The following is a 115,343-nucleotide window of genomic DNA, read 5'->3' on the forward strand; positions in this document are numbered from 1 at the left end:
AATAACAATTGTAAAGAATACTTAGTATTAACAGCTCCCAACTGTAAAGACTTTTCCGGACGAGACACTAACATTTATCCTTCGACTCCGCTCAGGATGACATAACTATAAACCACTACAACTTCAAGGTTTGAAAAAATGAGGGATTTTGCACCCTGCTATCTGGCATAGGATATGTTGGAAGGAGAAAACGTTAAAAGCTTTTTTGTAGGTACCTTTCAATCTGGCAAAACCTAAGGCAACGCGTCCTTTCCGATTTTTCATCGGAATTTGTGTTGCCGCAATTAAAGCTTTTACGAATTTATCCGACAACAGATTCAAGCCTTGATTTTTGTTAAACTTTTTATCAAGAAAAAGTTTAGAGCCCCTCGGCGGCGATGAGCCGAGGCAAGCCAGGAGCAGTGGTGAAATCTATATTTTCTATATGGCCAACATTTTTATCCTTCGACTCCGCTCAGGATGACATCTTTTGGAGTTTAGGCAGGTGAGGACACCAGCCGATAGAACTAATGCATCTATATTGCAGGACGAGATTACAAATCTCGACCAACATATTTTTGCTTTAGCACGACCCTTTTTATGGTTATAGATGTAATGCATCTATATAGCAGGACGAGATTACAAATCTCGACCAACAGAGTATTCAGGCGTGATATATTAAAAAATATAATCGACTAATAACTAATTTTTCTTTCGTGTCTGTGTACATAGGTAAAACCTGTAAAACCTAATAAAAAAACTAAGAATAGAGCAAAACTATCTAATGGTACATTCCTGCAAGTTCCAATACCACTTTCATTATAAGCAGTTCCTGAATTAACTGTGAAAGTTGTGGCTACACCTGAAGTATAATCTGCGGCGGTTGTACCTGTCCCCGTTTTAACATAACAAGTATTTGCAGCACCCGTGTTTAAGGTTAAACAGGTAAGTCGAGTCTTATCTACGCCAACACCAGCACTCGTAGTCCAGGTTGTGTACCTTACACCTCCAGTGCCAGTATAGGTTGGTTTACTCATGTATGATGCAGCTGTGATTTGATAAACTCTATATTCTAAATTTATTGTAATTGCACAGCCCGCAGGCGTACTTGTTAGTGGTTGTGCAAAAGCTTGCTTAGTAAGAAAAAGCAGAATAATGATAAATATCTCTTTCATATAGATCTTATTTAGTTTCCAATTATGTAAGAGCGGTTGTTACAAGTCGCATCCGCAACTCATCTACACATAAAAATACTTACCATAAACCATTGTAAAAAGAATTATTCTTTTAGGTTGTTGTAATAATGAGTTAGTTATAATTATTTCATACTCTGCAGGTTTCAGAATCATTTGAGGTGGTAAGGCTAGGTATCAGAGGCAAACAGTTTGAACTTTTAGCATTAAGAGAGCTGCCGGCATCTACACCACTACGCGAAAAGTAAGGTTAAGCCTTGGCTTCATCAGCCTGGTCGATTTGGCGATGCGGTGGTCCCAGTTTGATTGTAGATCACCCTTCATGAGCAGCAAAGAGCCATGTTCAAGCCTGACCGAGTATTTTTCGCTATGGTTGGCCTTGTTTCGTATGTCGAACGAGCGCACCTGCCCAAAGGTGACAGAAGCAATCGTGGGATGGGAGCCTAGTGCCCTTTCATTATCGCTGTGCCAGGCCACTGAGTCATTACCATCTCGGTAGTAGTTTAATAGCACACTGTTAAAAATAACACCTGCGATGGGTTCGACAACCGATTTAATCATTAACAGTTCTGGGGTCCAGGGGTTGGGAGCCGATCTGCGTAGTGAAGTGTAATCGTAGGTATCGCTATCTGCAAACCAGGCCGATAGGCGTGGGGTAATCACTTGCTTGTCGTACATGCTCACTACTTTTTGTGTCCATGGGGTTGCGGTGATAAACCTATCCATGAGCTGATAACCGAGTTCAGGAGCAAAAACGCCTGGCATATACTCGAGCACTTCGGTAGGCAAACCCTTGGTTTGGCCGCATTCAGGGAAAAAAGCTAATTGTTCCATATTATTTATTTAAAATTCCTGGCCGCAGGAAATACCGTTCCATCAGCGGGCTCTCTTTTAAGTGTTTTTTTGTTCTCAACTGGAAAAGGCGATCGCTCATCCGCCCTGGAAAGTGTTAATAGAGGGAGTTCTTCCTGCCCTGAATCCGTTAATCCTTTCAGCATGCGAGTTAGATCAAAGCACCGTTTAACAATCACATGTACCACTTCGCCTTCACGCTGTAGTTTGCCTTCCACCATCAGCAGTCTGGCACCTAAAATCTCTTTTCTGTACTTTTCAAAAAGTTGCTGAAAAACCACCAGGTTAGCTACGCCTGTTTCATCTTCAATCGTTATGAAACAAACACCGCCAGCGGTTCCAGGCCTTTGGCGTACTAAAACCAAACCCGCTACCTTCACCAGTCTGCCGTCCCAGGATTCCGAAGCTTCTCTGGTAGGCAAGATTTTAAGCAAGCTTAATTTTTCTCTTACAAAACTTACCGGGTGTGCCTTTAGCGACAAGGCTGTTGTTGCATAATCCTGCACCACATGTTCCGAATCGCTCATTAAGGGTAAAGACAGTTGCGGCTCCTTTTCACTTTCAGAGGCCTGTTTTTCAAATATGCCAACTGGGCGGTCGGCCAGTGCCGAAACCTCCCAAAGTGCCTGCCGTCTGTCCATGCCAAGTGAACGAAAAGCATCTGCATCAGCTAATCTTTCCAATGTAACCTGCGATACCCCCGCATCCATAATCTCATGTATCGTTCGATAAGGAGCCGTTCTCCCTACCACAAGCAATTCCATTTCCTCAGCAGCAATCCCCTTAATTTGACGAAAACCCAGGCGCATGGCGTGGTACTTTCCGCATTTTTCCTCTAATAGATTATCCCAAAGAGAATAATTTACATCAATCTCCCGAACCTCTACGCCATGATTCCTGGCATCGATCACAATCTGTGCAGGTTGGTAAAAACCCATAGGCATACTGTTGAGCAGCGCTGTTGCGAACACATCAGGATAATAACATTTAAACCAGCAGGAAACATATACCAGTAAGGCAAAGCTAGCCGCATGGCTCTCTGGAAAGCCATAACTCCCGAAACCCTCCAGTTGCCTGAATATTCTTTTAGCGAAATCTTCGCTGTAGCCACGTTCTAACATGCCATCGATCAGTTTCCTTTCAAACTGGTTCACCAGTCCCTTAAACTTAAAAGTGGCCATGCTGCGCCGCAAAGCATCAGCCTCGGCAGGCGTGAAGCCTGCAGCAACAATAGCGATTTTCATGGCCTGCTCCTGAAAAAGCGGTACGCCCAGCGTACGCCCTAATATTTCTTCCAGTTCTGGCGAAGGATATTCTATAGCTTCTTCACCATTTCGCCTGCGGAGATAGGGATGTACCATATCGCCCTGAATCGGACCTGGCCGAACAATTGCCACTTCAATCACCAGATCGTAAAAACAGTTTGGACGTAAGCGGGGCAACATGGATTGTTGCGCCCTGCTCTCAATCTGAAAAACCCCTATGGTATCGGCATGACTAATCATTTCATATACTTTTGGATCATCCTTTTCATTGATCTTAGCCAGGGTTAAATCTAAATCGTAGTGTTGTTTAGCCAGGTCAAAGCCCTTTCGGATGCAGGTAAGCATACCCAGCGCCAGCACATCGATTTTCAGAAAACCAAGGGCATCAATATCATCTTTGTTCCACTCAATATTGGTACGATCTGCCATACGTGCATTCAGGATGGGGCAGAGGTCGGTCAGTTTTCCACGGGTAATTACAAATCCACCCGTATGCTGCCCCAATTGCCGAGGAAAGCCCATCATTTGCCCGGTCAGTTGCAGTACCTTTTTAAGTAGCGGATCTTTTGGATTAAGGCCAGCCTCTAGGATACGGGCTTCCTCAAACCATTCATCGGTAAATTCCCAGATTGCACCCGATAACTTACTCACTGTATCTACCGAAAGTCCCATGGCTTTACCTACATCACGGATGGCACCCTTTTGATGTTGCTGGGTTACCGTAGCCACAATAGCAGCACGGTCGCGGCCATATTTCTGATAGATGTACTGAATCACTTCCTCTCTTCGCTCATGCTCAAAATCCACATCAATATCGGGTGGTTCATTTCTGGCCGAGGATATAAAACGCTCAAAAAGTAGGTCGAATTTTGTGGGATTTACCGAGGTAATGCCCAGGCAGTAACATACCGTAGAATTGGCGGCTGAACCACGGCCCTGGCATAAAATCCCTTTCGAACGGGCGAATTTTACAATGTCATAAACCGTAAGAAAATAGGAGGCGTAATTCATTTGCTCCATAAAGGCCAGCTCATAATTGATATTGGCAGAAATCTTTTCGGGTATTTGCTCGCCGAACATTTCCCTTGCACCCTTCCACGAGAGGTAAGTGAGTTCCTCCTGTGGTGTTCTGCCATCTGTAGTAATTTCTTCGGGATACACATATTCTAAACTATCCAAAGAAAACTGGCAGGATTCTGCCAGACGTACACTGTTGGCAATGGCATCTGGATACTGCCTGAAGAGCCTGGACATCTCTTCCTGGTCTTTCAGGTGCCTTTCCGCATTTTGATAAAGCAGGAAACCCGCATTCTGGATCGTGCATTTTTCGCGGGTACAGGTAAGAATATCTTGCAGTTCCCGTCGCTGTGGATGGTGGTAATGCACATCGTTGGTGGCTATAAGTGGAATACCAAGCTGCTCCGACAGCTGATTGAGCCTGAACAATCTTTTATGGTCATCTCCGCTATAACTCCTTGTTGCTGCCAGAAAAAGATCATTTCCCATTTTTTCCTTGAAATCAACCAACTGCGATTTAAAGCTGGCTTCATAATCAAAGAGTGAATTCAAGGCCTCTGGTGGGATTACGATAAACTTCATTCCCGCACAATAAGCAAATACATCTGCCAGGTAGAGGTGACAACTCCCTTTTTCAGCCCGCATATTACCAAGACTGAGTAGCGCAGAAAGCCGCCCATAAGCCGCCTGATCTGTTGGATAAGCCAATAGCGACGGGCCATCTAACAAGTCGAGCCTGCAAGCAGGAATCAGACTGATGTCATGATTTCTCGCGGCCACGTGCGCACGCACAATGCCAGAGAGCGTATTGCGGTCGGTAATGGCAAGTTTGCGGTAGCCCATAGCCGCTGCCTGCTCGATCAGTTCTTCGGGATGCGAGGCACCGCGGAGAAAACTGAAATTGCTGGTGACCTGAAGTTCGACGTATTCCATACCTTTTATGCGAAAAATCCATGTATAAACCAGCCAGAGGTTTTCTCCGAGCTGTAGTGCCCTGAACGGAACAGCCAATAGCGTTTGCCTTCGGCATCCTCTAATTGATAGTAATCACGATGCTCACCTTCTTCCAGCCACCACTCCCGCTCAATGCGCTCGGGGCCGTCTGCCTTTTTTACCTGATGGGTAATGCCCTGATAGCGAAAGAGCATAGGCGGATAATCGGGGATGGGTGCCGAAACCTGCACAGGCTCGGGTACCTTAAGCAACTGCACAGGCCTTAAGCGGTCAGTACGCCAGGGCAACGAAAGCGTTTCAAGTAGCGAATCTACTTTTTTAATCGACCGCTCTGGCCAGTGATGGGCCTGGGGCAGGTAACGCTGAATAGCCTGCGTACCAACTTTTCCCGCCAGCCTGTCTAAAAGTTCAGCCACTTTCTGATCTTCCATGCCTTTTTCTGCGCTCCATAAAGCGGCCTGATGGGGGTCGACAGGTTCTACCTTAACGGCATCCATCGTAAAAAGTTCAATTCCCATCTTTGGTTCAATCTGATCGATTTTCAGTGAAAACAGCTTCATCAGATGGCTGATATGTGCACTTGCACTATTGGTGCCGATCTCAGTTTTAATCACTTTTCCATCAATCCGATAGCTTTGCAGCAGGGCAGACCGAAGTCCCATACCATCCCTTTCGAGGTGGTTACAAATACGGGTCAATAGTTTTTCGATGGCAATCTCAATTCCCTTCCGTGTTCTGATCGGCTCCATGCTTTCCAGTCGTTCGCTATACAGTTCTGGCACCACCAGCGGTGAAAACTCCTCTTCCTTTTGTCCTAAAATCTGTTCGATCCTTTCCATGCTTTCCTCCCCGATACGCCTGCGCAATACCGATCGGGGCATGCTGATAAAGCTGCCCACAGTTTTTAATCCAAGTTTGATTAGCTTTTGGCTGGCTACAGGCGAAAGCCGTAGTGCCATGGGAGGCAACTGGAGCAGGGCGTTTAATTCTTCACCACTTTTAATGATCGGGCTAAGTTTCCCATAACGAGAAATGGCCCAGGCGGTACCCATGGTATCGGCTATTGCTGCCCTGACCTGATAGCCCAGGCCACGCAAACGGTTTACAATCTCCCGCAGGTATTCCCTTTCTCCACCCCATAAATGGGCGCAGCCACTAATATCCATGATCAGACCCTGATCTGCCTCTACCGCCACTAGTGGCGTATATCGTATGCACCATTCGCCAAGTGCCTTAAGCAGTCTCTCGATACGATGACCCTGGTTTTCGATGACCTCCAGATCAGGAACAATTGCCCTGGCATCAGCCAAGGGCATGCCCGTATGGATACCGAGTAGTGCAGCCTCCTTACTCGTGGCGGTAATCACCATGCGGTTGCCCGCCTTATCTGAAAAGACAAGTGGCAGAGCCTTAAGCGCTGGCCGCTTGATGAGAATCCAGTCAGTAAGCAGGGTAGAAAACCATATAGACATATACCTTTTCTGCATTAAATAGCCTTTCTGATTTCGATGTTTTCGATAAGAGTTTCGTGAAGGACCTTAAAAATCCCCCCCGCATATTCAATCGTCCAGCTGCCTGGCAATCCGTTTTTAACTTTGAGCAGCTCGATGTTCCATCTTGGAAAACCCAGCCCAGGCATGCCGTCAATCGCTTCGCTCGGTAATGCCGATATTTTCCACCTTGCCGCTGCCAATGTAGAACTGAGCTTTTCTTCATTTTTTCGGATGATAAAGGAGGTTACTCGGCTTTTTTCGATTACCAGTTGGAGCCTTCTGCTTTGCGCAAAACTGATTTCGTCGAGTTCAGTAACCACAGCGGCGAGGCTCTCGCATTTTAAGGCCTCTTCGGTTGCCCATAATACATCCCGGTCTGTAGCCAGGTCGATAAAAATGATTCGCTCGGGCGACAAGCCAAAAGTAATAAGTGATGGCGGGAAGATTTTTCTTTGGGTACTGATCCATAGGCAAAGGCCGCCCTTTTGCATCAGTGTAGCGAGTAATGCCGAGATAAAGCCGCCACTGGCTGCTGCATCTTCCAGGTTGGTGCTCAAAAATTCGTGGATGGCAGCTAGCGGAAATACCTTACCTGGGAAAGAGGCCGCTATTTCAGTAAGACCAAAATCCAGAGCAGGGCCATTCCTTTCAGGCTTAAAGCCTTGCAAACTCAGGATTTGTTCCTGAAGTTTATGGATGATGTCCCTTTTAATTGCCGCCATTTCCTTTTGCTCCCATGGCATAAACAATATATTCATGCCACACTACAAAACTAATACTAAAAATATTAGTATTTATAATTTTTAACAAAAATATCCTGTAATGGGTTTAATATAGCAACAGGCAAGTTTAGTGCTTTTAAAAATGTTAATAAATACTAATTTATTTAGTATTAATAATTATATTTGAAGTTGAAAATGATATAAAACTCTTTTTATGGTTGAGCTGGAATATTTTTTTGATGGCAAAAATGGGGTAGTAGAAGTTTATCAGCTGATCCGCTTTGCGACTGATGAACCCTGGAGCATTGTATTGGATGGGGAACTACTAGGTAGCATTGAAAAGCTGCATGACATCTGGAGGCAAGAGAGCGGAAATGACCTTAGCACAGAACTTTTTAATGGTATTACCCAGCATATTGACGATCAGTATTTCAATAGCCTGCCACAGGAAATCTGCTCCAGATGGCCAAACCTGGTGGAGAAAGTTGTACTAAAATCTGACACCGCATACATGGTCATCTGCAAAGAAGGCATTAGCTTTAAAAGCTTCGAGCGCATATTCTCCCGCTTCGTGCCAGGCCTGCTTAAAGATGAGTGGGCAATAAAATTCCAGGTATTTAATCATGATTTTTCGGATGATTTCTCCCTGAATGCCACACCGCTCGTATATAAGAAAGAAACATTTGGTTGGGAAAAGGTTAGCAGGTAATTTAAGCTTGCTTCTTTCAACTTGTCATCCTGAGCTTAGTCGAAGGACACCAGCCGATAGACGGTGCGATTTCGACATTCTATCTATATTTTCTATATGCCTATATGACTAATGTTTCTATCCTTCGACTACGCTCACGATGACATCTTTTGGAGTTTCGGCAGGTGAGGACACCAGCCGATAGACTGATCTTTGAACGATGTGGCGATAGAATCTATATTTCATATTTACCTATATGGCTAATATTTTTATCCTTCGACTTCACTCAGGATGACAATACGATAGGTTCAGAGTGACAGGAGTTGGATGGTCTTGGGATGACAGTGAGGTCAGGCTCAGGATGACATCACTTTGCTCCGTAATCTTAATGATGATGGTTTTACAAGGATTAAACCATTTAACGTAACAAAAAAAGCTCTGGAAGATTCCAGAGCTTAGATTATTAATTAAAGATTTGCTTATTGAAAAGCTTTTTTCAATTGGCTGGCCGCATAACCCTGCGCATCTTTAGCCTGCGGAACGATGATTGCCATTCCAAAAAACTCGTGAGTTACCCCATCGTAATTCTTGCTATCTACCTTTACTCCAGCAGCAGAAAATTTTTCTTCGAGCATTTTTCCATCGCTATTTAAAGGGTCAATCTCTGCGGTGATGATTGTTGTTGGTGGAAGTCCTTTCAAATTTGCATTGATGAGCGAAATCCTTGGATCTTTCGCCTCAGTCATCGTATTCAGATAATGCTTGGTGAACCAGGCCATCATTGGTTTATTCAATGGTTTTGCCGCGGCATATTTCACATAAGATTCTGTATTCATATCTGACTGGGCGATCGGATAAACCAAAACTTGGTGCAGGGGCAAGGTTATTTTTTTATCTCTTGCCATAATCGATACGTTGGCTGCTAAATTTCCGCCTGCACTTTCCCCAACCACTGCGATTTTTTTAGCATCGCCTTTTATACTCATTGCATTTTTTACTACCCACTCATAAGCTGCGAAAGCATCGTTGTGGGCCGTTGGAAATTTATTTTCTGGCGCAAGTCTGTAGGCCACTGAAACTACAACGGCACCTACCTGTTCAGCTAAACCCTGGGCAGATGCATTGTACACATCCAGGTTGGCGATTACAAATCCGCCACCGTGATAGTAAACAATAACTGGAAAAGGGCCATTACCTACTTTAGGCTTGTAAATACGAACATGTATATTTCCGCCATTTAAGGCTAAATCTTTTCCAACCGTATCTACCTGCGGCGCTGGTATTGGAATATTTTTTTCTGCAACGAGATCCATAACGGCATCCGTTGGCGTATGATTTTTTCTGGCTTCAACCGGACTCAAACTTTCAATAGGTTTATCCCCGTAACTGCCTAACTTTTCGATAACGGCCTGCATTTCGGGTTTAATGCTCTTACCCCAGTCGGGAGCTGCGCCTGATGGCTTAATTTCGGTTTTGCTGCTTGTGTCAGCCGCTGTGCTATCGCCAGCAGTTCCGCTGCCTGTTCCTGAAGAGCAGGCACTTACCGTGATTGCGCAAATCCCGGCTAAAAGCGTTGATTTTAAAAAATTGTGTTTCATGATTTTTAGTTTAAAACAAAACATCTATTTTTTCTGCTGGTTTTTTATTTCTTACAACTTTTTAAGCTGAAACCAGGGATAGGGCTCTGATTCGACCTTTAAAATCAAATTTGCTAACATAGAACAAATTCGATAAGTTGGTTTGGTCCGGCTTTTTTTCATTAGTCATGTTGTTGGTCAAGGATTTCTGCATTTGCTTTTTTTCTATCTGATGTAATTACCTGTCGATGCTGAAACAGATATTGATGTTAAACAAAACCATTTGGGCAGGGAGGTGTTTAATATTTGGGCGTGTAATTGAAGCCCGTAAATGAAATACTTATGAATACAGGAAATATTGAATACATCAGATTAGAAGAATTGTCGAATGTAGACTATAAAATAGTCGATGGAGAGGCCGATGTAACAGGTTGGCCTGTGAAAGATGAGGCTGGCCGTAACTTGGGTAAGGTAAGAGATTTATTGTTTGATCCAGAGCAAAATGCAATCCGTTATCTAATTGTCGAGCTGGAAGATGTGGTTTCGGGAACAGAGGATAAAGCCGTATTAATACCAATAGGTTTTGCGGAGGTAGCCAATGATGAGAAAGCAGTTGTACTACCAGTTATGCATGATAGTCAGTTTGTGGAGTTGCCACAATACATTATCGGCGAGGTAACCAGAGAAACGGAGCTTAAAATCAGACAGGCTATTGGAAGCCCAGCTGCTTTACGAATTGAAGAAGAGATTGTAGAAATCGATAATGCTGATTTTTATCATCACCACCATTTTGACAGAAGAAATGTTGTGAAAGCGAAAAGCAGTTTTTCAGATGAGAACGCCATTTCAGCAGGAACACCTGAAGATCGTAGGGAAGAGGCGAACACGATACATGAACTTATTGATCATTCTCATATAAATTCAGAAAATAAGCAGCAAGTAGAATCTCCGAAAGTTGCGAACCTTGATGAATTCGAAATTAGGAATGAGCATGGCGTGTTTACGGTTGAACCTCAGGATAACGGCACCTATAGAATTATAGAGAATGGAGAAAAGGTTGGTGTTATATACGCAGAGTCTGTTGATGAAGTAGTACAATGGAGAACAATGGATCATCTGGATGAAAAATTTGTAAATGAGATTGGACAAGCCATTACCACACATAACCAATAACCGTCTCGCTGGTAATCAGTATAAAAAAAATATGGTTTTTATATATACCATAAAATAATACCATAACTGAATAATTGCACCAAGAAGTGCCCTAGAAATACCTAGGGCACTTTCTTTTTTTAGACTTGAATCTTTTTCATTAAGACAAGAAAATCAGCAAGGGCTGAATTTGTCTTAACAAGAATAATTTGTCAGGGTAGGTAACTTTGCAGTTCTATAATTTATCCTGATTATGCAACGTTAAGAATACCTGAAACACTGCGCCTTTACCTTCTGAGCTATCGATTTTGATCTTACCACCAGAAGTTGTAACAATTGTGTGAACCAGATAAAGCCCAACGCCCGAACCTTCCACATTGGTTTTGATGCGTTGAAACTTAGAAAAAATATGTTGAATTGCTTCTTCGCTTATGCCTATTCCATTATCCGATACGCTGATTACGATATACCCATCAATTTTTTCTGTAGTAATTTTAATTATCGGTTTCACGCCATTCGAAGTATATTTAATGGCATTGTTGAGTAAGTTATACAGTATGCTTCTCAGTTTGCGGCGTACAAAAGTAATTTCCGAAATCTTAAAATCGGTCGTAATTTCGGCAGCAGATTCTATTATCTGCGGTGCAATGGTAAGCCGCACATCTTCCAGTACGCTACCTATATCCAGTAATTCTTCTCTTGCATGATATCGCTGCTTCTGCCATCTGGAATCGAGCATGCTATCTACAACCCCTTTCATATTTTCTATACTTTTTTCAAGATTTTCGGTTAAACGTGATAATTATTCAAGACTTCGGGCGGGTAAATTTTTCATCATTTGCACCGAAAGGCTTAGTGCCAATAAAGGGTTTTTAATATCGTGGGCAATTGTATCAAGCAGAAGTTCATGTTCAGCCAGCATTTTCTCCTGCTCATTTAAATCGCGAATTCTTGAATTAATATCTACGAAAGTAATGATCACACCATTAGTGATGTTTTCCTTTCGTATAAGGTATGGAAGTACATTCATTTGAAACCACCGCATATCGGTGGTTTGAATTTCTTTTTCTAAAATCTTACCGGTAGCAATAACTGTTTTAATATTATCAATAATCGTTGGGAACCGGAAGTTCTCTTTAATTTCCTCCAATGGCTTTCCAATAAAATCCGCTTTCAGGTTAAATTGTTTCATTGCAGGAGGGGTAAATTTTCTTAAGATGAGTTTTGCATCTACAAAAATTTGTGGTATAATGGTGTTGCTGAAATAATTTTCCAGTTCCTCATTCAGTTGATTGAGGTTATTGATTTGTTCACTAGTTGTGGACAGCATGTCGGGAAGTATAAATAGTGGATGGGACAACAAGTTAGGTAATTAATTCGATGTTTCTTATCGTTGTGGCAGAGCTGTTCGTATCAATTGCTATTAATCTAGCGTACAGCACCATGATAGGGTTATTTATAATTTAGTTGTTTAATTAAATAAGTTTCTAAGGGCCATTTAAACATGGAAATTACTTCTTTCTTTGAGGAAATACAGAAAAAGGCAGCACCAATGGCACTGCCTTTTCTTCTAATTTAGGAGTGATATCTTTAATATTCGGATGCACCACATCCCACTTCTAAATCTGATTTTCGTTATGTTTTTTAAAACAATTATTCGGCTGCAGCTTCGGAATTTATTGCAGCAACTGCAATTTCCGTTAGGGCAACATCAGTCGCTTTTTCGTTTTCTAATGTTTGATCTAAAAGATCTGCAACATCGGTACGATCCATATTTTCGGCAAATACCTTTAATGTTCCATAGGTAGCAATTTCGTAATGCTCTACTTTTTGCGCAGCCAAAATTAGTCCTGCATCTCTAATCATTGTTCCCGCGTCGGTATCTTCGATTATGCCATTTGCTTCCTCTAATAAGCCAGCCATAGCATCACATTTTTTTGCGGCTGGTTTCTCATCCAGCAAGGCGAAAACTTCTTCTAAAGTATCGATATGGGTTTGCGTTTCTTGTGTATGTTTTTCGAATGCAGCAGCAAGTTCAGGACTTGTAGCTGCCTTTTTCATTTTTGGAAGTGCTTTAACCAGGTGTTTTTCGGCCCAGTAAATATCTTTCAACTCATCTATAAAGAATTCGTGAAATTCAGCATGTTCGATTTTACCAGTCGTATTATTTGATTTTTTAGTTGTTGCTTTACTTCCAGCATTGGTAGTTGTTGCTTTGCTACCAGTTTTGCTCGGTGTTTTTTTTGAAGTTTCCATAGGTTTAATTTTTATATAGATAAGAACCCGCTCTGCCACAGATAGTTTGGTCGCGAATAAAAAACGGGTATCGAACTTATAGTTAATCCGTATTTATAACTTATTGTGCCAGCTACCTGTTTTAATTAACTGGCTTATATTTTTTTGATAAATGGAAGTATCGAGCAGATATAGATTTTATCTTAATGCATAAAAGCCATCGAATTTATTTATTAAAATCTATTTAAAACTTTATGGAGTAGGTATTGTTTTACCCATGCTAACCATTTTGACAATCCAACAATGCATTGTCTGGAATACGCATTAAACCTAATGAAAGAAATCGTTTTAGTAGAAGATCACAAAGTAGTGAGGAATGGGATTAAAATGCTCCTCGAATCAACAAACGAATATAAAGTTATATTTGAAGCCAGTAACGGACAGGAAGTTCTGGATGCAATTCGTAATGGAACAAAACCAGATATCATAGTTTCAGACATTAATATGCCAGTTCTGGATGGTATTGCAATGACAGCTGCCTTGAAACAGGAGGATTTTCGAATACCTGTTTTAATCATGTCGATGATGGAAGATAATGCTCATTTTTATCAGGCAATCCAGGCAGGAGCAAAAGGTTTTTTGAGTAAATCGGTAGATTCTGAAGAACTTTTCTTTGCCTTATCAAGAATTGTAAAGGGAGAGCGTTATGTCTGTTCATTATTTGCGATCAGAATTATAGATGAAGTAATAGATGCTAAGCTTTCATCAGCCTGTAATATACAACCTGGAGAATTTTCGTCGAGGGAGATCGAGATTCTGCAACTTATTGCAGAAGGACTTACTAACGCTGAAATGGCGGACAAACTTTTTATCTCCAGGCGTACAGTGGAAGGACACAGGCAAAGCCTTATTGACAAAACCGGGGCAAAAAATACCGCTGTACTTATCCGTTTTGCTTATAGTAAAGGTATTCTAAATTAATTATTTGTTCACTTCATAGTGAAACGTATATGATGCTATCAATTAATCAACAGATTTTTTGCCAGATGGGAAGCGTATCGCCTGATGGCTACTTTATTTATAATCTACGCGAATTTATTTTTGAATATCATAATGCTGTATTTTTCAGGATTTTTGGCCTCGAGCCTGCAGCGTTAAACGGATCGATGGACTGGCTGATGGCAAAATTCCACACCGATGATGTTGAGCATGTAATGACCTGTTATGAGGAGCTAATCACGGATGGCGGAGCAAAAAAATATTTGTTTAAGCTTTATATCAATGAAGAGGAAAAATACCTCAGGTGTTCGTTAGTGGTTTCGGAAGATGGGGATTACCTATATGGGATTATTGAAGATTTTACCATCGACCAGCAGAATAAAATTCACATTGAGCAAATTAATGCACATAAAAATATTACGCTTGAAGTACTGGCTCATGATTTAAAAGAGCCGATGGGCATGATCCGTATGACCGCAAGTTCGCTGGAAAATAATATCGGAACTTTAGACGAAAACGATTTAAGAAGATCGTTACAGTTTATAAATGAAATGTGCGATCGCAATCTGAAATTGGTACGGAGTATGGTTAACCATGAGTTTCTGAAATCTTCGGTTGTTGCGATTAAAAAGGAGCGGGCCGATTTAGTTTGGGAACTACAAGATGTTGTGCGGTTTTATAACCGTTCGCACCTTCAGCAGGTGAGAAATTTTGTTTTTTCGAGTGCCCAGGAGAAGATTTTTTTGTTTTTGGATAGCATGAAGTTTTTGCAGGTGATTAATAACTTAATTTCCAACTCCATTAAATTTACCGCAGAAGGCGGAACTATAGAAGTTTATGCGGAAGAGCGGACAGATGAAGTTATTGTTTCCGTTAGTGATAATGGTATTGGTATTCCAGCAGCATTGCGTAATCAACTTTTTCAATACAATAAGGAAGTTTTAAGAAAAGGACTTAACGGAGCAGAATCGGGTGGATTAGGAATGGGGATTATTAAGAGTATTGTTGAGCTACACGGTGGTAGGATTTGGTTTGTTAGTGAAGAAAATGTGGGTACAACGTTTTTTATTTCACTACCTAAAAATTGATATTTGGGTATTTTGCTTCATAAAAAAAGGTATATTCCACTTGCAAATACACTCTGGTTTTTAAGAAGCATTATCTTTTTGCACTAAAAAAATATCTTATTGCACTAAAAAAAGGAGAGCAACTTTAAACCTGCTCTCCTTTTTTGCTTTAGTTCTGGTATTGTTTAAGGTGTTTTTTTAGAAGTATTCTGGCTTCGTGAATATAAGTTTTAACCGTGCCTAAAGGAATCTGCAGCTCGTCGGCAATTTCATGGTACTTATAACCTTCAAAGTAGCGGATAAACGGAACAGAATATTTGTCGGGTAATGTGCATAGTGCCTTGCTGATATCCTGCATGGCAAAACTGCCTACCGAGTCATTGGTGGTTGCACTGAAATGAAGGTTAGCGGAAGTAATCTCGGCCTCCTGTACAGTGCGTTCCCGGCTTTTTTGTTCTTTTCTGTAATTGTTTATGAAAGTATTTTTCATAATCACAAACAGCCATCCTTTGATGTTGGTACCATCTTCAAACTTAGAAAAAAAACGGGTGGCTTTAAGGAGTGTTTCCTGCAGCAAATCGTTAGCATCTTCGGGATCTCGGGTGAAATTGAGCGCATGTAATCTCAATGACGACGTGTGAATGGTGATACAATCGCTGAATTCTTTCTGTGTCATAAGTTTTTGTTTTAGCGTATAACCAGTTAAAACAAAACCCATACCGCCAAAATTGAGTTCTTACCTCCTTTGCGTTGTGAATGCGTATATAACATGGTTACCGTATTTATACTTATATCAATTATCCAGGCGATTTTTTTAACCATTCATGTTGTTTAAGCTAATCAAATAAATAAACGGATTCACAACAATTACATGCTTATTGTTGTTGCATGAATTATGAAGCACGAAGTGAAAAGTTATTATTCAGGTACCAGTGGCTTAATTTTGCCAGTGCCAAATAAATCGCATTATCCAGAGGCTTATATAAATAAATCTAGATTGTGTTATTATGGTTCACTTATGAACAGCATTGAAATTAATAGCTCATTTTACAAGATTCCATTGGCTTCTACAATCAAAAAATGGAGTGATGAGGTGCCAAATGATTTCCGATTTACTTTTAAACTTTTTAAGGGGATTACGCATGTACCGAAATTAGGATTCCAGATTGGCGATATCGCTAAGTTTATGAATGTTATTAACCAGGTGGGTGAGAAAAAAGGTTGTCTTCTGGTTCAGTTTCCACCAAGTATAAGAAATGCAAATTTAGGTCAGCTTTCCGATTTAATGTTTAGTTTACAAGAGCATAATCCTGATAATGCCTGGAATGTTGCCCTTGAATTCAGGCATCAATCTCTATATACTGAAGAAGTTTATGAGCTATTGGAAGCACACAATCTTGGGATGGTTATTCATGATAAGGGTTCAGTAGCAAGTCCGTTTGATGCTGTTGATCACAATTTTATTTACCTCCGCTTTCATGGGCCAGGCGGTAATTATCGGGGTAGTTATACTGATGACGTCCTTTATGAATACGCTGGTTACATAGCCGAATGGTTACTGGATCGTAAAAAGGTTTTTGTATATTTTAATAATACCATGGGTGATGCTTATGGTAATCTCAATACGTTAAAGAAATTTGTTTTGGAATTAAGCTGATTTTTGGGAACGGAATGGTGTACCGACAATATTCTCATTCCAGCATTATAGATCAAAATCTATTAGAATTAGAGTCTCCTAAATATATACGCAGATTTGAGATATTTTGGCGATTGATATAAACTTTGGTTATTCATGGAGTTGAAGACTAAACCTTACCAATTAAAGCAATGGGTGAGCAGGCTGCCTCGATTATCTCTGGTGTGAAATATATTGTGACAAAGGCGAGCCGATCAACTTAATGCAGACCTAACCAGGTTCGTTGGTGAATAGGGTTATATTTTGGTTCAGGAACAGCACTTTTTTTAGTAGTGCTCTTGTTGTTTCATTAAAAAAGATATAGCAACAAGGAATACTGAAAACTTATCTAAAAATGTATTGTTGTTTCATCATATCAACGCCCATGATTGCACATTTACCATACCCTAACGAATTAAAGCACAAGCTATTGCCGCTTACCGATGCTTCGGAGCAGGTTCTCATTGAGGCGCTTCGGAAAGCAGAGCTTCCTGCATTTAATTTTTTATATCATAAATATGCAGCAAACCTTTTTGGTGTGGTGTTTAAAATTGTTAATCAACAGGAAACTGCCGAGGATTTGCTTCAGGAAGTGTTTCTAAAAATCAGAAGAAATTTTCATAGTTATGATGAGCATAAGGCACGCTTATTCACCTGGATGCTTAATATTGCCAGAAACACGGCTATAGATCATTTGCGCCTTCGCGTTTCACGGCAGGAGCGTACTCATGTTGCCTTCGAACAGGCTGGCGTTAGTTTAGATGAGTACACCCATTCTTTTAACATTGATACCATTGGCATCAAGAATATTTTGAATCAACTTAGTCCAAAGCACAGTCAGATGTTAGATTTATTCTATTACAAGGGCTATACCCATCCAGAAATTTCAGAATTACTGGGACTTCCACTCGGAAGTGTCAAAACTTCTATTCGGCAGGCTATATTGGCTCTGCGGGTTATTTTCGAGGTCAGATTAGCGGGTTAAGCCATTTATAAAGCTAGGTGCTTTTCGTAATGGTAACCGAGAACAATGCATAATAACAGTTGTTATTTCGAAAAAGTAAGGTTTTAGTTTAACGACCAAAGTTTGGTATTTAAAACGAGTTAAGTTTTTTGTTGTTTAATTATTAAATTGGATTTTGTGCGGCTACAAACAAATTTAAAGTTGGGCGGCCAAGCAACGATCAGCTGTTGGCAGAAGTGCCCGTTTCTAATCAACATGCTCTAATTAATGTAGAGAAGTATCCTTTTCACGTTTTATTATAATGTTTTAGAAGCAAATAATAACGTGGTAAATTATTGGTTTCTTATAAAAGAATAATTTGGATAATATCAAAAGCAAAAAAGGATTGAACTATCTCTGGTTAAATCCTTTTTTGTAATTATTGCTGTTGCATTTTAGCAGGATCATCATAGTTTACCATCCAGTTGACTCCGAATTTATCGGTAAACATACCAAAGTATGCACCCCAGAAAGTATCACTCATTGGCATAGTTGCCTGGCCACCTGCTGAAAGCCCGTTGAATAATTTATCTGCCTCTTCTTTACTATCGGCATTTATCGAAACTGAAAAATTATTGCCTTTAACAAAAGAAGATTCGTACTGTTCGCCATTGTCACTTCCCATCAAAACCGAAGCACCAGTTGGTAGCGAAACATGCATAACTTTATTTTTGTCAGCCTCTGCTACTGGAAATTCTTCGCTAGGTGGCATTTCGCCGAAACGACCGATGTAAGTGAAGTCGCCACCGAAAACGGATTTATAGAAATTGAATGCCTCTTCGCAATTTCCGTTAAAATTTAAATAGGTGTTTGTTGTTGCCATATATTATAAAATTTATTTGGTTTAGTTACAAGAATTAACGGTGTTGGTCTATCAACACTGGGTTTCCATCAGGATCCGTTAAAGTTATATAAGCAGGACCACTATCGCCCTTGGGTGTTTCATTTAATTCCAATCCATTAGCTGAAAGTTGTTTAGCAATTTCGCGAACATCAGTGAAAGTCTCCACAGGTTGAGCCTGTTGGTTCCAGCCAGGATTGAAGGTGAGCATGTTTTTTTCGAACATCCCCTGAAACAACCCTATAACTTTATCTTCGTTTCTGAGCACCAACCAGTTCTGGTCTATATTTCCGCCAGTTTCGGTAAAACCCAATTTTTCGTAAAATGCTTTTGACGCGTGAATATCTTTCACAGCGAGACTGATGCAGAATGCACCCAGATTTACAGTTTTCATAAGTTAATTTTTAATATTGCTACTCTAAATTAGATTAAATTATAGCCAGCTGCAATATTTATTTTGCACAAAAAATAAACGAAGATAACATAAAATCAAACTCGCTTATAATTGCGATTTTAGATTTTTCTCATGATAATTTCCCGTATAAGGTGGGAAGGTGTTAAGAATCGCTTAGCGGAATAGAAAATGTAAAAGTGGAGCCTTTTTGTGGTTTGCTTTGAATGGTGAGTTTGCCACCATGACGTTCGATAATTGAGTGGGCAAGGTATAATCCTATTCCAAATCCAGAGAAATGTTTTTCATCTTTACCTTCTACACGATAAAAGCGCTCAAATATTTTCTTGTGGTCTTTTTCAGCTATTCCGATGCCTTGATCGGTAATGCTAACCATACCGTTTTGATCAGATTTGCTTATTTCGATATTTATCGGACTTTTTGCCAGCGAATACTTAATCGCATTGGAGATTAGATTGATTAATACTTGCGCAATTTTGTCGTGGTCCAGTTGTGTAACCAACTCTTCACTTTGTGTTATAGTAATGTCTCGTTCAGGTGCTGTCATTCTAAAATCTTCAACAACTTCAGTTACTAAAGTGTTTAAGACAACTGTTTTTCTGTTCAAATCAAGGCGGCCTGTTTCTATACGCGATAAATCCAGCATATCTGATACTAAACCAGTAAGCTGCTTAACAAGTCTATCTACGCGATCCAAGCCACTTTCAATCTTTTCTTTTTGCAGATTATTTTTCTTGATTTCACGCTGCATTAACTGAATGTAGCCTTTAATTGACGTGACGGGAGTTTTTAGTTCATGAGATAAAAGGCTTACGAAATCAGCTTTTCTTTGATCTTCTTCTTTTAATTTTTGAATATCTGTGGTTGAACCAACCCACATTTTAATCTGACCATTTTCATCAAGTATTGGAGATGCAATATTCAGGTGCCAAATATATTTTCCCTCTGTATTTTTGAAACGCATTTCCGAAACATGAGGTTGGCCAGAAGCTGCGGCCTGCTCCAAACCTGCCTGGAAGTCTGAAATTTCATCTGGATGCATCATTTGGTGATATCCGAAATCTCTTAAATCTTCAAAATTCATCCCAGCAAAATCCAGCCATTTTTGATTAAAGAAAGTGACTTCACCCGATGGTAATGCATTTGAAATTTTGGCAGGTACCAAATCGGAGAGGTGGCGAAAATGCTTTTCGCTGTCTTCAATTTTTTTTCTGGACAAAACCTGTTCGGTTACTTCAAATACGAAATTAAAAACGCCATCAATTTCATTATTAACGTTTCTTCTGGGTACGTAGTTGAAGGTAAAATATCGATCAACTGTGGGGCCACCCTCATAATCGGCAATTGGCACATAAAGCTCATGCACTTCGAAAGGTGTTCCGTTATGATAAGTATCTAACATCGAATCGATAAGTGGTGCTCCTTTCAATTCTGGTACAGCCTCTAAAATCGGGCGTCCGAGTAAATTTCGTCTGGCCAGAATTTTTTGATAAGCAGGATTTACCATTTCATATACGAGATTTGGGCCCGTCCACAGACAAATTCCAGCTGGAGCTTTCATGAAAAATTCATTTAGCCTATCACGCTCTTTTTCCAAGGCTCTGTTTGCCTGATCAACTTTTTTTCTTTCGTGTACCTGAGTGGTATTTTCCAATACCCAAACAGCAATTTTAGAGATGTTTCCATTTGAATCTTTTATGGGAGCATAAACGAACGTTACAAATATTTCATCAGCCTTTCCATGACGTAATAAAGTCATTTGTACTTCATCGGCATGATAAGCAATTCCTGTTTCTGCAACATTTTTCAAAGCGTTTTGGTAAAAATCCTTTACTTCAGCAAAAGGTTCCCAATACCACTTATTTAAAATCGACTCTTTAGGTTTGCCTGCAATCTCCAGAAATTTATCATTAAGCATTTCGACTACAAGGGAATTCGCGTTAAGTATGCAAATGCCGATTGGAGCACTTTCTACAAAAAACAACAGTTGCGCATTATCCTTTAAATCCATTCAGTAGGCAGTTGAGTATTCCTCAAATCTATGGAATAAATATCAGTTTAAAAACGCATTAAATTAGCAAAGGCAACAACATTTTACAAGTGAGCTGATACGCTTTTAAATTTTATAAGAAGGAAATTAGAAGAGATGAAAACAATAAGAATTGCATCATCGTTAAAATTTAGAAGCGATTTACTAAGCGTGAGTATAATTTGCTTTAAGTAAGGTAGTTTGGTGATTAAACTTCTTTTCTGAATTGCTTTGGGGTAAGCGAAGTTTGTTTTTTAAAAAAGTTGTTGAAGTGAGACGATTCTTTGAAATTTAAGTTAGACGCAATTTTTTTTTATTGGTAAATCTGTTTGTTGTAGCAAAGTTTTTGCAGTATGAATTATTTTTGCATTTAAATGCTCTTTGGCAGATTTGCCAGTTTCTGTTTTTAACCTCGAACTTAAATAATTTTGATGTACGGCTAATTTAGAAGCATAGTAGGCAATATTGTATTCGATCGTTTCCGAGTTTTCGTTTTGATTTTCTTCTTGTAACAAAGTGAGGAAACGATTACTTAATGTATCAACTTTTTTTAGGGAATTAACCTCATCTAAAATATTAGTGGCAACAATATATTTTTGATGGAGCCTTTTTATTTTCATAAATAAAATCAAAATTGCTGAGGCCATAATTTCTATAGAGCCTTCTCTTTCATCTGAATTATATTCATCATAAATGCAATCAAAAATAGTCATTAGTTCTTCTAATTCTTTTGCCTCTACAACCATTGGTGCAGATTTATCAGCCTGGAAATAGTCGAATACAGATATGAACTTTTTTAATTTTAAGTGATTTTCGACAAATTTAACCGAAATCGCTAAAGCATATTCTAAAATATCATCGTCTTTCATCACGCAGGAAGCAATCTGATTCGGTGGTGATACGTATATAGCAGGACTCATTAAGGTTTGTTTCCACTTACCAATCCTCATCACACCTTCTCCCTTTATCAATAATTTAATTCCATAAAAATTATGTTTGAAAGGTGGCATTTCTAGAGAAGGATGTGTCTACAATCTATCCAGTTTGTCAACATATATTCCTTCAAATTTTGATGGCTGGAGGTTCAGGGCACTGAAAAATTCGTTGAACGTTTTGAAATAGGGCACATCATTTTCCATGACTAATAGCTTTTATTAAAATTACAAATATCTTAATAAATCTCTTAGAAAAAAAAGTGCTGCACATCATCAAGAAATTGGAATGAGCTATTGCTTTAAAAGTTCTTTTCAATATTTTCTAATCTGATTGCTAACTTTTGGATTTGATTTTGCTGCTTTTTTGTTAAACTCTCCAATTCTATAACATGGAGATATAGTTCTTCAATTTTTTCCAGTTGCTGAATACTTAGTTTTGTTAAATCGATAGCATATCCGCCTTCCGATTTTTGTAAATCTTTAATAGATATAATGCCTGGAAGATGATGGTTTTTTTGTATAAATGATTTGACTTCTTCAAGTTTTTTAAAATCATATTTTGGATTTATGGACGAGTTTCCAGTAAAGTATTTCTCAAAAACATAATCTGGATAGGTGTTTGAAGTGGTTACGATGCTTCCGTTTACTTTTAGTTTTTGGGATCCAGTAAAGGTTTGTTGACTGTTGTATCCTACGCTTAAACTTTGAACAACATTAAATCTTCCGTCGCCACTAATTTCTGCTCTTCCTTGAGCAGTTGCGCCCCCTCCATTAGATGTATTAAATGTAATGGGTGCAGGAAGATTTGTAGATTGTGTTCTGATCACTAGTACATTAGCACCATTACCAGCCTGAATAGTTGCCTGAGTTCCTGAAACAATTGACATCGATAGTGTACCATTATTAGGAGCTGTTCCAGCCTCTAATTGGTGCGTTACAGAAGTGCTTTTAGAGGTTTGGTAAATATAATTTCCATCAAAGTTGGTATCACCTGTTGCACTTCCAAAGCGAAGCCCATTACCTTCCATTGTGATCGTGCGATTTCCCGTTAAAGTTCCATCACTATTGTAAATATTCTTTACAGCAACAGGGGTGCTATTAATTCCGTTAACAGTGGTGGTTAAAAAGTTCGTATTCGAAACGGAATTACTAACTGAATTTACGGCACTTGTGGTAGAGGTAATTCCGTTAACCGTAGAAGTTATGGTATTAATGGGGTTACTAATAACATTTGTTATAGTTTGATTATCTGCTGAACTTTTAAACGCAAGCCATTTCTCTGCTGTGGCATCATAATAATAGTATCCAGATTTAACCACTTCTATTGTTTTCGGAGTACTTGGAGAAGCGGGTGATGTTGCAAATACAAGCGTTCCGTTTTGATTATTTCCGTATATGTTATCTTTATTTTTTAATTCATTACCAGTTAAACGTGGTGCAATAATTCCATCAACAACTGATAAGTCTGCAGGTTTCGATATAATATCTAAAGTTGCTCGCGGGGTAATTGTTCCAATACCAGTTTGTGCGTATGCAAAATAGGTGATAAATAGAAAAACAGTAGTAAATATATTTCTCATAGAATTTTAATATTCTACAAATCTCCCCTTATTTTAATTTATCATTATTATAAGTTTTAAATGAAAAAATGCAAATTTTAAATATTTAGATACTTTATAAATTGTTGAGAACCTTAATTTGAAAAAAATCCCACTTACATAATACAATTCTATAAAAAATATCAATTGAAGCTAAATGAATGTTGTGCAACTAAATTCTTCTCCTTGAAATTGTAGTAAACTACGATAGTTGTAATAAAAGAGACATAAAGATTTTTAAAATAGTTTTCCCGTTGGCCAATGTAACCTACTTGTCCAACCACATCAATTATTTACTTAAACATTTTACCTCATGCAATGTTCTTAGTGGGAAGGTTTGTTAATTGCTTAATAAAATTAGAATGCTGAAATTTACACCAAGGGGGATTTATTGCGTACCTGGTAATTTTTATATAGACCCCTGGTTGCCTGTAGATTTTGCTGTAATTACACATGGCCATGCCGACCACGCAAGACCTGGTATGACAAAATATCTTTGCCATCACTTTACCGTGCCAATTTTAAAAAGCCGTATTGGTGAAGATATTCAGGTACAGGGCTTAAATTACAATGAAAGTTTAATAATCAATGGGGTTAATTTATCGCTTCATCCTGCGGGCCATATTATTGGGTCCGCACAGGTTCGCTTGTCTTACAAAGGAAAGGTTGTCGTTATTTCGGGCGATTATAAGTTGCAGAATGATGGTATTTCTACTGAATTTGAACTTGTTAAATGTCATGAATTCATAACAGAGAGTACTTTTGGTTTACCTATTTATAACTGGCTTCCGATAGAGCAGCAAAATGAACAGTTGCAGCAATGGGTACTTAATAACCAAAATAATGGTAAAACGTCTGTATTTATTGGCTACTCTTTGGGAAAAGCCCAGCGCATTATGCAGGCCCTGAAAGATGTAGCACAATTACATGTACATACCGCTATTGCTCGATTGAACAATGCTTACACAAGCGTAGGCATTAAATTGCCCGTGTATGATACCTTAGATTTTAATCGAGATTTAAAATATTTGGATAAGGAAATCGTTATTTTACCTCCCGCTTTGCAGGATTCTAGACTGATAAAAAAAATCCCAAATATGGCTTATGCAATATGTTCTGGCTGGATGCAGTTACGTGGTGCCCGACGCTGGAGAAGTGCAGATGCAGGTTTTGCAATTAGCGACCATGCCGACTGGAGTGGCTTGCTGGAAGCTGTAAAAGGAACTGGAGCAGAAAAGGTTTACGTAACGCATGGGCAAACAGCGGTTTTTGCAAAATACCTTAACGAAATTGGAATTGAAGCCGTAGAATTAAAGACAAAATTTGGTGAAGAGGAAGAAGAAAGTGAAGAAAAACTTGAAGTTAAAACTGTAGGGTAATGAAGGCTTTTGCATCTTTAATTAATAAGCTGGATAGCAGCAATAAAACTAAGCTGAAACTGGAAGCTGTAGATCAGTTTTTAAGGGAGGCAACAGCCCAGGACAAGCTTTGGTTTCTTGCACTTTTTACAGGTAAAAGGCCAAAAAGAAATGTAAATACGGCTTTACTTAAGCAATGGGCAATAGAATTAACAGGAATTCCTGAATGGTTATTTTTAGAAGCTTACTCTTCGGTTGGAGATCTGGCAGAAACTCTGGCGCTTATTTTGCCGCCTGAAACTGGTTATACCGATTATAATCTATCTCAATGGATGAATTTGATTCAACAGTTATCTGGCAAAGACGATGCAGAGAAAAAATCTTTTGTACTCAATGCCTGGGATAATTTACCGCTTACAGAACGTTTTATTTTTAATAAACTTTTAGGCGGTAGTTTTAGAATTGGGCTGTCTTCTAAATCTTTAATAAATGCCCTGGCGCATTATTATGATATGGAAGCCTCGGCTGTTGCCCATAGTATAATGGGAAGCTGGAATATAAATGAGGTCGATTTTGATAGCTTGATACAGGGAAAATACATCAGTGCAGCTATTTCAAAACCTTATCCTTTTTGCTTAGCCTATCCTTTATCGGAAGACTTTGAGCAATCGGCCATACCAGAAGAGTGGCAGGCAGAATACAAATGGGATGGGATTAGAGCACAGTTAATTAAAAGGGAAAACGAAGTTTTTATTTGGTCGAGGGGGGAGGAACTCGTTACAGATCAATTTCCAGAAATTAGAGATGCTTTGTTAAAATGTTCAGGAAATTTTGTGCTCGATGGCGAAGTTTTAGCCGTTAAAGATGGGCAGATTTTAAATTTTAATGAGCTGCAAAAGCGCTTGAACAGGAAAAATTTACCTTCTAAAATTCTTCAGGAAATTCCTGTAGAAATTTTTCTTTACGATTTGTTAGAACTGGAAGGAGAAGACTGCCGTGATCAACCATTTATCGAACGGCGGCGTAAATTAGAAACCTGGATTAAATTAAATCCAGGAAATCCGTTCCATATTTCAGAAATTATTAGCTTTAAAAACTGGTCTGATCTGGTAACAATTAGAGCTAATTCCAGAGAAGTTAACAGTGAAGGATTGATGTTAAAGCGATACAATTCCATTTATCACGCTGGGCGAAAAAGGGGCGATTGGTGGAAATGGAAGATAGAGCCGTTAACAATTGATGCGGTTTTAATTTATGCTCAGAAAGGATCAGGAAGGCGAAGTGCCTATTACACAGATTATACCTTCGCTGTGAAACAGGAGGATAAACTGGTAACTATCGCCAAAGCTTATTCTGGCTTGAGCAATAAAGAAATTCAGGAAGTAAGCCGTTTTGTTAATAAAAATGCCATCGAAAAATTTGGGCCTGTACGTACAGTTAAGCCTGAATTGGTTTTTGAATTGGCTTTTGAAGGTATTGCTTACAGTAATCGACATAAGTCGGGAGTTGCATTACGGTTTCCAAGAATTGTTCGCTGGCGAAAAGATAAAACAGTTGCGGATATAGATGATATAATAGAAATTAAAAAACTGATTCCTTAAATGGTAAATAAATTTCAGCAAACTGATGGTTATAGAGTGGTTTCAGATTGGATGAGCTCTAAAAATATCGCTCCATTCGAGTATCAGAAAAAATGCTGGGAGAAATATGCTTTAGGCTATAGTGGAATGGTTGTGGCACCAACGGGCTTTGGTAAAACATTTTCAGTTTTTTTAGCATTGATTATCGATTTCATGAATAATCCAGAGAAATATCATTCTGGATTGAAGTTCATTTGGGTAAGTCCGTTGCGTTCTTTGGCAACAGACTTAGCCAGGGCCATGCAGGAAGCCGTTGATGAAATCGGTTTAGATTGGACAGTTGAAGTGAGAAATGGAGATACGGATGTAAAAATCAAGCAAAGACAAACCAGACAAATGCCTGATGTTTTACTGCTTACGCCAGAAAGTTTACACCTTCTAATTGCTCAAAAGAGTAGGGAAAAATTCTTTAAAAACCTTAAAGGCATAGCAATTGATGAATGGCATGAACTTTTAGGCAGTAAAAGAGGTGTTATGATTGAGCTTGCTGTCGCTTTTCTGAAACATATCTTACCTAAAATAAAAATATGGGGAATTACCGCTACCATCGGTAATTTAGACCAAGCGATGGAAGTTTTAATACCAGAGCAAAAGAAAAGGGTAAAAATTGTTGCTCAAGAAAAAAAACACATCGAAATATTGCCTGTTTATCCGAAGGAATTAGATGTTTTGCCTTGGGCAGGTCACCTGGGTACGAAATTGGTGGCACAAGTAGTACCAATAATTCTTGATAGCAAGTCGGTTATAGTTTTTACCAATACAAGAGGCCAAAGTGAGGCCTGGTACCAAATGCTTTTAGAAAGTTACCCTGATTTTGCAGGGCAGATTGCTTTGCATCATGGTTCTATAGATGGACATATCAGAGGATGGATTGAGGAAGCCTTGAGCCTTGGCAAACTAAAGGCAGTTGTTTCTACATCTTCTCTAGATCTGGGAGTAGATTTTAAACCTGTTGATACCGTTGTACAGGTAGGTTCGAGTAAAGGTGTCGCCCGTTTTATGCAAAGGGCAGGGCGAAGTGGACATAGTCCTTTTGAGGTGTCGAAAATATATTTTGTGCCTACCCATGCTTTAGAACTTTTGGAAGTGGCAGCTTTAAAAGAAGCCATCAAAACTAAAACTATAGAACCCAGGGAGCCAATTGTACTAAGCTTTGATGTACTGCTGCAATTTTTGGTAACCTTGGCGTTAGGTGGTGGATTTAAGTCGGAGGAAATGTTCGCGGTTATTAAGAATAGTCATGCTTTTAACTATATAACCGATGAAGAATGGCATAACTGCATCGCTTTTATAACTACAGGCGGTTCAGCGATGGATAATTATGAGGAATTTCATAAAGTTGTAAAAAATGAAGAGGGGTTGTTGGTTGTAGAGAAGCGAAGAATTGGCATGTTACATCGAATTAATATTGGCGTAATTGTAAGTGATGCCATGTTGCGGGTTAGATTGGTTTCTGGTGGCTATATTGGTATGATTGAGGAATATTTTATATCAAAATTAAAACAGGGTGATAAATTTGTTTTGGCAGGCCATATACTGCAGTTGGCCAGCATTAAAGATATGACCGCCTATGTAAAAAAGAGTTCGGGTAAAGCAATTACGCCGAGCTGGTTGGGTGGTCGTTTGCCATTGAGTACTAATTTAAGTCATTTTTTACGCCAAAAGTTAGCCCAGCTTGGTACTGGAGATTTTAAAGAAAAAGAACTTAAATTTTTAGCACCCTTAGGCTTAGAACAAAATAAGGATTCTCATATTCCTGCTGAAGATGAGTTCTTGGTAGAATTAATTAAAACCAAAGAAGGAAATCATCTTTTTTTATATCCATTTGAAGGTAGAATTGTTCATGAGGTTATGGCGCCCTTAATTGCTCATCGCATCAGTTTGCTATATCCTATTAGTTTTTCTATGGCGATGAACGATTATGGCTTTGAGCTCTTTTCCGATTCTGAAATTAATCTCAGTTTGACTGAACTAAAAAAAGTTTTAAGCTCAGAAAATTTAATTAATGATGTGCTAAGCAGTATTAATGCTACGGAAATGGCTAAAAGGAAGTTTAGGGATATTGCTGTAATTTCTGGAATGGTGATGCAAAATTATCCAGGCCAACAAAAAAATAACAAATCGTTACAGGCATCATCAGGCATTATTTTTAAAGTGTTAGAAGAACACGATCCTAAAAATATTTTGTTAAAACAAGCTTATACGGAAGTGTTCAATCATCAATTAGAAGAGCCCAGGTTGAGAGCAGCTTTTGAACGGATAAATAAAAGCAAACTTATTTTTAGATTTACAAATAAATTTACCCCCTTGAGCTTCCCAATTAAAGTTGATAGTTTAAGGCAATCTTTATCAAGCGAAGATTTATTGCTCCGTATTCAAAAGTTACGGGATAATCAAAATAGGCAAACCAAAAGTAAAAAATGAAGTTAGCAGAGTACACCCTTGATTTTGCAGGAGAATGTTTTTGGTTATCTACTCACAAAGCCATGTTTTGGCCTAAAAAACAAGCATTAATATTGGCCGATTTACATTTAGGTAAAGCAGCACATTTTAGAAAAAACGGTATTCCTGTACCCACTCAAATTGGTCAAAATGATTTGGCACGCTTATCGTTTTTGCTGGAATTATATAAACCTAAACAAGTTATTATTGTGGGCGATTTGGTACATGCAGGCCACAATAATGAAGTTAAAGCTTTTAAGCAGTTAACTGGAAAATTTGCAGAAACCGAATTTTTACTGGTTAAAGGTAATCACGATCGGATTAGCGAAGAATTAATAGCTGAAATGGGAATCGACCATGTTTGCAATACTTATCAAATAGAAAATATATTTTTTAATCATATACATTCAGAAAATGATTTGAAACCAACGATTAGCGGGCATTTGCATCCTGGAATAAGCTTAATGCTTCCTACAAAGAAGCACATCAGATTACCCTGTTTTGTAGTTGGAAATCATCAACTTATATTGCCTGCTTTTAGTGAATTTACTGGCTTGTATACGGCGAAAATTTTTGAAAATGCGAGTTATTATGCAGTTCATGATTCTGGTATAATTAATATTTAAAGGAACCATGGCCACCGAAAATTGCTTAAATAAGCAGGCTTAACAGGTTATCATTTTTGTTTTTAACTCATCTTTTTAATAAAATAAACAACAACTATTTTATAACTAAACTGTTAATCAATAAAAATAAAGATTATGAGAGTAGAAGTCAACAGGTTGCCCATTAGAATTAATCCCGATCCAAAAAGAGTAATCGCCAGGTATTTTTACAATGGAGATGAAAGAGCGACAGAGGTAATCAGGAATGTAATGAAATTAAACGATCAGGAAGTTTATGATCTTATTATTCCTTTATTACAGGAGTTTTCAAAAAGACACAGAAATATAACCAAGATTTTTGCTAAGAATTGTAAAAAACTTACTGGTCTTTTCGAAAAAATGTCCTTAGATTATTCAGACTTAAATGATAATCGAAAATATCTTATTGGTTCTTATTTTACTAATGAATATTCAATTGAATCTGCCGCTTTCTTTAACCCTTCGGTAGTGGAAGATCCTAATCAGCAATATCTGATTCAAGGTGAAAAAAGGCTAATACTAAGCTTTAGAGCTGTGGGAGAAGGCCATATTTCATCTATAGTTTTTAGAAGGGCTGTGATTGATGCCAATTGCAATATCAATATTTTACCTGTAAGCAATTATGTTAGCGAGGCAGAAATTATTAAAAACGAAATTTATAATAAACGCTTGTTTTTGAAAAAAGCTTCGGAGGCTAATATAGATTTAAAAATAATTGCTGGATTGAATGATAAACTCGATGATAAATTTGATTACGCTCAGCTGAGAAGAATTCTTTTAGATATTAAAAACTCAACAAATGATAATGCAGAGCATTTAGAGTGCGATAAAATACTTTGGTTATCTGATACTTATCATGAAATGTCTTTTTCGAAAGATACAGATTTATCTGATCGTGTTATTTTTCCAATATCAGAATTTGAAAGGAAGGGAATAGAAGATGCCAGATTTGTCCGTTTCATTAAAGATGATGGTTCTGTAATTTATTATGCAACTTACACGGCTTTTGATGGTGATACCATTATGCCTAAACTTATGCAGACTAAAGATTTTTACAACTTTAAGGTAAGCCCACTGCATGGTAAAGGGGCTCAAAATAAAAATCTGGCGCTTTTTCCAAGAAAAATTAACGGAAAATACGCCATGATGTCGAGAATTGATGGCTGGAATAACTACTTAATGTATTCGGATAGATTAACTGTTTGGGATGATCCTATTAAGTTACAAGCGCCTTTGCACGCATGGGAATTTATCCAAATTGGCAATTGCGGTTCTCCGATAGAAACAGACCAGGGCTGGCTAATTATTACACATGGTGTTGGCCCGATGAGAAGATACTGCCTGGGTGCAAGCCTGCTTGATATAAATGATCCATCTAAAGAAATTGGCCGCTTAAGCGAGCCACTGTTAGTGCCAAATATGGATGAAAGGGAAGGCTATGTACCAAACGTACTATACTCTTGTGGTTCTATTATACATCACGGTAATCTAATAATACCATATGGCTTATCAGATTATTGTTCTTCTTTTGCTATTGTGCCATTAAATAATCTATTGGATAAAATCCTAAAAGATCAAGATTAAGAAGTTACCAATTTTATATTAAAGGAATTATTTATGGTTTCCTATTTTAGCCCTTGAGGTTAAATAGGAAACCATATTTTTTGGTGGATTAAGCTAGAAATTCACGATATGAAATTATAATTTATTACACACCTCTTTTTCGGCAATTAAAGGGGAGGATAAAGAAACATATTCATACTCAGCTGCTTTCAAAATTGCTAAATGCGAAACAAAATAGGCAATTGTACTTTCTGCACCTTGATTTCTATTTACACTATCGAATTGTAATCCATCTGCACAGCCATGTGTTTCAAAATCATACAAGGGTACGTGTAAGCTGTTTTTACCTAAAAACCATTCATAGCTTATTTGCATAAGTTTTAAGTATTTATTGTCTTTAGTAATTTCGAAAACCTTCGAATACATCAACACCATTGCCATAGTTTCAAGCGCCTGCTGATCGTAAATTGGATTTTTGCCGTTTTTATTCATCCAGCCGTCGTTGCCAACTGGATTCAAATAGCCATTTTCAAACGAAAATCCGTTTAAGAATGCAATACTTTCCATAGCAACACCGTATGCTTCGGTATTTTCGCTAATTTCATAATAATGTAGTAGCGATAACGGTAAAATTGCATTATCATAAGTTAAACTATCCTCAAACCAATGCCATTCTTCATCTTTACAATTCTTAAATGCTCTTATTAATGAGGCGGCCAAATGGTCGGCTTCTACAACAAAACGTTCATCTCCAGGATGGGCACTCAGATAATAACAAACGCCGATCAATGAGTTCGCTATGCCTCGTAGATGTTTTAAATTTTTAAAATGCGTAACCGAATGACTCAAAAGTTCTTTGCCAAACTCCCGATAGGAATTATTAGGAGAGCAGCAAATTAAATAACCTAAAGACCATATTGTTCGTCCAAAAGAATCCTCTGAACCTACCTCATCCAAATAATTCCTGTTAAAACTGAGGAAATTTCTGAAATATCCGTCAGAGGTTTGCATATATTGAAGAAAACCTAAGTAAACAGGCATTAACTTTAAGGAAATCTGGCTTTTATCTTGTTTATAGAGCATCAACATTAAAATCAATGCCCTTGAATTGTCGTCTATACAATATCCTTCCTTAAAATTAGCAATACCAAAGCGGGCATGTTGTATAATTCCAGTGTTATCTGTTAGCAAGGCAATGTGACTTAGATTTAATAAAGGCATGTTTTCTACGTCTAATATTGTAGGTATTGCCTTATCTGGTGTTTTTTGCCGAAGTAATGCACCTTCTAATGTCTTTAAATAGATATTACCAATGGCAGGCCATCTTAAATTTAATCCATATTGAAAGGCATTTTGTTTAAGTGTCTGCCGTTTAGCTTCGTTACTTAAAAGTTCGTTAATAATTTTCGAAAGTTGAACGTCATCTTTGAAATCAAATAATTGTCCTCTATTTTCAGCAAGTAATTCCTCTGCATGCCAATAAGGGGTTGAAATTACCGCTGCTCCCGCACCAACAGCATAGGAGAGGGTTCCACTTGTTATCTGTGCTTCATTTAAATAAGGTGTTATATACAAGTGGCAAGCCGTTAGGTATTGGTGCAATTCTGCCTGCGATACAAAATTATTGATAAAAACAATGTTGTTGCTTACACCAAGTTGTTCAGCAAGAGCCTTTAAACTCTCGCGATATTCTTCCCCATTGTGCTTAATAACGCCAGGGTGGGTATTCCCTAAAACCACATACAAAACATCAGGATGATTAACAACAATTGCAGGTAAAGCCTTGATAACAGTTTCCAACCCCTTATTGCGACTAATTAATCCAAAGGTGAAGAGTATTTTTTTGTTTTTAAATAGCTCGCTTTGAGCAATCTGATTATTTACAGTTGGTTCGATATCAGGAACGCCATGTTCAATCAAAGTTATAGCGCTTTTAGGTACTTCGTAAATACTGGTTAGAAATAATAAGGCCTTTTGGCTCATTACAACAATTTTAGAAGACTTTAGGGCGATTTCTTTGATAATCGTCTGCTGCATAAAATTGGGTTCCTTCAGTACGGTATGTAAAATGGTAACAAAAGGTTTCTTCAGTCTGTTAGCCAGTGAGAGAAGGAAGACACCGCTATCGCCTCCATATATTCCAAATTCATGTTCGATTATACAAGCATCTACTTCGCTATTATTAATAAAATCAGCTGCTTCTATGTAATCCTGCTGAACTTGTTGTCTTATAATAAATTTAACCTCGTTTGGATAATCGTGTTCATTAAGATCTTCAGACCCATTTAACGCGACTACAAAACTTTTCTTTGAATCATACGATGGGTTTAAACTTAAAGCATTAACTAAGTCTTCATTAAAGGTAGCTAAGCCACATTCGCGTGGTGGGTAAGTAGAAATGTAGGCAACTCTCATGTCATTCTAATAGGTTGATATCCTTAAACAACATCAACTCAACTCAAATGGTTTTCTTTCTTAATCATTTTCTTTGTTTATCTTATAGTTGAGTTACTTATTCTGGCGATATTAATCTATTTACATTTATTTTTTATCCTGAAATAAGTATATCTTCAAAATTCCGTGTCATTATCAATAAGCTAATTGTTTGTTTTAAAATTGAGGGTTGATGCCAGAAGAAAAATTGAAGGTTGTACTATTGTTTAAGGAAATTCAGGAGGGAAACAAGGCTGCATTCGATGAACTTTTTTTCTTGTACCATAACAAACTTCTCTCTTTTGCTGTACAGTATACGAAACAGCAAGAAAGCGCAGAAGAGATCACCTCTGAACTTTTTGTAAAGTTATGGCTCAAAAGAATTGAGTTATCAAAAGTGATTAATCCAGAAGTATATTTATACGTTTCCATTAAAAATGCGTGCCTTAATTTGATTAGATATGAAAGAAAGCGATACCTTTTATTTGCTGCATGGCCCGATGAACAATCATTTCAAGAGCCTTTGGATAAAAATTTTAAGGAAATGGATGACAAAGAATTGGCTCGATTGTTAGATCTGGCAGTTGAGAAACTTCCAGAGCAACGCAGGCTCATATTTAGGCTTATAAAAGAGCAAGGACTTAAAACTAATGCGGTTGCAGAGATCTTGGGTATCTCAATAAGAACAGTTGAAAATCAATTATATAAAGCTGTAAAAACACTTGCAGATGCTATAAGCGGGTATCTCGGCTACCATCCTCAAGCTAAAATATTTAAAAAACAATCGCTTTCAGGTTTATTGATGTTTTTTTTATAAAAGCAGTAAGTAGTTCTTTACGCAAAGTTGTCTTTAATATATATGCATTAAACAATGGAAAAAGAACAATTCACAGAGCTGTTGTCAAAAAAACTTTCGGGAGAAATTGCTGAAGAAGATCGCATCTTATTGGAAAAGATGATCGATAATAACAAAGAGTGTAAAAAAATATCCGTTAATCTTGACAACTATTTTAAAGAAGAATATTCAAAGGCAAATATATCGCAACTAAATCAGGTTTGGGAATTAATTGAAGCTAATCGCAGTGAAAATTTTGGTGGTAAATTTGATTATGCAAAGCCAAAGAAAAATCCATTTTTCTATTCAAGCTGGTTAAAAATAGCTGCAGTATTGATGGTTTTAATTGGTACAAGTATAATGGGCTATTATTTATTTCTTAATAATACAAACCAAAATTTTGAAACCGTAATAGCAACAAATGAAAAAATTTTTAAGGTACTTGATGATGGTACCAAAATTTGGCTAAACAAAAATTCTACGTTCAGTTATAATAAGGCTTTTGGTCAACAAAAACGTGAGATAACTTTAGAAGGTGAAGCATATTTTGAGGTTGTTAAAAACTCATCTGTTCCATTGTTTATACATGCCCGTGATATCGATATAGAAGTTAAAGGTACCGCATTTAATGTTAATGCTTATAACAGCAGCAATGAGATTGAGGTTGCACTGGTAAGAGGATTAATCCAAGTAACCGACAGATTAAACCATAAAAGAAGAGTTTTGCTACACCCTAATGAAAAACTTACGTTTAACAATTCAAAAAATGTTGAACAGCACAACTTTTTAGTAAAGCAAGTAAAAACAGAAATATTATGGAATGATACTAAATGGATAGCCGATACACTAACTTTTAATAAAGAAAAACTTAAAGATTTAGCGCTTCGTATGGAGAAAAAATTCGATTTGAAGATTGAAATTCAAAGCGAAAAATTAAAAGAAAAGCGTTTTAGTGGAACATTTATAAATGAAAATATACAGCAAGCACTAGAGGCCATAAAGTTATCTTATCCATTAACTTACACCATTAACAATAGGTTGGTTATAATTAAGGACGAGAAATGAGAAAACTTATTCTGCTAATACTATTGTTGAGCCATCTTGTGGTATTTGCGCAAGAACGTAAACTAACATTAAATCTGAACAAACAACCAATTCACGCATTATTTAAACAAATCCAATTACAGAGTGGATATAACATTGTATATAGCGATGATGTGATCACAGATACGATGTTGGTTTCGCTGAATACGAATAGCTTAACAGTTTTTAAAGTTTTAGATAGTGTATTGTCTAGCAAGCAACTTTTCTATCAATTGCTTTCCGAAAATATGATTGTTATCGGAAGCAAGTTATTAAAAGAACAAGAAAATAAAATTGCAAAAACAGTTGTTTCAGGAAGTGTGATAAATGCAGATGGTAACGAGGTATCTGTGCCCTTTGCAACAATTTCTTTGTTTGAAGATGGATTGCTTTTGAATGGAGCTATTGCTAACGAACAAGGAAATTTTCAATTTGCTTACGCTTTTAAAAGTAATAAAGATTACAAGCTAAAAATCTCCTCTTTAGGTTATGAACTCTTGGTCTTTAAACTTCTTTTAACACCACAATATCTTCAATACAAGAACGTCGGGAAATTAGAGTTAAAGCCTACAACAAAGGTTTTAAAAGAAGTGCAAGTAACAGGAAGTCCTAATATAATTGAGATGGATGGAGGGAATATCGTGTTCAATGTATCTAAAAGCATTAGTGCACAAGGTATGAATGCACTTGATTTACTAGGGCGGGCGCCCGGCGTAACTGTAGGTAGCGATAATGGCATTTCACTTAATGGTAAAGCAGGTGCAGCCATACTTATAGATGGTAAGCAAACATATCTTTCTGGCAGAGAAATTGCCGAATTACTAAAATCAATGTCGTCTTCAGATATTCGGTCAATTGAAATCATCAATAGTCCTAGCGCTAAGTATGATGCCTCGGGAACGGCAGGGATTATTAATGTAAGGACTTTAAAGTCCCTTCTTCAAGGTTTTAGTGCCGGCTTAACTTCGGGTTTGAGTTATGGTGTATATTTTAAACAGAACCAGGACCTTTCTCTAAGTTTTAGAAAAAACAGGTTTACAATCTATGGAAATTACAGTCATTTTTTAGGTTACTATTCTTATCTATACGGTGCAGATCGAATTCAGGAAGGCAAATTTTACAACAGCTTTACTGATGATATTGATAAGCGAAATAAAATGGGATCGAGGTTAGGAGCCGATTTTGCGATAAACAAAAAACAGACTGTTGGTATATTATTGAATGGCAATTTTATTTTTGGTGGTGGAATAACAGATACTAGAACTGAAATTGGTATCGCTCCGAGTACAAATGTAGACCAGGTGCTTACCGCTATAAACGACTATTACCATCAGCAAACCCAACGTTACAATGTTAACTTCAATTATAAATATGAAGATACACTGGGAAGGATAATAAATTTTGATGCCGATTATGGCGATTTTACAAAGGGATCAGGAAACCTTCAATCAAACAAATACACAGCAAATGACAATACGATATTAAGTGATAATCTTTATCGCTCTGTTAATGCAATTGATATTGGGCTAAGGGCCGTAAAACTAGATTATACCACTAATCTTTGGAAGGGGAAACTGGAAACAGGTGCTAAATATTCTTCCGTATCATCTGCCAACGATTCGCGTTTTCTGGAAATACAGCCAAATGTAGAAGTTTTGGATCCATCCAGATCTAACAGATTCGCTTATCGAGAGGAAATAACTAGTGCTTATTTTAATTATAAAAGAGATTATGGGAAATGGCAACTTCAGGGCGGTTTAAGAGCCGAAAACTCCAGGTCAACTGGTAAGCTTGACCAGATTAGTGCCGTAGCAGGGAATGAGCAGTCTATCCGTAGAAACTATACTAACCTTTTTCCCTATTTTTCAGTCAATATAAAGCCTTCGGTCTCAAATAGTTTTTCATTTAGTTATTCCAGAAGGATCGATAGGCCTGCTTATCAAAATTTAAATCCTTTTATTTACTTGCTCGACGAACTTTCTTATTGGCAAGGCAATCCTTTTTTAAAACCTCAACTTAGCCATCGGGCCTTATTACAATATGTATATAAAAGTTCGACCATAATAGGCCTTAGTTACACTTATACAGATAATTTCAGTGTTGAGGTAACGGATACCGTAGGCCTAACGAGAATTGTTATGGTTCCGCGAAATCTTGGCGTACAAAAACATCTGGCACTAACGCTTACCCAAACTATTGCCCCGTACAAATGGTGGAATATTACATTTAACGGCACTTTTTTTAGATTACTTAACAAAATTGACTTTGGTGCTGATAGAAAACTCGATCTTAAACAAGCTGCAGGTAGATTGAGTTTGCAGCAAACCTTTAAATTACCTCATAGTTTAAGTGGGGAAGTAATGGGGGTATACAACTCCAGGCGTTTGGTTGGAGCCAACCAATTTCAAAATGCTAATAGCCAGATAGATTTAGGTTTACAACGTAATTTTATGGATAACAAAGCAACGCTCAGATTGGTTTTTAGCGATATTTATAAGGGGAGTAAAGCCAATTCAATACAAAGTGTTGATGGCCTGTATATTCGCAACTATAGCTATTTTGAATCTCGACAGATAAAGGTAAATTTTAGTTATCGGTTCACAACCGGCAATTCAAAAGGTCCTAGAAACCGAAGTTCTGCACTTGAAAATGAAAACGGTAGAATTAAGTAAACAGTTTTTGCTAAACGTAATATTATTTTAGATGGGCTTGGTTTATATGCGCCAAGTGTTAGTAGCTCCGACGAAGTTTTAAACAACGGAAAATGTCTAAAGGCTTACCTGTAATTGAATTACGGTTTGCTGAATAAAAACGGATTAATTAATCCTTTATAAAATTTAAAAATAAAAGCTTAATTCACAAATTTCATAAACATTAAACCGATGTTTTATTTAGCGAAGAATAAAAGTATTACCTAAAATATGAAACTTCAATCTGGTGGTTAATCTTTTATTCTGCTCTCTATAATTCCGTGTCTTTCTTTTATCTTTGCCGCTGATTTAATATTCCCAATTGTGATTAATGTAAATAATATATCCGTTTCATTTGGTGGAACAACGCTATTTAGCGACGTAACTTTTTCGATAAATGAAAGCGATAAAATAGCCCTTATGGGCAAAAATGGAGCAGGTAAATCTACCATTCTAAAAATCATCGCCGATGTTACTAAACCTACTTCAGGGAGCGTGACTGGACCAAAAGAGGCCGTAATAGCCTATTTGCCTCAACACTTACTTACACAAGATAAAGCAACAGTTTTTGAAGAAACGATGAAAGCTTTTGCAGAGGTAAACCAAATGCAAAAAGAGCTTGATGAGTTAAACGAACAGCTCACTATCCGTACAGATTATGATAGTGATGACTATATGAAGCTTATTGAACGTGTATCAGAATTGAGCGAAAAATTTTATTCGATTGAAGAAACCAATTATGATGCAGAAGTAGAAAAAGTGCTAAAAGGTTTAGGTTTTGAACGTAAAGATTTTGCTCGTCAAACTTCTGAGTTTTCTGGAGGATGGCGTATGCGCATCGAGCTGGCTAAGATTTTATTAAAAAAACCTGATCTCATTTTGCTTGATGAGCCTACCAACCACATGGATATAGAAAGTATTCAATGGCTGGAAGATTTCTTAATTAACTCTGCAAAAGCAGTAATGGTGATCTCCCACGATAGAACTTTTGTTGATAACATTACTAATCGTACCATCGAGGTAACCATGGGTAGAATCTACGATTACAAGGCAAAATATACGCACTATCTTCAATTGCGTGCCGAGCGTCGTGTGCACCAACTGAAAGCTTACGAAGAACAACAACGTTTTATTGCCGATAATCAAGAGTTTATAGATAGATTTAGAGGAACCTACTCGAAAACTTTGCAAGTACAATCTCGTGTTAAGATGCTAGAAAAGCTTGAAGTTATTGAGATTGATGAAGTAGATACTTCGGCATTGCGATTGAAATTTCCTCCATCGCCACGTTCTGGTCAATATCCAGTAATGGTAGAAGAGCTAACCAAAACCTACGGTGATCATGTTGTGTTTGAAAAAGCATCAATGGTGATCGAGCGTGGAGAAAAGGTAGCTTTTGTAGGTAAAAATGGTGAAGGTAAATCGACTATGATAAAAGCAATTATGGGCGAAATCGATTTTGAAGGTGGTTTAAAAGTAGGGCACAATGCCAAGATTGGTTATTTTGCCCAAAATCAGGCTGCATTACTCGATGAGAGTTTAACGGTATTCGAAACCATTGATCAGATTCCTTTAAGTGATGGTAGCATAAAAATTAAAGATCTTTTAGGTGCTTTTATGTTTAGCGGCGATGATACGACTAAAAAAGTAAAGGTACTTTCTGGTGGAGAAAAAACACGTTTGGCCATGATCAAATTATTATTGGAGCCTGTAAATGTTTTAATTTTGGATGAGCCAACCAACCATTTGGATATGAAAACCAAAGACATTATTAAAGATGCCTTGAGAGATTTTGATGGTACTTTGATTTTGGTATCTCACGATAGAGATTTTTTAGATGGACTTGCAGAAAAAGTATTTGAATTTGGCAATAAACGTGTTCGTGAACACTTTGAAGATATTAAGGGTTTCTTAGCTTACAAAAAAATGAATAGCTTAAAGGAAATTGAGCAAAACTAATTTAGCTCGCAACTTAACTTATTTCTTTAAAAAAAAATATTTATACTTTTTAAAATGTTATTTACAATTCCAACTAAGGTTTAGAGCACTTTAGTTGGAATTTGAATTTAACACCATTCTTAACCAGTATTTCAGAATTAATGGAGTCTGTGTTAAGGTGTGTTTTTACATTAATAAGGAACAGTTTCCCAAGGGCAGCAAGATAGCGTATTCTAAACCTGATTGACGCGAGCATCCCGATTTTTCATCGGGATAAAGCAAAAAGCAGGGCTGAAATAACCGATGTATTTCAAGCCCTGCTTTTCATATTATTAAATTACTAATTAGCTGGTTTAAGTAAATTAGCCAATCAAAAATGAACTATTGACCAAATTAGTTATTCATCATTTTAATGAAAGAACCTAATTTAGCTTTCATTGCTCTTCTATCTACAATAAAATCAAGGAAACCATGCTCTAAAACGAATTCAGACGTTTGGAAACCTTTTGGTAAATCTTTTTTAATGGTTTCTTTAATTACACGCGGACCAGCAAAGCCGATTAATGCGCCAGGTTCTGCAATGTTAATGTCGCCAAGCATTGCGTAAGATGCTGTAACACCGCCAGTTGTAGGGTCGGTTAATAAAGAAATGTATGGAATTTTTGCCTGACTTAACAGCGCTAATTTGGCCGAGGTTTTAGCCATTTGCATTAATGAAAATGCAGCCTCCATCATACGTGCTCCGCCCGATTTTGAAATCATCAGGAATGGAATTTTATGTTTGATAGAATAATCGATAGAACGAGCAATTTTTTCTCCAACTACCGAACCCATCGAACCACCAATAAAAGCAAAATCCATACAGGCAATAACTAAATCCTGTCCTTCAATTTTACCAACACCAGCACGGATAGCATCCTTTAAGCCAGTTTTTGCCTGACTTTCTACAATTCTATCGGTATAAGGTTTATTATCGTTAAAGTTTAAAGGATCGCCTGATGTTAAATTAGCGAAAAGCTCTTTGAACTCGTTATTATCAAATAAAACTTCAAAATATTCTCTAGAACCTACTCTCAAATGGTAATCGCAGTAGTGGCAAACATATTTGTTTTCCTGTAATTCTGTTTGATGTAGCGGTTTTTTGCAATTTGGACACTTATTCCACACGCCATCTGGTGCCTCTTTCTTCTCTTCGGTGGTAGTAATGATACCTTTATTTTCTCTCTTAAACCAAGCCATATAATTTTTTAAAGAATTGGATTGCAAAGAAACGAAAAATATAATCAAGTTTATAAATTACCAATAACCAAATTTCATTTATCAAACTAGCGAAGGCTTAAAAATTACTGATTAAAAATATTAATCGAGTTAAAAGGTTTTATAATGGTGATTTCACTACCAGATTTATTGAGTTTAAAAATTGAGGGTTAAAATTTGGTAATTCGTACGTGTGTGTCTTTTTTACACTAAGGATAATGTCTTTTTTACACTAAATGGGCCTTATTTGGTTGTAAGGCAAATAATTCTGTTGTTACAAAAGCTTGAAATGTTATTTTTTTTTATAACTTCGGACTTAATAAAATTAACAAGAGATGAGTTTAAAAGGCTACAAAGGCGTAATTTACGGAGATGCCGTTCAAGAATTATTTGAGCAGGCTAAAAAACATCAGTTTGCTTTACCAGCAGTAAACGTAACCGGTACAAATACGGTTAACGCGGTATTGGAAACTGCTAAGGCAGTAAATTCGCCAGTTATGATTCAATTATCTAATGGAGGTGCACAGTTTTACGCAGGTAAATCTTTAGATAATGAGAAATTGCAAGCATGTATTTTAGGTGCTGTATCGGCAGCTAAACATGTACATTTATTGGCAGAACATTATGGCGTTGCTGTAGTTTTACATACAGATCATGCCGCTAAAAAATTGTTGCCTTGGATTGATGGCCTTTTAGACCATGGTGAAAAATTCTTCGCTGAAACTGGAAAACCTTTGTTTTCTTCACACATGTTAGATTTATCGGAAGAGCCGATTGAAGAAAACATGGAAATTTCTGCAAAATATTTTGCTCGTATGGCAAAAATGAACATGACTATCGAAATCGAACTTGGTGTTACAGGTGGAGAAGAAGATGGTGTTGATAATAGTGATGTAGATAGCTCAAAATTATATACTCAGCCTAGTGAGGTTGCTTATGCTTACGAAGAGTTAAGCAAAGTTTCTCCTCGTTTTACAGTTGCTGCCGCTTTTGGTAATGTTCATGGCGTTTATAAACCAGGGAATGTTAAATTACAACCTGTTATTTTAAAAAATTCTCAAGATTTTATCAAAGAGAAATTCAATTTAACAGCTGAGAAACCAATTAACTTTGTGTTCCACGGTGGTTCAGGTTCTTCGCAAGAAGAAATAAGAGAAGCAATTTCTTATGGTGCAATTAAAATGAATATCGATACTGATATGCAATGGGCATTTTGGGAAGGTATTTTAGAATACTATAAAAAGAATGAAGCTTACCTTCAAGGCCAAATTGGTAACCCTGATGGTGATGACAAACCAAATAAGAAATATTATGATCCACGCGTTTGGTTACGTAAAGCTGAAGAAACATTTGTTAAACGTTTAACAATTGCTTTTGAAGATTTAAATTGCGTAAACGCTAATGATAAGCTTTAATTGGTTAAAAGCTTTTAAGGTTGGAATGTTTTAACACTACAACTTTTTACGTTTTAATCGACAAACAAAAACGCCATAGGTTTAAAACTTATGGCGTTTTTGTTTGTTTTATGGTTATATTTAAGCAAATTAAATGCGATGACTAAATCAAAAAAAAGCGCGAAAAACAACAGTTTTTTTGAGCGCTTTGCAAATGCTGCAACGAAATTTACTGGTAGTTCGATTGCGTTTATTATAGCCACTTTAATAGTAATTGTGTGGGCCGTTACCGGGCCGATATTTAATTACTCCGAAACCTGGCAGTTGGTTATAAATACGGGCACTACGATCATTACTTTCTTAATGGTTTTTCTTATTCAAAAAGCGCAAAATAAGGATGGAAAAGCTATTCAGCTGAAATTAAATGAGTTAATTGCTGCGCATGAAAAAGCAAGTAACAGAATGGTTGATATAGAAGATTTAACGGAAAAAGAATTGGATCAATTACATAAATTTTACGTTACGATAGCTACTTTAGCAAAAAAAGAAACGGATATTCATTGTTCTCATTCTATTGATGTGGCAAAAGAGTTAAATGAACTTAAGTTAAAAACGAATAAACATTTTAAAAACATAGATAATGAGCTTGCTAGTCCAAAAAGTAAATCATCCTGAAGATTTAGATAAAGTATTTGCTATTCGCAAAATCGTATTTGTAGATGAACAAAATTGCCCACCTGAATTGGAGTGGGAGTTTGAAGATGAATCCATTCATTTTCTTGCAACACATAACGGGCAGCCTTGCGGAGCTTGTCGTTGGAGAAAAACTGATGCGGGATATAAATTGGAACGTTTTGCTGTGCTTAAAGATTTTAGAGGAATGGGTGTTGGGCGAGCTTTAATTGCTGAAGCATTATCTGATTTACCTGAAGATGCGCACTATATTTATTTAAACTCCCAATTAGATGCAATGAGCTTATACGCAAAATTTGGTTTTGTTGCAGAAGGAGAGCAGTTCGAGGAAGCTGGTATTCAGCATTTCAAAATGGTTAAGCAGGTGTAGTAAAACAGTTCGTGATTGCGAAATATGAAGCAATCTTAAAGCGTTATCTATAGTGTTCAGGAATTTCAATCGCCTGAAATCTTAACCCATCGTTGTAGGATTGCTTCGTGCCTCGCAATGACGACAATTAGAACAGAAAGGTGGGGAAGTTAGGCTTAACGAAAAATCTGGGCAGACAAAGCGATTGCCTCATCCCATTTACCCATATTTAAATTAAGTTTTTCACCCTTAGAGTTCAAATAGCTGATTACATCTTCTGTCGCAATGTTACCAGTTAGATCATCAGCAGCCATTGGGCAACCGCCGAAGCCTTTTAAAGCACAATCTATTCTTTTAACTCCTGAGTTGTAAGCGGCTTCAATTTTTTCGAAACGTTCGGCAGGAGTGGAGTGTAAATGAATGCCAATTTCTGTGTTGCTAAATTTTGAAATCAGTTTTGGTAATATGTTCTTAATTTTTTCTGGTGTTGAGACCCCAACTGTATCAGCCAATGAGAGTATCTTAACTCCTTTTTGCACCAAAACATCTGCCCATTTTTCTACAATCTCATCATTCCAATCATCTCCATAGGGATTTCCAAATCCCATAGATAAATAAACTACAGCGGTTTTGTTGTTTCTTTCACAAAGTGATAACATATCTTCAACCGTATTTAATGATTGATTTATGCTTGAATTTGTATTACGTTGCTGAAAGGTTTCGGATATTGAAAAAGGAAAGCCTAAATAATTAATTTGTTCATGTTTTACAGCATCTTCCGCGCCTCTTAGGTTCGCAACAATTGCTAAAAGTTTGGTAGAAGTGCTACTTAGATCTAAACTGGCTAGAACTTCTGCTGTATCTGCCATTTGTGGTATCGCTTTGGGCGAAACGAAACTTCCAAAATCAAGCGTATCGAAGCCAGCTTGCAATAATAAATTCAAGTATTCAGATTTAAGTTCGGTAGGTACAAAATCATGTAATCCCTGCATGGCATCACGTGGGCACTCTACTAATTTGAATTTATTTTCGCTCATATCATTTCCGGTTAATCGCAAAGTGCGTAAAGTTTATCGCAAAGAAAAGAAGTTTTTAGAAACATTAATCTAGTGTTTAAACTTTAAAAAATAACTAATGTACCTCCTTTACCTCTTCTCTGTAATCAACACTTCTGTCTTTTGCAAAGGTTCTGATAATTAATCGTGTTCCTCTATCGTAACTAAAATAACTCCAAACCCAATTAACAAAAACTATAATTTTATTTCTAAATCCTACTAAAGTCATCAAGTGCACAAACATCCAGGTAAACCAAGCGAAAACGCCCTGAAAACGAACTTTTCCGATATCTACAACTGCTTTATTTCGACCAACAGTTGCCATAGAACCTTTATCGAAATATTTAAATTTTTCTAAGGGTTTATTTTCTTTAATATTGATTAGGTTTTTAGCTAATTGGTGACCTTGTTGAATCGCAGCAGGAGCAACTCCCGGATGCCCGTTAGGTGTTTCATCATCAATTATTGCAGCAACATCACCAATTGCATACACATTCGGATAACCAACCACTAAGTTTTGAGTATCAGTTTTTAATCTTCCTCCACGAACAATCTCAGCTTTCTCAAGCCCTGGGATAACCTGGCCTTTAACGCCAGCACTCCATATTACTGTAGAGCTCAAAATTGGTGGCTTATCTTGTAAAGTAAGTGTATGACCATCGTAGCCCAAAACCCTGGTTTCGTTCATGATCTGAACGCCCATTTCTGTAAGGAAATCTTTTGATTTTTTTTGAGCTTGTAGCGACATTTGTCCTAATAATTCAGGAGAATTTTCAACAAGGTATATATTAACCTTGCTTAAATCCATTTCAGGGTAATCGTTAGGGATAACGTGTCTCTTAAGTTCGGCAATAGCCCCAGAAGTTTCTACACCAGTTGGGCCACCACCAACTACAACGAAATTTAATAATGCACTTTTTTTATTAGGATCTTTTTCGATTAATGATTTCTCGAAATTTTGCAAAATCAAACTTCTTAAATCCAGTGCTTCGGGAATCGATTTCATTGGCATTGAATTGTCCTCAATTTCTTTATTCCCAAAGAAATTACTTGTAGAGCCCGTTGCAATAACTAAATAATCGTAATTGATTTTACCAATATCCGTTTGTAAACAATTTTCTGTTGGATTTACTTCAGTAACTTTTGTAACTCTAAAAACTAAGTTTTTTTGCCCTTTAAATATTTTGCGAAGTGGAAAAGCAATAGAGTCTGCTTCTAAACCTCCAGTTGCCACTTGGTAAAGTAATGGCTGAAAGGTATGATAGTTATGCTTATCTAACATAACCACTTGAAAAGGTTTATTTTTTAATCGTTTAGCTAATTCAATTCCACCAAATCCACCGCCAACTATAACTACTCTTGGGTACTCGCTTTTAGGAAGTTGTAAATCCATCTTATCTGCATTTTATATGTTTAAACTTAACAAAAAGGTAGCCAAATATTAAAAATTCAACCTTATCTAACACATAAAAGCTATCGCGATAAAGATATAACGTAGTTATGACTTAAACTATCGATGTGTTTTAAAAGAGTATCAAGCCAATTGTTTGCGAAATCTAAAACGCTCTGTTTAAGCTTTTATAAAGATTAATAGATAATAAACTTTTAATTAAAAGGATGCTTGTTGAAAGCAATTTGACTCATGGCACTTTTTTCGTAAAGCGCAATACAAGATTTGTTAAAAGAAACATCAAAGTTTACTGCTCCTGGTTGCAAACTTTGTGGAGCATTTGCACTTTCCATAAAGAAGTAAACTTTTGTGTTTCCGTATTTTGTATGTGGCATAAAATTGCCATAGCTTTCCATTTCTTTCCAAATAGAATCTTTAACCGTAACCACATAAATCCGTTGTACAGGACCTGTGTTATTGGCATTTCTATATTTAGTAATTTCTTTGAAACCAGCTTTCATATCTTTTATGCCAGGTTGGTTAAAAGTACCTTTTATTATAAAGCCAACTAATACTAAAATTCCAATTGTAAGTATGTAGGATACAGTTTTCTTATTCATGCCTACAATAAAGGCAATATTTTTTCCATTACCGTCAAGCCTTCGTCAATATGTTTTTGCTCGATACAAAGAGCAGGACGGAAGCGAATTGTTTGCTTGCCACAACCTAAAAACATTACATTGTTTTCAAGTCCTTTGGTTATAAAAGCATTGCGCATTTCAGCGGTTGGAAAATCGAAAGAACAAAGCAATCCACGACCACGAACATTGCTCATTTTATCAAATTTTTGAGCAAAACTTTGTAAGTTTTCTTTAAGATAGCTGCCAATTTTTGTCGCATTATCGCAAAGTTTATCTTCTTCTAAAATTTGAAGTATTTGTGTCGAGCGTACCATATCAACCAAATTACCACCCCAGGTAGAATTTATACGACTTGGAACTTTGAAAACATTTGTTTCAATTTGGTTTACTTTGTCGCCAACTAAAATTCCGCAAACCTGCATTTTTTTTCCAAAGGCAACAATATCTGGACGAGCTTTTTCGCTGAAATGCTGATGACACCAGAATTTACCTGTTAAACCTACGCCAGTCTGTACTTCATCGTAAATTAAAAAGGCATCATTTTCATCGGCAATTTCTCTAAGTTGAATTAGAAATTCTTCTCTTAGATGGTTATCGCCACCTTCAGATTGAATTGGCTCAATAATTATAGCACAAATATCATCTTTAAAGTCGTTAAACGCCTGTTTTACTTGTGCTAGTGATAAGGTTTCGGTGCTTATGGCTTTATCTAAATTCGCTCCAGATAAAGGGAATTTAACTTCGGGAATGCTAACTCTTGGCCAATCGAATTTTGCAAACCACTTCGTTTTATCAGGCAAAGTGTTGGTTAAGCTTAAGGTATAACCAGAACGGCCATGGAATGCCTTTTCAAAGTGTAAAACTTTAAAACCTTTTTCTACTTTGTAACCTTTTTCGAAGTTTTTTTGAACCTTCCAATCCATAGCAACTTTAATCGCATTTTCTACAGCTAATGAGCCACCTGCAATAAAAAAAGCATGAGGAAGATAATCAGGAATTCCAATCTGAGAGAAAGTTTCTACAAATTGAGCATATTGTTGAGTGTAAACATCTGAATTAGATGGATTAGCCATAGCTGCCATTAAAAGATTTTTTTTAAAGGCTTCATCATTAATCATTTTTGGGTGGTTGTAGCCCAATGGAACCGAAGCAAAACAAGTGAAGAAATCGAGCAGAGTTCTGTTGTGTTTTGAGTCATAAATATAAGCACCATTACTTTGCTCCATATCGTAAGTAAGGTCGAAACCATCGGCTAAAATGTGCTTGTTTAAAGATTCGTTAACTTTGTTAGCAGGTACTGTTAATTGGTACATAAATTTGGTTTTGGTATAGTTCAAATTTAATAAAATGTGCCTGCAATCAAAATTTAGGCACTTTTTGTACCTAATGTTAAAAATTGTAATTCCACTATTTTTCTTAATAAAATAGGTTTAAAGAGTTTAAAAGGTGTTTTTATTAGGATTTTTAAAAAAGAGGTAAAAAGCGAATATTGCTTTAAATTGAATAGAGGCAGATTGCTTTATTTTTAATCTATTTGTAGACGAAAGCCAGTATCGGTATGAAAACAATGTTTAGTTTATTTAAAACTATTTTTTATCAATATGAAAGCAAATAGGAAGGAAATTAATTGCTTTTTTAAAGTGTCATTTAATTGTAATAATTAGCTTGTCTATCTATTTTTTGACCCGTTAATTGAATTTCGAGCCGAAGTATTAGGAATCTAACCTCTGTTTTTAATCATTCGAAGAACCTTATTAAGATTAGAATTTATCTTTCATCCCGAAAATGCCAAGTAAACCACCAGTATGAATTGCTAAAATTTTATCGTTCGCATTAACTATGTTTTGCTTCTGCAAATCAATTATCGCATAAAACATTTTTGCGGTATAAACAGGGTCTAAAAGTAATCCTGTTCTGGCTGTAAACGATTTAATGAAATTAAATAATTCTGGTGTTGTTTTGGCGTAACCGCCAAAGTGATAATTAAGGTGTAATACCAAGTTTTCAGAATGTGGGGTATATTTTAAAATTTCCTCGTTTATGAAGGAGCCATTTTTTAATACAGGTATTATATGGAGTTTCGTTTTTAAACCATTTTTCTGAATTCCTTTTAAAAGACCCGCGGCGGTTGTTCCAGTTCCAGCAGCACAAAAAATATGATCGTACGAATCTATAAGTTCATCTACAATTTCAGCACAACCAATTACGGCTTCAGCTGATGCGCCACCTTCATCTACAAAATAGGCATTATCTTCATGATGAAAGTGATTGTTAAATAATTTTTCTTTATCTCTATAGCTTTCTCGGTCAGTAAAAATAAGAGTCATCCCGAATAGCTTACAAAGTAGAAGAATTTCGTTTTTAACTTCATCGCCACGAACAAACGCAGTTGATTTTAAACCCAAACGAGCCGAAGCTGCTGCCGTTGCGACTAAGTGATTAGAATAAGCACCACCAAAAGTTATGATGTGAGATTTGTTGTGAGATTTGGCTTTTTCTAAAATGTATTTCAGCTTACGCCATTTGTTTCCAGATATATAAGGATCAATTAAATCATCTCGCTTAACAAATAAATTATTGAAAGGAGTAATTTCTAATTTCTGTACAGGGGTGTATATATTTTCAAACACATGTAAAATTAAAAAACACCTGCAATTTGCAAGTGTTTTTTAAGCTCTTTTTGTTAAATTACTATTTAAAGTATATCTTCCTTACCAAATAGGGGAAGAAGTTTAAAACAATTTTAACATTTTGTGTAAAGTTTTTCATAGTGTAAAATGATTAGGTATTGTGAGTGCGCAAATAACGTTCCAATGTTGCCATTGGTTGTATTGTTTTTGAAAAGTTAACATAAAATTAATTTCGCCTAAAGCGGATTTTCTGAATTTTCAAGCCAAAAATCAATGGATGATGAAAATATTTAGATTAAGACGACAGAAAACTTCGGGTTTTGAAATTACTTAGATCTTATTAAGTGCGATTTCTAGTAATTTTGAGTGAGTTTTATTCATTTGAGAGATTATTTGTTAATAATTAGTTAGACAAATATAAAATAGTTTTTTATAAATCGGAAATTGCTGAAAATCAATATTACAACATCAGTTTCTGAAAAGTAAAGAAAATGAATTTTTGAATAGTCAAAGCATGTTCTGTAGATTATGGTTCCCACGGCTTTGTAATGGATGTTTTTAATGAGCATATTATTCCCCGATTCAGTATTCTTAATATCGCCAACACTTTTGTTTGTAGGCATAATTAATCGCCAATAAGCTTAAATTATGAATTTTTGTATCACTAACTGCTTATTAATGTGAGGTACATATCGAAAAGGCAAGTTGTTTTTGCTAAACTAAAATCAATCTAAAATTCTTGCACATAAAAGATTATTTTTGCAGCATGGAAAATGCGGTCGAATTACAGGAAACTGAAGAGCAGGAGTTATACGAACATTTAAAAATTGTTGTCGATAAAGGTCAATCATTACTACGAATTGATAAGTTTTTAATGGTTCGTGTAGAAAATGCTTCTCGCAACCGAATTCAAAATGCTATTGATGCTGGCAATGTTTTAGTAAATCAGAAACAAATAAAAGCTAGTTACAAGGTTAAGCCTTTAGATGAAATTTCGATTGTTTTACCTCATCCTCCACGCGATACCGAAGTTTATCCTGAAGATTTACCTTTAGATATTATTTACGAAGACAACGATTTGCTTGTGGTAAATAAAGCCGCTGGTATGGTGGTTCATCCTGGATTTAATAACTATACAGGTACCCTGGTAAACGCTTTAGCATTTCACTTTGAGCAATTGCCACAGTTACCTGGCAACGATGGCCGACCAGGTTTGGTTCATAGAATTGATAAAGATACCTCGGGTTTATTACTGATTAGTAAAAACGAAAAATCGATAACCCATTTAGCCAGACAATTCTTTGATCACAGTATTACCCGAAAATATATTGCTTTAGCCTGGGGTGATATTGAGAATGATGGCACGGTTACTGGTTATATCGGTCGAAGTGTAAAAGATCGCCGTGTGATGGATATTTATGATGAGGAAGAAAAAGGTAAATGGTCGGTAACTCATTATAAAGTTTTAAAGCGCCTTGGTTATGTAACTTTAATTAGTTGTGAGCTTGAAACAGGTCGAACGCACCAAATTAGAGCGCATATGCAACATATTGGGCATCCATTATTTAATGATGCAATGTATGGCGGCGATAAGATTTTAAAAGGAACAACGTTTAATAAATACAAGCAATTTGTAGATAACTGTTTCGATTTGTTACCTCGTCAGGCTTTACACGCACAAAGTTTAGGTTTTATACATCCAACAACAAAAGAATATATGCATTTTGAATCCCCATTGCCGCCCGATTTTAAAGCTGCACTTACTAAGTGGGAAAATTATATTGCAGCATCGTAAAATATGTCTCAACAATACCTCTTATTTAATGATGAATTTCACGCCGTTGATACGCCAGTTTTAACGGCATCCAACCGTAGCTTTAAATTTGGTGATGGTCTTTTCGAAAGTATGAGGTTTATGAACGGTAAGCTCCAATTTGCCAATTTACATGCCGATCGACTGGCTGCTGGTATGAAAGCATTAAAAATGGATGGTTTTGCTTTAATGGACGACTACTTTTTACGCCAAAAAGCTGCAGAATTAGCCAAACGCAATAAGTGGAATGGGAATGCTCGTTTACGTCTTTCTATTTACAGAGAAGGATCAGGCGTTTACACACCAGAGGTTAATAAGGTTGGTTACGTTTTAGAAGGTATTTCTTTAAAAAGCAATCAATACGAATTAAATGCAAAAGGTTTAATTATCGACGTTTTTGATGAAATGACGAAGTCGGTTAATAAAATTTCGAATTTCAAAACATCAAATGCTTTGCTTTATGTAATGGCTGGGATTTTCAAAAGCCAAAATCGATTAGATGAAGCCATGATTTTAAATCAGAACGGTTTCTTGTGCGAAAGCATTAGCGCAAACGTTTTTGTGGTATATAATAACCAAATATATACACCTGCACTAACCGAAGGTTGCGTAAGCGGGGTTATGCGTACCGCTATTATGCAGCTTGCTAAAATGAACGATATGGAGTTAATTGAAGCGCAAATCAATCCTGAAATATTAAAAGAAGCTGAAGAAGTTTTTATTACAAATGCTACTCAGGGCATACAGTGGGTTATGGGCTACGGCAGAAAGCGTTACTTTAATGAGGTTTCTAAATTTCTTATCGAAAAATTAAACAATTTGTAGTTTTTAAATGCAGGTTAAATTTTATAAAACTGCTGATGAAAGATTAAAACCTTACTTAGAAGGATATTATTTTCTTAAGAAAGAAAGCTTAGTAGATGTAGAGTATTTAACATTTCCGAACAATTTTATAAGTGTATCCGTCTATCATAAAGTGGGTGTGAACTTTCAGGATAACAATGCAGTTATTTCACAAAATGATAATTTGGATTTCACTTCTATTTTAGTCGCCAGTTATAAAAGCCCAATAAAAGTAAATTATGTTGGTAAAATCAACGAAGTTACATTTTGCTTTAAACCCTTGGGTTTAAACTCATTTTTGCCAAATCTTTCAGTTTTTTTTAATTCTTCAAAATCTTTTCTTCCTTTTGATGATTACCGAGAAACCATGACTGCAATACTGAATGAGTCAAGTGATGAGGTAAAGATCATTATGTTAGAAAATTATTGGCTTTCAAAACTTAACGATTTTAATCATTTGTTATTAGATAATTTGGTTAGTGAAATGCTCAAAGTTGATGAACAGATTACCATTACAGAACTAGCGCTTAAATACGATACAAGCAGGCAAAATATACATAAATTATTTAGTCGTTACGTTGGTAAAAATCCAGCTGATTTTAGGAAAATTCATAGATTCAGGGAAGCGTTAAGTAAAAGAATTGATTTATTAAAAGAAGACAAAAATCTAACAGTGTTGGGTTACGAGGCACTTTTTTACGATCAATCTCACATGGTTAAAGCTTTTAAATCATTAACTGGATTTACGCCCAAGCAGTTTTTCGAAGGTATTGAATTAAAAAATGGAGCGGGAAACTGGTTTTTTACCAAGTAGTTTACATTTTTACAATTTCAACAAAATTACTTCACTTAGTTTTACATCGCAATTGAATAATTGTGGTTTAAAATTCTAATAATGAAAATCTTTTTATCAATTCTGATCCTCTTTTTAAATCTAAATTTAAAAGCACAGCTGAAACCCACTACTAACGATATTGCTTTAGTAAAAGAAATTTCGGTTAAAAAATTTATCGGAAAAACTTATAAACTAAGTGCTGAAGCGAGAACGAAAGCTATTGATGGCAAGGGTTTAGCTGCTTTTATGGCATTACAGGTTGGTGATGAACTGAATGTTTTGGAACCGACACGTAAGAAATCGGTCAAAATTGTTAATAACGAGGATTGGAAAAAGATTGAATTTTCTGGGGAAATCGATGCAGATGCAAGTAAATTATGGTTATATCTGCTAACTTATGGTGATGGTGACTTCTATTTCGATAACATTCGGTTTCAAATAAAAAGCGAAAGCGAAGCCTGGATTGATGTAAAACTTGAAAATGCTGACTTCGAAAAATCAACAACAAAATCTCCACTTAAGGGTTTACAGAATTCTGAATCGGTAGCCAAGAAGGTTGAGGTGAAGGCAGGCATATCTAAAGAACCTAATGCCAAATACAACCAGATTTTACAAATTCATTCGGAAAATGCTCAACCCGATAATAAGATTGTTTATGGTTGGAATAAAAAAGCTGGGAAATTCATGCTCGTTAATGGTATTAGACTTTATTATGAGGTTTATGGAACAGGAGAACCGCTTATACTCCTTCATGGAAATGGTGGTTCAATCAATAGTTTTTCAAAACAAATACCAGAGTTTTCAAAAAAATATAAGGTTATAGCAATCGATACCCGAGGGCAAGGTAATAGCAAGGATTCGGTAAGCTTAAGTTTTTCTTATGCTCAGTTTGCCGAAGATTTAAAGGTTTTACTGGATAGTTTGAATCTCAAAAAAGTGTCGGTTTTGGGTTGGAGTGATGGTGGAAATACAGCATTAATTATGGCAAGCAAGTACCCCGAATATGTTAGCCAGTTAATTACAATGGGAGCAAATCTTAATCCTACGGCTGATGCCGTGAGTAAAAAAACATTGTCTATGGTGCAGAAAGATCTAAAAAAAATGAAGACTGAAAACAAAAAAGAACTGCTAGTAATCATTCGTTTATTAGAAATGCTTTTGAAAGAACCGAATATCAATCCCGAAAGCTTAAAATCGATTACCGCTAAAACATTGATTTTGGCAGGAGAGCATGATGATATTTTGGAAAACCATACCCGCCTAATCTCCGAAAGTATTATAAATTCTAAACTGATGATTTTTAAAGGGCAAACGCATTTTATTGCAGAAGAAAACCCAAGTATTTTTAATAAAACTGTTCTGGATTTTTTAGCACAATAATTGGTTCATCTAAATTAGATCATGCGAATTATAACCGCATTCCTCTTAAAAAATCTTCAATTAACATGCGTTTTTTTCCTTCGTACTGAATATCTAGAAGTTTAATAAAACCATCTTTGGTTGCAAACTTTAGATAAGTTTTACCATCACTTAAAAAGCCTCCAGCAGCAATGCCTGGTTCCTTATTTTCTAGTTCTGCTTTGAAAATTTTAAGCGTTTTATCATTAAGTAAAGTAAAAGCCGTTGGATATGGGCTCAAGCCTCGAATTAAGTTATAAATTAATTGCGATGGGTTGTTCCAATTTATTTTACAATCATCTTTAAATATTTTTGGAGCATGTTTTAAAACATCGCTTTGCGGTTGTGGTTGCTCTGTGAAATTACCTTCGGCAATAGCTGTAACCGTTTTAACCAATAAATTGGCTCCGATAACCATTAATTTATCGTGTAATTCACCTGCAGTTTCATCATCAGCAATTGGGGTTTTAACGCTCAAAATAATATCACCAGTATCAATAGTATGAGTTAAAAAGAAAGTTGTTACGCCACTTTCTTTTTCACCATTTATAATTGCATGATTAATAGGTGCAGCACCACGGTATTGCGGTAATAAAGAGCCGTGTAAATTTATGGTTCCTTTTGAAGGCATGTTCCAAACCACTTCTGGCAACATTCTAAAAGCAACTACAACTTGTAAGTCAGCTTCGTACGATTTTAATTCTTCTAAAAATTCAGGGTTTTTAAGTTTTTCGGGCTGTAGAACAGGAATGCCTTTTTCTACTGCATATCTTTTTACAGCACTTTCATTAATTTTCTGTCCGCGGCCAGCAGGTTTATCTGGAGCTGTAATTACTGCAACTACATTAAAACTTGCCTGCACTAAAGCATCTAAAGAAGCAACTGCGAAATCGGGCGTACCCATAAAAACTATTTTCATAAGAAAGTGTTGTATTTCTAAATAAAGCTTACAGTGGCTTTAAGTTTTGCAAAATAACTAAAAATAAAATCATCATTATAAATAAAAATGGTACAAGGCGAAGATGTTGTTAAAGCGAGTGGGTTGGTTTTTGTAACAGATTCCATGCCTGGTATTTATAGAAAAGGCAAGCCTGGTAAGTTTCATTACGAAGATAAAAACGGTCAAAAAATTACCGAAGAAAAACACCTCAATAGGATCAAAGCACTTGTTATTCCGCCTGCCTGGCAAAATGTTTGGATTGCGAATAAACCTAATGCTTACCTGCAAGTTACAGGCTTGGATGCCGCTGGCAGAAAGCAATATAAATATCATACGAAGTGGACAAATCGTCGATCAGAAGATAAATACTTCAGACTGTATGCTTTCGGGAAAACATTGCCAGAAGCCAGAAAAAGAATTGTTAAAGATTTAAAACGCAAAGAACTCGATGAGCGGAAGGTGCTGGCTATCTCTGTTGATGTACTTCAAAAAACATTAATCAGGATTGGAAACGAAAATTACAAGCATTTATACGGTTCTTTTGGTTTAACTACACTTAGAGATAAACACGTGAAGATTAATGGAAGTAAAATCCATCTGGATTTTGTAGGTAAAAAAGGTGTAAAGCAAAGCGTAGAGCTAACAGACAGGTCGTTAGCAAAGCTAGTTAAGAAATGCCGCGATATTCCAGGTCAGGAATTATTTCAATTTTATTCAAACGGTAAAGAACATAGAGGTATAGATTCGGGAAAAATAAACGACTACATAAGAGAAATAACTGGTAATGATTTTACGGCTAAAGATTTTAGAACCTGGGGCGGAACATTAGAAGCCTTGCGTCAGTTTTCTAAGTGTAGTGCCGATGGAAATATCGAACTCAATACAAAAAAAACTATTGTGTCGGTGTTAGATTGTGTAGCCAAAAAGCTGGGTAACACACGTGCAGTTTGTAAAAGCTCATACGTTTATCCCCTGTTAATTACCGCCTATGAAAACAATGATTTAGAAAAGTATATAAAGAAAATAAACAAAAATAAAGCAGGCGGAAAGTTAGACTTAGATCACGATGAAAAAATTTTATTATCGTTTCTAAAATCAACTGGAAGCAAGTAAAAACCGATTATATTTGTTTTTCTATATGCAAATAAACTTACAAGACAAAGCTGATTTATTTAATATTCTGATTGAAGAATCGGAAATGCCTATTGCCTTATACGTGGGCGAACAAATGATTATCAGCGTTGCGAATAAAGCTATTTTAAAAGCCTGGGGCAAAAATGAATCGGTTAAAGGAATGGAGCTCGAAAAAGCACTTCCAGAATTGAATGGACAACCATTTATCCAAATTTTAAAGGATGTTTATAAAACAGGAATACCGTATGAAGCCAAAGAAGATAAGGTGCGGTTGGTAAACGATGGTATTTTACAAACCTTTTATTTCGATTTTGTTTACAAGCCTTTAAAAGATGAAAATGGAAAGGTTTGGGCCGTTTTAAATAATGCGACTGATGTAACGGAACTCGTAAATGCAAAATTCAAAAGTAAGGAAAGTGAAACGCTTTTTAGACAGATGATTTACGATGCGCCTGTTGCTATTGGTATTTTAAGAGGAAGAGATTTAATTATAGAAGATGCAAATGATGAGCTCTTAAAAATTTGGCGTAAAACAGACAAAGTATTAGGTTTAAAGGTTGTAGAAGCTTTGCCAGAAATTGTAGATCAACCTTTTCCAAAGTTATTGCTTGATGTTTACGATAGCGGTAAGGCCCACTATGGTTATGAAACCTTGGCAAAGCTCGAGCATAAAGGCAATTTAACCGATTTTTATTTCAATTTTGTTTACGATCCTATTCGAGATAAAGACGGAAATGTTAATGGAATCATGATCGTTGCTAATGAGATAACCGCTCAGGTAGAATCTAAAAATGCTTTTATGGAAAGTGAAGAACGCTTTCGAAATTTGGTTTTAGATAATCCGATGCCAACCGCTTTATACGAAACTGAAGATATTATTATAAAAGTAGCTAACCATGAAATGCTTAAGCTTTGGGGAAAGGACGAAAGTGTTATTGGCAAAGCTATGGCCGAGGGAATTCCTGAACTTGTTGGACAGCCTTTTATAGCACTTCTGCAAGAGGTTTATCGCACTGGAATCGCCTATCACGCTGATCAGCAAGAGGCTGAATTAATTGTAGATGGCATTTTACAGAAATCCTGGTTCAATTTTACCTATAAGCCATTAAAGGATTCGAATGGAAAAGTTTATGCCATTTTACACTCCGCTATTGATGTAACCAGGCAGGTTCAGCTGCAACAACAAAAGGATGAATTTTTAGGCATTGCAAGTCATGAACTAAAAACACCTGTTACCAGTATTAAAGCTTATGCACAAGTTTTGGAGCGAATGATTCGTAGCGAAGGCGATGATAAAAAGGCTAACATGGTGCGTAAAATGGATTTACAGCTGAACCGTTTAACAGGACTAATCGGCGATTTACTAGATGTAACCAAAATACAATCTGGCAAAATGACCTATAATCCCGTTAAGTTTGATTTTAATTTGCTTGCCAAGGAAATTATCGAAGAAATGCAGCATACTACTACGCAGCATCAAATCAGATTCGAATTTGAAAAAGATTTCACTGTTAATGCAGATAAAGAAAGAATAGGGCAAGTGATAACTAACTTTCTGTCAAATGCCATTAAATATTCGATAGACTCTCAACATATTGATGTTAAAAGCTATAGACAAAATAATGAGATAATATTAAGTGTACAGGATTATGGTATAGGAATATCTAAAGATTTGCAACACTTAATATTTGATCAGTTTTACAGAGTTGGCGGCAATCTTCAGCACACTTATCCTGGTTTAGGATTAGGACTTTACATTTCTTCTGAAATTATAAAAAATGAAGGTGGCAGAATCTGGTTAGATAGCGATGAGGGTAAGGGTTCTACTTTTTATTTTGCCTTAAAAGAATGAATGTACTGACATTAACGTAGTACATTCAATATTAAATTTATTCTTTTGGAGCCTTTTTAATCGAGTGAACAGGCTGTTCCTCATTCTCTCTTTGCTTTGCAGGATTTTTAGTCTTCTCAGGCTTATTTGGAATACTATCGTTAGGTTTTCTAACCGTTTTATGATCAACTGGCATCCGACCTTTTGGCACTTCTTCCTGATAATTACTACCTGGTTTATCACTTTTTACTTTTGGTCCGCTCATAATATTAACGATTGATGTGTGAATTTTGAATGATCGATTTGAACTTTAATAACATTTATTGTTCAATTATTGTTTTATTCGATCATTCAATTATCCAATCTATCATTAATTATATAGTAAATACTTTTTACGCATAGTTTTATAAGCACTTAAACCAGGTTCCCAGCTAGCTCTAATTTCTTTTTCACTTTTACCATCGATAATCTGCTGTCTAAAATCTGCAACGCCAACCAATCTCTCAATAGGCATGGTTTGATTACTCAATTTAGAGTTAAAGAAATCTTCTTTTTTAGGCGAAGCTTTATATAATTGAATTACCCAATCAATATTAATTTTCTTCTCTTTTCTCAGGATAGAAGTGTCGTATTTTCTTAAATCTATGCCATAACATTCCTGGTCCTTAAAAATTGGTGTTTCTGCCATTCCCTTTATCCCAGTTGGTGTATAAGAAAATTTGTAAATGCCTTTTAAGTAAGGTGCACCAATTATAGTAAAGGGAAATTGTGTTCCACGACCATGGTTAAGATAAATTCCTTCGAATAAACAAGTTGATGGATATAGTAAAATAGATTGTTGCGTATTCAAATTAGGCGATGGTTTAACAGGTAAAGTATATTCCATATCGTGATTGTAATTAGCATTTTTAATAATCGTAATCTTACATTTCACTTTATCTTTCAGCCAACCTTCGCCGTTAAGCATTTGCGCATATTCTCCAATGGTTAAACCATGAGACATAGGAATTGGTTGAATGCCGATGCCTGATTTAAATTTCGGATCTAAAATCGGTCCATCAATTAAATAACCATTTGGGTTTGGGCGATCTAATATTAAAAGCTCTTTGTTATTTGTGGCACAAGCTTCCATAACATGTTGCAATGTATTAATATAAGTATAAAAACGAACGCCAACATCCTGAATATCAAAAACCATAATATCTACATCTGCTAAATCTTCTGTTGTTGGTGTGCTGTGTTTTCCGTAAAGCGATACTGCTTTTATGCCAGTTTTTGCATCAACAGCATCATCTACTTTTATACCTGCACTTGCATCACCTCTAAATCCGTGTTCAGGTCCAAAAATTTTCTGAATTTTAACACCAAGTGTAAGTAAGCTATCTACAGAAGTTTGCTTGCCAATAATTGAGGTTGGGTTAACAACCATACCAACGCGTTTCCCTTTTAAAAGAGGCAAGTATTTTTCAGTTTGCTCTGCGCCTGTTTTAATAGAGGTTGCAAGCACTTTATGCTCGGTTATTAATGTTTTGCTGTTCACAGGATCTTTTCCTCGAACCTGTTGCTCTAAAGATTTTGGTCCTTGGCCACAAGCCGAAAGAGCGATTAAACTAGTTAAAGCAAAGCTGATGGATGTTTTCATTTTTTACTGGTTTTTTGCTATTCTTATTTCAAAATAAAACAATTTAGCAATTTTTTAATTATACTAAACTGAGTATGGATTTTACGATTGGTATTTATTTTCAAAAATGCCATTTTTAAAAAGGATTTAAGCATTTTTGCTGATACAAATTTATCAAATTGAATTTCGAATATTTCATAGCTGGGCGTATAGCCATAAAATCAGAACGAACTTTCTCAAAGCTCATTGTACGCATAGCGATTGCTGGTGTAATGTTGAGCTTAGCCGTTATGATTCTTTCTATTGCAATCATTAAAGGTTTTAAAACCGAAATTCAGGATAAAGTGCGTGGCTATTTGGGCGATGTGCAAATAACCCGATACGACTTAAATAATTCTTTCGAGCATTCGCCTTTTATACTTGACTTAGAAACTCAAAAACAATTAAAAAATAATCCTGATATCGAGTATTTCTATCCATTTGCCACAAAACCCGCAATTCTTTCGGCAAATAACGAAATCGAAGGGATTAATTTTAAAGGTGTAGACAAAAGCTATAATTGGGATTATATTAAAAAACACATCATTAGCGGTACTATAATCGATTTTTCTGACAGTACGGCCGCTATGCAAGAGTTGCTGATTTCTAACTACACAGCCAAACGCTTAAAACTCAAAACTGGAGATGATTTTATCATGTACTTTGTTCAAAATCAATTACGCCCTCGAAAATTTAAAATTGTTGGTGTTTACGATATAGGAGTAGAAGATATCGATAAAGGCTTTGTTCTTGGTAATTTGAACATTGTTAAACGCCTAAACAACTGGCAATCGGGCGAAATTGGCGGTGTAGAAATTAGGATTAAAGATTTTAATAAATTAAAACCAGTTGCCGATGGTATTTTCGAAAAGCTGCCTCAAAACCTTCGTTCTTATTCCATCAGAGAAAACCTTCCAAATATATTTACCTGGCTAGGTTTGCTCGATGTTAACACCCGTGTGCTTTTAATATTAATGCTTATTGTTGGGGTAATTAACATGATTACAGCGCTTTTAATTATGATTTTGGAACGAACCAATATGATTGGCATGCTGAAATCTTTTGGTGCAAGCAACTGGAGCATTATGAAAATTTTCTTATACAACGCTGCTTATTTAATTGGTATAGGTTTATTACTGGGCAATATTTTAGGTTTGGGATTAGGCTTTTTCCAGCAATCCACGCATATTTTTAAACTCAATCAAACCTCATATTTTTTGGCCTATGTGCCAATCGAATTTCATTTTATCGATGTCCTAGCTTTAAACATAGTTACAGTTGTTGTTTGTTTAACCGTGCTAATTGTGCCATCGCTGCTAATCAGTAAGGTTTCGCCGTTAAAAGCAATTAGATTTAAGTAATACTTCCGTTTTCCCCACAGATTTTTAAGTGATTTGCGCTAATGTTTCTTCAAAAAAAAATTAAAATCTTCGAGAATTTATATAATTAGCAAGATATTTTTTTTGGAAAGTAATTTCCTGTAATCTTCAGTTCCGAAAGCCCTGCTTTTCATTGTAGCCCCGATAGAAAAAATCGCGGGCTGCCATTGCAATCAGGTTTATTTAACCAAATACAGTACTTAAACCGAAATCCAATTTGTTCCTTCAATCATCGAAACTAAATCTGTTCTGGGCTCAAGATTTAGATATGGATAAGAAACTTTCGAAAGGTATAAACCAGTTGGGTGAGCTGGAGCAATAATGTTTCCTATTTCTAAAGCGATAAAATGACTTTCAAACTCATCAATACTCAATTCGCCTTTGCCGATTTTTAAAAGTTGGCCCATAATTATTCGAATCATTTTACCCAAAAAACGATTGCTGGCAATATTAAAACGAATTCTATCTCCTTTATTATTCACAAATAAATCAGCCTCCATTACATTACATTTTGTATGGTCGTACTTATTCGGGTGGGTACAAAAAGCCTTGTAATCTTTATATTTAGTTAGAAGATTAACCGCTGATTTCATTTTATGCAAATCGAGATTCGATTCTTGATAGAGCGAACTTTGCGTGCTTAAAAACGGATCTTTATAAGTGTGTAAAAAGTAATCGTATTTACGCTGAACAGCATCAAAACGTGCATGAGGTTTCCCTTCCATTTTAATGATATCGAAAGCAGCAATATTGTATGGCAAAGCTTTGTTTAAAATGAACAGCAAGTCGAATTCAATTTCTTTCTCAAAATCTGCATGAAAGAAAAACTGACTAGCGTGTACATGAGCATCGGTTCGTCCACAGCCAATAATAGGAATGGTTTTCTTGAAAATTTTAGAAAGTGTTTGCTCAATAACTTCCTGCACGCTTTTTACGCCTGGTTGTTTTTGCCAGCCACTAAAATATTGACCCTGATATGCAATGTGAAAGAAGTACCTCATTATTTAGCTGCAATTTTACGGAAATTTTAACTCCAAAGTTGATTAAATCCTATTTTTGTATTTTCAATAGTAGATATGGAACTAACAAATTGCCCTTGCGGAACTGGCTTAACCTACCAAAATTGTTGCCAGCCTTATCACTTAAATAATAAAGCTGCACCAACAGCCGAAACTTTAATGCGTTCTAGATATGCAGCTTTTGTAGTTTTAAATGGCGATTATTTATTCGAAACTACCCACCCAAGCAAAAGAAAAAGAAATTCTAAAGATGCTTATTTAAAAAGCGCTAAAAATACCAAATGGCTAAAGCTCGAAATAATTTCTTCAGGTTTCGATATTGTAGAGTTTAAGGCTTTTTATTTGAACAGCAAATTCCAGACAGAGATATTGCACGAAAAGTCTAATTTCAAATTAGAACATGGTAAATGGTACTATGTAAACGGGGTATTCTATTAAATATCCAGCTCTAAAGTAAGCTCTATTTTGCCAGTATTGGTTTTATAAACATCTAAAGAAACTAAATCCAAAGTGCCAACATCAAAATTTTCAGTTGTACTTTTTTCAAAAAATTTTTCTCTTATCTCAATTAAAAGTTGTTTTCTCGAAAAACCAAATTCTGAGTTTAAAATAAAAGAAACTGGATTTTCTAAAGGATAATCTAACGAAATGGTTACTTCTGTTTCTGGTAAAACAATTTCGTCGGCATCAACTAAATTAAGAATTTCTTCGTTTCCACGTCCAATATTTATCCATGGAATAACTCCATCATCGCCAATGGTTCGGGTTGCCCTTACATTAAAAGTGATGATATTAATTAAGTTTTTTGGGATTTGATTGTGGTTAATGTCTGAATTCATTTTTATAATTTCTTTGCTTCATTCCAGTAGATATCCATTTCGGCAAGTGTCATATCGGCCAAAGCCTTACCATTATCTTTTGCCTTTGTTTCCAAATATTTAAAACGTTTGATAAATTTTTTATTTGTTTTCTCTAACGCATTTTCAGGGTTAATATTAATAAAACGAGCGTAATTAATTAGAGAAAAAAGTACATCGCCAAATTCAGATTCAGCTTTTTCTATATCAATGGCAGTATGGTCAACAACATTAAATTCTGCTTTAAATTCTTGCAATTCTTCTTCTACTTTTTCCCAAACCTGGTTTTTGTTTTCCCAATCGAAACCAACGCCTCGAGCTTTTTCCTGAATTCGGGCGGCTTTAACTAAAGCTGGCAGGGAAGAAGGAACACCAGCTAAAACCGATTTATTACCTTCTTTTAGTTTAATTTGCTCCCAATTGCGTTTAACATCTTCTTCGTTTTGGACTTCAACATCACCATAAATATGTGGATGACGGTTAATCAGTTTATCGCAAACACCATTTAAAACATCAATAATGTTAAAATCATTAGTTTCTGATGCAATGCGGGAGTAAAAAACCAAATGCATCATCACGTCGCCAAGTTCCTTTTTTATTTCATCCAAATCGCCTTCTAAAATAGCATCGCTTAATTCGTAAGTTTCCTCAATTGTTAAATGACGTAAGGTTTCCATAGTCTGTTTTTTATCCCATGGGCATTGCGTACGAAGTGTATCGAGCACGGTTAAAAGCCTGTTAAAAGCATCAGCAGGGTTATTGGCAGACGCAGGAATTGGATTTTTGGGCATGGTTTTAGTGTTTTTTTTCATTACAAAGATACAAAGAACACTAAGAAGAGGTTTTAATGATTTGAGATTTTAATGGTAATTTCTACAGATCAGATCCAAATCTTTGGTTTCTTTAGTTGATGTAACCTACCGAATGCTAAAATACCAAACCCATACAATTAGGAAAATTTGAAACGGAATTCGAAACCATAAATATTTAATTCCTGGGCCTGGTTTAAATAAATCTTCATAATTGATTTGATGTTTGGCCGCATTTATATTTGCAGGTAAAATTATAATTAAAAAAAATATTAATGCGATTCCAGTATAATAACGAAAGCTTTCTATGCTTAAGCCGATTGCAAAAAGTATTTCTAAAACACCTGTGAAGATTACAATTTCTACTTTTTTTGGAATAAAAAGTGGAATCATTGCCGCCATACTGGTTTTGAATTTGAAGTGGCCAATTGCAGTAAACAGTAACATTACGCCCATGGCAATGTTGCCTGCAAAAATATTTCCTTTATCGAAATTAGTGTGCCCGCCAAAAGCAAGTAAGGCCACGTAAACAATTAGTAAGACAAATAAAGGTTTCATAACTGATGTTTTGTTTACCGCAGGCAAATAGCTATATGCTAAAAATTTCAATCAATAATTGAAAGAAACTTCATTGTTCACCTTTAAAAAAATTACGATATCAAATTAAAAGCAATTAAAATGGTTGCAATAAAAAGAATTACTAATCCAGATAGAAAAATAAAATCGGCAGTTTTTTCTAAACGCTGACTAATAGACTCGCCCTTTCGCATCGAAATAAATGAAAGAATACAGCTAGTCATAAAAAACATTACAGCAGCAACAGCAAATTCATCAATTAATGAACTATCAGAAAGATTTAGTTTTTTTAACGAGGTAAGCACAATAAAGCATATGCCCAATAAATTGGCCGATGTGCTTAAAATATGTGGCGAACGGTCTGCCATATTAATCCTTTTCTTCTAATTTAATCTTTTTTGTAATTTGGTAAACACGTTTTTTCTTTTCAGGTTTATGTTCTTCGCCCATTAAAATTCCCCATGGCTTCAAGGTATCAACCCTGTCAAAAATAATTTTTACCATAGCTAAGTAGGGAATACATAAAAACATACCCGAAATACCCCAAATCATTTCTCCAACTACAATTCCAATAAAGGCAATTAACGCATTAATTTTAACTTTCGAGCCAACTACCAGTGGCATTAAAATATTTCCGTCGATGGCATGTACGCCTACAAAGGCGATTAGAACCAGTAAAACCTTGCCTGCTCCAGCGGTAGCAAAAGTTATTAAACAACTAATTAGCAAAGCAAAGAAAATACCTAAATAAGGCACCACATTAAATATTCCTGCTACCAAGCCTAGTAAAACTGCATATTTTACGCCCAATAAACTCAAAACTGTAATCATTAATACCGTTACAATTAACATTTGCAGAAATAAACCGATAATGTATTTTTTAATAATGTACTGAATTTGAGATACGATTTCGGATACTTTTTCTTTGTGCTCTTCCTTAAAAACAGAAGTTAAAAAGGTGAATAAAATTCTGCGATAATTTAGAATGAAAAAGGTAAATAACAATGTGAAACCTAAAAACAATAACGTAGAAGACAGTGTGGCCAGTGTTGTAGCCACAATTGTTGCGCTGGTTGCCAAAGCTTTTTCAGTACTGTCGTTTAAATAAGCGAGTTGTTTTTCGGTATTTACATGAAATGTTTTTGAAATCCAATGCTGCAATTCATGAAAAGAAACATCTGCTTTTTCTTTTAACAAAGGCCAGTCTTTCCATAAATCACTCAACTGGTTTCCAAAAAAGTAAATAATTCCGCCAATTCCAGCTATCATTAAAATAACAGATACAATTGTTGATAAACTTCTTTTAAACTTAAACCTCCGTTCTAAGAAGTTAGCAACTGGAAGTAATAAAATGCCCATCAAAAAAGAGAAAAGGAGCGGAGCCAATAATGATTGACCTAAAATGGCTATGTATGTTAAACTGATTAAACAGAAAAGTACAAGGGCAAGTTTTGGCAGAAAAGATAATTTGTCTTTCATGATGTAGATTAAAATCCAGTTAAATACAAAATGCCCGATCAATTGTTTCATTAATCGGGCATTTAAAGATAATAGATTATTTTTAATAGATACTTGCTTTATCTAAAAGTGAAATATCTTCAGGTGTTAATTTAAGGTTTGCCGCCTCGGTAAACGATTTTAACTGACTTAAATCGGTAACGCTGGCAATTGGAGCTGTTATTGATGGGTGATAAATTAACCAGGCTAATGCAACAGAAGCCTGTTCTACATGGTGTTTATCTGCAACTTCATCCAAAGCTTTTAAAATTTTAAAACCACGTTCGTTAAGGTATTTTTTAACCCCACCACCACGCTGACTTTTATTTAAATCATCCTCACTGCGATATTTTCCTGTTAAAAAACCACTCGCTAACGAGTAATAGGTTACAACCCCCAAATCATGTTCTAAACAAATTTTTTCGTGGTCCCTTTCAAAATCTTCTCTATCAAATAGGTTGTAGCCTGGTTGATAAACCTGATATTTTGGTAGATCGTTAGCAGCAGAAGAAAGTAAAGATTCTTTTAACCGATCAGCCGAAAAATTTGAAGCGCCAACCCAGCGTACTTTTCCTGCCCTAATTAAGGTTTCATAAGCACTTAAAGTTTCTTCAACAGGTGTTGTTTCATCGTCAAAATGCGAAAAATACAAATCGATATAATCTGTTTGTAACCGAGATAAAGAATGCTCGACCTCGTTTATTATGTAATCTTTTTTTAACGATTTACCCTGACCCATATCAGATCCAACCTTTGTTGCGAGAATTACATCATGCCGTTTGTTGTGTTTTTTAAGCCAATTGCCAATAATAGTTTCCGATTCGCCACCCTTATTGCCAGGTACCCAACGAGAATAAACATCAGCGGTATCAATAAAATTAAAGCCAGTTTCAATAAAATGGTCTAAAATTTCAAATGATTTTTGCTCGTCAATTGTCCAGCCAAAAACGTTCCCTCCAAATACAATGGGTGCAATATTTAAATCTGTTTTACCTAATATTCTTTTTTCCATGATATGCATTTTAATATTAGCTTAACAAAAATATTATGATGCGGTTTCGTTTAGAAGTCGAAATTGTGTCAGATTTATAAATCTAAAAACTATTTGAAAAACAGTTTAATGCAATTGTTAATGTCCGTCCTGTTTTACGCTTTACCTTTAACTACCTTTCCGCAAGCTGAAGAGCACAGGTTAAAGGGTATCGCTTCAACCAGGTTTATAAAATCCTGCTTCAGCTACTATTAATGTTTTTTATGCGAAACGCCCATTATTCATCATATACTCCATTTACCCCCCTTTAGTAGCTCTTAACATTTCCCTTTTTCCAGGTGCTCCAGGCAATTTTTCAATCGTAAAACCATTAGCCTTAACTGCTCTTTTTAGTTTTCCTGTAATGGCATAGGTAACAAAAGTTCCACCAGGTTTTAAAAAGCTACATGCGTGAGATATGATTTCATCACTCCACATTTCGGGTTGGTGCTGAACTGAAAAAGCATCGTAATAAATTACATCGAACTTTTTATCTGTTTCGAACTCGGCAAGCGTAGTATAAGGAATTTCGAGTTTACAAAGCGGAGATAAGGTTTGCTGGGTTTTTAAAGCATTATCGTAATTTGAAATAAAATCACTCCAAATTTCTTCAGTTACATATGCTGCATAACCTGTTTGTTCAATTACTTCGGTTGTTAATGGAAAAGCCTCAATACTTGTATAATCCAAGTTTATATGGTTTTCCGAACAGTATTCAAAACTCAAAATGAAATTTAACCCTGTGCCAAAACCCACCTCTAAAATTGAAATTTCTGATTGTTCTGATGATGCAAACTTCAATCCAGCATCAATAAATACGTGTTTGCTTTCTTGTAAAGCACCATGTTTACTATGATAATGCTCACCAATGGTTTCGTTATAAAGCGTATTGGAGCCATCGGCGGTTGGAGTTATAATATTCATTTGCAAAGGAGTTTGTCCAGGATTTATAAGATGATAAGACTTCAAAATTCTTGTGAAGAATTATTACTTTCGTTTTAGAATTATAATTGGTGCAAACATAGTGAAATTCGGGATTGTTTACCCTAAACCCTAAACCCTAAACCCTAAACCCTAAACCCTAAACCCTAAACCCTAAAATGGATATAGAATCTTTCAGAGAATATTGTTTAAGCCTGCCAGGCACAACCGAAGGTATAAAGTGGGAACATTTGTGCTTTATGATTGAAGAAAAAATCTACATTATAATCGCTATTGAAGAGGGGACAAGGTTTTCGATCAAATGTAATCCAGATGATTTTGATGCTTTAACAGCAAGAGACGGGATAGCACAAGCTTATCATTTAGCAAAACGCCAGTGGATTCAGGTTGAGAATTTAGATGTTTTAAATGATAAAGAATTAAAATCCAGAGTTGCTGACTCTAGAGCGCTGGTTTTAGCAAAGTTGCCTAAAAAAATTCAAGCGAAATACAGTGATAATTAAACCAGTTTTTTGAGTGCCATAATGTAACCGATATGCATACCTTCATGAAAAGGAATAAAATTTATAGCATCTTCAATGGTTTTTAATTTCATTCCATAACGTTTATCCCACGGTTCGAATTCTAAAAATAAACCATTAATATAGTCCGTTTTAAACTGCTCTAAACTGTCTAATAAATTGTTGTATATACTTTCAATTTCCAGTTCGTCAAAGTATTTTTCAGGTTTCGTTCCGCTTAAAAAAGGGAGAACGTATTCATCAGCTACATTTACCGTCAACCCCGATCTAACATAACATAGGTTTTGTTGTGCTGCAGTTAAATGTGCAATATTCCAGATGATATTGTTGTTAAATCCATTAGGGATTTTATTTAGCTGCCCAATAGTTAAATCTTTTACTAAATCTAAAATGAATTTTCTAGTGTTTAAAATTTGATTTATAGCACATTCAAAGCTTTGCATTCAGTATAGTATTATAGTTTATTGTTTAGAATCATCTTTCTTAATTCCTTTATCCACGTTCAATTCCTTCGATTTCATAATATTAAATCTATACATATCCTCCGTTGGAACAAGTTTTCTTGTACATTTTTCGATATCTGTTCCTTCTTCCCACAAGTACGGGCGGAAGCTGTAAGTTTTACTGCCATCTAAATTCGAAATAAATTGGTTCCAGCTATTCCAACGTAAACCTTTATAAAATTTAGATAAATCGCTATCGAAACAAAATATTAAAAACTCTCCGTAACCAGCTCCGAGCGGTTGCCAGGTTAAAGAATTCGGTTCTAAGTAATAAACATTTTTAATATCTTTCCCTAAGCCACCATAATTAATCGCAAAGAAACCACCCACAGCATCATCAGCAATTAAAAGATAAGGAACATTATCGCCATATTCTTTAATAGTTTTGTCTTTATTCCATTCTGCAATGTTTCTATTTAAGCGCTCGCTACCAGAACCTAAGATTCTTATCCAGCCGTTATCAACCATAATTCCACCAGTATTATAAATTACCGAACCAAGAGTTGCATAGGTTGTCATTTGCGAATTATACAAAACCTCTTTAGCCTTTGCCGAATCAACGGGTAAAACCTCCACCTTGTTTTTTGCTGCATCAATCCATTTTTGCACAAGCGGCCAAGCTGGGTCAGTATTGTTTATTAATTTATCAACACTTATTAATTTATTTTGCGCAAAGGTGGTTATTGAAAATAAGGATAAACTAATAATGATTGCTATGGATGTGCTTTTCATGCTAATGCTTTTGTTGTTTTCAAAGATATAACGATAATCCATAAATAGGATTGAACAATATTTAATTTTAATAGCATGTGGTGCTAAAAAAAACGCTCCCGAATTTATCGGAAGCGTTCGAATTATAGGTTTGAAATTCCTCCTAGGGATGAAAATCTTTATTTGGGTTAAGATAAAGAGCTAGTATTTTTTCTCTTTATATCTTTAAACCTTAAACTTAGTTTTACCACATTCTAATTCTGTCTTCTGGTTTCTTGTATAATTTATCTCCAGGTTTAACATCAAAAGCTTGGTACCATGCATCCATATTTACTGGTGCACCAATTGTACGGTACGGACCAGGAGAATGTGGATCAGTTTTAATTAACTGAGCAGCACTTTCTGGTAAAATATTACCTCTCCATACCTGCGCCCAAGCCAAGAAGAAACGTTGATCTGGTGTAAAACCATCAATTTTCTCGTTGCTCTGACCTTGCTTCGTCATTTTGAAAGCGGTATAAGCTGCATTTAATCCACCTAAATCGCCAATGTTTTCGCCCATTGTCAATTTACCGATTACATGTACCGTATCTAAAACAGTATAAGCATCAAATTGTTCGCCTAATGCTTTTGTTTTAGCATTAAATTTTGCTTTATCTTCTGCGGTCCACCAGTCTTTTAAGTTACCTTTAGCATCGTATTGACTTCCGCTGTCATCAAAACCATGACTCATTTCGTGACCGATTACGGCCCCAATTCCGCCGTAATTTAAGGCATCGTCAGCATTTGGATCAAAGAAAGGGAATTGTAAAATTCCAGCAGGGAAAGTAATAGAATTCATTGTAGGACTGTAAGATGCATTTACTGTTGGCGGTGTCATGCCAAAACGAGTACGATCTACAGGTTTTCCTAATCTATTTACATTCTCATTGTAACCCCAAACACTTGCGTTACGTAAATTTTGAAAATATGTGCCTTTGTTAATATCTAAGCCAGTATAAGTTTCCCATTTAGTTGTGTAACCAACTTTTGGCTCAAATGCAGCAAGTTTCTCAAGTGCTTTTTTCTTAGTTTCGGCACTCATCCATTCTAAACCATTAATTCTAATTTCAAAAGCTTTACGTAAGTTCACAATCATTGCGTCCATACGGGCTTTAGCTTCTGGTTTAAAATATTTAGCTACATAAAGCTGACCTAATAATTCGCCAATTGTGCCATCAGTTAAAGACGACATACGTTGCCAACGTGGAGTTTGTACTTTCTGACCAGTTTGTGCTTGTGTAAAAGCAAAACTTGCTTTTACAAATGGAGAACTTAAGCTAGATGCAGAACCTTTCAAAATGTTCCATTCTAAATAAGTTTTCCAATCGGCAACAGAAACCGATTTTAACATACCATCAACGCTAGTCATAAATTTAGGTGAGGAAACCAATAACGTATCCTGACCTTTAATTTTAAATTTAGGTAAATAGGTAGCCCAGTTAATATCTGGTGTTTTTTTGTTTAATTCGGCAACAGTAAGTTTGTTGTAAGTTGCATAAGGATCACGCATCTCCAAACGACTCATTTGTGCTTCAGCAAACTGCTTTTCTATTTTAAAAACTGTTTCGGCCTTCTTTTTTGCTTCTTCGGCACTACTACCAGTTAAGCTAAAAAGCGTATTCATGTAAGTATTGTAAGCTTCACGAATTTTTACACTACGCGTATCGTCCTTTAAATAATAATCACGATCTGGTAAAGTTGTGCCGCCCTGACCAATATTAACCATGTATTTGTTAACATTTTTGCGATCCTGGCCAACTCCTACGCTAAACATTCCGCCACCTAAACCATTTACACGCATGTAAGCAACCTGGTCTAAAACGCCCTGAATGTCTTTAATTTGTTTAATCTTTTCTAGGTCAGCTTTAATAGGTGTGTAACCTAATTTTTCGATAGTTACCGTATCCATTGCTGCGGCAAAGAAATCGCCAACTCTACGTTTTACCGAACCAACTGGAGCCGATTTATCAGCAGCAGCATCTTCAACAAGCGATTTTACAGCATTAATGTTAAAATCACGAAGTTCGTTAAATGATCCCCAACGTGTTTCTTTTGCCGGAACGGGGTTGTTTTTTATCCACGTACCACTTGCGTACTGATAAAAATCGTCGCCTGGTTTCACAGATAAATCCATGTTGGCAGGGTCGATGTATTTTTTTGGTGCTTGCGCATTTGCAGAAAGGCCAGCAGCGACTATACCAAGTGCCGCAAAATATCCTTTCAAATTCTGGTATTTCATTCGCTTAAAAAGTTAGTTTTTACAGCGAAATTTATGAAATACTAATTAATACTGAAACAATATATTAATAATATTACTTGTTAAACCAGTAATAAATTTTTGTAAGGCCAAGTCTTCGAAGAAATTCTGTTGGCGAAAATAGGGTTTTAATAGATTTCATGATTTTAAATCTTTTATACACTATTAACATTTTTTAACACTATTTATTGTGTATATGTAAAAATTTTAGTTATTAAGAATGATTCGGAATAGAGCCGCGTATTTTAACTAGTTTTGATAATATGCATTTTTAAACTTACAGGATTTGGAAATAAAATGTTCCGTATTTCATAGGATAATGAAGTCCCGCCATTTACTTCAATCTTTTTGTGTCTGTCATCGCTAGCTTGTTCGAAGGATGGAAACAAAAAGTATTTCCGTTTCTGTCGGGTTTATTTAACTTTAAACAGTGCATTTATTTGAGCCACTTAAACCCGATAAAGTGGAAAACCCGCATCCCGATTTTTCATCGGGAGTGGATTTGAAACGATAGCGGGAACACTGAAACCGAAAAGCTTCTGCAATTGCTTTTCAAAATAAAATAATTAATAATGAGTCATTCCCACGATAAAGAAGATAGCTGTTGCACTAGTAAAGCCCATAACCACGAGCATAAACACTCTCACGATGATGGCGATGAACACGATCATGACCACGGCGGCGACCCATCTGCGTTTAAAACTTATTTGCCCGCAGTAGTTACGCTTGCCATGTTGCTTATTGGTATTGCTTTCGATAATATTTTTAAAATTAAAGCTTTTGATGTTATTCGCCCGTATTGGTATGTCGTTGCTTATTTGCCTGTTGGCGTGCCAGTTTTGAAAGAGGTATGGGAAACGTTTAAAAACAAAGATTTTTTCACCGAGTTTTCTTTAATGTCTATTGCTACAATTGGTGCTTTTGCAATTGGCGAATATCCAGAGGGAGTTACAGTAATGCTTTTTTACACTATTGGCGAACTGTTTCAAATGGCTGCGGTAAATCGGGCAAAAAGAAATATATCTGCTTTGTTGGATGTTAGAGCGGATATTGCAAACGTTTTAAGAAATGGAAAGTACGAAAGCGTTGCTCCTGACCAAGTAAAAGTTGGTGAAACTATTCAGATAAAAGCTGGTGAAAAAAATCCTCTTGATGGTGAAATGTTATCTGAAAAAAGCAGTTTTAATACAGCGGCGTTAACAGGAGAAAGTAAACCTAAAACCATTAAAAAAGGAGAAAATGTTTTAGCAGGAATGCTGAATGAAGAACAGGTTATAGAAATTAAAGTAACCAAGGTTTTTGCAGACAGTTCTTTATCGCGGATTTTAGAAATGGTACAAAATGCCACTACACGAAAAGCAAAAACAGAATTATTTATCCGCAAGTTTGCTAAAATTTATACACCAATAGTATTCTTTTTGGCGCTCGCCTTGGTAACCATTCCGATTTTAATTTTGGGTAGCGAATACCATTTCCAAACCTGGTTGTATCGCTCGTTGGTTTTTCTGGTAATTTCTTGTCCTTGCGCTTTGGTTATTTCTATTCCGCTTGGTTATTTTGGAGGTATAGGTGCAGCATCGGCCAATGGAATATTGTTTAAAGGATCTAACTTTTTAGATTTAATTACCAAACTGAATACCGTAGTAATGGATAAAACAGGCACTTTAACTAAAGGTGTTTTTAAAGTTCAAAAGGTAGAAAGTAACATCGATGAAAATGAGTTTCTAAGTTTTTTAACTGCAGTTGAAGCAAAATCTACGCATCCAATTGCTAAAGCCATTGTAGATTACACTAAAGAAAAGCAAGCTTATCACGCAGAAAATATCAAAGAAATTGCTGGAAAAGGATTGATGGGCTCTGTAAATGGTAAGGAAGTTTTAGCGGGTAATGTTAAACTTTTAGAGCAATTTAATATCGTTTTCGATGCAGAAATTAACAAAATAGAAGAAAGCATTGTTGTTGTTGCGATTGATAAGAAATATGCTGGTTATGTTTTAATTGCTGATGAAATTAAAGAGGATTTGGCGGATGCAGTTAAACAATTGCATGAAAACGGCATAAAACAGGTTGTAATGTTAAGCGGAGATAAAACAACCATTGTTAAGAAAGTCGCGACAAGCTTAGGGATCGATTCTTCTTTTGGCGATTTATTGCCGCAAGATAAAGTTGCCCGACTTGAAGAAATTAAAAAAGACAAAACCAGAGTTGTTGCTTTTGTTGGCGATGGTATAAATGATACGCCAGTTTTAGCCATTAGCGATATTGGTATAGCAATGGGAGCGATGGGTAGCGATGCAGCCATCGAAACTGCTGATGTGGTAATACAAACCGATCAGCCCTCTAAAATTGTAACCGCAATTAAAATCGGTAAGGCTACAAAAAAAGTAGTCATCCAGAATATTCTACTCGCTTTTGCAGTTAAGGCTTTGGTTTTGATTTTAGGCGCAGGTGGTTTAGCTACCATGTGGGAAGCAGTTTTTGCTGATGTTGGCGTAGCTTTACTGGCAATTTTAAATGCGGTAAGAATTCAGAAAATGAAGTTTTAGTATTTACATTTATGGCAGCAAATTGATTCGAATTTGCTGGATCAAATAAAGAAATGTTCATTAAAAGCAAAACAGGCTATCTTTTTGAGATAGCCTGTTTTGTTATATATTTAAGTTGTGTACTTAATTATGCTTGTTCAGCCAATACTTTAGTAACTAAATCAGCAGCTTCTTTAAGCGCGATTGCCGAGTAAACTTTAAGTCCAGACTCGTCGATTAATTTCTTAGCTTCTTCTGCGTTTGTACCTTGTAAACGGCAAATGATTGGCACAGGAATATTTCCAATTTCCTGGTAAGCATCGATAACACCTTGAGCAACACGATCGCAACGAACAATACCACCAAAAATGTTGATTAAAATCGCTTTAACGTTCGGATCTTTCAAAATAATGTTGAAAGCCGCTTTTACCGTTTGTGCATTTGCAGTTCCACCAACGTCTAAGAAGTTAGCAGGCTCACCACCAGCTAATTTAATAATATCCATTGTAGCCATTGCTAAACCAGCACCGTTAACCATACAACCTACGTTACCATCAAGGTTAACAAAGTTTAGGTTAGAAGCACTTGCTTCAACTTCCATTGGATCTTCCTCAGCAGTATCACGCATTGCTGCATAATCTGGATGACGATATAATGCGTTCTCATCAATATCAACCTTAGCATCAACTGCGATAACTTTGTCATCAGAAGTTTTTAATACTGGGTTAATTTCGAACATTGAAGAATCAGTAGTATCGTAAGCTTTATATAAAGCAGTTACAAATTTAACCATTTCTTTATGTGCAGCACCGCTCAAACCTAAGTTGAAAGCTACTTTACGAGCTTGGAAACCCTGTAAGCCAACCTTAGGGTCAATCTCTTCTTTGAAAATTAAGTGCGGTGTATGTTCAGCAACTTCTTCGATATCCATACCGCCTTCAGTACTGTACATAATAATATTGCGACCTTTTGCACGATCTAACAATACTGAAATGTAGTATTCTTTAGTTTCAGAAGCACCTGGATAATAAACATCCTGAGCAACTAAAATCTTACTTACCAATTTACCTTCTGGACCAGTTTGAGGTGTAACCAATTGCATACCAAGGATATCGGTAGCACGTTGTTTCACTTCATCAAGGTTTTTGGCTAATTTAACACCACCACCTTTACCGCGACCACCAGCGTGGATTTGCGCTTTAATTACAACCCAATCAGAGTTATAATCGATTTTTAATTGCTTAGCAGCCTCAACAGCTTGCTCAGGCGTATCGGCAACGATTCCTTCTTGAACGTTAACACCGAAACTTTTTAATATTTGTTTACCCTGGTATTCGTGAATATTCATTTGCTACAAAATTTGCCCAAAGCTACAATTTCAAACCCTTTAAACAAATAGCTATTTCCGTTTTTTTCTAGAAAATGAACGTTTTATGTTAATCGGGAATAGTAACCCCGCTTTCGTTGCAATCTTTTTAAACTTCTGTCATTCTAAGGCACGACGAATCTCTTTCATCGGTTGCAGATGCTTCGTGCCTCAGCATGACATTAATATTAAAGGTACTGCCAAAAAAGTATTTCCACTCAATCTGGTTTATTCAACTGCGAATGTAGTTCTTGGCCAATTGAGCTTCTGCATATTGTGGAATTATTTGGTAAACAATTTTTAACTTCCTGCAATTGGAGAACCGAAAATGCCAACCGCCATTTCGGCCCAAACCAAAAATAGAATTAATAAAATAACCGCGAATAATATGTTTCTCAGTGTAATGGTTTTTACATTTCTGATCACAATTTCAATTGCTAAAGCTGTAATTAACAGGAGCGAACCTGCCGCTATAAAATCAGCTATAGTCCATTTTACCTCATTAGTAAATTGCATTGCAATTAGTGGAATGCTTAAAATAGTTGCTATAACGCTTAAAATTATGGTAACTCTTTGTTTGGTAGCGTTAATTGTTTGTTGATTTTTCATGATTTTGTTATTATTTGTTTATAGTTTTATTTAATCCAAAATATTCTGCCGTATTCCAATCTTGAAAACTTAGCGATAACCAGTTTAGGCTTTCATAACGCTCCCGAAAAGAATCTATCCGTTCATCTAATCGTTTCTGATAAAAATCAGCTGTTTGTGGTTTGGCAATTTCTGTTTGATATGGTGCTTCAGAAGGAGTATAATGTAGCTTAGCCCTGTATTTATCCAAAACAGGCAGTGTTTTATTCGAAAGAGAAAGTAAGAAATCTGCATCAATTGAAGTTTTGCTACTTTGTGTTAAATTGTATCTGGCTATAAAAACATCCCAGTTTATGCTACTAAAAACCAACAGTAGGGCAAACCAGATATTGCCATTAACTTTAAAAAGGTAAAAAAGCGTTTTTTGTCTATTAACTTTTAAGTAAACGGTAGCTAAACCGATTATGCAAAGCAAAGCAAACACCAAAACTCCGATTCTTTTATGTGTTAAGCCATAAAATTCGATATAGTAACCATCACGAATAAAAACTGAAATGATGAGAATGAAGTTTTGAATCATCCAGGCAATGGCAAGTGCTTTAAGTGTTTTGTTTTTGTAGTAAAAATTAAGGTTTCCTCTGAAAAAATATAATATAACAGCCATTGCTAAAACAATACTGAAAATTAGCGCATTCGTTCCGTCGTGTAAATCCGCAGAATAATTAACTTCTGCAAGGTTTCTCCCTTTTTCAAGCCATAGCCACCAAATGTCGATGCCGTTTAAGCATAGAAGTAGTAAATTAAGCGCTGCAAAGGAAATAAACCCAATGATGTATTCTGTTTTTAGGGCCAGTTTTTTATTAATTAATTGACCAAAAAAAGTATTTATAACTTCGTTCCAAATGCTGGTACTACGTTTATCCCTTCTTTTGCGCGATAAATTTTCCTTAAAATAACTTTCTATTTTCCCAATTACGTTACTGTAAAAGGTTATCAATAACCCTCCAGTTACCAGAATGCCAAAGCATAGATGCATAAATCGGTCAAAACTTAAATCTTTAAAAATAAAACCGAAAGTGTTGTAGAAAAAGTCGCCGATGTTTACGAAAGTAACCTCTAGGTAATGCCCAAAAACCTTGTTTGCGCCACTGTAAATCATTGTAAAAACAAATACGATAAATAGTGGAAGAACAATGTACTTAATAGGGCGTATAATGGGTTTAAAGTTATAATTGCCGATTTTAACTTCTGATAATCTTTTTAATAAACTAAATGGAATGGTTATGAACTGCATTATTGCTGCTAAAAATGCCGCATAAATGCTTCTTATACTTTGATAATGCGAATAACCAACAAAAAATATAAAGCTAAAGAAGTAGGCTATTATTGATAAGTCGGAATTAATAATAACTACAAGTATTGCCGCAAACAAATGCGCAGCAGCATAAATTTTAAACTTAGTACTTTTTATTACTTCATCATTAAAAACCGTTATTGCAATAACGAAAATGCTGTAAAGTAAAAGATTCAATCCCAAATCTTCCATCCAAAAAAGGTAATTAAATAACAGACCTCCAATTAGGGTGGAGAGTAAAAGGTAATTAGATTTTGTTTTCATTTTTTAGTTATTAAAAGTGCTTTGAATTTCAAAGTGTTTGTTCAAAAAAAATATTTAAAGTTTATTAATCATTTTTTCAAGTGCATCTAAGTGCGCTTTGAAAGCCTGTTTTCCTAAATTGGTAATCGAGTAGGTCGTACTGGTTTTTCGGCCAATAAAACCTTTATGTACCTTAATAAATTCCGCCTGTTCTAACGTGTTAAGATGCGAAGCTAAGTTCCCGTCTGTTAATTCTAGCATCTGTTTTAAATCGTTAAAACCAATTTCATCGTTAACCACCAGTACCGACATTACGCCTAACCTGATTCGGCTATCGAAAATTTTATTTAAATCTGCAATTGGGTTTTTCATTTTATTGGCCTTTCTCGTATTTAAAATACATTACCAATCCATAAATAATATGAAGTACGCCAAAACCTACAGCCCAAAATATTAAACCATAACCAACGTAAAACATACAAACCAATCCTAAAAAAACCTCCAGATAACCCAAATAACGAATATCGCTGTAGGTATATTTACTGGCATTTATAAGTGCTAATCCATAAAAAATTAAACAAGTTGGTGCAATAATGCTATACGTGTTTGGGTGATTTAATAACAAAGCGATAATAAACAAACCTCCCGCAACTAAAGGTGTAAAAAGATTAATAATTAACGATTTGGAGGTTTTGTCCCAAATTGGCAAATTATTGCGTTGGCTTTTTCTGTAGGTAAAAAGAATTCCACCTGCTAAAGCAACAAACAAAATAATCAAAGCAAGCTTAATTAAGTTGTATTCTAAATCCATTTCACCTTCAACGCCAAAGCTATAACCTCTTCCGTTAATAAATTTGTCGATTTCATCATTAGCAAAATAAGCACCTATTAAAGCAATAAAACCAGCAAAAACACCAGATAAGCCACTCAACGAAATAAATCTCGATGACCGATCCATCATTTTTCTGATATCTTTTAATGCATTTAGTTGTTCTTCTGAATTGCTCATTTTAAAAGTGCTTTGTTTTTCAAAGTTAAATAAGAAAATCATATCTGCAAACTTTTTTTAGAAATTATTTTACATCCTTTATTCTTTGCTAGCGATCCTTGTTCTTTAGTCTTTCAGCTTTCCGCTTTATACTTTCTCCTTTAACCTTTTTTACTAAATTTGAGCCATGCTAAAAGCCACTGGAATAAGAAAATCGTACGGAAATCTACAAATACTAAAAGGTGTAAATTTTGAAGTAGAAAAAGGGGAGATTGTAAGTATTATAGGGCCGTCTGGAGCTGGGAAGAGTACATTGTTACATATTTTAGGTACACTCGATAAACCAGATGATGGCGTTGTTGAGCTTAAAGGAACCGTAATTAGTAAATTAAACGGTGAATTGCTAAGTGCGTTTCGAAATCAAAATATTGGCTTTGTGTTTCAATTTCATCATTTACTGCCCGAATTTAGCGCCATAGAGAATATTTGCATTCCTGCTTTTATAGCAAAAACAAATAAAAAACAAGCCGAAATCAGAGCCTTAGAATTGCTTGACTTGTTTGGATTGAAAGATCGGGCGAATCATAAACCTAATCAATTATCAGGCGGTGAGCAACAAAGGGTAGCTATTGCAAGGGCTTTAATTAATAATCCAGCAATAATTTTAGCCGATGAACCATCAGGTAATTTAGATTCAGAAAATGCAGCCGCCCTTCATCAGCTCTTTGTTAGCTTAAGAGATAACTTTCAGCAAACCTTTGTAATTGTTACCCATAACGAACATTTGGCTAAAACGAGTGATCGGATAGTAACTATGAAGGATGGGGTGATTGTATAAAGCATAGATCTAATTTTCGTGTTCTGCAATAATGCAATCGAACAATAAAAACAATTTTACATACAACATATTACACATTGAAAATATTAATTACTGGAGGAAATAACGCAAAGGCACTAAAGCTGATGAAAGCATTTCCCACACATTTTGTTTTGTTAGCAGATTATGGCGATGTCCCTGGGATCGTTAGCGAGCACTACGCATTTTCTTCTTTAGGAATTTTAAATAAGGATAGTATTGCCCATATCTTATTAAACTTTTGTATTACAGAGTCGATTGATAGTATTATTCCACTGCATAATTTTGAAGTTGAACCGATTGCAAAGTCTGCCGTTCTGTTCGGCGAATATGGAATAGATGTTTTAACTCCACACGCCGACCTGGTTGCTGATTTCTTATCAACAGAAAAAAATACGTTTCAAAATTTTGCTGTATTTGTAAAAGGAGAATGCATTTTTGCGAGTGGAGGCGAAATTTTTGTGAAAAAGGAAGAAGGATTTAGCGGTGTATTTGGCTATAATTCTGCCGATGATGATTTTAAACTTTTTACAATATAGTATGGAAGGTCGTCAATACGCAAAAGACAAGCAAATTGTAATATTCGAGCTTGATGATGTCTTATTTCCAGCTAAAGATTATCTGCTTCAGGTATATTATCTGTTCGCCCAATTTATAGAATATACAGAACAAAAAAATGCGCAATCTATTTTAGATTTTATGCGCCTAGAATATGAAAGTAATGGGTCAGATCAGCTTTTTGAAAAAACCGCAAAGAAATTTGAATTAGCGGATACTTATCAGCATAATTTTGATTTGCTGCATTTAAATGCTCGTTTACCATTAAAATTGTTGCTATTCAAAAATATGCTAGATTTTTTACAAGAGTTGGTAATCGAGCGCAAGAAAATCTACATTGTAACAACAGGTAATCCAGAGCAACAATTAAATAAAATAAAACAAACCGAGTGGAATGGATTAGAAAAATATCTAACCGTTTTCTTTGCGGATGAACTGAATCTGCCAAAATCAGAAATTTTTCAGAACATATTATCAGACAACAATTTATCTGCTAAAGATGCGTTAGTTGTTGGTGCAAATAAATTTGATGAGCAACAATCCAAATTAATTAATTTGCCGTATATTGTGTCACTAGAAATTTACAAATAAATATGATTAAAAAATTTGCAGCACAAAGTATTCTCCTGAGTACTTTAGTTGTTATTGGGTTGGCAACATCTTGTAAAAAATCTTCTACACCTGCAGATACTGCAAGTACACCCGAAACGAATACTTTACAAACCTCAACAACCAATCGAGATTATTTAACAAAGGATTCGATATTTCTTTACGCTAAACAAACTTACTTTTGGAACGTTGGTATGCCAAGTTACGATGGTTTCAATCCTCGTCAATATGCTACAAATGATGCAGTTATTGCAGCTTTGAAGGCATTACCCAGTACAGGTGGTAAAGATAAATACTCTTTTATAGATAATGGGGCGGTAGCTACACAATTGGGTGGCGTAAGCGGCGATTTTGGATTTTCAATCTTCTTTGCATCTACTAACGATTTGAGAATTAAACTTGTTTATGCTACATCTCCAGCGGCAACAGTAGGACTAAAAAGAGGTTATCAAATCACTAAAATTAATGGATTTACAGACATCAATACAAGCAAAGCCAGTATTGATAAAATAGAAGATGCAGTATTTGGAAACGATGCAACAATATCTCTAACTGTTTTAAAACCAGATGGAACAAGTCAGGATGTAGTTGTAACCCGTACAACTTATAACATTAACCCAATTTTATACTCCAATACCTACACTGTAGGAACTAAAAAGGTTGGATACATTGTCTTCAATAGTTTTACAACTAATTCTGCAGCCCTGCTAGATGCTGCTTTTGCAAAATTTGCAACCGATGGTGTAAGTGAGCTAATAGTAGATTTGCGTTATAATGGAGGTGGTTCCGTTGCAACTTCAGAAGCTTTTACTAATTTAATTGCGCCTTCATCTCAAAATGGTAAAATAATGTACACCACTTATTGGACACAAACCATGCAGGATAATAAGGCAACTATTCTTCAAAATCAAAAGTTCTATGCCAAAGGAAATGATGGTGTGACTAGGTTATATTCTTTTTTTGATTATCCTTGGGTGCCAACACAAGCAGCTGGAAATCAAGAGGTTTTTGCTAAAAGAGGAGCGCTTAATAACTTATCAAGGGTTTATTTTCTTGTAACAGCTTCAACAGCGTCGGCAAGTGAACTATTAATTAATAACTTAAAACCAGTAATGGATGTAAAGTTAATTGGTAAAAAAACTTATGGTAAGCCAGTTGGTTTCATCGGCCTGCATATCGATAAAAATGATTTGTACATTCCGCAGTTTCAAACTAAAAACCAATTAAATCAAGGTGATTATTTTGATGGTATGGCAGTAGATAAGGATATCGCAGATGATATTACTAAAGAATTTGGCGACCAAACAGAGAAACTTTTAGCACAAGCTCTAAATTACTCTGCCAGTGGATCATTCCTTTCTGTTTTAAAAGAAAATACGGTAAGCAGTACTTCAGCCTTATCAAAAACACTAGTAGAGGATTTAACTGGTAAGCTTGATCATGGGTTTAAGGGAATGATTGAGACCAGAAAATTGAAATTGAATAAATAAACCAACCAAACTGTATTAATATTAAGCTGGTTACGTTCGTGCCAGCTTTTTTTATCTTAATTATTACAAAAAATGCATTTTTAAGGTTGTTTTTTATGCGAAATTTTGATAAGCTTGTTTAACATTAATCGTTAAAGAGATACCATGCCAATAGAAATTGTAGAAAAGGAACATATAAGCTACTTAAACATTATCAGTGCTAGTGAAGATCATAGTCAGGCCTTAAAGACTAAGTTAGATGAAGCTCAAAGATTGGGCAACGAGTTTAAATCGAAAGCAGTTATCACATTTAATACCACTATTGGTCCGAAGCGTGTAGATACTACAATATGGTCAGTTACAGAAAAATACATTCAGCTAAAAAATAACATCCATATCCCACTTAAAAGCTTAATCGATATCGATTTTTAGGTTATCATTTTAAGGAAATAAATCATCCCATGTTTTATTCACCCTTAACCTAAAAATTAAATGAGTACGCTCCATAAAATTGCCTTAACTTTCATCAAATCAATTGGCCCTGTAAATGCTAAAAATCTATTAGCATATTGTGGAAGTGCCGAAGCAGTATTTTCTGCGAGTAAAAAGCAATTGCTTCAAATCCCAGGGATAGGCGAAAAAACAGTCGAAGCAATTTTAAACACTGATGCTTTAAAACGAGCAGAAGAGGAGTTGAAATTTGTTGAAAAACATAACATAGAAGTATTGTTTTTCTCTGATGATAATTATCCGAAGAGATTAAAGAACTGTTTCGATTCGCCTATTTTACTTTATTTTAAAGGTGAAGCTGATTTAAACCACAAACGAATTATTAGCATTGTAGGCACACGTAATGCTACCGAATATGGTCGAAATTTATGTAAACAGTTGTGTTTGGTTTTGGCTCCATATAATGTTTTGATTGTAAGTGGACTTGCTTACGGAATTGATGTTACAGCACATAAAGAATGTATTGCAAACGATATAACTACAGTTGGTGTACTCGGACATGGTTTAGATCGGCTCTATCCGCAGGTTCATAAACAGTTTCTCAAAAAATGGTTTTAAATGGAGGCTTACTTTCCGAATTTCCAACCCTAACCAATCCCGACAGGCAAAATTTTCCACAAAGAAATAGAATTATAGCTGGTATTGCCGATGCCACAATTGTTGTAGAAGCATCAATTAAAGGGGGTGCGCTAATTACAGCTGAGATAGCCAATTCTTACAATAAAGATGTTTATGCTTTCCCAGGACGCACCAATGATGTGTTTTCAGAAGGGTGCAATTTTCTTATTAAAACCAATAGGGCAGGCCTGATTAATAATGCTAATGATTTAATATATTATTTAGGTTGGGATGATGAAGTGAAAGAAAAGAAAAAAATACAAGCCTCACTACAAATAAACCTAACGGCGAATGAACAAAAAGTGGTTGATGCTTTGCAGAATCAGCAGCTCTCAATTGATGAATTGGCGATTTCTGTCAATATTCAACAGAGTAAACTCGCGATTATTTTACTAACACTAGAAATGCAGGGCATTATTATTTCTTTGCCAGGCAAAGTTTATAAATTGGCATAACAAAAAGTTGCCATTCCGACTATCACACAGTGAAATACAGAAATTTTGTCAGCCATCTAAAAATCAAGTTTAAAGATTTCTCTGCATCGGTTGAAACGACAATTTATTTTATACTGAGCGTTAAGAAAAATAATCTGCAAATTTAAAGCTTAGAAGAAAATCCTAAAAACCAATATTGCATTTTGCCCAATAATCAATCTATAATCCCTATCATTATTATAGATTATGCAATAAAATTCTATTTAATTTTTATTTTCGAAATTATGTTTCAAATAAAATATAGTTTATAAAATACTTAATGCCTTTGCTTAATTTTGCATTATGTGGTATAATAATATTTTAGAAACTATCGGCAATACGCCCTTGGTAAAATTAAATACAATTACGAAGAATGTTCCAGGTACAATTCTGGCCAAAATAGAAACAACTAATCCAGGCAACTCAATTAAAGACCGTATGGCCGTTAAAATGATTGAAGATGCAGAGAAAAGTGGTAAACTAAAACCAGGCGGAACTATTATCGAAGGAACATCAGGAAATACTGGAATGGGCTTGGCTATGGCTGCCATTATTAAAGGTTACAAATGTATTTTTACTACAACAGATAAGCAATCGAAAGAAAAGGTAGATGCTTTACGTGCTTTTGGTGCTGAAGTAATTGTTTGCCCTACAAACGTAGAGCCAGAGGATCCACGTTCTTATTATTCGGTTTCTTCTCGTTTAGAACGCGAAGTTCCAAATTCCTGGAAGCCAAATCAATACGATAACTTAGCAAATTCTGCTGCACATTACGAGCAAACTGGTCCTGAAATTTGGGAACAAACCGAAGGTAAAATTACCCACTTGGTGGTTGGTGTAGGTACAGGAGGTACTATTTCTGGAACTGGAAAATATTTGAAAGAGAAAAATCCAAATATTCAGGTTTGGGGAATCGATACTTATGGTTCGGTTTTTAAAAAGTACAAAGAAACTGGTATTTTCGATAAAGATGAAATTTATCCTTATATCACAGAAGGTATCGGAGAAGATTTTTTGCCTGCAAACGTAAATTTTGATGTGATCGATTTATTTGAAAAAGTAACGGATAAAGATGCGGCTTTAATGACTCGTGATATCGCCCGTAAAGAAGGGATTTTCGTTGGTAACTCGGCTGGTGCTGCAATTGGCGGTTTAATTCAGTTAAAAGATAAATTAAAGCCCGAAGATGTTGTTGTGGTAATCTTTCACGACCATGGAAGCCGTTACATGGGTAAAATGTATAACGAAGATTGGTTACGCGAACGTGGATTCTTACAAGATGAAAAGTTAACTGCGAAATCAATTTTAGCAAAGAAAGAAGCAACAGAAATTGTAACGCTTGATGCAACAAAATCGGTTTTAGAAGCGATCAATACCATCAAATCGATGAACATATCTCAAATCCCAGTTACACAACAGGGTATGATTGTAGGTAAAATTGCCGAAAGCGACATCTTATCAGCTTTGCTCGAAAATCCAGGTTTGAAATCTGCACCAATTTCAGAAATCATGACAGCAACTTTCCCTTTCGTTGATTTGAATACATCGATTGATAAAATCTCATCGTTAATTAATAAAGAAAATTCTGCTGTTTTAGTAGAAGATGAATCAGGTAAGATTGAAATTATTACGCAGTACGATATTATAAACGCGATATCTGGGTAGAAAATAGAATGGATGTCAATCTAAAAAAGGATTAAAAATCCTTAGTTACTAATGACGGGATTACAAATCCCGACTAGCGTAGTTAGAAAATAGAGTGGAAGTCAATCTAAAAAAGGATTAAAAATTTTTAGTTACTAATTACGGGATTACAAATCCCGACTAGCGTAGTTAGAAAATAGAGTGGAAGTCAATCTAAAAAAGGATTAAAAATCCTTAGTTACTAATGACGGGATTACAAATCCCGACTAGCGTAGTTAGAAAATAGAGTGGAAGTCAATCTAAAAAAGGATTAAAAATCCTTAGTTACTAATGGCGGGATTACAAATCCCGACTAGCGCGTTGGCGAGATTACAAATCCCTACTAGCAAGGTTTCTAAGGCGGTCGTCATTGCGAGGTACGAAGCAATCTTAATGCTTTGGACTTAGAATAGCGACTGTTTAATATTACTTCATATCTCACAATTACGAAAAATCACAAATAAAAACGCCCGAATAAGAAATTACTCGGGCGTTTCTGTATCCTTGCTATTTTCGCTTTCAGCCTTTCAGCTTTCAACTAAAACTAGTGACTCGGCGCATCAGCATTAACACGCTTAATTTGCGCACCTAAAGCACGTAAACGCGTATCAATATCCTGGTAACCACGTTCAATCTGTTCGATATTGTAAATGGTCGATTTACCTTCCGCAGAAAGCGCAGCTATTAATAACGAAACCCCAGCTCTAATATCAGGAGAAGTCATGCTGATTCCACGAAGCTTGTATTTTTTATCAATACCATTAACTGTCGCACGGTGTGGGTCGCAAAGAATAATTTGAGCGCCCATATCAATCAATTTATCAACGAAGAATAAACGACTTTCAAACATTTTCTGATGGATTAAAACGTTTCCTTTAGCCTGTGTAGCCACAACCAAAACGATACTCAATAAATCAGGAGTAAAACCTGGCCATGGAGAATCGGCAATTGTTAAAATCGAACCATCGATAAAAGTATCAATTTCATAGTGCTTTTGCGATGGCACATAAATATCATCGCCTCTGCGTTCTAATTTAATACCTAATTTTTTGAAAACCTCAGGAATTACACCAAGCTCATCATAACAAACATTTTTTATGGTAATTTCCGATTCAGTCATTGCAGCTAAACCAATGAAAGAACCAATTTCGATCATATCAGGCAGCATTCTGTGTTCCGTTCCACCTAAAACTTTAACACCTTCAATCGTTAATAAATTCGAACCAATCCCCGAAATTTTAGCACCCATGCGGTTAAGCATTTTACAAAGCTGTTGTAAATAAGGTTCGCAAGCTGCGTTGTAAATGGTTGTTGTACCTTTTGCTAAAACAGCAGCCATTACAATGTTTGCAGTACCCGTTACCGATGCTTCATCCAATAAAATGTAAGCACCTTTTAAATTGGTCGCATCAACGTTAAAAAAAGCTTTTTTACTATCGTAAACAAACTTTGCACCTAACTTTTCGAAGCCAATAAAATGTGTATCCAGCCTTCTACGACCGATTTTATCGCCACCTGGTTTAGGTATTGCTGCTTTACCAAAACGAGCTAATAATGGACCAACAATCATAATAGAACCACGTAAACCACCACCTTTAGCTTTAAAAGTTTCAGATTCGAAGAATTCCAGATTGATGTTTTTCGCCTCGAAAGTATAAGTGTCCTTATCAATACGTTCTACAATAACACCTAAATCGCCTAATAATTCGATTAGTTTATTAACATCCTTAATATCAGGAATATTGCTAATAGTTACCTTCTGTTCGGTTAGCAATACAGCCGATAAAATCTGTAAAGCCTCGTTTTTGGCGCCTTGTGGAGTAATTTCGCCCTTTAATTTAATTCCGCCTGTTATTTCAAATGCGTTCATATATCTTTTTAGTATTTAGTATTGAGTAACTGGTATCAAGTATTTAGTCTCGAGTATCAAGATTGAGTGCTAAAACAAATTTATGCCGCAAACTTTTACTTTTTAACCTGCTACCTTTCGCCTTTTACCTTTCCTTTAATATTTAGGTTTATTATTATTGTTTCGTCCGCGATTATTATTATTGTTCTGACGGTTTTTACTGTTGTTATTATTGTTATTATTATTTCTTCCGCGGTTATTATTGTTATTGTTTTGACGAGGACTTTGAGCTCTAAACTCAACTTTCGCCAAGTTAACACCTTCATCAAGTGACAATAACCCGCCAGAAAGATATTTCAAATCTTTAATAATGGTTTCGTCCGAAACGTTATCCTTATTCCAGGTAACATAAGCCATCTTCATAAAGTTTGCAATGCCTTGCACCATTATTTTTCTGCGCTCTAAATCTTGCTCACCCATTGCTTTTTCAATAAGTCCTTCTACCGTTTTACCATAATGTTTGTAGGTAATTCGTTGTTGAGGATAAGCCAGGGGCGCTGGTTTTATGTAAGCATTCTCAATCAATGGCTTTGGATACGGGCTGTCAACATCGATCTGATAACCAGAAATGATGTGTAAATGATCCCAAAGTTTATGTTTAAAATCGGCAACATCGCGTAAATGTGGTTGTAAAAAACCCATCAAATCGATAACTGCCTGTGCATATTTATTACGTTCTTCAATGGTGGGTAATTCGCAAATATATTTCACCATGTTTTGAACGTTACGGCCATATTCCGATAAAATCAAATGGCTACGTGTAGTATTATAGTCAAAACTCATGTTCAGATAAATTAATTGGAAAAAATAATCCAGCCATACGAATTATGAAATAACCAGAGGAGTTTAGGTTATGAATTCACCGAAATGTCTATTGCTGGACTTTCGTTTTATATTTTCAAAGATAATCTTTTTAACAACAAAAGAAATAGTTTTCTTTTGGAAATGTAAGTTCAGTAATTCTTTTGATTTTCCAGACCTGCTATCACTTCAAGTTTTTAAACTTCTGTCATGCTGAGGAACGAAGAATATGTTTCATCGGTTGCAAATGCTTCGTTCCTCAGCATTACAGCCAAATTTTAGTTTCCTGCTAAAAAAGCTTTACGTTCTATCAGGTTTATTCAATAAAGAATTGTGTTTCTTGGCATCTTCCGTTATCGGGTTTACTAAAATGACGGCGTCTTAATTCCGTGCTTCCGTGGCAAAAAAAATCACATCTCATCCGTATTCTTTGGATAATCAAAGAAAACCAATTCTCCAGTTCCTTTACTAACCATTTTCCACGAATCAAAAGGGAAAGAAATCAAAACCATTCCAGCAGTTGGAATGTTGTAAATATCCGCATCACTTAACTCATTTGCTAAATCGGTAAAGCCAGGGTTATGTCCAAACATAATTACAACATCAGCAGAATCTTCAAAATCGCTCACAACTTTTAAAAGCGTTCTGCTATTCGCTTCATAAATCGCCTCTTCAAATTTTATATCATCTACATTATATGCTTCGGCAAAATACTTGGCCGTAGATTTTGCTCTTTTAGCTGGGCTACTTACCATCAAATCAAACTTAAAACCACGATTTATCAAACGCTCGGCCATTTCTGGTGCGTTTTCCTTACCACGTTTATTTAGAGGGCGATCAAAATCTTTTAAACCTAAATTTCCCCAATCCGATTTTCCGTGGCGAACCAATAATAATTGTTTAGGCATTTAAGTTCTCTTTAATTTTGTTTACAATGCTTTGTGGTTCAATTAAGTCCATACAAGTTTCAACACCACAAAGGCAAGGTTTGTTTCCATAAATTGAATTTGGCCTTGAAGGATGATCTATTTGAACACAGTTGGCTTCCGATTGCCCGTAGCCTAAAAAACCCGCAAAAGGATGGGTTGGCCCCCAAACAGAAACCACAGGCACTCCAACTAACGAAGCCATATGCATACCCGAAGAATCCATGCTCAGCATCAAATCTAAATTAGAGATAATAGCAAGTTCTTCCTTAAGATTAAAATTGCCGATTAAATTATGGGTGTTGGGAATAAACTGCGACCATTTTTCTGCAATTTCCTGCTCTTTTCCACCACCAAAAATAAAAAGTTCGTAGCCAAGTTTTGATAATTCTGCTATTACAACCTCCATTTTATTTAATGGATAAATTTTATAAATATGTTGAGCAAATGGTGTGATGCCTATTTTCTTTTTTACTGAATCGCTAAACAATCCTTTAGCTTTTGAAGGGACTTGTTGAACTTTTGGAATCAATTTATGGCTCAGGTTAATCTGAAAGCCTAACTCCCGAAAAACATCAGCGTAACGTTCAACAGTTTGTCGTAACGGCTTAAATATTTTATTAACCGAACGCGTTAAGGCCTTTTTTTCTGCTCTTCCTTTGTCAATCCGCTTGATTTTTATTCCGCTTAAGCGAAAAAAAGTAGAAATTGCCCTGCTCCGCAAATTATCATGCAAATCGGCAATTGCAGTTGGTTTGAATTTTCTAAGTTCCTGATAAAGTTTATACAAACCATCAATGCCCTTATGGATGATTTTAGGTTGGATGGCGTGAAAAGTTAGGTTATCAATCCCATCGAAAAATGGTTTAAAAGCCTCGCGACTAACCATTATAATTTCAACCGAAGGATTTTGCTCAGAAAATTCTTTTAAAACAGAAGCCACCATCGCCACATCGCCCATAGCTGAAAAACGTAAAACGATAATTTTTTCTGTTAACATGGCTTTATTAATCGGTCATCATTTCGAGGTACGAAGCAGTGTTAAAGCCAAAGGGCGATAGCGAAAATTGTAAGATTGCTTCGTGCCTTGCAACGACGAATTTGGAACTAAATTTTATTATACAACACAGGATTTAAACTCGGATCGTTGTACATTTTCATTTGCTTATACACTTTCATGTATTTCTTGCCAGCTTCAATATCCGCTAGTAATTCATCAATGCTTTGAGATAAGTCATCACGTTGAGATAGTAATACATTGAGCTTTGTTTGGCATTGACTACGATGTTCGGCCGATGCGCTTTCGCGTTCAGCTTCTTCCTGCATGTGGTAAATTTTTAGCGCCAAAATTGAAAGCCTATCTATTGCCCATGCAGGGCTTTCCGTATTAATTTTAGCCTCAGGCAAAGCCGAAATGCCTTGATATAAATTTAAAAAATATCCATCGATAAACTCAACCATATCAGTACGAACCTGATTTTGAGCATCAATTCGTCTTTTCCAGCTTAAGCCCTCTACTGGGTCGATTTGTGGATTACGAACCACGTCTTCCATGTGCCATTGGGCAGTATCAATCCAGTTTTTAAGATAAAAAAGATGCTCTAAACTTTCAGCATCGTAAGGATTTTCTACTGGATGGTCAATATCATCAAACTTATGGTAGTTAGTAATAACCTGATTAAATACGCGGTTGGCAATTTCACTTATCATGAGGCAAAGTTAGTTTTTTTTACCACAGATTTTCACAGATAAACACAGATTTGGCCTGTCTAAATAATGTTATTAAAAGTATCTCTGTGTTTATCCTGTTTATCTATGGTTAATTAATAAATCAATAGTTTTTGATTCTGTGGTCCCGCGACTAAATTATTCTATCTTTTTTAGTCTTAAAATAGCTGGTTATCTCATCCAAAGAAAATGCATTTAAACATTTATCAGCACTTAAACCGCCTTTGCGTGCAACTAAAATTCCATATTTCATATCATTAAAACCTTCAGTTCTGTGCGCATCAGGATTTACTGAAAGCAAAACACCTTTTTCTAAAGCGTAACGATGCCAGCGCCAATCTAAGTCAAGTCTTAATGGATTAGCATTGATTTCAATAACAACATTATTTGCTGCACAAGCATCAATAATCTTTTTATAATCGATCGGATAACCCGCACGACTTAATAATAAACGTCCTGTTGGATGCCCCAATATAGTTGTGTACGGGTTTTCGATAGCTTTTAATAAACGGGCGGTTGCTTTTGCCTCATCCATCCTTAAATTACTGTGAACCGAGGCAACTACAAAGTCGAAAGTTTTTAAAATATCATCCGAATAATCTAAAGCGCCATCACTTAAAATATCACTTTCTATGCCTTTAAATATTTTAAATGGAAACAGTTTCTTATTCAGTTCATCAATTTCCTGGTGCTGACCGAAAACACGTTGCTCGTTTAATCCTTTGGCATAAACGGCAGTTTTTGAGTGATCGCAAATGCCTAAGTATTCAAGATTCAGTTCATCTTTACAATAAACCGCCATCTGCTCTAAAGTATGAACGCCATCGCTCCAGGTAGAGTGGTTGTGCAAACTGCCTTTTAAATCTTCATATTGTATTAAAGTCGGTAATTTGTTTTCCTTAGCCAACTCAATTTCATCAAAATCTTCACGAAGCTCGGGTTCGATAAAAGCCAATCCAGCTTTGCTGTAAATTTCTTCTTCATTTGAAAAAGGACCATCACCAGCTAAGGCTAAAACCTTTTGTACGTGTTCGGTATTTCCAGTTTGTTTAAACCATTCGAGGTAAAAATCTACTTTGTTTACCACAAATATTTTAATTCTTAAGCCCGCCTCTGTTGTGGTAATAAACGAATTTTCAGCGGCTATAAGTGAAAGTGGCTCAAATTCAGGCAGCTCAAATTCAACTTTTTCAGGATGTTCTGCCCCAATTACGATTTCAAGCTCATCAATAATCTCGCAAGAACGGCGATATTGACCAGCAAAACCTAATGCAGAATGGTTATCAACTTTAATTAACCATCTTGAAATTTCATCATAAAGGTTATTTGCAAAGCCTTCTACCTGAGCATATAAAAATCTTCCATTTGCTGCCAGCTTAAATTCGATCGCTTTTTTAATTTCTTCCTGTGTTTTTAGTCCAAAACCTTTTGCTTCAATTAGTCGGTTTTCGTTGCAGGCATAATACAACTCGCCGATACTTTCGATACTAAGGTCACGCCAAATAATCAAAATTTTCTTCGGTCCGATTCCTTTTATGCCAAGCATTTCGATAATACCTTCTGGCGTTTGCTGAATAATTTCGTTAAGCTCTTTAAGTTCTCCTGTTTGCAGTAATTCGATGATCTTAGCCGCCAAACCTTTTCCAATCCCATCAATTTTATCAATGTCTTCAATAGGTTTATCCTTTAAAGCAAAAGGTAATTTATCAACCTTAAAGTAGGCGTTAGCTATAGATTTTATTTTGAAAGGGTTCTCTTCATGCAGTTCCATTAACTGCGACAAGAGGCGTAAAGTACGAGCGATGGTTTTATTTTCCATAAGCTGTAAAATTAGGGAATAAAGGTTTAAAACTTTAATTGGCGCTAATTTTTCGAGCAGAAATTATTAATGGACTGTTTTACAGGCAGGAAATTTATAAAGATGAAGGGCGGCTAAAAGGAAATGAAAATGGATGATGTAAAATCGGATCACTCCAATTTTACATCATCCATTTTGTGTAGTATTTATTTTATAACAGCTTCAAATGGCATTCTCATTTGTATACCAGAACTTGCCATTACTTTTTTCATTTGCTGATAAAGCATGTAATTATCGCCAAGTTCTTGTTTGGTGTAATAGGTTTTAATTTTATCTGTACTTTCTTCCAATAAAGATTTTAAAGGATCGATTACATCAGGATATTCTACAACTTTGTATTCTTTAAGCTTTGCTTTTTTAGCTGCTGATGCTATTGCATCGTTAAAACTGCCGATTTTATCGGCTAAGCCAATTTGAACGGCATCTGTACCAATCCAAACGTGTCCACCGCCAATACTGTCGATATAGGCCTTACTTTTCTTTCTTCCATCAGCTACCCGACTTACAAAACCACTGTAAATTCTATTCAATTCATTTTGAATAATGAAACGTTCGCCTTCTGTCATTGGGCGATTTGTTGCCATTATATCTGCATATTTTCCAGTTTTAACACCATCGAAGGTAATGCCCAATTTATTTGTCATCAGGTTTTGAAAATTAGGAATAATTCCGAAAACACCAATTGAACCTGTAATGGTATTCGGCTGTACGAAAATACTATCGGCAGCGCAACCAATGTAGTAACCTCCAGATGCGGCAACATCACCAAAAGAGGCGATAACTGGTTTTTCTTTTTTAGTTAATACAATTTCTCTCCAAATCACGTCAGATGCTAAAGCACTTCCACCAGGAGAATTTACACGAATTACGATCGCCTTAATGTCGTCATCTAATCTTGCCTTACGTATAGCTCTCGAGATCCGTTCAGAACCGATTTGGTTATCAGAACCTTCGCCACCTGTAATTTCGCCATTAGCATAAATTACGGCAACTTTATCTTTCCCGCTTCCGCTTGATGTATTGTTTTTTATATAGTCGTTTATAGAAACTGAACTAATGTTCTGTTTTTTGGTTTTGCCCGATAAGGCTTTAAGCTCTTCAAGAATTTCGTCTTTGTACTTCAGGCCATCAATCATTTTATAATTTAAAGCATCTTTTGGCTCTCTGATTTTGTAATTATCAGCAATGCTGTAAAGGCTATCTTTTTGAATGGCTCTGGTTTGAGCAATATCAGTTAAAAAAGTGTTGTATAAACCGCCAACATAAGCGGTAACCTGTTTGCGGTTATAATCGCTCATTTTGTCTAAAATATACGGCTCCACGGCACTTTTATAGTTTCCAACGCGAATAACCTGCATTTCTACACCAACTTTTTCTAAAGTTCCTTTAAAGAAAGTAAGTTGAGAGCTAAAGCCCTTAAATTCCAATGCACCTTCGGGATTTAAGTAAACTTTATCAGCTGCCGAAGCCAAATAATAAGCACCTTGGGTATAAACTTCGCTGTAAGCCAAAATCTTTTTGTGCGATTTTTTAAAGTCAATAAGTGCATTTCTTACCTCACGCATGGTTGCAAAACCTGCATTTGGACTGCTAACATTTAAGTAAATACATTTTATATTATCATCATTTTTAGCTCTTTTAATTGATTTTAAAATATCATTTAAACCAATTCCATCGCTTTGTTCAGAGCCAATTATAGGTAAACTACCAAAACTTCTTTTAGGTGTACGTTCGGTAATCGCCTGATCCAGGTTTAAAAATAAGACCGAGTTATTGCTTACTGCTATAGATTTATCATCATCGATAGATGAAATGGCCGCGACAATAACTACGAAAAAGATGATGAAAATAACAACAATAGATAGGAAAAAACCTAACATTGATGCAAATAAATACTTGAAAAAATCTCTCATTTAAATGTTTTAATTTTGTGAGGTAAATATATAAAAAATACGAGGGCTAATATGGCATTAGAGCACACAATTGCTTATTTGTTACTGGGTGGAAACTTAGGAGATAGAAAGAGAAACTTAGAAATGGCAATTCAGCTTTTAAATAATGAAGCAGGGCAGGTTACTGCGGTTTCATCAATTTACGAAACTGCTGCATGGGGCGTTACAGAACAGCCAGATTTTTTGAATCAGGCGGTGCAACTGGAAACCAGTTTAACTGCACTTGAATTGCTTGATAAGATGCTTGAAATTGAAAAACAGCTTGGCCGGATTAGAAAAGATAAGTGGGGCGAAAGATTAATAGATATCGATTTAATTCTTTTTGGCGAGGAGATAATCAATATCGAAAATAAACTACAGGTTCCGCATCCGCATATGCAAAGCCGAAAGTTTGTAATGAAACCACTTGCCGAAATAGCTCCAAATGTTTATCATCCAATTTTGGGGAAAACTATTTACGAAATTCTTGAAAATATTTCGGATAATTTGGAAGTAAACAAATTGTAAATTATTATGTTTGTTTTATGCAAGATAACAGAGAAAATCATCCCCTAGATTTATCCTATCTTACAGAAATGGTTGGTCATGATCCTGAATTTATGATCGAAATTTTTGAAACCTTCATTGAGCAAACCCCATTTTATATGGCCGATCTCGAAGTTGCCTTATCTGCCAAAGACTGGAAGAAGGTGGCAGATTGCGTTCATAAAATAAAGCCAACCTTTAGCTATGTTGGCCGTGGCGATGTTCGAGATTCTGTTCAGATTATAGAATCAAATGCCCGCAAGCTCGAGGATGTAGAGAAGATCCCTGAAAAAGTGAAAGACCTAAATCTCATTATCAATAAAATTTATATCCAGCTGGCAACAGCGATTACTGAAGTGAAATCGAAATACAGTATGTGATCTAGATTGCTTTGCCTCCTCTAAAATGAAGGATGGATGAAGCAATGTAAAGTACTAAAACGAAAGGGATTGCCGCAAACTGTAAAACAGCGATTAACACAGTAGATATAATTAAAAAGATAAACTTAATCTTATTTTTTGCCCAGCTTAAATCGCTGAATTTTAAAGAAAAAATTTTTATTTCACTTACCAATAGAAAACTGGTGATCGCTGTAATGGCAATCAATAAAATGGTAGAGCCAATTATTTGCGGATAATCTACAGCGATAAATGGTAAGGAGCAAATAAATAAAGTATTCATTGGTGTATTTAAACCAATAAAATCTTCCGTTTGCCGCTCATCGTTATTAAACTTTGCCAGGCGCAAAGCAGAAAAAACAGTTATAAAAAAAGCCAAATAAGGAAGGTACTCCGAAGTGTAATCACTCACTTTTAACAGTTGAAACATGATAATTCCTGGTAAGAAACCAAAGCTTACCATATCTGCCAACGAATCTAAATCTTTACCAATTGCCGATTTCACATTCAATAAACGAGCAACCATGCCGTCGAAAAAATCAAAAATGCCCGAAAGGATTACGAAATATGCAGCGGTTTGTAAATCGCCTTTAAATGCAAAAACGATTCCGATACAACCAGAAAATAGGTTCGCACAGGTAATCGCATTAGGGATATGCCTTTTCATGTTTTTGGAGTTGAAAGTATAAAGTTAAAAGTTTAAAGCTTCAAGGCTCCAATTTTGGAACTTTTAACTTTAAACCCTTAACTTTCAACACTCTACTAGCTATTCATCGAAATTAAGAATTCTTCGTTGCTTTTTGTACCTTTTATTTGAGCCTGTACAAATTCCATCGCTTCCTGACTGTTCATATCTGCCAAGTGATTACGTAAAATCCAAACACGTTGTAAAATATCTCTATCTAACAATAAATCATCACGACGAGTACTCGATGCAGTGATATCAATTGCTGGGAAGATCCGTTTGTTCGATAATTTACGGTCTAATTGTAACTCCATGTTACCAGTACCTTTAAATTCTTCGAAAATTACCTCATCCATTTTAGAACCTGTATCAGTTAATGCAGTTGCTAAAATGGTTAACGAACCACCGTTTTCGATGTTACGGGCCGCACCAAAGAAACGTTTTGGCTTGTGTAATGCATTTGCATCAACACCACCCGATAAAATTTTACCAGATGCAGGTGCAGTTGTATTGTAAGCTCTTGCTAAACGTGTAATCGAATCTAAAAGGATTACTACATCGTGTCCGCTTTCTACCAAACGCTTAGATTTTTCTAAAACAATATTGGCAATTTTTACGTGGCGTTCAGCTGGTTCATCAAAAGTAGAAGCAATAACTTCGGCTCTTACACTACGAGCCATATCTGTAACCTCTTCAGGACGCTCATCAATTAAAAGAATAATTAAATAAACTTCCGGATGGTTCTTAGCGATTGCATTCGCAACCTCTTTAAGTAAATTGGTTTTACCTGTTTTTGGTTGTGCTACAATTAAACCACGTTGTCCTTTACCAATTGGCGTAAATAAATCCATAATACGGGTAGAGTAGTTACTGTTATCCGTAAATAAATTTAATTTTTCTGTTGGGAAAAGTGGCGTTAAGTAATCGAAAGGAACGCGATCACGAACTTCGGCTGGAATTCTGCCATTAATTGTTTCAACACGAACCAAAGGGAAATATTTTTCGCCCTCTTTCGGCGGACGGATGCTACCTTTAACAGTATCGCCAGTTTTTAAGCCGAAAAGTTTAATTTGAGATTGCGATACGTAAATATCATCGGGAGAAGTAAGGTAGTTGTAATCTGCTGAGCGTAAGAAACCGTAACCATCTGGCATAATTTCTAAAACCCCTTCATTCGTGATTACATTATCAAAATCTAAGTTCGAATAACTGTTTTCATTTTTGTGGTGATTTCCTCCTCCAGGTTGTTTTTGCTGGCGGTTATCTTCACGCTGAGGTTTTTCTTGCTTTTCTCTTGGTTCTTGTTTCTGTTTCGGAGCTACAGGAAGCACTTCTGCACTTTCTTCAATCAGCGCCGAAATTGGTTTAACACTTTCTTCGGCTTCAACAACTCTTTCAGGCTGTCTTTCTGGCTGTTGGTGTTGTGGCTCGTCAAATAAAGTTACCGATTCTCTTTTTCTTTCGATAGGAGCAGCGGGTTCGTCTTTACTTAGTCTTACTCTTTTTTTAGCAGGTTTCTCTGCTACAGGAGCGGCAGCATCAGCAACAACTTTAGGCGCTTTTTCTGCTTTAACTGCTTTGGTTTTTGGAGCTGGGGTTGCAACTGCAACTGGCTCACTTTCGCTATATGGATCTGCACCCGATTTAGCGGCGGTTATAATTTCTTGTTGATGTAAAAGCACTTCAACAAGGTCAATTTTTCTTAGGGAGTCGGCAGCTTCAATGCCATAGGTTTTAGCAAGCTCACGTAATTCTGATGTGAGCTTATCATTTAATTCTGTTTTGCTAAACATTCTAAATATATATGTTTCAAGAAATTTTAATTTTGTTTATAACGGATGTTTTCAGTTATAAATCTGCTTGGACTAAAATATTGTGTTAATTTAAAAACCAAGCGGTTTAATTGTGTATAAATTCTTTAGGTTATAATACCAAAAATGAGTTGGTTATAGAAATGCTCAAAATGGTTTCATAATGTGTTTACAAGCTGAATAAAAAAAGCATATTAGGCTTTAAAAAAGGTAGCAAAAAACAAGTCTTGATAAATTTTTTCTGGATATTCAGATAAACGGTTGAGAAATTATGTTGCAATTGTATGTATTTGAAACGTAATCCGCAAGAAAAAGTTTAAAATGTTTATAAAAATATTTAAAGTGTCTATGTTTTTTTAGTCTAAAAATTTAAAAAACCTCATATTTGCAGCAAATAAGCCCATATATGACTAAGCAACAACTTTTTGAGCAGATACAAAAAAAACGTTCATTTTTATGTGTCGGATTGGATTCTTCATTAGATAAGATTCCACAGCACCTGCTGAAGTACGAAAATCCGATTCTGGAATTTAACAAACAGATTATCGATGCAACAAAAGATTTGTGTGTAGCTTATAAACCAAATACAGCTTTTTATGAGTGTTATGGTAAAAAAGGTTGGGAAACTTTAATCGAAACCTGGAAATATATACCTAATAATATTTTTAGCATTGCAGATGCAAAACGCGGCGATATTGGAAATACATCTGCCATGTATGCTGAAACATTTTTTAATGAAAAATCATCAGAAATGAGTTTTGATTCGGTTACGGTCGCTCCTTATATGGGAAGCGATTCGGTAACACCGTTTTTAACTTTTAAAGATAAATGGGTAATCCTGCTGGCCTTAACCTCTAATTCTGGTCATGCCGATTTTCAATTGCAGCAAATTGGGGATGACAAACTTTTTGAACAGGTATTAAAAACTTCTCAGCAATGGGCTACAGATGAACAAATGATGTATGTAGTAGGGGCAACCCGCGGTTCTGCTTTTGCCGATGTACGTAAACTTGCTCCAGATCATTTTCTTCTGGTTCCTGGTGTTGGTGCACAAGGAGGCGATTTAAGTGAGGTTTGTAAATATGGCTTGAATTCTCAATGCGGATTGTTAATTAATTCTTCCCGTGGAATTATTTATGCCAGTCAAGGCGAAGATTTTGCTGAAAAGGCGAGGGAAGAGGCGTTGAAATTGCAGCAGGAAATGGAGCAGATATTAATTACGGCTGAATTGGTTTAACTCTATATAATTAACTACAGATCGACAGGATCAGCACAGGTTAATTCTACCTATTTATTGCCACTGAAACACGGAATACACGGAAATTTGAATATTCTTTCCGTGTTAATCAGTGCTTCCGTGGCAAAACTCTTCTTTCTTACTAAACCTCAGCGTTTTTGTGGTTAAACATTTACCTACTATGAATCCCAAAATAGATTTAAAACTAATATTTGCCTTATGTGGCGTTGCCCTAATTTGGGGAACCACTTACCTGGGGATTCGTGTAGCTGTAGATAGCATTCCTGCCTGGTATGTAACTGCAATTCGTCAAACGATTGCTTCATTAATTATTCTAATCCTTTTAATTAAACAAAAAGAACTAAAATGGATTGGTTGGTCAAGCTTTAAACGCAAGATTTTACTTTCTATATTAATGGTTGTAATTGCTAACGGAATGACAACCGTTGCCGAAAAAACGATTCCGAGTGGGTTAACATCTTTAATAAACGCAACTTCGCCATTGCTGGTGTTTTTAGGCTGTGTTTTTTTAGGGATTCAAAAACCAAGTTTAAAAGGTTTTATCGGTGTTTTCTTAGGGTTTTTGGGGATTGTTTTTATTTTTAGAAATGGTATTAACGATTTATTAGAACCTGGCTATCGTAACGGCATTCTTTCGCTTGTAATTGCTGTTTCTGGGTGGACTATTGGAACCATTTACTCCAAAAAGCATAGTGGAAAGCCGCAGTATATTTTCTTGAACCTGTTTTATCAATTTGTTTTTTCTGCAATAATTCAATTCGGTTTGGCCTTTGTTTTTTCTGGCAAAGCCGATGTAAGCAGCTGGAAAACTGAAAGTATTTTTGCTACAACCTACCTGGCCGTTTTTGGTTCGGTATTGGGCTATTTTTGTTATCACTATGCACTAAAGAAAGTAACGGCTTCAGAAGTTTCTATTTTAACGTATTTCAATACCATTATCGCAATATTTTTAGGCTGGTTAATTTTAAACGAACATGTGGATACAGATTTAATTGTTGCAACAGTTTTAATTATTGCAGGAGTTTTTATTACGAATTATAAGAAAAAAGCGCAAGTCGTTTAATCAATATGCCCCATACGGATCTGAAAAACGAAACGGAAAGCTAGGAACAGGATTTGTTCCAGAATCTTTTCTTTAAGGCGGCGAGAAAGGATGTACAACCTTTAGGAATATTTTTTATCTTCAATAATGAATTTTCCAGAAGACTTTCTTCACTATGTGTGGCAATTTAAATCTTTCGATTTTGGCGATTTGAAAACCGCTACAGCTGAAACTTTAAAAGTTATTCATCAAGGCTTTTTAAATAAAAATTCTGGCCCTGATTTTAGTAATGCCAAGATTCAGATTGGAGATACCATCTGGGCAGGTAACGTTGAGATCCATTTAAGATCTTCTGATTGGCTAAGACACAACCACCAGTTTGATGCTGCGTATGAAAATGTAATCCTTCATGTGGTTTATGAAAATGATGCGGAAATTAAAAGAAGAGATGGTTCTGTTTTACCCGTTTTAGAACTAAAGAACCGAGTTTCAGCGGAGCTGATTATCAAGTATGAAAACCTATTTTTAACACTGACAGATTTTCCTTGTGTTGCTCAAATCAAATCGGTAGATCAATTAATTATAAATTCATTTTTAGCGAGAACAGTAATTGAACGTTTCGAGCAGAAGACCAATTTGGTAATCGAAACTTTAAACCAACTGAATGGTAACTGGGATGAAACTTTTTATCGTTACCTGGCTATGAATTTTGGCTTTAAAATTAATGCCTTGCCTTTCGAGCTTTTTGCCAAGTGCATTCCGCAACAAATTTATGGCAAGCATAAAAATAACCGTTTGCAAATTGAGGCTTTAGTGTTTGGTTCTGCAGGGTTTTTAAATGATAAGTTTACAGAAGCTTATCCTGAAAAGCTGAAAAAGGAATTCGAGTTTCTGCAGCAGAAATATAAAATCAAGCCCATTGAAGTATCCATCTGGAAATTTATGCGGATACGTCCACAAAACTTTCCTACCATACGATTGGCGCAGTTTGCAGCATTGATTGTACAGTCGAATCATTTGTTTTCAAAAATTATAGAGATAAAGGATGTTAAAGAATTGCGTAAACTGTTTGAAAATCTTCCAGTAAATAATTACTGGGAAACGCATTATCATTTTAAAAAAGAAGCGGTTAAATTAAGTACCCAAATTGGCAAAACATCAATTAATAATATTCTGCTCAATACGGTAGCTTTATTTTTGTTTGCTTATGGCACGAATACAGGTACGCAATTTTACATCAGCAGCGCAATAAAACTATTAGAAAGTTTACCAGCTGAACAAAATACAATAACTGATAAATTTACTTTAGCGGGTGTGAAACTCGATCATGCATTTGCATCGCAAGGCGTTTTACAATTAAAAAAGCAATATTGCGATGAGAAAAAATGCCTGTCCTGCGGCATTGGAATTAAGATTTTAAAACAATCCTAAAACTTTAATGATTAGAACGTTCTTATTCATCGCTTTTGTTTAAATAATTGAGAATGGAAAAAGATAATAATTAGGGTTCAATTTATTGTAAGAGAAGCAAATGCTAACCTCTATTTTGGGCAAATTAAGTGGTGAAATAAATATAAAAATGAGCTGATTGGGAAAAATTAAAATCTTAAAACTATTAAATGGAAATGGTGTTGTTTTGATTAGGTTTGCCGCAGATTTTTAAATCATTACTCTATTTATTTTTAATAATATATGTTTTTAACGCCTGAAAGAATAATAATTGTAAGAGGTAGTGTAATTGTTATAGGAACGGTGAAAGATTCGGATTCGGTTTTCAGAATTACCGTTGACGGCGTATTTCGAGGATATATTCAAATTTTAGACGGTGAATACCAGATGATGGCGGGTTGTGTAATGAGTATTTATAAGTTTAATACCATTGTTGAGGCGATGAAAATGGGAATTAACCAATGGAACAAATTATAGTCGATGTTTTTGCAAACTTTTTTAGGCGCAGGATGTTTTCAATATAAGTTTAAAATTAATTAATTGGTGCAGGTGTAATTTTACACTTGCATTTTTTTGTTTAGAGATTTGATTTTTTGGGAAACCTCAAATTAATTCTAAAGTGAAAGAATTGCAATTGTTTAACTTATATCGTTAAAGCATATTAAAGAGGGTATAAAGATTAGTTTTTGAATCCACATTCATCTGGATAATTGCTCGGTAAGGTTTAATGAATAGAAATAGTGGGGTTGTACCTACTTTATAAATAAAGTGTTATATTAGTATTGCTTTATTTTATCATCTAAACGGTGATATTTTAATTAAAAAATTAAGGTTTAGATTGCAAAAAGTTTATTAAAACACATTTAAACTGCTTTTATAACGAGCTGTTGACGATGTGGTTTGGTGTTAAGATTTTAAAACAAACTTAAAATGTTCCAAAGGATTATCACTTATTTCGAGCAACAGAGTTTTGGGGTTTCTACCTATTTAGCGAATAAGTTAAATATGAGTACAGCCAAAGTTAGGCTGTTTTTCATTTATTCATCCTTTCTGGCAGTCGGTTTTCCTATCCTTTTTTATCTTTTGGCTGCCGTGGTTCTTGATATTAGAACTTATATGAAAAGAATGCGGTTAAGAATTTGGGAGTAACCCAAGCGTTTTACGTTGTAAGTTATACGTTCTATGTAAACTCAAACGTTTCACGTTGTAAGTTATACGTTCTATGTAAATAGAACTTATTACTTAAAACCTATAACTATTCCTCCCTCAAAATTTCTGCAATTTCATGGAAGCCTTTTTCTGCAGCTAAATCAGCAGGTAATTTTCCACCTTCCATTCTTAACGAAACTTCTGCGCCATGCTCTAAAAGCAGAATAATCAATTCGATATTTCCTAACTGTGCTGCGGTATGTAAAGGAGCTAAACCTGCTTTTTGGCAAACATTTGGATAAGCGCCAGCATCCAAAAGCATTTTTGTTATGTTTATGTTGTTAGCAGCAACTGCTGAATGAATCGGAAAAACGTTAAAGCCATTTTTGGAAGCCAAATTTACATCGGCACCTTTTAACACTAAAAAGCGAGCTAACTCTTCGTGACCAAAATAACAGGCTAATCCTAAAGGTGTAAAACCATCTTCCGAGAATTGGTTAATGCTATCAGGTTTCTGGAAAATTAATAGCGTAGCGGCATCAAATTTGCCAACTGCGCAAGCCTCAAATAAAGTTAAATCATCTACAAATTCTGCTATCAAATTTGCTATTTCCTGCTTTTTATAATAACAAGCCAATAGCAAAGGCGAAATCTTGTGCGTAGTAAGTGAATTAGCCAGTTGAGGATGCTGAACCAAAATCTCTTTTACTGCATTTAAATTACCTGCTTCAATTTGTTCTTCGAGCTGTGCTATGTCCATAAAATGAAACTTGTTATATAAAACTAACTAAAATATAGAGTTATTTAATTTCTAAATATATAGAGTGTTTCGTAAAAAGCAAAATTGTGGCTCGGTTTTCCTTTGGTTGCGACTAATAGCGATGAATATAAGTAAGTAAGCCGTTATTCTGAGCCCTCCGAATCGCTTTTTTTGAATAATACCACTCTTAGAAAGACCCAGGATGAAAATATTTTTATTAGTTAGTTCTACTGAACTGAAATCTTTATTGAGTTTTATCGTAAGCGTATAAACCAGCGAACGAGAAACTTGTTAGATATTACGTAAGGCAGTTAAATAAAAAATCCTGTTCCACCTCTCCAGGCAAAACAGGATAAAACCTAAAACAAAATCCGTTTCATTTAATAAAACGTAACAACTTGTGTGTTGTTAAAATAATAGACGAATATTTAAGTTTAAGGTTTAATGCCTCTTGAATATTTTTATTTAATTTGAGGCAGAATATAAAACTCGTAACAGATATTTTATATTTGTTCATTATTAAATTCAAGGATAGAAAATGTCGGTAAGGGGTAACCAGTTTAAAACCAATACATTCAGAGAGAAGGGTGGAGAAAACACATCGGGCAGAGGGGCAACCAGCCGCCAACCGAAAGAGAAAAGGGAATATTTACCAAATTTCGATTTGGCAGATGGGCGTGCAGTTAAGATTTTAGGGTTGTTTTTTGTTATACTTTCTTTATACTTTTTAATTGCTTTTACATCATATTTATTTACCTGGCAAGACGACCAGAGTTATGTAATTGATGCAAACGGCGGTTGGAGTAATTTATTTAAAACTGCAGAAGAGCTTAAAGATGCTGGTATAAATGCGCCAGTTGTGCAAAACTGGCTTGGTAAATTTGGCGCTTTATTATCGCATCAGTTTATTTACGAATGGTTTGGTGTGGCCTCATTCTTATTCGTGTTGGCTTTCTTTATTATTGGCTATCGTTTGTTATTCAAGGTTAGAATTCTTTCTATTTCAAAAACACTTGGATACAGCTTTTTCTTTCTACTTTTTCTTTCGCTAACCTTTGGGTTTGCGCACAGTTTCTGGTCAGAATCGCCACATTATGTTGAAGGCGAATTCGGTTACTGGAGTAATAAATTGCTGGCAGCTCAAATTGGTGCTGCGGGTGTAGCAGGCCTAATTGCCTTTGCTGGCTTAACCATTTTAATTATTGCTTATAATATAGATTTTAAATTCCCCGAGCGTACACCGAAAGAGGTTTACCTGGATAATGAAGTGCCTGACTTTGTAAATGAAGTTAGGGAAAGAAATGCAGGCAGAAATAATAATTACGAGGAACCTTCAGAACCAATTGAATTTCCAGTTCGCGATAAACCACCTGTAAGCGAGCGTAAACATCAAAATGTAGTATTACAGCCAAGCCGTTTCGAACAAAAGGAAGAGGAAGAAGTTGTTGCGCCTGTAGTTTTATCGCCTACTGCTGTAAACTTACCCTTAGCAGCAACAGCAGCTGCAGCTATGCCTTTGGTTGTTGAACCGACCATTGAAGAAGAAAAGGAGCCAGCTTTTACTATCGAGAAAACCGAAGAGGAAATTAAATCGGATGATTTGGTTGAACAATTTGGTAATTATGATGAGAAATTGGATTTATCGGGTTATAAATACCCAACAATTGATTTACTGGAAAACTATGGTACCAATAAAATTTCTGTTAATGCAGAAGAGTTGGAGGCCAATAAAAATAAAATTGTAGAAACGCTTAATCACTACAATATCGAAATCGATAAGATTAAGGCTACGATTGGGCCAACGGTTACCCTTTACGAAATTATTCCAGCTCCAGGCGTTCGGATTTCGAAAATTAAAAACCTGGAAGATGATATTGCGCTTTCATTGGCCGCCTTAGGTATTCGTATTATTGCACCAATGCCTGGGAAGGGAACAATTGGTATCGAGGTTCCAAATCAGCATCCTGAAATGGTGCCTATGCGAAGTATCTTGAATACCGAGAAATGGGTTCAAAATACCATGGATTTACCTATTGCCCTGGGGAAAACGATTAGCAATGAGGTTTACATTGCCGATTTGGCTAAAATGCCTCACTTACTGGTAGCGGGTGCTACTGGTCAGGGTAAATCGGTAGGTATTAACGCAATTCTTGTTTCTCTATTATTTAAGAAACATCCGGCGCAATTAAAATTTGTATTGGTCGATCCTAAAAAGGTAGAGTTAACTTTATTTAATAGAATTGAACGCCACTTTTTAGCGAAGTTACCAGGAGAGGCCGATGCGATTATCACAGATACCAAGAAGGTTGTAAATACTTTAAATTCTTTGTGTATTGAGATGGATCAGCGTTACGATTTGTTGAAAGATGCTCAGGTTAGAAACTTAAAAGAATACAACGATAAGTTTATCAAACGTAAGCTTAATCCGAATAACGGACACCGGTTCTTACCGTTCATTGTGTTGGTTGTTGATGAGTTTGCCGATTTAATGATGACTGCTGGTAAAGAGGTTGAGGCACCGATTGCCCGTTTGGCTCAGTTGGCTCGGGCGATTGGAATTCACCTTGTTTTAGCTACACAGCGTCCCTCGGTAAACATTATTACGGGTACCATTAAAGCCAACTTCCCTGCGAGGTTAGCGTTTAGGGTTTTATCGAAAATTGACTCCAGAACCATTTTAGATAGTGGTGGCGCCGACCAGCTGATTGGACGCGGAGATATGCTTTTATCTACAGGGAGCGACTTAATCAGGCTACAGTGTGCTTTCGTTGATACACCTGAAGTCGATCGTATTTCTGAATATATTGGCAACCAGCGAGGATATTCTGATGCTTATCAATTGCCAGAATATGTTGATGAAGCTGGTGAGGGAAGTAAGGCAGATTTTGATCCAAACGAACGTGATAAATTCTTCGAAGATGCTGCCAGACTGATTGTTATGCATCAGCAAGGTTCTACATCACTTATCCAGCGTAAATTGAAATTGGGTTATAACCGTGCAGGTAGGATTATCGATCAACTGGAGGCAGCAGGAATTGTTGGTCCGTTTGAAGGTAGCAAGGCCCGCGAAGTTTTATATCCTGATGAATATTCTTTGGAACAGTTCTTGAATAGTTTAAATGACAAAGGTTAATTAAACTAATAAGAGAAAATTTACTCTAACGTTTTAATAGATATTTAAAAAACACAAGATGAAGAAATTAATTTCAGCATTAATGGTTGTAGTTGCTTTTACAACAACAACTTATGCTCAAACTGATGCGAAAGCTAAAGCAATTTTAGCAGAGGTAAGTAAAAAATATAAGTCGTACAATGTGGTTAAAACCGATTTCAGCTTTACTTTAGATAACCCAAAAGCTAAGGTTAAGGAAACGCAGCAAGGTACTTTATATGTTAAAGCCAATTCTAATAAGTATAAAGTTGCGATGACAAATCAAGAATTGTTTAGCGATGGTAAAAGCCAGTGGACTTATCTAAAAAAAGATAAAGAAGTTCAGGTTAGTAATGTAGATAACAGCGGTGATGCGATTAACCCTGCCAAAATCTTTACCGTTTACGAAAAAGGATTTAAATACGTTTACACTGGTGAAGAAAAAGCTGGTGGCAAAACTTATCAAATGATCGATTTAACACCTGTTGATGCTAAAAAAGCAATCTTTAAAGTTCGTTTAAGTATTGATAAAGCAGCTAAGCAAATTGCCAATGTTGTTTTATTTGACAAAAACGGTAATAAATACACCTATAACGTTAAAACATTTTCACCTAATGTAAATGTTCCAGAAACTACTTTTGCCTTCGATGCGAAGAAATATCCTGGCGTTGAAGTTGTAGATTTAAGATAATTTTCTTTTTCCGCTTTGCGGGATGAGATTAAAAATGGTTCAGTTGGAAACAGCTGAACCATTTTTTTATTAAATCTATTCTATAATCTATTGTGTGAAATGAAATTTGTTTACCAGATCAAGTTGAAGGGTTCAAGTAGGGGCCTTCGAGGGTTCTTATTCGTAAAAAGGCGTTATTTTTCGAATAAGGTAGCTACAAGGTCCGACTTGAACACAATAAACTATGGCTGAAACGTGGGGTAAAGGCGGGGTAATGGTGGGGTAGAGCTGGACTAAGCTAAGTGAAAGATGGTGCTTCAGGAGAAATTGACTATCTTTAGTTATCATCCCTTTTTCTTATGCTAAGATACAAAACAAATGGCTATACAAAAAGGATTTTTACACATTAGGGGGCGCCTGGGCGACCTTATTTTTTACAAAAGGTTGAATAAGGACGTTGTTAGAAACAAAGCTTCCGAAAAACCACAGACAGAGAACAGTAAAAGAAGTGCCCGTGATTTCGGTACGGCAAGCAAATACGGGGCTTACATCAGGCAAGTATTCCATCCGCTGGTTATATTTTATGGCGAAGCATCGTTGATGAATCGGTTGAACAGTCGCTTAATTGCGGTTTTAAAAACAATTCCACAAGAAAAGGCAGGCGCTAAAAAACTGATTGACGGAAATATTTCTCTGTTAACTGGCTTTGAATTCAATCAGGCAACGCCATTCAGCAAACTTTGGCTCAAGCCTACAGAATTTAACATTGTTGATCGTCAAACCATTCGACTTAGCTTACCCGAAGAAAACCTTAGAAATTTAGTAAAGCCTTATGCAAAGGCCACACACATTATTTTGCAAGCCATTATTTTTAATTTTGAACTTGATGGAGATGAATATGAGGAGGTAAGGGTGAAAGATCTGAGCATTCCCCTCAATCTGGAACATTTCTCTGGTAAAGCGCTTAATGTTCCCCTAAATTTGAACGGAGACAGGGCCGTTTTAATTGCACTTGGCGTACACTATAGCGACGACAGTGCTTTTGGAGGTGTAAAACAAATTGCCTGTAAAATTGCGCATGCAATCCAAATACGTGATGGGCAGATTGTAAATTTTGTTGAAGTTCCTAAGGAAAAAATAATACCTCAACCAGCACCTGAATTGTTGGACTGGGATGATCTTTAGCCTAATCCAGGAACGCTTAATACAAGTTAACATTCATCTGTAATCAATTTTTTTACCTCCGATTTATGAATGCTGCTTAGATTTCTCTAAGTTTGTTCTAATGTCGTTGCCACTAACAAATCATACCTTAGAAAAATTAGAGCTCCTGCTTTTTGCCATGGGCTATAAGGTTCGTTACGAAAAGGGAAACTTTAAAACGGGCTCTTGCTTATTAGAGCATAATAAGGTTGTAGTGGTTAATAAATTCTCCAATCTCGAAGGAAAAATTGCTGCGCTGGTTATGCTGGTTAAGGAAACCAATCCTGATGAAAACCTTTTAGATGATAAGCAAAGACAATTCTTTCACTCGCTACAACAAACTGAATTATTTTAATGATTATAAAAAACTCAAATTACACGAATAGAAAGGAAGGTTTATTACGATGAAAGTTACTTTTTTAGGTACTGGTACCTCTCAAGGCGTTCCTGTAATTGCTTGTAATTGTGAAGTTTGTACCTCTACAGATCAGCGGAATAATCGTTTAAGAACTTCCATTTTAATCGAGTTGGGTGATAAAACAATTGTTGTAGATAGCGGACCTGATTTTCGTTACCAGCTTTTGCGTGCAAAAGTAAAAGATTTGGATGCTGTTTTATTTACCCATGAGCATAAAGACCACATTGCAGGACTGGATGATATTCGGCCGTTTAATTATTTGATGCACAAGGTAATTGATGTTTATGCTACTGAACGTGTTCAAACTGCCTTAAAAAGAGAGTTTTACTACATTTTTGCGGAAACGAAATACCATGGTCTGCCACAAATTAATCTTCATACCGTTACCAATGGTGAAGATTTTAAAATAGGGGAGCACAATATTATTCCTTTCGAAGTAATGCACCATCTATTGCCGATTACGGGTTACCGTGTTGGTGATTTTACTTACATTACCGATGCAAAAACTGTTTCTGAAGCTTCATTTGAAAAAATTAAAGGAACCAAAGTGCTGGTGATTAATGCCTTACAAAAAGAATCTCATATTTCGCACTTTACGTTAAATGAAGCTATTGCTTTTGCCGAAAAGGTTGGAGCAGAAACGACTTATTTAACGCATATCAGCCACAATTTAGGCTTGCATGAAAATGTAGAAAACAGCTTGCCTGCGAATATCAGACTGGCTTATGATGGTTTAAAAATTGAATTGTAATTAACGGTTTCTGAAATCTAAAATTAAATTATATTTGCAACACAAACTCAGGTGGCGAAATTGGTAGACGCACCAGCTTGAGGGGCTGGCGCCTGTATGGGTGTGGGAGTTCGAATCTCCTCTTGAGTACAAGAAAACTTCGGTAGTACCAACGATTACCGAAGTTTTTCAAATTTTATTGTTCTGGTTCAACAGAACTCTACTTAACTTTCATTTGAATATAATGGATCGAAAGTTATGCAGTAAAGATGACGATTGCATACGAATGTATAGTTTCCCTCGTCAAAGGGTGTTTGTATTGAAGAATTATTTCTACTCAACTTTTTTACAACAAAAAAAGCGGGCCTATGGAAGACCGCTTTAAGTTTTAATTTATCAGATTTAAGCAATCTTAAACTCGCTCCGCAAAATACGACTTTATCTCATCCCATTGATTCCAATAAGGGCTTATAATATAAAACGTTTGCCCTTCTTTGTAATGTTCCAATCTGAAAGTCGGTTCGTCAAAAATTTCTTTCATTTTTGCATTTCCGCGATAACCTTCATATATCTTAAAATCATCGCTCAAAATCTTCGTTGTCTTTCCGCCAAAAGTTGTAATAAAAGAGCTACCTTCTAGTATATGAATTTTTTTCACAATGGATTTCGTAACAAAGTATCTCTGAAGAGTCACTCGAATCATCCCGAAAATACCAATTAGCATCCCAACAATTCCAGCAAAAACTGCTGGTAGCGTCACGTCTTTATAAAAATCACTTTTCAGGGCAATAAAACCTAATGGTAATATGATGGTTATCAAGCTTGATATAACGACTTCTTTCTTAGATCTTGCTAACTTATCATCCAATTGCTGTTCACCTTCAGCGCTAATTTCGTAACTAGTATCTTTCATATCAGCAAAACTAAGGATTCTGATGCTCAATAAAGTGATTTTGGAGAATTTGAGTGGATAAACCAATCTTTAACAATTTTAACATTCTGGCAATCCAAGGAGAGCTTCTATGGATGCTAAGAATCCTAATAGATGACCTTGTTTTTCGATAATGTCATTTGAGGACGTTTATCAAAAAATGGTTGTATTATGAGATTCTGAAATAGTTTTGATGCTTTGTCGAATACAATACTGGTATTGGAGGAATAAAAAACGCAAGGTTTACAGGTAGTTTTCATTATTATTTCCCCTTATCTGGTAAATATTGTTTAGTGATAGATGGTACTCAAACGGACAAAAGATATTTGTTGCGCCGAAAAAAAAATATTCAACCTGACACGATAGATAAAAAGACCATCGAGCATATTAATAATTATTCTACGCAGGTTGTAAATGATTATGTGTTTGGACATAACAAAGAATTTCTTAAGGGTATTATTGATCTTGGCTTAAAAGCAATTCGGAATACAAAAAATCAAATTCAACAGTAATTACTATTTTTCTATGGTCTCAAAAAACGAACTTTTAATAAAAATTCAAATTAGCTATCCCCTTGTATATAATATGATGTCTTATCTTTATTAATAGTTTTATGGAATTTATTGGTACAGAACATCTATAATAGTATGAATATTAAAATAAACACTCTTTTTTTAATAATGGTAGCACTCATTAATTATGGCTTTGCGGCAATTAGTGTACAAGATGAATATAATCCTATTACATCTGATGACTCAGATCTTAAATCAATTAAAAATATTGATGATTATCTGTATTGGGAATGCATCTATAATCCCAGCATATTCAGCTCCTCCAGATCTGAACAACAAATAATAGCTCAACTTGGAGATATTAAGTACTCTAAGTATGTAAAAAAAACATTTAGTTCTGTAGGTTTTTTTTCGGCGTGTGTCCAGGATTTTGTTCTTACTATATTGTAGCCGTCAAAAAAGATAAATCAATTAAAGTTATAAACACACCGAATGACTTTCGAAAATTTATTGGAAAAATTGATAATGTAGAGGAGGCAAAATTAATTGTTAGGAATGCCGGGTACATTTTTTCTATTGCCCCTAAATATATGGCCTCATATAAACAGTCAGCAGATAAATATATTTTTAAATTACATGACTTTGGTCTTCAATCATGTTTGCCCCCAGTGCAAACGGAACCAAAATCAATCACTATTGCGGTTGACGAAATGGCATCTATCTCAAGGCTTTAACGTTTTCAGAGGAAAGCAATCTATCGTAAGCTTACACCTTAGTTTGATGTTCGTATTACATTTTTGTATCATAAAACGAAGGTTTTTTGGTATGGTGCTGAAACTAAGTGTTACAAAATATTGTCTTGACATTCCAAATATCTGTGTTCTAAATTTTCAACTAAACGGGGCTGTGGTTATGGGTTTTAAAATATTCTAATTCAATCTTTTGCTCTTTTAAGTCATCAACAATTTGAACCTATTATATTCGCTAATTGATCCAATTTTTCATCAGGAATTTAATTAAAGGAATTACCTAAACCGATTTGTTACTAAAAATTCCAGGTTTTACTGAATTCTGGAGATATTATGGGTTTAAAAACCTTAATGACTGATCGAAATATTCTTCCTATTTTAAACAATTCAAAAGCAATTTAAACGACTTACCTAAATGATTCCTGGTCGACGAAATCCTTCCAGTTTTCGAAGCCGATAAATTGACTCAGGCTGTTTAAAACAAATGGGGTTGGTAAAGCATACTTGTTCCGGGAAAAACCATAAATGCGTTTTAAATTTGATTCTGAAATATAGTTTTTGGTTTTTAGGAATACAAGCTCGGAAATTAACCGACAATCTGTTTCTGTTATACTGATGATACCTGATTTGGTTAATACCCTTTCTTTTAATTGTGTTTCCAGATTGTCATTTATCATAAAGCACTTTGTTCGTAATTGAGATAATTTGCAAATTTGAAGCGGCACATTGTAATTTAGTTTTGCTGGATATTCGTTCTTTCTTCAAGAAATCCTCACTAATCGAACGGTAGGCTAAAGTTATTTGGATGAAATAAGACGATAGTTAACTCGACTTGCATAAAGCTAGCATAATTTCGATACATTGCGTATTAATCGCAGTTTTTTTTTGATAATCGGCTACCCCTTATCTGGATGGGGCGTAGGTAAAAATACAAATGGCTCAAACGGCTTTTAAAAACAGATTTTAAATAGGATAAAAATCTAACTTTCTGTGTTGATGGGTTTATCCTGTGAATGTGAGGCAACACTAATTTTAAACTGATAAGATGGAAAAAGGAAGGTATTTATATGGGAGAAATTAAAGGTATTCAGGAAGTTCAATCCTCAATGAGCAAAGTAAAACAGGCGATTGTTGATCATGTATCTGTGTTGATCGAGAGAACTTTTAAATTCAACGATTTTATAATTAACGTTGTTCCTTCGACTGAGGTAGATGGAGTAGAAAACACACACACTTCGATATTGTTGAGTCAAGATGGAATAAATTTTGGGGAGGTTCGGATTAATAGTTCTGAATATTTAAGTATGCGTGTTGAAGATCGGGAGAAACTTGGGCATATTACACAAATGTTGTCTGGACAGCTCCACTCGCTTAGCTTATTTGATAAACCTTTTCTTGAATTTGCTGAAGCAAGAACCGAAAATTCATTGTTCAAATCCGAATTAAACTTAGCCCACTCAGATCTAAATACAGCTCATGAAGAACTTAGTGATGCTTATAATCTCGGAGTACTGTTAAACCGAAATCTCTCCCGGATGCGTGATGATATTAATCTGTTTTTGGAACAGGCACCTATAGCATTTGGTGTTTTAAAATATCGCCATTTGAAAATTGAGGTAGCGAATAGTTTGATACTTCAGTTATGGGGTAAAAACAAGTCTGTAATTGGAAAGCCACTCGCTGAAGCTTTGCCTGAACTTGCAGGACAACCATATCTTGACATCCTGGATGAAGTTTATACTACGGGTAAACGTTATGTAGGCAGGGAATCGCCTGTTTCACTATTTATTAATGGCGCAGAAGAAGTGGTCTATTTTAATTTTATATATGAGCCGATAAAGAATAAATCTGAGGTTACGAATTCGATTATGATTATTGCGACTGATGTTACCTCGATCGTAAGAGAAAAATTAATAGAGAAAACTTAACGTTCAACAACGATTAATTTCTTTCTATTTTTTCAAAGATAGATGAATCGAATCCGAAAGTTTAGACACCCAATATGGAGTCCTTCAAGGGGCCATTCCTGCAGGCATCCTCAAAATGATGATAATCCGTAAAAACCTTAGAGGCAAGCTTAATTGCAATCTCGGGCAAAATCAGCTTCCATTTTTCCTGTCGGCCAAAAGCCATTAATTCATCCTTAGTTGCGGATCCATCCATACCTGTACTGCGCAACTGTGCCGAGGCGGTTAGTATGGCCATGTCATCAATTACCTGATACATATTGCGGTAATCATTTTTTAAAATCTTAAAATCGATCGTGTCCTTAACTGGCTGAAGCTCCTGCATGACATAATCTTCATTTTTAAAACGGCTGGTTGAGAGCAGTGAAGCTGATACATGCTGCATTCGTTTCTGTATGGTGATAATCCTGTTGGCATTGTCTTCGAATGCAGGCTGCACTTTTTTAAAATAGGGCGTGAGAGAAGAATCAAAAGCCTGCTTCATGTCAATAAGCAGGTAACTGTCTTTTGTATTGATGCTCTTTAAAAGGAACAAGTATCTCTTTTGCCCAAGGCTCCCAGTTCCTGCTAATCGGTAAACGACATCTTTAACTTTATAATTGT

Annotated in this window: 101 protein-coding genes, 1 tRNA gene and 1 pseudogene (1 of these 103 running past the window's edge); 49 read left to right on the forward strand and 54 right to left on the reverse strand. The window is 35.8% G+C overall.

The features are described from left to right. Positions 1–674 precede the first annotated feature (674 nt). The 5 genes from ABD692_RS15790 to ABD692_RS15810 all read right to left on the reverse strand — a co-directional run bounded on the left by ABD692_RS15790 (position 675) and on the right by ABD692_RS15810 (position 7,475). Complete coding sequence (locus tag ABD692_RS15790) at positions 675–1,154, reverse strand: hypothetical protein (protein WP_344768498.1); 480 nt, start codon at positions 1,152–1,154, stop codon at positions 675–677. A gap of 243 nt (positions 1,155–1,397) precedes the next feature. Further along, a complete protein-coding gene (locus ABD692_RS15795) occupies positions 1,398–2,006 on the reverse strand; it encodes an alpha-ketoglutarate-dependent dioxygenase AlkB family protein (protein WP_344768500.1) in 609 nt (202 codons plus the stop codon). Positions 2,007–2,011: 5 nt separating this feature from the next. After that, positions 2,012–5,239 (reverse strand): error-prone DNA polymerase, encoded by a 3,228-nt coding sequence (locus ABD692_RS15800; protein ID WP_344768502.1) that lies wholly within the window; start codon positions 5,237–5,239, stop codon positions 2,012–2,014. A gap of 5 nt (positions 5,240–5,244) precedes the next feature. Continuing rightward, complete coding sequence (locus ABD692_RS15805) at positions 5,245–6,747, reverse strand: Y-family DNA polymerase (protein ID WP_344768504.1); 1,503 nt, start codon at positions 6,745–6,747, stop codon at positions 5,245–5,247. Then, positions 6,747–7,475 carry an ImuA family protein gene (locus ABD692_RS15810; RefSeq protein ID WP_344768506.1) on the reverse strand — a complete coding sequence of 243 codons (729 nt, stop codon included), beginning with the start codon at positions 7,473–7,475 and terminating at the stop codon, positions 6,747–6,749. Before ABD692_RS15810 ends, ABD692_RS15805 begins: the two co-directional genes overlap by 1 nt. Before the next feature lie 214 nt (positions 7,476–7,689). Here ABD692_RS15810 and ABD692_RS15815 point away from each other — a divergent pair, with 214 nt between their 5' ends. Then, positions 7,690–8,184, forward strand: coding sequence for a hypothetical protein (locus ABD692_RS15815; protein WP_344768508.1), 495 nt, complete (start codon positions 7,690–7,692; stop codon positions 8,182–8,184). 458 nt (positions 8,185–8,642) lie between these two features. Here the strand turns inward: ABD692_RS15815 and ABD692_RS15820 are convergent, their stop codons facing one another. Beyond that, positions 8,643–9,761, reverse strand: a complete 1,119-nt coding sequence (locus ABD692_RS15820; protein ID WP_316757220.1) for an alpha/beta hydrolase — start codon at positions 9,759–9,761, stop codon at positions 8,643–8,645. Positions 9,762–10,082: 321 nt separating this feature from the next. On the opposite strand from ABD692_RS15820, the gene ABD692_RS15825 reads away from it, so the two are divergent. Then, positions 10,083–10,913 carry a PRC-barrel domain-containing protein gene (locus ABD692_RS15825; protein WP_344768512.1) on the forward strand — a complete coding sequence of 277 codons (831 nt, stop codon included), beginning with the start codon at positions 10,083–10,085 and terminating at the stop codon, positions 10,911–10,913. 214 nt (positions 10,914–11,127) lie between these two features. On the opposite strand, the gene ABD692_RS15830 is transcribed toward ABD692_RS15825, so the two are convergent. From ABD692_RS15830 to ABD692_RS15840, 3 genes are all read right to left on the reverse strand, one after another. After that, positions 11,128–11,652 (reverse strand): sensor histidine kinase, encoded by a 525-nt coding sequence (locus ABD692_RS15830; protein ID WP_344768514.1) that lies wholly within the window; start codon positions 11,650–11,652, stop codon positions 11,128–11,130. A 42-nt stretch (positions 11,653–11,694) separates the two neighbouring features. Continuing rightward, positions 11,695–12,222 carry a PAS domain-containing protein gene (locus tag ABD692_RS15835; protein ID WP_344768516.1) on the reverse strand — a complete coding sequence of 176 codons (528 nt, stop codon included), beginning with the start codon at positions 12,220–12,222 and terminating at the stop codon, positions 11,695–11,697. Between the two features lie 323 nt (positions 12,223–12,545). Further along, positions 12,546–13,148 carry a YciE/YciF ferroxidase family protein gene (locus ABD692_RS15840; protein WP_316757226.1) on the reverse strand — a complete coding sequence of 201 codons (603 nt, stop codon included), beginning with the start codon at positions 13,146–13,148 and terminating at the stop codon, positions 12,546–12,548. Positions 13,149–13,460: 312 nt separating this feature from the next. Between ABD692_RS15840 and ABD692_RS15845 the strand changes: the two genes are divergently transcribed. Continuing rightward, positions 13,461–14,108, forward strand: a complete 648-nt coding sequence (locus ABD692_RS15845; RefSeq protein WP_316757229.1) for a response regulator — start codon at positions 13,461–13,463, stop codon at positions 14,106–14,108. Between the two features lie 65 nt (positions 14,109–14,173). Then, on the forward strand, positions 14,174–15,214 hold the full coding sequence (locus tag ABD692_RS15850; RefSeq protein ID WP_316757231.1) for a PAS domain-containing sensor histidine kinase: 1,041 nt from the start codon (positions 14,174–14,176) through the stop codon (positions 15,212–15,214). A gap of 148 nt (positions 15,215–15,362) precedes the next feature. On the opposite strand, the gene ABD692_RS15855 is transcribed toward ABD692_RS15850, so the two are convergent. Beyond that, the gene (locus ABD692_RS15855) at positions 15,363–15,869 is read right to left on the reverse strand and encodes an RNA polymerase sigma factor (protein ID WP_316757233.1); all 507 of its coding nucleotides are present in this window, start codon (positions 15,867–15,869) and stop codon (positions 15,363–15,365) included. 219 nt (positions 15,870–16,088) lie between these two features. On the opposite strand from ABD692_RS15855, the gene ABD692_RS15860 reads away from it, so the two are divergent. Together ABD692_RS15860 and ABD692_RS15865 are read left to right on the forward strand one after the other, a co-directional pair. After that, positions 16,089–16,850 (forward strand): DUF72 domain-containing protein, encoded by a 762-nt coding sequence (locus ABD692_RS15860; RefSeq protein WP_316757237.1) that lies wholly within the window; start codon positions 16,089–16,091, stop codon positions 16,848–16,850. Between the two features lie 403 nt (positions 16,851–17,253). Next, a complete protein-coding gene (locus ABD692_RS15865; protein ID WP_344768521.1) occupies positions 17,254–17,853 on the forward strand; it encodes an RNA polymerase sigma factor in 600 nt (199 codons plus the stop codon). A gap of 397 nt (positions 17,854–18,250) precedes the next feature. On the opposite strand, the gene ABD692_RS15870 is transcribed toward ABD692_RS15865, so the two are convergent. The 6 genes from ABD692_RS15870 to ABD692_RS15890 form a co-directional block, all read right to left on the reverse strand. Then, positions 18,251–18,694 carry a VOC family protein gene (locus ABD692_RS15870; RefSeq protein ID WP_344768523.1) on the reverse strand — a complete coding sequence of 148 codons (444 nt, stop codon included), beginning with the start codon at positions 18,692–18,694 and terminating at the stop codon, positions 18,251–18,253. A 34-nt stretch (positions 18,695–18,728) separates the two neighbouring features. After that, positions 18,729–19,106, reverse strand: coding sequence for a VOC family protein (locus ABD692_RS15875; RefSeq protein ID WP_316757241.1), 378 nt, complete (start codon positions 19,104–19,106; stop codon positions 18,729–18,731). 163 nt (positions 19,107–19,269) lie between these two features. Continuing rightward, the gene (locus ABD692_RS15880) at positions 19,270–21,135 is read right to left on the reverse strand and encodes a PAS domain-containing sensor histidine kinase (protein ID WP_344768526.1); all 1,866 of its coding nucleotides are present in this window, start codon (positions 21,133–21,135) and stop codon (positions 19,270–19,272) included. A gap of 226 nt (positions 21,136–21,361) precedes the next feature. Next, a complete protein-coding gene (locus tag ABD692_RS20990) occupies positions 21,362–21,460 on the reverse strand; it encodes a hypothetical protein (protein WP_425567349.1) in 99 nt (32 codons plus the stop codon). Further along, a complete protein-coding gene (locus ABD692_RS15885) occupies positions 21,450–22,163 on the reverse strand; it encodes a helix-turn-helix domain-containing protein (protein WP_344768528.1) in 714 nt (237 codons plus the stop codon). Before ABD692_RS15885 ends, ABD692_RS20990 begins: the two co-directional genes overlap by 11 nt. A 224-nt stretch (positions 22,164–22,387) precedes the next feature. Next, positions 22,388–23,668, reverse strand: coding sequence for a hypothetical protein (locus ABD692_RS15890; protein WP_344768530.1), 1,281 nt, complete (start codon positions 23,666–23,668; stop codon positions 22,388–22,390). Between the two features lie 380 nt (positions 23,669–24,048). Here ABD692_RS15890 and ABD692_RS15895 point away from each other — a divergent pair, with 380 nt between their 5' ends. The 5 genes from ABD692_RS15895 (at position 24,049) to ABD692_RS15915 (ending at position 31,354) form a co-directional block, all read left to right on the forward strand. Beyond that, a complete protein-coding gene (locus ABD692_RS15895) occupies positions 24,049–25,065 on the forward strand; it encodes a ligase-associated DNA damage response exonuclease (RefSeq protein WP_344768532.1) in 1,017 nt (338 codons plus the stop codon). Further along, on the forward strand, positions 25,065–26,645 hold the full coding sequence (locus tag ABD692_RS15900; RefSeq protein WP_344768534.1) for an ATP-dependent DNA ligase: 1,581 nt from the start codon (positions 25,065–25,067) through the stop codon (positions 26,643–26,645). Before ABD692_RS15895 ends, ABD692_RS15900 begins: the two co-directional genes overlap by 1 nt. Continuing rightward, positions 26,646–29,108, forward strand: a complete 2,463-nt coding sequence (locus ABD692_RS15905; protein ID WP_344768536.1) for a ligase-associated DNA damage response DEXH box helicase — start codon at positions 26,646–26,648, stop codon at positions 29,106–29,108. Then, complete coding sequence (gene pdeM / locus ABD692_RS15910) at positions 29,105–29,752, forward strand: ligase-associated DNA damage response endonuclease PdeM (protein ID WP_344768538.1); 648 nt, start codon at positions 29,105–29,107, stop codon at positions 29,750–29,752. Before ABD692_RS15905 ends, pdeM begins: the two co-directional genes overlap by 4 nt. Positions 29,753–29,887: 135 nt before the next feature. Beyond that, positions 29,888–31,354: a glycoside hydrolase family 130 protein gene (locus ABD692_RS15915; RefSeq protein ID WP_344768540.1), complete on the forward strand. Its 1,467-nt coding sequence runs from the start codon at positions 29,888–29,890 to the stop codon at positions 31,352–31,354. A 114-nt stretch (positions 31,355–31,468) separates the two neighbouring features. Here ABD692_RS15915 and ABD692_RS15920 read toward each other — a convergent pair whose 3' ends face one another. Continuing rightward, complete coding sequence (locus ABD692_RS15920) at positions 31,469–33,748, reverse strand: glycosyltransferase family 4 protein (RefSeq protein ID WP_344768542.1); 2,280 nt, start codon at positions 33,746–33,748, stop codon at positions 31,469–31,471. 211 nt (positions 33,749–33,959) lie between these two features. Here ABD692_RS15920 and ABD692_RS15925 point away from each other — a divergent pair, with 211 nt between their 5' ends. The 4 genes from ABD692_RS15925 (at position 33,960) to ABD692_RS15940 (ending at position 40,333) form a co-directional block, all read left to right on the forward strand. Further along, positions 33,960–34,583, forward strand: a complete 624-nt coding sequence (locus ABD692_RS15925; RefSeq protein WP_344768544.1) for an RNA polymerase sigma-70 factor — start codon at positions 33,960–33,962, stop codon at positions 34,581–34,583. Positions 34,584–34,637: 54 nt separating this feature from the next. Next, positions 34,638–35,666, forward strand: coding sequence for a FecR family protein (locus ABD692_RS15930; RefSeq protein WP_344768546.1), 1,029 nt, complete (start codon positions 34,638–34,640; stop codon positions 35,664–35,666). Further along, positions 35,663–38,356, forward strand: coding sequence for an outer membrane beta-barrel protein (locus ABD692_RS15935; protein WP_344768548.1), 2,694 nt, complete (start codon positions 35,663–35,665; stop codon positions 38,354–38,356). The genes ABD692_RS15930 and ABD692_RS15935 overlap by 4 nt, the downstream gene beginning before the upstream one ends. 342 nt (positions 38,357–38,698) lie before the next feature. After that, positions 38,699–40,333, forward strand: coding sequence for an ABC-F family ATP-binding cassette domain-containing protein (locus ABD692_RS15940; RefSeq protein ID WP_344768550.1), 1,635 nt, complete (start codon positions 38,699–38,701; stop codon positions 40,331–40,333). Between the two features lie 372 nt (positions 40,334–40,705). On the opposite strand, the gene accD is transcribed toward ABD692_RS15940, so the two are convergent. Then, entirely contained in the window at positions 40,706–41,551 is an 846-nt protein-coding gene (gene accD, locus ABD692_RS15945) for an acetyl-CoA carboxylase, carboxyltransferase subunit beta (protein WP_316757267.1), read from the reverse strand. 353 nt (positions 41,552–41,904) lie between these two features. On the opposite strand from accD, the gene fbaA reads away from it, so the two are divergent. The 3 genes from fbaA (at position 41,905) to ABD692_RS15960 (ending at position 44,026) form a co-directional block, all read left to right on the forward strand. After that, positions 41,905–42,984: a class II fructose-bisphosphate aldolase gene (gene fbaA / locus ABD692_RS15950; RefSeq protein WP_316757269.1), complete on the forward strand. Its 1,080-nt coding sequence runs from the start codon at positions 41,905–41,907 to the stop codon at positions 42,982–42,984. Positions 42,985–43,122: 138 nt separating this feature from the next. Then, a complete protein-coding gene (locus ABD692_RS15955; protein WP_344768553.1) occupies positions 43,123–43,638 on the forward strand; it encodes a low affinity iron permease family protein in 516 nt (171 codons plus the stop codon). Continuing rightward, the gene (locus ABD692_RS15960; protein ID WP_316757273.1) at positions 43,604–44,026 is read left to right on the forward strand and encodes a GNAT family N-acetyltransferase; all 423 of its coding nucleotides are present in this window, start codon (positions 43,604–43,606) and stop codon (positions 44,024–44,026) included. The genes ABD692_RS15955 and ABD692_RS15960 overlap by 35 nt, the downstream gene beginning before the upstream one ends. Positions 44,027–44,181: 155 nt before the next feature. On the opposite strand, the gene ABD692_RS15965 is transcribed toward ABD692_RS15960, so the two are convergent. The 5 genes from ABD692_RS15965 to ABD692_RS15985 all read right to left on the reverse strand — a co-directional run bounded on the left by ABD692_RS15965 (position 44,182) and on the right by ABD692_RS15985 (position 49,721). Then, on the reverse strand, positions 44,182–45,042 hold the full coding sequence (locus ABD692_RS15965) for a hydroxymethylglutaryl-CoA lyase (RefSeq protein WP_344768556.1): 861 nt from the start codon (positions 45,040–45,042) through the stop codon (positions 44,182–44,184). Between the two features lie 94 nt (positions 45,043–45,136). Continuing rightward, on the reverse strand, positions 45,137–46,453 hold the full coding sequence (locus ABD692_RS15970) for an NAD(P)/FAD-dependent oxidoreductase (protein ID WP_344768558.1): 1,317 nt from the start codon (positions 46,451–46,453) through the stop codon (positions 45,137–45,139). Positions 46,454–46,665: 212 nt separating this feature from the next. Next, on the reverse strand, positions 46,666–47,070 hold the full coding sequence (locus tag ABD692_RS15975) for a hypothetical protein (RefSeq protein WP_344768560.1): 405 nt from the start codon (positions 47,068–47,070) through the stop codon (positions 46,666–46,668). Between the two features lie 2 nt (positions 47,071–47,072). After that, entirely contained in the window at positions 47,073–48,404 is a 1,332-nt protein-coding gene (gene lat / locus ABD692_RS15980) for an L-lysine 6-transaminase (protein ID WP_344768562.1), read from the reverse strand. A 447-nt stretch (positions 48,405–48,851) separates the two neighbouring features. Further along, positions 48,852–49,721, reverse strand: a complete 870-nt coding sequence (locus ABD692_RS15985; RefSeq protein ID WP_344768564.1) for a 1-aminocyclopropane-1-carboxylate deaminase/D-cysteine desulfhydrase — start codon at positions 49,719–49,721, stop codon at positions 48,852–48,854. A 766-nt stretch (positions 49,722–50,487) separates the two neighbouring features. Here ABD692_RS15985 and ABD692_RS15990 point away from each other — a divergent pair. The 4 genes from ABD692_RS15990 to ABD692_RS16005 all read left to right on the forward strand — a co-directional run bounded on the left by ABD692_RS15990 (position 50,488) and on the right by ABD692_RS16005 (position 54,592). Then, entirely contained in the window at positions 50,488–51,516 is a 1,029-nt protein-coding gene (locus ABD692_RS15990; RefSeq protein ID WP_316757287.1) for an RluA family pseudouridine synthase, read from the forward strand. 3 nt (positions 51,517–51,519) lie between these two features. Continuing rightward, positions 51,520–52,359, forward strand: coding sequence for an aminotransferase class IV (locus ABD692_RS15995; RefSeq protein ID WP_344768567.1), 840 nt, complete (start codon positions 51,520–51,522; stop codon positions 52,357–52,359). A gap of 7 nt (positions 52,360–52,366) precedes the next feature. After that, a complete protein-coding gene (locus tag ABD692_RS16000) occupies positions 52,367–53,191 on the forward strand; it encodes a helix-turn-helix domain-containing protein (protein WP_344768569.1) in 825 nt (274 codons plus the stop codon). A gap of 81 nt (positions 53,192–53,272) precedes the next feature. Beyond that, positions 53,273–54,592: an alpha/beta fold hydrolase gene (locus tag ABD692_RS16005; protein WP_344768571.1), complete on the forward strand. Its 1,320-nt coding sequence runs from the start codon at positions 53,273–53,275 to the stop codon at positions 54,590–54,592. Positions 54,593–54,620: 28 nt separating this feature from the next. Here ABD692_RS16005 and fmt read toward each other — a convergent pair whose 3' ends face one another. Next, a complete protein-coding gene (gene fmt, locus ABD692_RS16010) occupies positions 54,621–55,529 on the reverse strand; it encodes a methionyl-tRNA formyltransferase (RefSeq protein WP_344768573.1) in 909 nt (302 codons plus the stop codon). Positions 55,530–55,616: 87 nt separating this feature from the next. Here fmt and ABD692_RS16015 point away from each other — a divergent pair, with 87 nt between their 5' ends. After that, positions 55,617–56,663: a DNA topoisomerase IB gene (locus ABD692_RS16015; protein ID WP_316757295.1), complete on the forward strand. Its 1,047-nt coding sequence runs from the start codon at positions 55,617–55,619 to the stop codon at positions 56,661–56,663. Between the two features lie 25 nt (positions 56,664–56,688). After that, a complete protein-coding gene (locus ABD692_RS16020; RefSeq protein ID WP_344768575.1) occupies positions 56,689–58,536 on the forward strand; it encodes a PAS domain-containing sensor histidine kinase in 1,848 nt (615 codons plus the stop codon). Between the two features lie 37 nt (positions 58,537–58,573). Here ABD692_RS16020 and ABD692_RS16025 read toward each other — a convergent pair whose 3' ends face one another. Then, a complete protein-coding gene (locus tag ABD692_RS16025; RefSeq protein WP_316757299.1) occupies positions 58,574–58,780 on the reverse strand; it encodes a hypothetical protein in 207 nt (68 codons plus the stop codon). A 105-nt stretch (positions 58,781–58,885) separates the two neighbouring features. Continuing rightward, a complete protein-coding gene (locus ABD692_RS16030) occupies positions 58,886–60,157 on the reverse strand; it encodes an exo-beta-N-acetylmuramidase NamZ family protein (protein WP_344768578.1) in 1,272 nt (423 codons plus the stop codon). Positions 60,158–60,315: 158 nt separating this feature from the next. On the opposite strand from ABD692_RS16030, the gene ABD692_RS16035 reads away from it, so the two are divergent. Next, positions 60,316–61,536 (forward strand): ABC transporter permease, encoded by a 1,221-nt coding sequence (locus ABD692_RS16035; protein WP_344768579.1) that lies wholly within the window; start codon positions 60,316–60,318, stop codon positions 61,534–61,536. A 218-nt stretch (positions 61,537–61,754) separates the two neighbouring features. Here the strand turns inward: ABD692_RS16035 and truA are convergent, their stop codons facing one another. Then, entirely contained in the window at positions 61,755–62,555 is an 801-nt protein-coding gene (truA, locus tag ABD692_RS16040; RefSeq protein WP_344768581.1) for a tRNA pseudouridine(38-40) synthase TruA, read from the reverse strand. Between the two features lie 75 nt (positions 62,556–62,630). On the opposite strand from truA, the gene ABD692_RS16045 reads away from it, so the two are divergent. Next, on the forward strand, positions 62,631–63,011 hold the full coding sequence (locus tag ABD692_RS16045; RefSeq protein WP_344768583.1) for a YchJ family protein: 381 nt from the start codon (positions 62,631–62,633) through the stop codon (positions 63,009–63,011). Here ABD692_RS16045 and ABD692_RS16050 read toward each other — a convergent pair. From ABD692_RS16050 to mnmC2, 7 genes are all read right to left on the reverse strand, one after another. Next, positions 63,008–63,412, reverse strand: a complete 405-nt coding sequence (locus ABD692_RS16050; protein ID WP_344768585.1) for a hypothetical protein — start codon at positions 63,410–63,412, stop codon at positions 63,008–63,010. The genes ABD692_RS16045 and ABD692_RS16050 overlap by 4 nt on opposite strands. Before the next feature lie 2 nt (positions 63,413–63,414). Then, the gene (mazG, locus tag ABD692_RS16055) at positions 63,415–64,221 is read right to left on the reverse strand and encodes a nucleoside triphosphate pyrophosphohydrolase (RefSeq protein WP_344768587.1); all 807 of its coding nucleotides are present in this window, start codon (positions 64,219–64,221) and stop codon (positions 63,415–63,417) included. 126 nt (positions 64,222–64,347) lie between these two features. Next, positions 64,348–64,797, reverse strand: coding sequence for a DoxX family protein (locus tag ABD692_RS16060; protein ID WP_344768589.1), 450 nt, complete (start codon positions 64,795–64,797; stop codon positions 64,348–64,350). A gap of 92 nt (positions 64,798–64,889) precedes the next feature. Further along, positions 64,890–65,183 carry a hypothetical protein gene (locus ABD692_RS16065; protein ID WP_316757315.1) on the reverse strand — a complete coding sequence of 98 codons (294 nt, stop codon included), beginning with the start codon at positions 65,181–65,183 and terminating at the stop codon, positions 64,890–64,892. Between the two features lies 1 nt (position 65,184). Continuing rightward, positions 65,185–66,345, reverse strand: a complete 1,161-nt coding sequence (locus ABD692_RS16070) for an AI-2E family transporter (RefSeq protein ID WP_316757316.1) — start codon at positions 66,343–66,345, stop codon at positions 65,185–65,187. Between the two features lie 31 nt (positions 66,346–66,376). After that, positions 66,377–67,324: an aldo/keto reductase gene (locus ABD692_RS16075; protein WP_344768592.1), complete on the reverse strand. Its 948-nt coding sequence runs from the start codon at positions 67,322–67,324 to the stop codon at positions 66,377–66,379. Positions 67,325–67,600: 276 nt separating this feature from the next. Next, positions 67,601–68,266 carry a tRNA (5-methylaminomethyl-2-thiouridine)(34)-methyltransferase MnmC2 gene (gene mnmC2 / locus ABD692_RS16080; RefSeq protein ID WP_344768594.1) on the reverse strand — a complete coding sequence of 222 codons (666 nt, stop codon included), beginning with the start codon at positions 68,264–68,266 and terminating at the stop codon, positions 67,601–67,603. Positions 68,267–68,442: 176 nt separating this feature from the next. Between mnmC2 and ABD692_RS16085 the strand changes: the two genes are divergently transcribed. Then, complete coding sequence (locus ABD692_RS16085) at positions 68,443–68,787, forward strand: MmcQ/YjbR family DNA-binding protein (RefSeq protein ID WP_316757319.1); 345 nt, start codon at positions 68,443–68,445, stop codon at positions 68,785–68,787. Here the strand turns inward: ABD692_RS16085 and ABD692_RS16090 are convergent. From ABD692_RS16090 to ABD692_RS16100, 3 genes are all read right to left on the reverse strand, one after another. After that, a complete protein-coding gene (locus ABD692_RS16090; protein WP_344768596.1) occupies positions 68,784–69,248 on the reverse strand; it encodes a DinB family protein in 465 nt (154 codons plus the stop codon). The genes ABD692_RS16085 and ABD692_RS16090 overlap by 4 nt on opposite strands. 18 nt (positions 69,249–69,266) lie before the next feature. After that, positions 69,267–70,040, reverse strand: a complete 774-nt coding sequence (locus tag ABD692_RS16095; RefSeq protein WP_344768598.1) for a DUF2625 domain-containing protein — start codon at positions 70,038–70,040, stop codon at positions 69,267–69,269. A gap of 223 nt (positions 70,041–70,263) precedes the next feature. Then, entirely contained in the window at positions 70,264–72,300 is a 2,037-nt protein-coding gene (locus tag ABD692_RS16100; RefSeq protein ID WP_316757322.1) for a M13 family metallopeptidase, read from the reverse strand. A gap of 590 nt (positions 72,301–72,890) precedes the next feature. Between ABD692_RS16100 and ABD692_RS16105 the strand changes: the two genes are divergently transcribed. Continuing rightward, positions 72,891–74,864 carry a heavy metal translocating P-type ATPase gene (locus ABD692_RS16105; protein WP_344768600.1) on the forward strand — a complete coding sequence of 658 codons (1,974 nt, stop codon included), beginning with the start codon at positions 72,891–72,893 and terminating at the stop codon, positions 74,862–74,864. A gap of 127 nt (positions 74,865–74,991) precedes the next feature. On the opposite strand, the gene sucC is transcribed toward ABD692_RS16105, so the two are convergent. The 5 genes from sucC to ABD692_RS16130 form a co-directional block, all read right to left on the reverse strand. Further along, a complete protein-coding gene (sucC, locus tag ABD692_RS16110) occupies positions 74,992–76,191 on the reverse strand; it encodes an ADP-forming succinate--CoA ligase subunit beta (RefSeq protein ID WP_316757324.1) in 1,200 nt (399 codons plus the stop codon). A gap of 318 nt (positions 76,192–76,509) precedes the next feature. After that, complete coding sequence (locus ABD692_RS16115) at positions 76,510–76,818, reverse strand: hypothetical protein (RefSeq protein ID WP_344768602.1); 309 nt, start codon at positions 76,816–76,818, stop codon at positions 76,510–76,512. Positions 76,819–76,828: 10 nt separating this feature from the next. Next, positions 76,829–78,415, reverse strand: coding sequence for a DUF4153 domain-containing protein (locus tag ABD692_RS16120; protein WP_344768604.1), 1,587 nt, complete (start codon positions 78,413–78,415; stop codon positions 76,829–76,831). A 54-nt stretch (positions 78,416–78,469) separates the two neighbouring features. Continuing rightward, a complete protein-coding gene (locus tag ABD692_RS16125; protein WP_316757329.1) occupies positions 78,470–78,766 on the reverse strand; it encodes a winged helix-turn-helix domain-containing protein in 297 nt (98 codons plus the stop codon). A gap of 1 nt (position 78,767) precedes the next feature. Continuing rightward, on the reverse strand, positions 78,768–79,403 hold the full coding sequence (locus ABD692_RS16130; RefSeq protein WP_316757330.1) for a hypothetical protein: 636 nt from the start codon (positions 79,401–79,403) through the stop codon (positions 78,768–78,770). Positions 79,404–79,569: 166 nt separating this feature from the next. Between ABD692_RS16130 and ABD692_RS16135 the strand changes: the two genes are divergently transcribed. The 7 genes and pseudogenes from ABD692_RS16135 to ABD692_RS16165 all read left to right on the forward strand — a co-directional run bounded on the left by ABD692_RS16135 (position 79,570) and on the right by ABD692_RS16165 (position 86,140). Continuing rightward, complete coding sequence (locus tag ABD692_RS16135; protein WP_316757332.1) at positions 79,570–80,220, forward strand: ABC transporter ATP-binding protein; 651 nt, start codon at positions 79,570–79,572, stop codon at positions 80,218–80,220. Between the two features lie 77 nt (positions 80,221–80,297). Further along, positions 80,298–80,777: an ATP-grasp domain-containing protein gene (locus ABD692_RS16140; RefSeq protein ID WP_344768607.1), complete on the forward strand. Its 480-nt coding sequence runs from the start codon at positions 80,298–80,300 to the stop codon at positions 80,775–80,777. Next, positions 80,749–81,387, forward strand: coding sequence for an HAD family hydrolase (locus ABD692_RS16145; protein ID WP_344768609.1), 639 nt, complete (start codon positions 80,749–80,751; stop codon positions 81,385–81,387). Before ABD692_RS16140 ends, ABD692_RS16145 begins: the two co-directional genes overlap by 29 nt. Before the next feature lie 2 nt (positions 81,388–81,389). Further along, positions 81,390–82,895, forward strand: a complete 1,506-nt coding sequence (locus ABD692_RS16150) for a S41 family peptidase (protein ID WP_344768611.1) — start codon at positions 81,390–81,392, stop codon at positions 82,893–82,895. Positions 82,896–83,039: 144 nt separating this feature from the next. After that, positions 83,040–83,306, forward strand: a complete 267-nt coding sequence (locus tag ABD692_RS16155) for a hypothetical protein (protein ID WP_316757341.1) — start codon at positions 83,040–83,042, stop codon at positions 83,304–83,306. A gap of 137 nt (positions 83,307–83,443) precedes the next feature. Then, positions 83,444–84,457: pseudogene (locus ABD692_RS16160) on the forward strand (DNA-processing protein DprA). Positions 84,458–84,778: 321 nt separating this feature from the next. Next, the gene (locus tag ABD692_RS16165) at positions 84,779–86,140 is read left to right on the forward strand and encodes a pyridoxal-phosphate dependent enzyme (protein WP_316757345.1); all 1,362 of its coding nucleotides are present in this window, start codon (positions 84,779–84,781) and stop codon (positions 86,138–86,140) included. A 562-nt stretch (positions 86,141–86,702) separates the two neighbouring features. Here the strand turns inward: ABD692_RS16165 and murA are convergent. The 7 genes from murA to sppA form a co-directional block, all read right to left on the reverse strand. Continuing rightward, positions 86,703–88,028: a UDP-N-acetylglucosamine 1-carboxyvinyltransferase gene (murA, locus tag ABD692_RS16170; protein ID WP_316757348.1), complete on the reverse strand. Its 1,326-nt coding sequence runs from the start codon at positions 88,026–88,028 to the stop codon at positions 86,703–86,705. A 135-nt stretch (positions 88,029–88,163) separates the two neighbouring features. Next, positions 88,164–88,850 (reverse strand): DUF4290 domain-containing protein, encoded by a 687-nt coding sequence (locus ABD692_RS16175; RefSeq protein WP_344768616.1) that lies wholly within the window; start codon positions 88,848–88,850, stop codon positions 88,164–88,166. A 428-nt stretch (positions 88,851–89,278) separates the two neighbouring features. Continuing rightward, on the reverse strand, positions 89,279–89,776 hold the full coding sequence (locus ABD692_RS16180; protein WP_344768618.1) for a SixA phosphatase family protein: 498 nt from the start codon (positions 89,774–89,776) through the stop codon (positions 89,279–89,281). After that, the gene (locus tag ABD692_RS16185; RefSeq protein WP_344768620.1) at positions 89,769–90,794 is read right to left on the reverse strand and encodes a glycosyltransferase family 9 protein; all 1,026 of its coding nucleotides are present in this window, start codon (positions 90,792–90,794) and stop codon (positions 89,769–89,771) included. The genes ABD692_RS16180 and ABD692_RS16185 overlap by 8 nt, the downstream gene beginning before the upstream one ends. A gap of 107 nt (positions 90,795–90,901) precedes the next feature. Next, on the reverse strand, positions 90,902–91,504 hold the full coding sequence (locus tag ABD692_RS16190) for a DUF4254 domain-containing protein (RefSeq protein WP_344768622.1): 603 nt from the start codon (positions 91,502–91,504) through the stop codon (positions 90,902–90,904). A 151-nt stretch (positions 91,505–91,655) separates the two neighbouring features. Then, the gene (locus ABD692_RS16195; RefSeq protein WP_344768624.1) at positions 91,656–93,341 is read right to left on the reverse strand and encodes a helix-hairpin-helix domain-containing protein; all 1,686 of its coding nucleotides are present in this window, start codon (positions 93,339–93,341) and stop codon (positions 91,656–91,658) included. A gap of 185 nt (positions 93,342–93,526) precedes the next feature. After that, the gene (gene sppA / locus ABD692_RS16200; RefSeq protein WP_344768626.1) at positions 93,527–95,293 is read right to left on the reverse strand and encodes a signal peptide peptidase SppA; all 1,767 of its coding nucleotides are present in this window, start codon (positions 95,291–95,293) and stop codon (positions 93,527–93,529) included. A 51-nt stretch (positions 95,294–95,344) separates the two neighbouring features. Between sppA and folK the strand changes: the two genes are divergently transcribed. Together folK and ABD692_RS16210 are read left to right on the forward strand one after the other, a co-directional pair. Then, a complete protein-coding gene (folK, locus tag ABD692_RS16205; RefSeq protein WP_316757362.1) occupies positions 95,345–95,839 on the forward strand; it encodes a 2-amino-4-hydroxy-6-hydroxymethyldihydropteridine diphosphokinase in 495 nt (164 codons plus the stop codon). Positions 95,840–95,856: 17 nt separating this feature from the next. Further along, positions 95,857–96,237, forward strand: a complete 381-nt coding sequence (locus ABD692_RS16210) for an Hpt domain-containing protein (RefSeq protein WP_344768628.1) — start codon at positions 95,857–95,859, stop codon at positions 96,235–96,237. 1 nt (position 96,238) lies between these two features. On the opposite strand, the gene pssA is transcribed toward ABD692_RS16210, so the two are convergent. Then, entirely contained in the window at positions 96,239–96,922 is a 684-nt protein-coding gene (pssA, locus tag ABD692_RS16215; RefSeq protein ID WP_344768630.1) for a CDP-diacylglycerol--serine O-phosphatidyltransferase, read from the reverse strand. A gap of 95 nt (positions 96,923–97,017) precedes the next feature. Beyond that, a complete protein-coding gene (gene rho / locus ABD692_RS16220; RefSeq protein WP_316757369.1) occupies positions 97,018–98,733 on the reverse strand; it encodes a transcription termination factor Rho in 1,716 nt (571 codons plus the stop codon). 424 nt (positions 98,734–99,157) lie between these two features. Between rho and pyrF the strand changes: the two genes are divergently transcribed. The 5 genes from pyrF (at position 99,158) to ABD692_RS16245 (ending at position 103,649) form a co-directional block, all read left to right on the forward strand. Next, positions 99,158–99,988: an orotidine-5'-phosphate decarboxylase gene (gene pyrF, locus ABD692_RS16225; protein ID WP_344768632.1), complete on the forward strand. Its 831-nt coding sequence runs from the start codon at positions 99,158–99,160 to the stop codon at positions 99,986–99,988. 181 nt (positions 99,989–100,169) lie between these two features. After that, positions 100,170–101,072, forward strand: coding sequence for a DMT family transporter (locus tag ABD692_RS16230; protein ID WP_344768634.1), 903 nt, complete (start codon positions 100,170–100,172; stop codon positions 101,070–101,072). Between the two features lie 126 nt (positions 101,073–101,198). Next, on the forward strand, positions 101,199–102,482 hold the full coding sequence (locus tag ABD692_RS16235) for a DUF2851 family protein (RefSeq protein WP_344768636.1): 1,284 nt from the start codon (positions 101,199–101,201) through the stop codon (positions 102,480–102,482). A gap of 261 nt (positions 102,483–102,743) precedes the next feature. Further along, positions 102,744–102,977, forward strand: coding sequence for a hypothetical protein (locus ABD692_RS16240; RefSeq protein WP_316757377.1), 234 nt, complete (start codon positions 102,744–102,746; stop codon positions 102,975–102,977). 453 nt (positions 102,978–103,430) lie between these two features. Further along, entirely contained in the window at positions 103,431–103,649 is a 219-nt protein-coding gene (locus ABD692_RS16245) for a PspC domain-containing protein (RefSeq protein ID WP_316757379.1), read from the forward strand. A 106-nt stretch (positions 103,650–103,755) separates the two neighbouring features. On the opposite strand, the gene ABD692_RS16250 is transcribed toward ABD692_RS16245, so the two are convergent. Then, positions 103,756–104,409, reverse strand: a complete 654-nt coding sequence (locus tag ABD692_RS16250) for an ankyrin repeat domain-containing protein (RefSeq protein ID WP_316757381.1) — start codon at positions 104,407–104,409, stop codon at positions 103,756–103,758. 538 nt (positions 104,410–104,947) lie between these two features. On the opposite strand from ABD692_RS16250, the gene ABD692_RS16255 reads away from it, so the two are divergent. From ABD692_RS16255 to ABD692_RS16280, 6 genes are all read left to right on the forward strand, one after another. Continuing rightward, positions 104,948–107,542, forward strand: coding sequence for an FtsK/SpoIIIE family DNA translocase (locus ABD692_RS16255; protein ID WP_344768639.1), 2,595 nt, complete (start codon positions 104,948–104,950; stop codon positions 107,540–107,542). A 58-nt stretch (positions 107,543–107,600) separates the two neighbouring features. Beyond that, positions 107,601–108,251 (forward strand): outer membrane lipoprotein periplasmic chaperone LolA1, encoded by a 651-nt coding sequence (gene lolA1 / locus ABD692_RS16260; RefSeq protein WP_316757386.1) that lies wholly within the window; start codon positions 107,601–107,603, stop codon positions 108,249–108,251. Between the two features lie 357 nt (positions 108,252–108,608). Continuing rightward, complete coding sequence (locus ABD692_RS16265) at positions 108,609–109,415, forward strand: hypothetical protein (RefSeq protein ID WP_344768641.1); 807 nt, start codon at positions 108,609–108,611, stop codon at positions 109,413–109,415. Between the two features lie 100 nt (positions 109,416–109,515). Then, positions 109,516–109,788 carry a hypothetical protein gene (locus tag ABD692_RS16270; RefSeq protein ID WP_344768643.1) on the forward strand — a complete coding sequence of 91 codons (273 nt, stop codon included), beginning with the start codon at positions 109,516–109,518 and terminating at the stop codon, positions 109,786–109,788. Positions 109,789–109,837: 49 nt separating this feature from the next. Next, entirely contained in the window at positions 109,838–110,602 is a 765-nt protein-coding gene (locus ABD692_RS16275) for an MBL fold metallo-hydrolase (protein ID WP_344768645.1), read from the forward strand. Between the two features lie 45 nt (positions 110,603–110,647). Further along, positions 110,648–110,731, forward strand: a tRNA-Leu gene (locus ABD692_RS16280). Positions 110,732–110,993: 262 nt separating this feature from the next. Here the strand turns inward: ABD692_RS16280 and ABD692_RS16285 are convergent. After that, the gene (locus tag ABD692_RS16285; protein WP_344768647.1) at positions 110,994–111,524 is read right to left on the reverse strand and encodes a hypothetical protein; all 531 of its coding nucleotides are present in this window, start codon (positions 111,522–111,524) and stop codon (positions 110,994–110,996) included. A 2,316-nt stretch (positions 111,525–113,840) separates the two neighbouring features. Here ABD692_RS16285 and ABD692_RS16290 point away from each other — a divergent pair. After that, entirely contained in the window at positions 113,841–114,701 is an 861-nt protein-coding gene (locus ABD692_RS16290; RefSeq protein ID WP_344768648.1) for a nitrogen regulation protein NR(II), read from the forward strand. Between the two features lie 61 nt (positions 114,702–114,762). Here ABD692_RS16290 and ABD692_RS16295 read toward each other — a convergent pair whose 3' ends face one another. Continuing rightward, positions 114,763–115,343, reverse strand: partial view of a DUF2252 family protein gene (locus tag ABD692_RS16295; RefSeq protein WP_344768650.1) — the end only. The gene runs 637 nt beyond the window's last position; 581 of the gene's 1,218 nt are visible here — the last part of the coding sequence; its start codon lies off the right edge, out of view — the gene reads right to left on this strand; its stop codon occupies positions 114,763–114,765.

Origin of the sequence: Pedobacter ginsengiterrae (genome assembly GCF_039537385.1) — a bacterium.
In the GTDB taxonomy this organism is placed as follows: Bacteria; Bacteroidota; Bacteroidia; order Sphingobacteriales; family Sphingobacteriaceae; genus Pedobacter; species Pedobacter ginsengiterrae.

Bases quoted from the DNA above. Each gene is read 5' to 3' on its own strand.
- ABD692_RS15790 (WP_344768498.1), bottom strand. From the start codon at position 1,154: ATGAAAGAGATATTTATCATTATTCTGCTTTTTCTTACTAAGCAAGCT.
- ABD692_RS15795 (WP_344768500.1), bottom strand. From the start codon at position 2,006: ATGGAACAATTAGCTTTTTTCCCTGAATGCGGCCAAACCAAGGGTTTG.
- ABD692_RS15800 (WP_344768502.1), bottom strand. From the start codon at position 5,239: ATGGAATACGTCGAACTTCAGGTCACCAGCAATTTCAGTTTTCTCCGC.
- ABD692_RS15805 (WP_344768504.1), bottom strand. From the start codon at position 6,747: ATGCAGAAAAGGTATATGTCTATATGGTTTTCTACCCTGCTTACTGAC.
- ABD692_RS15810 (WP_344768506.1), bottom strand. From the start codon at position 7,475: ATGGCGGCAATTAAAAGGGACATCATCCATAAACTTCAGGAACAAATC.
- ABD692_RS15815 (WP_344768508.1), top strand. From the start codon at position 7,690: ATGGTTGAGCTGGAATATTTTTTTGATGGCAAAAATGGGGTAGTAGAA.
- ABD692_RS15820 (WP_316757220.1), bottom strand. From the start codon at position 9,761: ATGAAACACAATTTTTTAAAATCAACGCTTTTAGCCGGGATTTGCGCA.
- ABD692_RS15825 (WP_344768512.1), top strand. From the start codon at position 10,083: ATGAATACAGGAAATATTGAATACATCAGATTAGAAGAATTGTCGAAT.
- ABD692_RS15830 (WP_344768514.1), bottom strand. From the start codon at position 11,652: ATGAAAGGGGTTGTAGATAGCATGCTCGATTCCAGATGGCAGAAGCAG.
- ABD692_RS15835 (WP_344768516.1), bottom strand. From the start codon at position 12,222: ATGCTGTCCACAACTAGTGAACAAATCAATAACCTCAATCAACTGAAT.
- ABD692_RS15840 (WP_316757226.1), bottom strand. From the start codon at position 13,148: ATGGAAACTTCAAAAAAAACACCGAGCAAAACTGGTAGCAAAGCAACA.
- ABD692_RS15845 (WP_316757229.1), top strand. From the start codon at position 13,461: ATGAAAGAAATCGTTTTAGTAGAAGATCACAAAGTAGTGAGGAATGGG.
- ABD692_RS15850 (WP_316757231.1), top strand. From the start codon at position 14,174: ATGGGAAGCGTATCGCCTGATGGCTACTTTATTTATAATCTACGCGAA.
- ABD692_RS15855 (WP_316757233.1), bottom strand. From the start codon at position 15,869: ATGACACAGAAAGAATTCAGCGATTGTATCACCATTCACACGTCGTCA.
- ABD692_RS15860 (WP_316757237.1), top strand. From the start codon at position 16,089: ATGAAGCACGAAGTGAAAAGTTATTATTCAGGTACCAGTGGCTTAATT.
- ABD692_RS15865 (WP_344768521.1), top strand. From the start codon at position 17,254: ATGATTGCACATTTACCATACCCTAACGAATTAAAGCACAAGCTATTG.
- ABD692_RS15870 (WP_344768523.1), bottom strand. From the start codon at position 18,694: ATGGCAACAACAAACACCTATTTAAATTTTAACGGAAATTGCGAAGAG.
- ABD692_RS15875 (WP_316757241.1), bottom strand. From the start codon at position 19,106: ATGAAAACTGTAAATCTGGGTGCATTCTGCATCAGTCTCGCTGTGAAA.
- ABD692_RS15880 (WP_344768526.1), bottom strand. From the start codon at position 21,135: ATGGATTTAAAGGATAATGCGCAACTGTTGTTTTTTGTAGAAAGTGCT.
- ABD692_RS15885 (WP_344768528.1), bottom strand. From the start codon at position 22,163: ATGCCACCTTTCAAACATAATTTTTATGGAATTAAATTATTGATAAAG.
- ABD692_RS15890 (WP_344768530.1), bottom strand. From the start codon at position 23,668: ATGAGAAATATATTTACTACTGTTTTTCTATTTATCACCTATTTTGCA.
- ABD692_RS15895 (WP_344768532.1), top strand. From the start codon at position 24,049: ATGCTGAAATTTACACCAAGGGGGATTTATTGCGTACCTGGTAATTTT.
- ABD692_RS15900 (WP_344768534.1), top strand. From the start codon at position 25,065: ATGAAGGCTTTTGCATCTTTAATTAATAAGCTGGATAGCAGCAATAAA.
- ABD692_RS15905 (WP_344768536.1), top strand. From the start codon at position 26,646: ATGGTAAATAAATTTCAGCAAACTGATGGTTATAGAGTGGTTTCAGAT.
- pdeM (WP_344768538.1), top strand. From the start codon at position 29,105: ATGAAGTTAGCAGAGTACACCCTTGATTTTGCAGGAGAATGTTTTTGG.
- ABD692_RS15915 (WP_344768540.1), top strand. From the start codon at position 29,888: ATGAGAGTAGAAGTCAACAGGTTGCCCATTAGAATTAATCCCGATCCA.
- ABD692_RS15920 (WP_344768542.1), bottom strand. From the start codon at position 33,748: ATGAGAGTTGCCTACATTTCTACTTACCCACCACGCGAATGTGGCTTA.
- ABD692_RS15925 (WP_344768544.1), top strand. From the start codon at position 33,960: ATGCCAGAAGAAAAATTGAAGGTTGTACTATTGTTTAAGGAAATTCAG.
- ABD692_RS15930 (WP_344768546.1), top strand. From the start codon at position 34,638: ATGGAAAAAGAACAATTCACAGAGCTGTTGTCAAAAAAACTTTCGGGA.
- ABD692_RS15935 (WP_344768548.1), top strand. From the start codon at position 35,663: ATGAGAAAACTTATTCTGCTAATACTATTGTTGAGCCATCTTGTGGTA.
- accD (WP_316757267.1), bottom strand. From the start codon at position 41,551: ATGGCTTGGTTTAAGAGAGAAAATAAAGGTATCATTACTACCACCGAA.
- fbaA (WP_316757269.1), top strand. From the start codon at position 41,905: ATGAGTTTAAAAGGCTACAAAGGCGTAATTTACGGAGATGCCGTTCAA.
- ABD692_RS15955 (WP_344768553.1), top strand. From the start codon at position 43,123: ATGACTAAATCAAAAAAAAGCGCGAAAAACAACAGTTTTTTTGAGCGC.
- ABD692_RS15960 (WP_316757273.1), top strand. From the start codon at position 43,604: ATGAGCTTGCTAGTCCAAAAAGTAAATCATCCTGAAGATTTAGATAAA.
- ABD692_RS15965 (WP_344768556.1), bottom strand. From the start codon at position 45,042: ATGAGCGAAAATAAATTCAAATTAGTAGAGTGCCCACGTGATGCCATG.
- ABD692_RS15970 (WP_344768558.1), bottom strand. From the start codon at position 46,453: ATGGATTTACAACTTCCTAAAAGCGAGTACCCAAGAGTAGTTATAGTT.
- ABD692_RS15975 (WP_344768560.1), bottom strand. From the start codon at position 47,070: ATGAATAAGAAAACTGTATCCTACATACTTACAATTGGAATTTTAGTA.
- lat (WP_344768562.1), bottom strand. From the start codon at position 48,404: ATGTACCAATTAACAGTACCTGCTAACAAAGTTAACGAATCTTTAAAC.
- ABD692_RS15990 (WP_316757287.1), top strand. From the start codon at position 50,488: ATGGAAAATGCGGTCGAATTACAGGAAACTGAAGAGCAGGAGTTATAC.
- ABD692_RS15995 (WP_344768567.1), top strand. From the start codon at position 51,520: ATGTCTCAACAATACCTCTTATTTAATGATGAATTTCACGCCGTTGAT.
- ABD692_RS16000 (WP_344768569.1), top strand. From the start codon at position 52,367: ATGCAGGTTAAATTTTATAAAACTGCTGATGAAAGATTAAAACCTTAC.
- ABD692_RS16005 (WP_344768571.1), top strand. From the start codon at position 53,273: ATGAAAATCTTTTTATCAATTCTGATCCTCTTTTTAAATCTAAATTTA.
- fmt (WP_344768573.1), bottom strand. From the start codon at position 55,529: ATGAAAATAGTTTTTATGGGTACGCCCGATTTCGCAGTTGCTTCTTTA.
- ABD692_RS16015 (WP_316757295.1), top strand. From the start codon at position 55,617: ATGGTACAAGGCGAAGATGTTGTTAAAGCGAGTGGGTTGGTTTTTGTA.
- ABD692_RS16020 (WP_344768575.1), top strand. From the start codon at position 56,689: ATGCAAATAAACTTACAAGACAAAGCTGATTTATTTAATATTCTGATT.
- ABD692_RS16025 (WP_316757299.1), bottom strand. From the start codon at position 58,780: ATGAGCGGACCAAAAGTAAAAAGTGATAAACCAGGTAGTAATTATCAG.
- ABD692_RS16030 (WP_344768578.1), bottom strand. From the start codon at position 60,157: ATGAAAACATCCATCAGCTTTGCTTTAACTAGTTTAATCGCTCTTTCG.
- truA (WP_344768581.1), bottom strand. From the start codon at position 62,555: ATGAGGTACTTCTTTCACATTGCATATCAGGGTCAATATTTTAGTGGC.
- ABD692_RS16045 (WP_344768583.1), top strand. From the start codon at position 62,631: ATGGAACTAACAAATTGCCCTTGCGGAACTGGCTTAACCTACCAAAAT.
- ABD692_RS16050 (WP_344768585.1), bottom strand. From the start codon at position 63,412: ATGAATTCAGACATTAACCACAATCAAATCCCAAAAAACTTAATTAAT.
- mazG (WP_344768587.1), bottom strand. From the start codon at position 64,221: ATGCCCAAAAATCCAATTCCTGCGTCTGCCAATAACCCTGCTGATGCT.
- ABD692_RS16060 (WP_344768589.1), bottom strand. From the start codon at position 64,797: ATGAAACCTTTATTTGTCTTACTAATTGTTTACGTGGCCTTACTTGCT.
- ABD692_RS16065 (WP_316757315.1), bottom strand. From the start codon at position 65,183: ATGGCAGACCGTTCGCCACATATTTTAAGCACATCGGCCAATTTATTG.
- ABD692_RS16070 (WP_316757316.1), bottom strand. From the start codon at position 66,345: ATGAAACAATTGATCGGGCATTTTGTATTTAACTGGATTTTAATCTAC.
- ABD692_RS16075 (WP_344768592.1), bottom strand. From the start codon at position 67,324: ATGGAAAAAAGAATATTAGGTAAAACAGATTTAAATATTGCACCCATT.
- mnmC2 (WP_344768594.1), bottom strand. From the start codon at position 68,266: ATGAATATTATAACTCCAACCGCCGATGGCTCCAATACGCTTTATAAC.
- ABD692_RS16085 (WP_316757319.1), top strand. From the start codon at position 68,443: ATGGATATAGAATCTTTCAGAGAATATTGTTTAAGCCTGCCAGGCACA.
- ABD692_RS16090 (WP_344768596.1), bottom strand. From the start codon at position 69,248: ATGCAAAGCTTTGAATGTGCTATAAATCAAATTTTAAACACTAGAAAA.
- ABD692_RS16095 (WP_344768598.1), bottom strand. From the start codon at position 70,040: ATGAAAAGCACATCCATAGCAATCATTATTAGTTTATCCTTATTTTCA.
- ABD692_RS16100 (WP_316757322.1), bottom strand. From the start codon at position 72,300: ATGAAATACCAGAATTTGAAAGGATATTTTGCGGCACTTGGTATAGTC.
- ABD692_RS16105 (WP_344768600.1), top strand. From the start codon at position 72,891: ATGAGTCATTCCCACGATAAAGAAGATAGCTGTTGCACTAGTAAAGCC.
- sucC (WP_316757324.1), bottom strand. From the start codon at position 76,191: ATGAATATTCACGAATACCAGGGTAAACAAATATTAAAAAGTTTCGGT.
- ABD692_RS16115 (WP_344768602.1), bottom strand. From the start codon at position 76,818: ATGAAAAATCAACAAACAATTAACGCTACCAAACAAAGAGTTACCATA.
- ABD692_RS16120 (WP_344768604.1), bottom strand. From the start codon at position 78,415: ATGAAAACAAAATCTAATTACCTTTTACTCTCCACCCTAATTGGAGGT.
- ABD692_RS16125 (WP_316757329.1), bottom strand. From the start codon at position 78,766: ATGAAAAACCCAATTGCAGATTTAAATAAAATTTTCGATAGCCGAATC.
- ABD692_RS16130 (WP_316757330.1), bottom strand. From the start codon at position 79,403: ATGAGCAATTCAGAAGAACAACTAAATGCATTAAAAGATATCAGAAAA.
- ABD692_RS16135 (WP_316757332.1), top strand. From the start codon at position 79,570: ATGCTAAAAGCCACTGGAATAAGAAAATCGTACGGAAATCTACAAATA.
- ABD692_RS16145 (WP_344768609.1), top strand. From the start codon at position 80,749: ATGATGATTTTAAACTTTTTACAATATAGTATGGAAGGTCGTCAATAC.
- ABD692_RS16150 (WP_344768611.1), top strand. From the start codon at position 81,390: ATGATTAAAAAATTTGCAGCACAAAGTATTCTCCTGAGTACTTTAGTT.
- ABD692_RS16155 (WP_316757341.1), top strand. From the start codon at position 83,040: ATGCCAATAGAAATTGTAGAAAAGGAACATATAAGCTACTTAAACATT.
- ABD692_RS16165 (WP_316757345.1), top strand. From the start codon at position 84,779: ATGTGGTATAATAATATTTTAGAAACTATCGGCAATACGCCCTTGGTA.
- murA (WP_316757348.1), bottom strand. From the start codon at position 88,028: ATGAACGCATTTGAAATAACAGGCGGAATTAAATTAAAGGGCGAAATT.
- ABD692_RS16175 (WP_344768616.1), bottom strand. From the start codon at position 88,850: ATGAGTTTTGACTATAATACTACACGTAGCCATTTGATTTTATCGGAA.
- ABD692_RS16180 (WP_344768618.1), bottom strand. From the start codon at position 89,776: ATGCCTAAACAATTATTATTGGTTCGCCACGGAAAATCGGATTGGGGA.
- ABD692_RS16185 (WP_344768620.1), bottom strand. From the start codon at position 90,794: ATGTTAACAGAAAAAATTATCGTTTTACGTTTTTCAGCTATGGGCGAT.
- ABD692_RS16190 (WP_344768622.1), bottom strand. From the start codon at position 91,504: ATGATAAGTGAAATTGCCAACCGCGTATTTAATCAGGTTATTACTAAC.
- ABD692_RS16195 (WP_344768624.1), bottom strand. From the start codon at position 93,341: ATGGAAAATAAAACCATCGCTCGTACTTTACGCCTCTTGTCGCAGTTA.
- sppA (WP_344768626.1), bottom strand. From the start codon at position 95,293: ATGAGAGATTTTTTCAAGTATTTATTTGCATCAATGTTAGGTTTTTTC.
- folK (WP_316757362.1), top strand. From the start codon at position 95,345: ATGGCATTAGAGCACACAATTGCTTATTTGTTACTGGGTGGAAACTTA.
- ABD692_RS16210 (WP_344768628.1), top strand. From the start codon at position 95,857: ATGCAAGATAACAGAGAAAATCATCCCCTAGATTTATCCTATCTTACA.
- pssA (WP_344768630.1), bottom strand. From the start codon at position 96,922: ATGAAAAGGCATATCCCTAATGCGATTACCTGTGCGAACCTATTTTCT.
- rho (WP_316757369.1), bottom strand. From the start codon at position 98,733: ATGTTTAGCAAAACAGAATTAAATGATAAGCTCACATCAGAATTACGT.
- pyrF (WP_344768632.1), top strand. From the start codon at position 99,158: ATGACTAAGCAACAACTTTTTGAGCAGATACAAAAAAAACGTTCATTT.
- ABD692_RS16230 (WP_344768634.1), top strand. From the start codon at position 100,170: ATGAATCCCAAAATAGATTTAAAACTAATATTTGCCTTATGTGGCGTT.
- ABD692_RS16235 (WP_344768636.1), top strand. From the start codon at position 101,199: ATGAATTTTCCAGAAGACTTTCTTCACTATGTGTGGCAATTTAAATCT.
- ABD692_RS16240 (WP_316757377.1), top strand. From the start codon at position 102,744: ATGTTTTTAACGCCTGAAAGAATAATAATTGTAAGAGGTAGTGTAATT.
- ABD692_RS16245 (WP_316757379.1), top strand. From the start codon at position 103,431: ATGTTCCAAAGGATTATCACTTATTTCGAGCAACAGAGTTTTGGGGTT.
- ABD692_RS16250 (WP_316757381.1), bottom strand. From the start codon at position 104,409: ATGGACATAGCACAGCTCGAAGAACAAATTGAAGCAGGTAATTTAAAT.
- ABD692_RS16255 (WP_344768639.1), top strand. From the start codon at position 104,948: ATGTCGGTAAGGGGTAACCAGTTTAAAACCAATACATTCAGAGAGAAG.
- lolA1 (WP_316757386.1), top strand. From the start codon at position 107,601: ATGAAGAAATTAATTTCAGCATTAATGGTTGTAGTTGCTTTTACAACA.
- ABD692_RS16265 (WP_344768641.1), top strand. From the start codon at position 108,609: ATGGCTATACAAAAAGGATTTTTACACATTAGGGGGCGCCTGGGCGAC.
- ABD692_RS16270 (WP_344768643.1), top strand. From the start codon at position 109,516: ATGTCGTTGCCACTAACAAATCATACCTTAGAAAAATTAGAGCTCCTG.
- ABD692_RS16275 (WP_344768645.1), top strand. From the start codon at position 109,838: ATGAAAGTTACTTTTTTAGGTACTGGTACCTCTCAAGGCGTTCCTGTA.
- ABD692_RS16290 (WP_344768648.1), top strand. From the start codon at position 113,841: ATGGGAGAAATTAAAGGTATTCAGGAAGTTCAATCCTCAATGAGCAAA.